Source organism: Morganella psychrotolerans (assembly GCF_001676155.1).
Classification (GTDB): domain Bacteria; phylum Pseudomonadota; class Gammaproteobacteria; order Enterobacterales; family Enterobacteriaceae; genus Morganella; species Morganella psychrotolerans.
Window position 1 is genome coordinate 115,343 of sequence record NZ_LZEW01000012.1, and the last position, 115,343, is coordinate 230,685.

Annotated in this window: 101 protein-coding genes and 4 pseudogenes (2 of these 105 running past the window's edge); 53 read left to right on the forward strand and 52 right to left on the reverse strand. The window is 45.5% G+C overall.

Annotated features, from left to right (window positions below; translation table 11 throughout):
- Positions 1–11, reverse strand: partial view of a hypothetical protein gene (locus tag AYY16_RS20270; protein WP_156664993.1) — the start only. 211 nt of this gene lie to the left of the window's left edge; only the first 11 of its 222 coding nucleotides appear in the window; the start codon lies at positions 9–11; its stop codon lies beyond the left edge, outside the window.
- Between the two features lie 402 nt (positions 12–413).
- Between AYY16_RS20270 and AYY16_RS10920 the strand changes: the two are divergent.
- Positions 414–734: pseudogene (locus AYY16_RS10920) on the forward strand (integrase core domain-containing protein); the annotation flags it as partial.
- A 36-nt stretch (positions 735–770) separates the two neighbouring features.
- On the opposite strand, the gene AYY16_RS10925 reads toward AYY16_RS10920, so the two are convergent.
- The 12 genes from AYY16_RS10925 to dcm all read right to left on the reverse strand — a co-directional run bounded on the left by AYY16_RS10925 (position 771) and on the right by dcm (position 9,960).
- Positions 771–1,454, reverse strand: coding sequence for a response regulator transcription factor (locus AYY16_RS10925; RefSeq protein WP_067366164.1), 684 nt, complete (start codon positions 1,452–1,454; stop codon positions 771–773).
- A 37-nt stretch (positions 1,455–1,491) separates the two neighbouring features.
- Positions 1,492–2,988: a sensor histidine kinase gene (locus tag AYY16_RS10930; RefSeq protein ID WP_067366167.1), complete on the reverse strand. Its 1,497-nt coding sequence runs from the start codon at positions 2,986–2,988 to the stop codon at positions 1,492–1,494.
- A gap of 69 nt (positions 2,989–3,057) precedes the next feature.
- A complete protein-coding gene (locus tag AYY16_RS10935; RefSeq protein ID WP_067366171.1) occupies positions 3,058–4,404 on the reverse strand; it encodes a vWA domain-containing protein in 1,347 nt (448 codons plus the stop codon).
- A gap of 264 nt (positions 4,405–4,668) precedes the next feature.
- Positions 4,669–4,896 (reverse strand): hypothetical protein, encoded by a 228-nt coding sequence (locus tag AYY16_RS10940; RefSeq protein ID WP_067366174.1) that lies wholly within the window; start codon positions 4,894–4,896, stop codon positions 4,669–4,671.
- A gap of 162 nt (positions 4,897–5,058) precedes the next feature.
- Positions 5,059–5,325, reverse strand: a complete 267-nt coding sequence (locus AYY16_RS19775; protein WP_082970726.1) for a YdgH/BhsA/McbA family protein — start codon at positions 5,323–5,325, stop codon at positions 5,059–5,061.
- Positions 5,326–5,520: 195 nt separating this feature from the next.
- Positions 5,521–6,123, reverse strand: a complete 603-nt coding sequence (locus AYY16_RS10950; RefSeq protein ID WP_067366177.1) for a glutathione S-transferase family protein — start codon at positions 6,121–6,123, stop codon at positions 5,521–5,523.
- Between the two features lie 165 nt (positions 6,124–6,288).
- Complete coding sequence (locus AYY16_RS10955) at positions 6,289–6,984, reverse strand: helix-turn-helix transcriptional regulator (RefSeq protein WP_067366180.1); 696 nt, start codon at positions 6,982–6,984, stop codon at positions 6,289–6,291.
- A gap of 85 nt (positions 6,985–7,069) precedes the next feature.
- Positions 7,070–7,255, reverse strand: a complete 186-nt coding sequence (locus tag AYY16_RS21080) for a hypothetical protein (RefSeq protein WP_235846280.1) — start codon at positions 7,253–7,255, stop codon at positions 7,070–7,072.
- 11 nt (positions 7,256–7,266) lie between these two features.
- Positions 7,267–7,539 carry a very short patch repair endonuclease gene (locus tag AYY16_RS21085; protein WP_235846281.1) on the reverse strand — a complete coding sequence of 91 codons (273 nt, stop codon included), beginning with the start codon at positions 7,537–7,539 and terminating at the stop codon, positions 7,267–7,269.
- 277 nt (positions 7,540–7,816) lie between these two features.
- Positions 7,817–8,647, reverse strand: coding sequence for a YadA-like family protein (locus AYY16_RS10965; protein WP_067366183.1), 831 nt, complete (start codon positions 8,645–8,647; stop codon positions 7,817–7,819).
- 190 nt (positions 8,648–8,837) lie between these two features.
- Positions 8,838–9,239: a DNA cytosine methyltransferase gene (locus tag AYY16_RS21090; RefSeq protein WP_235846282.1), complete on the reverse strand. Its 402-nt coding sequence runs from the start codon at positions 9,237–9,239 to the stop codon at positions 8,838–8,840.
- The gene (dcm, locus tag AYY16_RS10970; RefSeq protein WP_235846283.1) at positions 9,196–9,960 is read right to left on the reverse strand and encodes a DNA (cytosine-5-)-methyltransferase; all 765 of its coding nucleotides are present in this window, start codon (positions 9,958–9,960) and stop codon (positions 9,196–9,198) included. The genes AYY16_RS21090 and dcm overlap by 44 nt, the downstream gene beginning before the upstream one ends.
- Positions 9,961–10,236: 276 nt before the next feature.
- Between dcm and AYY16_RS10975 the strand changes: the two genes are divergently transcribed.
- Positions 10,237–11,136 carry a LysR family transcriptional regulator gene (locus AYY16_RS10975; RefSeq protein ID WP_067366186.1) on the forward strand — a complete coding sequence of 300 codons (900 nt, stop codon included), beginning with the start codon at positions 10,237–10,239 and terminating at the stop codon, positions 11,134–11,136.
- Positions 11,137–11,166: 30 nt separating this feature from the next.
- On the opposite strand, the gene dkgB is transcribed toward AYY16_RS10975, so the two are convergent.
- Positions 11,167–11,970, reverse strand: a complete 804-nt coding sequence (gene dkgB, locus AYY16_RS10980) for a 2,5-didehydrogluconate reductase DkgB (RefSeq protein WP_067366188.1) — start codon at positions 11,968–11,970, stop codon at positions 11,167–11,169.
- A gap of 362 nt (positions 11,971–12,332) precedes the next feature.
- On the opposite strand from dkgB, the pseudogene AYY16_RS10985 reads away from it, so the two are divergent.
- Positions 12,333–12,912, forward strand: a pseudogene (locus tag AYY16_RS10985) (NAD(P)H-dependent oxidoreductase).
- Positions 12,913–13,045: 133 nt separating this feature from the next.
- On the opposite strand, the gene AYY16_RS10990 reads toward AYY16_RS10985, so the two are convergent.
- From AYY16_RS10990 to AYY16_RS11025, 9 genes are all read right to left on the reverse strand, one after another.
- Positions 13,046–13,798 (reverse strand): fimbrial biogenesis chaperone, encoded by a 753-nt coding sequence (locus AYY16_RS10990; RefSeq protein ID WP_082970697.1) that lies wholly within the window; start codon positions 13,796–13,798, stop codon positions 13,046–13,048.
- Positions 13,799–13,828: 30 nt separating this feature from the next.
- Positions 13,829–14,995, reverse strand: a complete 1,167-nt coding sequence (locus AYY16_RS10995) for a hypothetical protein (RefSeq protein ID WP_067366191.1) — start codon at positions 14,993–14,995, stop codon at positions 13,829–13,831.
- Between the two features lie 98 nt (positions 14,996–15,093).
- Positions 15,094–17,649, reverse strand: a complete 2,556-nt coding sequence (locus AYY16_RS11000) for a fimbria/pilus outer membrane usher protein (protein ID WP_067366194.1) — start codon at positions 17,647–17,649, stop codon at positions 15,094–15,096.
- Between the two features lie 63 nt (positions 17,650–17,712).
- Entirely contained in the window at positions 17,713–18,429 is a 717-nt protein-coding gene (locus AYY16_RS11005) for a fimbrial biogenesis chaperone (RefSeq protein WP_067366197.1), read from the reverse strand.
- Positions 18,430–18,766: 337 nt separating this feature from the next.
- Entirely contained in the window at positions 18,767–19,012 is a 246-nt protein-coding gene (locus AYY16_RS19780; RefSeq protein ID WP_082970698.1) for a type 1 fimbrial protein, read from the reverse strand.
- Between the two features lie 18 nt (positions 19,013–19,030).
- The gene (locus AYY16_RS11015) at positions 19,031–19,615 is read right to left on the reverse strand and encodes a fimbrial protein (RefSeq protein ID WP_067366200.1); all 585 of its coding nucleotides are present in this window, start codon (positions 19,613–19,615) and stop codon (positions 19,031–19,033) included.
- On the reverse strand, positions 19,590–19,712 hold the full coding sequence (locus AYY16_RS21700; protein WP_156664994.1) for a hypothetical protein: 123 nt from the start codon (positions 19,710–19,712) through the stop codon (positions 19,590–19,592). The genes AYY16_RS11015 and AYY16_RS21700 overlap by 26 nt, the downstream gene beginning before the upstream one ends.
- Entirely contained in the window at positions 19,696–20,166 is a 471-nt protein-coding gene (locus tag AYY16_RS11020; RefSeq protein WP_156664995.1) for a fimbrial biogenesis chaperone, read from the reverse strand. The genes AYY16_RS21700 and AYY16_RS11020 overlap by 17 nt, the downstream gene beginning before the upstream one ends.
- Before the next feature lie 221 nt (positions 20,167–20,387).
- A complete protein-coding gene (locus tag AYY16_RS11025) occupies positions 20,388–21,050 on the reverse strand; it encodes a fimbrial protein (protein ID WP_082970699.1) in 663 nt (220 codons plus the stop codon).
- 908 nt (positions 21,051–21,958) lie between these two features.
- On the opposite strand from AYY16_RS11025, the gene AYY16_RS11035 reads away from it, so the two are divergent.
- Positions 21,959–22,300, forward strand: a complete 342-nt coding sequence (locus tag AYY16_RS11035; protein WP_067366213.1) for a DUF5713 family protein — start codon at positions 21,959–21,961, stop codon at positions 22,298–22,300.
- 47 nt (positions 22,301–22,347) lie between these two features.
- On the opposite strand, the gene AYY16_RS11040 is transcribed toward AYY16_RS11035, so the two are convergent.
- Positions 22,348–23,265 carry a DMT family transporter gene (locus AYY16_RS11040; RefSeq protein WP_067366215.1) on the reverse strand — a complete coding sequence of 306 codons (918 nt, stop codon included), beginning with the start codon at positions 23,263–23,265 and terminating at the stop codon, positions 22,348–22,350.
- A 220-nt stretch (positions 23,266–23,485) separates the two neighbouring features.
- On the opposite strand from AYY16_RS11040, the gene AYY16_RS11045 reads away from it, so the two are divergent.
- The 7 genes and pseudogenes from AYY16_RS11045 to fba all read left to right on the forward strand — a co-directional run bounded on the left by AYY16_RS11045 (position 23,486) and on the right by fba (position 31,350).
- Positions 23,486–25,699, forward strand: coding sequence for a TonB-dependent siderophore receptor (locus AYY16_RS11045; RefSeq protein WP_067366218.1), 2,214 nt, complete (start codon positions 23,486–23,488; stop codon positions 25,697–25,699).
- Between the two features lie 10 nt (positions 25,700–25,709).
- Positions 25,710–26,810 carry an ABC transporter substrate-binding protein gene (locus AYY16_RS11050; RefSeq protein WP_067366220.1) on the forward strand — a complete coding sequence of 367 codons (1,101 nt, stop codon included), beginning with the start codon at positions 25,710–25,712 and terminating at the stop codon, positions 26,808–26,810.
- A 414-nt stretch (positions 26,811–27,224) separates the two neighbouring features.
- Complete coding sequence (locus AYY16_RS11055; protein WP_067366223.1) at positions 27,225–27,674, forward strand: PTS sugar transporter subunit IIA; 450 nt, start codon at positions 27,225–27,227, stop codon at positions 27,672–27,674.
- Positions 27,671–27,952, forward strand: a complete 282-nt coding sequence (locus tag AYY16_RS11060; protein ID WP_067366226.1) for a PTS sugar transporter subunit IIB — start codon at positions 27,671–27,673, stop codon at positions 27,950–27,952. The genes AYY16_RS11055 and AYY16_RS11060 overlap by 4 nt, the downstream gene beginning before the upstream one ends.
- 103 nt (positions 27,953–28,055) lie before the next feature.
- Positions 28,056–29,450, forward strand: coding sequence for a PTS ascorbate transporter subunit IIC (locus AYY16_RS11065; RefSeq protein WP_067366229.1), 1,395 nt, complete (start codon positions 28,056–28,058; stop codon positions 29,448–29,450).
- 34 nt (positions 29,451–29,484) lie between these two features.
- Positions 29,485–30,451: pseudogene (locus tag AYY16_RS11070) on the forward strand (carbohydrate kinase family protein).
- Positions 30,452–30,486: 35 nt separating this feature from the next.
- Positions 30,487–31,350, forward strand: coding sequence for a class II fructose-1,6-bisphosphate aldolase (gene fba, locus AYY16_RS11075; protein WP_067366232.1), 864 nt, complete (start codon positions 30,487–30,489; stop codon positions 31,348–31,350).
- A 30-nt stretch (positions 31,351–31,380) separates the two neighbouring features.
- Here the strand turns inward: fba and AYY16_RS11080 are convergent, their stop codons facing one another.
- From AYY16_RS11080 to AYY16_RS11115, 8 genes are all read right to left on the reverse strand, one after another.
- Positions 31,381–32,283, reverse strand: coding sequence for a LysR family transcriptional regulator ArgP (locus AYY16_RS11080; RefSeq protein ID WP_067366235.1), 903 nt, complete (start codon positions 32,281–32,283; stop codon positions 31,381–31,383).
- Between the two features lie 101 nt (positions 32,284–32,384).
- Entirely contained in the window at positions 32,385–33,215 is an 831-nt protein-coding gene (locus AYY16_RS11085) for an MrpH family fimbial adhesin (protein ID WP_459562091.1), read from the reverse strand.
- A 41-nt stretch (positions 33,216–33,256) separates the two neighbouring features.
- Positions 33,257–33,805: a fimbrial protein gene (locus tag AYY16_RS11090; protein WP_082970700.1), complete on the reverse strand. Its 549-nt coding sequence runs from the start codon at positions 33,803–33,805 to the stop codon at positions 33,257–33,259.
- On the reverse strand, positions 33,805–34,290 hold the full coding sequence (locus tag AYY16_RS11095; protein WP_067366241.1) for a fimbrial protein: 486 nt from the start codon (positions 34,288–34,290) through the stop codon (positions 33,805–33,807). Before AYY16_RS11095 ends, AYY16_RS11090 begins: the two co-directional genes overlap by 1 nt.
- A gap of 9 nt (positions 34,291–34,299) precedes the next feature.
- Positions 34,300–34,791, reverse strand: coding sequence for a fimbrial protein (locus AYY16_RS11100; protein ID WP_067366244.1), 492 nt, complete (start codon positions 34,789–34,791; stop codon positions 34,300–34,302).
- Positions 34,792–34,820: 29 nt separating this feature from the next.
- Entirely contained in the window at positions 34,821–35,555 is a 735-nt protein-coding gene (locus tag AYY16_RS11105) for a fimbrial biogenesis chaperone (RefSeq protein WP_067366246.1), read from the reverse strand.
- 56 nt (positions 35,556–35,611) lie between these two features.
- Positions 35,612–38,116, reverse strand: a complete 2,505-nt coding sequence (locus AYY16_RS11110; RefSeq protein WP_067366249.1) for a fimbria/pilus outer membrane usher protein — start codon at positions 38,114–38,116, stop codon at positions 35,612–35,614.
- A gap of 100 nt (positions 38,117–38,216) precedes the next feature.
- Positions 38,217–38,813, reverse strand: a complete 597-nt coding sequence (locus AYY16_RS11115) for a fimbrial protein (RefSeq protein WP_067366252.1) — start codon at positions 38,811–38,813, stop codon at positions 38,217–38,219.
- A 1,588-nt stretch (positions 38,814–40,401) separates the two neighbouring features.
- Between AYY16_RS11115 and AYY16_RS11120 the strand changes: the two genes are divergently transcribed.
- From AYY16_RS11120 to AYY16_RS11135, 4 genes are all read left to right on the forward strand, one after another.
- The gene (locus AYY16_RS11120; RefSeq protein ID WP_067366255.1) at positions 40,402–41,199 is read left to right on the forward strand and encodes a DUF3100 domain-containing protein; all 798 of its coding nucleotides are present in this window, start codon (positions 40,402–40,404) and stop codon (positions 41,197–41,199) included.
- A 2-nt stretch (positions 41,200–41,201) separates the two neighbouring features.
- Positions 41,202–41,678, forward strand: a complete 477-nt coding sequence (locus AYY16_RS11125; RefSeq protein WP_067366258.1) for a hypothetical protein — start codon at positions 41,202–41,204, stop codon at positions 41,676–41,678.
- Between the two features lie 18 nt (positions 41,679–41,696).
- Entirely contained in the window at positions 41,697–43,022 is a 1,326-nt protein-coding gene (locus AYY16_RS11130; protein ID WP_082970701.1) for an amidohydrolase, read from the forward strand.
- Between the two features lie 157 nt (positions 43,023–43,179).
- The gene (locus tag AYY16_RS11135) at positions 43,180–44,061 is read left to right on the forward strand and encodes a DUF3289 family protein (protein WP_067366261.1); all 882 of its coding nucleotides are present in this window, start codon (positions 43,180–43,182) and stop codon (positions 44,059–44,061) included.
- A 110-nt stretch (positions 44,062–44,171) separates the two neighbouring features.
- On the opposite strand, the gene AYY16_RS11140 is transcribed toward AYY16_RS11135, so the two are convergent.
- Positions 44,172–44,654: a GNAT family N-acetyltransferase gene (locus tag AYY16_RS11140; RefSeq protein WP_067366264.1), complete on the reverse strand. Its 483-nt coding sequence runs from the start codon at positions 44,652–44,654 to the stop codon at positions 44,172–44,174.
- Positions 44,655–44,831: 177 nt separating this feature from the next.
- On the opposite strand from AYY16_RS11140, the gene pdxR reads away from it, so the two are divergent.
- On the forward strand, positions 44,832–46,319 hold the full coding sequence (gene pdxR, locus AYY16_RS11145; protein ID WP_067366267.1) for a MocR-like pyridoxine biosynthesis transcription factor PdxR: 1,488 nt from the start codon (positions 44,832–44,834) through the stop codon (positions 46,317–46,319).
- On the opposite strand, the gene AYY16_RS11150 is transcribed toward pdxR, so the two are convergent.
- Positions 46,316–47,101, reverse strand: a complete 786-nt coding sequence (locus tag AYY16_RS11150) for a sulfite exporter TauE/SafE family protein (RefSeq protein WP_067366272.1) — start codon at positions 47,099–47,101, stop codon at positions 46,316–46,318. The two genes, pdxR and AYY16_RS11150, sit on opposite strands and share 4 nt — an antisense overlap.
- Before the next feature lie 291 nt (positions 47,102–47,392).
- Here AYY16_RS11150 and AYY16_RS11155 point away from each other — a divergent pair, with 291 nt between their 5' ends.
- Positions 47,393–48,292 carry a hypothetical protein gene (locus AYY16_RS11155; protein WP_235846284.1) on the forward strand — a complete coding sequence of 300 codons (900 nt, stop codon included), beginning with the start codon at positions 47,393–47,395 and terminating at the stop codon, positions 48,290–48,292.
- Between the two features lie 49 nt (positions 48,293–48,341).
- Here the strand turns inward: AYY16_RS11155 and AYY16_RS11160 are convergent, their stop codons facing one another.
- Complete coding sequence (locus tag AYY16_RS11160) at positions 48,342–49,826, reverse strand: aldehyde dehydrogenase family protein (RefSeq protein WP_067366278.1); 1,485 nt, start codon at positions 49,824–49,826, stop codon at positions 48,342–48,344.
- Positions 49,827–50,368: 542 nt separating this feature from the next.
- Here AYY16_RS11160 and AYY16_RS11170 point away from each other — a divergent pair.
- Entirely contained in the window at positions 50,369–50,827 is a 459-nt protein-coding gene (locus AYY16_RS11170; RefSeq protein ID WP_150384893.1) for a hypothetical protein, read from the forward strand.
- 81 nt (positions 50,828–50,908) lie between these two features.
- Here the strand turns inward: AYY16_RS11170 and AYY16_RS11175 are convergent, their stop codons facing one another.
- Both AYY16_RS11175 and AYY16_RS11180 read right to left on the reverse strand, forming a co-directional pair.
- Positions 50,909–51,544 carry a LysE family translocator gene (locus AYY16_RS11175; RefSeq protein WP_067366288.1) on the reverse strand — a complete coding sequence of 212 codons (636 nt, stop codon included), beginning with the start codon at positions 51,542–51,544 and terminating at the stop codon, positions 50,909–50,911.
- A gap of 62 nt (positions 51,545–51,606) precedes the next feature.
- Positions 51,607–52,239, reverse strand: coding sequence for an alanyl-tRNA editing protein (locus tag AYY16_RS11180; protein ID WP_067367249.1), 633 nt, complete (start codon positions 52,237–52,239; stop codon positions 51,607–51,609).
- Between the two features lie 100 nt (positions 52,240–52,339).
- Between AYY16_RS11180 and AYY16_RS11185 the strand changes: the two genes are divergently transcribed.
- A complete protein-coding gene (locus AYY16_RS11185; protein ID WP_067366291.1) occupies positions 52,340–53,257 on the forward strand; it encodes a LysR family transcriptional regulator in 918 nt (305 codons plus the stop codon).
- Between the two features lie 1,003 nt (positions 53,258–54,260).
- Here AYY16_RS11185 and narI read toward each other — a convergent pair.
- The 5 genes from narI to AYY16_RS11210 are packed head-to-tail and all read right to left on the reverse strand — an operon-like array spanning position 54,261 to position 62,425.
- Positions 54,261–54,938: a respiratory nitrate reductase subunit gamma gene (narI, locus tag AYY16_RS11190; RefSeq protein WP_067366294.1), complete on the reverse strand. Its 678-nt coding sequence runs from the start codon at positions 54,936–54,938 to the stop codon at positions 54,261–54,263.
- A complete protein-coding gene (gene narJ, locus AYY16_RS11195) occupies positions 54,935–55,669 on the reverse strand; it encodes a nitrate reductase molybdenum cofactor assembly chaperone (protein ID WP_067366297.1) in 735 nt (244 codons plus the stop codon). Before narJ ends, narI begins: the two co-directional genes overlap by 4 nt.
- Positions 55,666–57,222, reverse strand: coding sequence for a nitrate reductase subunit beta (narH, locus tag AYY16_RS11200; RefSeq protein WP_067366300.1), 1,557 nt, complete (start codon positions 57,220–57,222; stop codon positions 55,666–55,668). Before narH ends, narJ begins: the two co-directional genes overlap by 4 nt.
- A complete protein-coding gene (locus tag AYY16_RS11205; RefSeq protein WP_067366303.1) occupies positions 57,219–60,983 on the reverse strand; it encodes a nitrate reductase subunit alpha in 3,765 nt (1,254 codons plus the stop codon). Before AYY16_RS11205 ends, narH begins: the two co-directional genes overlap by 4 nt.
- A 56-nt stretch (positions 60,984–61,039) precedes the next feature.
- Entirely contained in the window at positions 61,040–62,425 is a 1,386-nt protein-coding gene (locus AYY16_RS11210; RefSeq protein WP_067366306.1) for a NarK family nitrate/nitrite MFS transporter, read from the reverse strand.
- Positions 62,426–62,726: 301 nt separating this feature from the next.
- Here AYY16_RS11210 and AYY16_RS11215 point away from each other — a divergent pair, with 301 nt between their 5' ends.
- The 19 genes from AYY16_RS11215 (at position 62,727) to AYY16_RS11305 (ending at position 91,857) form a co-directional block, all read left to right on the forward strand.
- The gene (locus AYY16_RS11215; RefSeq protein WP_235846285.1) at positions 62,727–64,316 is read left to right on the forward strand and encodes a histidine kinase; all 1,590 of its coding nucleotides are present in this window, start codon (positions 62,727–62,729) and stop codon (positions 64,314–64,316) included.
- Positions 64,317–64,671: 355 nt separating this feature from the next.
- A complete protein-coding gene (narL, locus tag AYY16_RS11220; RefSeq protein WP_082970703.1) occupies positions 64,672–65,385 on the forward strand; it encodes a two-component system response regulator NarL in 714 nt (237 codons plus the stop codon).
- Between the two features lie 95 nt (positions 65,386–65,480).
- On the forward strand, positions 65,481–66,218 hold the full coding sequence (locus AYY16_RS11225; protein WP_067366309.1) for a glycerophosphoryl diester phosphodiesterase: 738 nt from the start codon (positions 65,481–65,483) through the stop codon (positions 66,216–66,218).
- A gap of 215 nt (positions 66,219–66,433) precedes the next feature.
- Positions 66,434–67,618 (forward strand): MdtL family multidrug efflux MFS transporter, encoded by a 1,185-nt coding sequence (locus tag AYY16_RS11230; protein WP_067366313.1) that lies wholly within the window; start codon positions 66,434–66,436, stop codon positions 67,616–67,618.
- Positions 67,611–68,561 carry an HTH-type transcriptional regulator YidZ gene (yidZ, locus tag AYY16_RS11235; protein WP_067366316.1) on the forward strand — a complete coding sequence of 317 codons (951 nt, stop codon included), beginning with the start codon at positions 67,611–67,613 and terminating at the stop codon, positions 68,559–68,561. Before AYY16_RS11230 ends, yidZ begins: the two co-directional genes overlap by 8 nt.
- 672 nt (positions 68,562–69,233) lie before the next feature.
- A complete protein-coding gene (locus AYY16_RS11240; RefSeq protein WP_067366319.1) occupies positions 69,234–69,533 on the forward strand; it encodes a helix-turn-helix domain-containing protein in 300 nt (99 codons plus the stop codon).
- A 192-nt stretch (positions 69,534–69,725) separates the two neighbouring features.
- Positions 69,726–70,199 (forward strand): hypothetical protein, encoded by a 474-nt coding sequence (locus tag AYY16_RS11245; RefSeq protein ID WP_223861212.1) that lies wholly within the window; start codon positions 69,726–69,728, stop codon positions 70,197–70,199.
- Between the two features lie 40 nt (positions 70,200–70,239).
- The gene (locus tag AYY16_RS11250; RefSeq protein WP_082970704.1) at positions 70,240–72,312 is read left to right on the forward strand and encodes an inverse autotransporter beta domain-containing protein; all 2,073 of its coding nucleotides are present in this window, start codon (positions 70,240–70,242) and stop codon (positions 72,310–72,312) included.
- Between the two features lie 16 nt (positions 72,313–72,328).
- Positions 72,329–76,825, forward strand: coding sequence for an invasin domain 3-containing protein (locus AYY16_RS11255; RefSeq protein WP_162271055.1), 4,497 nt, complete (start codon positions 72,329–72,331; stop codon positions 76,823–76,825).
- Between the two features lie 69 nt (positions 76,826–76,894).
- Positions 76,895–77,542, forward strand: coding sequence for a hypothetical protein (locus AYY16_RS11260; protein ID WP_067366331.1), 648 nt, complete (start codon positions 76,895–76,897; stop codon positions 77,540–77,542).
- Positions 77,511–77,864: a hypothetical protein gene (locus AYY16_RS11265; protein ID WP_067366333.1), complete on the forward strand. Its 354-nt coding sequence runs from the start codon at positions 77,511–77,513 to the stop codon at positions 77,862–77,864. Before AYY16_RS11260 ends, AYY16_RS11265 begins: the two co-directional genes overlap by 32 nt.
- Before the next feature lie 899 nt (positions 77,865–78,763).
- Positions 78,764–83,821, forward strand: coding sequence for an Ig-like domain-containing protein (locus AYY16_RS11270; protein WP_067366336.1), 5,058 nt, complete (start codon positions 78,764–78,766; stop codon positions 83,819–83,821).
- 82 nt (positions 83,822–83,903) lie between these two features.
- Positions 83,904–87,425 carry an Ig-like domain-containing protein gene (locus AYY16_RS11275; RefSeq protein WP_067366338.1) on the forward strand — a complete coding sequence of 1,174 codons (3,522 nt, stop codon included), beginning with the start codon at positions 83,904–83,906 and terminating at the stop codon, positions 87,423–87,425.
- The gene (locus AYY16_RS11280) at positions 87,418–88,536 is read left to right on the forward strand and encodes an Ig-like domain-containing protein (protein ID WP_067366341.1); all 1,119 of its coding nucleotides are present in this window, start codon (positions 87,418–87,420) and stop codon (positions 88,534–88,536) included. Before AYY16_RS11275 ends, AYY16_RS11280 begins: the two co-directional genes overlap by 8 nt.
- 1,054 nt (positions 88,537–89,590) lie before the next feature.
- Complete coding sequence (locus tag AYY16_RS11285; protein WP_067366344.1) at positions 89,591–89,875, forward strand: helix-turn-helix domain-containing protein; 285 nt, start codon at positions 89,591–89,593, stop codon at positions 89,873–89,875.
- Between the two features lie 154 nt (positions 89,876–90,029).
- Complete coding sequence (locus tag AYY16_RS11290) at positions 90,030–90,554, forward strand: hypothetical protein (protein WP_067366347.1); 525 nt, start codon at positions 90,030–90,032, stop codon at positions 90,552–90,554.
- Positions 90,555–90,621: 67 nt separating this feature from the next.
- Positions 90,622–90,846: a hypothetical protein gene (locus tag AYY16_RS11295; RefSeq protein WP_067366350.1), complete on the forward strand. Its 225-nt coding sequence runs from the start codon at positions 90,622–90,624 to the stop codon at positions 90,844–90,846.
- Between the two features lie 3 nt (positions 90,847–90,849).
- On the forward strand, positions 90,850–91,488 hold the full coding sequence (locus tag AYY16_RS11300) for a bactofilin family protein (RefSeq protein ID WP_067366353.1): 639 nt from the start codon (positions 90,850–90,852) through the stop codon (positions 91,486–91,488).
- A 123-nt stretch (positions 91,489–91,611) separates the two neighbouring features.
- Positions 91,612–91,857, forward strand: coding sequence for an SEL1-like repeat protein (locus AYY16_RS11305; RefSeq protein WP_235846286.1), 246 nt, complete (start codon positions 91,612–91,614; stop codon positions 91,855–91,857).
- Between the two features lie 35 nt (positions 91,858–91,892).
- Here the strand turns inward: AYY16_RS11305 and AYY16_RS11310 are convergent, their stop codons facing one another.
- From AYY16_RS11310 to ahpC, 3 genes are all read right to left on the reverse strand, one after another.
- Positions 91,893–92,324, reverse strand: coding sequence for a hypothetical protein (locus tag AYY16_RS11310; RefSeq protein WP_067366356.1), 432 nt, complete (start codon positions 92,322–92,324; stop codon positions 91,893–91,895).
- Positions 92,325–92,695: 371 nt separating this feature from the next.
- Entirely contained in the window at positions 92,696–94,270 is a 1,575-nt protein-coding gene (gene ahpF, locus AYY16_RS11315; protein ID WP_067367255.1) for an alkyl hydroperoxide reductase subunit F, read from the reverse strand.
- Positions 94,271–94,511: 241 nt separating this feature from the next.
- Positions 94,512–95,075 (reverse strand): alkyl hydroperoxide reductase subunit C, encoded by a 564-nt coding sequence (ahpC, locus tag AYY16_RS11320; RefSeq protein WP_067366359.1) that lies wholly within the window; start codon positions 95,073–95,075, stop codon positions 94,512–94,514.
- 508 nt (positions 95,076–95,583) lie between these two features.
- Here ahpC and potA point away from each other — a divergent pair.
- The 5 genes from potA to AYY16_RS11345 all read left to right on the forward strand — a co-directional run bounded on the left by potA (position 95,584) and on the right by AYY16_RS11345 (position 101,255).
- Complete coding sequence (gene potA / locus AYY16_RS11325; protein ID WP_067366362.1) at positions 95,584–96,699, forward strand: spermidine/putrescine ABC transporter ATP-binding protein PotA; 1,116 nt, start codon at positions 95,584–95,586, stop codon at positions 96,697–96,699.
- The gene (gene potB, locus AYY16_RS11330; protein ID WP_067366365.1) at positions 96,683–97,543 is read left to right on the forward strand and encodes a spermidine/putrescine ABC transporter permease PotB; all 861 of its coding nucleotides are present in this window, start codon (positions 96,683–96,685) and stop codon (positions 97,541–97,543) included. The genes potA and potB overlap by 17 nt, the downstream gene beginning before the upstream one ends.
- Positions 97,540–98,322: a spermidine/putrescine ABC transporter permease PotC gene (potC, locus tag AYY16_RS11335; RefSeq protein WP_067366368.1), complete on the forward strand. Its 783-nt coding sequence runs from the start codon at positions 97,540–97,542 to the stop codon at positions 98,320–98,322. Before potB ends, potC begins: the two co-directional genes overlap by 4 nt.
- Positions 98,323–98,543: 221 nt before the next feature.
- Positions 98,544–99,587 carry a spermidine/putrescine ABC transporter substrate-binding protein PotD gene (gene potD, locus AYY16_RS11340; protein ID WP_067366371.1) on the forward strand — a complete coding sequence of 348 codons (1,044 nt, stop codon included), beginning with the start codon at positions 98,544–98,546 and terminating at the stop codon, positions 99,585–99,587.
- Between the two features lie 1,353 nt (positions 99,588–100,940).
- Positions 100,941–101,255, forward strand: coding sequence for a helix-turn-helix domain-containing protein (locus AYY16_RS11345; RefSeq protein ID WP_067366374.1), 315 nt, complete (start codon positions 100,941–100,943; stop codon positions 101,253–101,255).
- Positions 101,256–101,501: 246 nt separating this feature from the next.
- On the opposite strand, the gene AYY16_RS21095 is transcribed toward AYY16_RS11345, so the two are convergent.
- The 7 genes from AYY16_RS21095 to AYY16_RS11380 all read right to left on the reverse strand — a co-directional run bounded on the left by AYY16_RS21095 (position 101,502) and on the right by AYY16_RS11380 (position 105,245).
- A complete protein-coding gene (locus tag AYY16_RS21095) occupies positions 101,502–101,720 on the reverse strand; it encodes a hypothetical protein (RefSeq protein ID WP_067366376.1) in 219 nt (72 codons plus the stop codon).
- The gene (locus tag AYY16_RS11355) at positions 101,710–102,363 is read right to left on the reverse strand and encodes a hypothetical protein (protein WP_067366379.1); all 654 of its coding nucleotides are present in this window, start codon (positions 102,361–102,363) and stop codon (positions 101,710–101,712) included. Before AYY16_RS11355 ends, AYY16_RS21095 begins: the two co-directional genes overlap by 11 nt.
- The gene (locus tag AYY16_RS11360) at positions 102,344–102,907 is read right to left on the reverse strand and encodes a hypothetical protein (protein WP_067366382.1); all 564 of its coding nucleotides are present in this window, start codon (positions 102,905–102,907) and stop codon (positions 102,344–102,346) included. The genes AYY16_RS11355 and AYY16_RS11360 overlap by 20 nt, the downstream gene beginning before the upstream one ends.
- Positions 102,900–103,640: a type III secretion system inner membrane ring lipoprotein SctJ gene (gene sctJ / locus AYY16_RS11365; RefSeq protein ID WP_067366385.1), complete on the reverse strand. Its 741-nt coding sequence runs from the start codon at positions 103,638–103,640 to the stop codon at positions 102,900–102,902. Before sctJ ends, AYY16_RS11360 begins: the two co-directional genes overlap by 8 nt.
- Complete coding sequence (locus tag AYY16_RS11370) at positions 103,640–103,945, reverse strand: hypothetical protein (protein ID WP_067366388.1); 306 nt, start codon at positions 103,943–103,945, stop codon at positions 103,640–103,642. The genes sctJ and AYY16_RS11370 overlap by 1 nt, the downstream gene beginning before the upstream one ends.
- An 83-nt stretch (positions 103,946–104,028) precedes the next feature.
- Positions 104,029–104,274, reverse strand: a complete 246-nt coding sequence (locus AYY16_RS11375; RefSeq protein WP_067366391.1) for a hypothetical protein — start codon at positions 104,272–104,274, stop codon at positions 104,029–104,031.
- 161 nt (positions 104,275–104,435) lie between these two features.
- On the reverse strand, positions 104,436–105,245 hold the full coding sequence (locus tag AYY16_RS11380) for a hypothetical protein (RefSeq protein ID WP_067366394.1): 810 nt from the start codon (positions 105,243–105,245) through the stop codon (positions 104,436–104,438).
- 551 nt (positions 105,246–105,796) lie between these two features.
- Here AYY16_RS11380 and AYY16_RS11385 point away from each other — a divergent pair.
- The 10 genes and pseudogenes from AYY16_RS11385 to AYY16_RS11430 all read left to right on the forward strand — a co-directional run.
- Positions 105,797–106,213 (forward strand): helix-turn-helix domain-containing protein, encoded by a 417-nt coding sequence (locus AYY16_RS11385; protein ID WP_223861214.1) that lies wholly within the window; start codon positions 105,797–105,799, stop codon positions 106,211–106,213.
- Between the two features lie 19 nt (positions 106,214–106,232).
- Positions 106,233–107,864, forward strand: coding sequence for a type III secretion system outer membrane ring subunit SctC (gene sctC, locus AYY16_RS11390; RefSeq protein WP_235846287.1), 1,632 nt, complete (start codon positions 106,233–106,235; stop codon positions 107,862–107,864).
- Positions 107,857–108,909, forward strand: a complete 1,053-nt coding sequence (gene sctW, locus AYY16_RS11395) for a type III secretion system gatekeeper subunit SctW (protein ID WP_067366400.1) — start codon at positions 107,857–107,859, stop codon at positions 108,907–108,909. Before sctC ends, sctW begins: the two co-directional genes overlap by 8 nt.
- A 22-nt stretch (positions 108,910–108,931) precedes the next feature.
- Positions 108,932–110,993, forward strand: a pseudogene (locus AYY16_RS11400) (EscV/YscV/HrcV family type III secretion system export apparatus protein).
- A 23-nt stretch (positions 110,994–111,016) separates the two neighbouring features.
- Entirely contained in the window at positions 111,017–111,427 is a 411-nt protein-coding gene (locus AYY16_RS11405; RefSeq protein WP_067366402.1) for a type III secretion system chaperone family protein, read from the forward strand.
- Positions 111,427–112,722 (forward strand): type III secretion system ATPase SctN, encoded by a 1,296-nt coding sequence (gene sctN / locus AYY16_RS11410; RefSeq protein ID WP_396673026.1) that lies wholly within the window; start codon positions 111,427–111,429, stop codon positions 112,720–112,722. Before AYY16_RS11405 ends, sctN begins: the two co-directional genes overlap by 1 nt.
- Positions 112,697–113,083 carry a hypothetical protein gene (locus tag AYY16_RS11415; protein ID WP_067366408.1) on the forward strand — a complete coding sequence of 129 codons (387 nt, stop codon included), beginning with the start codon at positions 112,697–112,699 and terminating at the stop codon, positions 113,081–113,083. The genes sctN and AYY16_RS11415 overlap by 26 nt, the downstream gene beginning before the upstream one ends.
- 51 nt (positions 113,084–113,134) lie before the next feature.
- Positions 113,135–114,133 (forward strand): hypothetical protein, encoded by a 999-nt coding sequence (locus AYY16_RS11420; RefSeq protein ID WP_067366410.1) that lies wholly within the window; start codon positions 113,135–113,137, stop codon positions 114,131–114,133.
- 110 nt (positions 114,134–114,243) lie between these two features.
- Positions 114,244–115,011 (forward strand): FliM/FliN family flagellar motor switch protein, encoded by a 768-nt coding sequence (locus AYY16_RS11425; RefSeq protein WP_223861215.1) that lies wholly within the window; start codon positions 114,244–114,246, stop codon positions 115,009–115,011.
- Positions 115,011–115,343 carry the 5' portion of an EscR/YscR/HrcR family type III secretion system export apparatus protein gene (locus AYY16_RS11430; protein WP_067366415.1) on the forward strand. It continues 327 nt past the right edge of the window, so 333 of the gene's 660 nt are visible here — the first part of the coding sequence; the start codon lies at positions 115,011–115,013; its stop codon lies off the right edge, out of view. Before AYY16_RS11425 ends, AYY16_RS11430 begins: the two co-directional genes overlap by 1 nt.

Consider the following 115,343-nt stretch of genomic DNA (forward strand, 5'->3'; position numbering starts at 1 on the left):
TTTTTTTTCATTACCTAATATATCTTTCAGTTGAGCAACACCATTGAATTCATGTTGATTAGAACGCTTAGGGACAGCCTCTACAGCAGAAAGTGATTTTATACATGCGGGGCTTAAATTTAGTGCATTTATCACAATGTCCTCTTAATTTAATTATTAATAGATTGGGGTAATTTAACATTACTCTATAGTTATTAGTGTGATTAATGCAATGTGCTCGTAAATATATAATATTTCAAACGGTCATCTTAGTGGTCATTTCAATTCGTATCAGTATAATAATGATAACAATCAATTATCTACCAACCCCTGCGAGTCCGGCCTTCGCAATTTTAAGTGAAATCAAGCTACCGCGAGGTGGCTTTTTTGTGCCTGAAATCCTGGTTCTACTAGGCTTCTCCCCGCTTTTCAGTCTTCCCTGGTATACTAAGGTCAACGGACCGGAATTTATATCGGATATATTGGTTCAGTTTTGTACAGAAAACGGAGTAACACTGAATTATATTCAGCCGGGAAAACCACAACAAAACGGGTTTATTGAGCGTTTTAACGGATCATTCCGTCGTGAGTTTTTAAATGCGTATTTATTTAAATCACTGAGTCAGGTAAAAGAAATGACCTAGTTCCGGATGCGGGATTACAACCGGAACTGAACACATGAAAGCCTGAATAATCTTCCGCCTGAGATTTACCGGAAGCAACTGGAAAACTCTAATCAGGACTGTTTCAGATAAGGGGAAGTGGACAATTCAAACTTTGCAGCAATACCGTTATTCCTGATAACGGTAACCGGCACTGTGTATGGTTTTAATTAGTATTGGAGTAACCGGGTCCGGCTCAATGAGTTTACGTAGTTTGGAAATGTATTGGTCCAGTGTGCGGCTGTTAGGCAGGTGGTCATAGCCCCAGGCGTAATCAAACAGCATATCGCGGGTGACGACCTGATTTTTATGCTGCCACAGGCACATCAGAATTTTAATTTCGCGCAGGGATAATTCAATGACCTGCTGTCCGCGTTTTGCACAGAGCTCAGCCGGATATACCCGCAGATCGCCGAATTGGAAAGGTTGATCCGGTGAATTGTGCCTGGTTTTCAGGCAGCGGCGGGCGATGGTTTTAATTCTGGCGCGGACTTCATGAATACCAAAAGGCTTATTGATATAGTCATCGGCCCCCAACTCAAGACCCAGTACTTTGTCAATTTCGTCTCCTTTGGCGGAGAGAAAAACAATAGGCGTATGTTCATCACTCTTTCTGATTTCTTTGCACACCGAGTAGCCATCTAATTCAGGCATCATAATATCCAGAATAAGGAAGTCTGGTTGTTCTTGCTGATATTTCGCTAATGCTACTTTACCGTTTTCAGCCGTAATAATGGTGTAACCTTCGGAGGAGAGCATATCGCTCAATCCATTACGAATATGAATATCGTCTTCAGCAATTAAAATTTTCATCGTTATTTATCCATACCATCATGCTGTCCGTTCTTTTTCAGCTTAGGGGAATACACAAAGTAAATTCCAGCCCGCTATCGCAGTTTTCTGCCATCAGGGTGCCGGACAGACTTTGAGCTAACTGACGCGCTATTGTCAGGCCAATACCGGTTCCGGTAACCCCTTCGGTAATCTCTGATTTCACCCGATAGAATGGCCGGAAGATATGTTTCAACTCTTTTTCTGACAATCCTTTGCCATAATCCCGCACACGGATATAAATATTTTTATCATCCGAACACGCGCTGAGCCGGACTTCCCTGCCTTCGGCGGCATACTTTTCAGCATTACTGAGCAAATTGCTGATGATTTGAGTTATTCGGTCGATATCGCTGCAGGTATTCAGTTGTCCCTCAACTGTCAGTACCAAATGAATACCTTTCACCTTAAAGGCCGGCATAAAAATAGTGTGGATCTGCGCCAGTAACTGATTGATATCCACCGGTTGCAGATTGATTTTAGGCGATTTTGTAAACGTCAGCACATTTTGAATCAGACGCGACAGGCGACTGCTTTCACTGATGATCACCTCCAGATAATGAGCATTCCGGCTATCCTCTTCCTGCTCCATCTCTTTCAGTAGCTCTGCATATAGCATGATATTGGTGAGCGGGGTTTTAAGCTCATGAGATACCTGGCTGACAAAACTGACTTGTTGACCGGCCAGACGGGTAGCCCGGTTGAATTCACGATACAACGATAATGCAATAATCCCCACGGACAGGATCACAACAGCTAACAGACCAATGGTGAAATAATAGAGTGAGTAGTTACTGTTGTCAGCGGCGTAGTAGTCAATTTTCCAGGCATGAAGCGGGAAAGGCAGAGCCTGATCATAGGTTGGCTGTTTGGTTTTATCATAGGCAGGGGTCAGTGACTGATATAGCACCTGACCGTTATCTGAGATAACCAGACTGTCCGGCTCATAGTTGAAATCGATGCCGGAAATGATATCTGACAGCAATTTTATGTAGGACAGCTTAAAGCCAATAATTTGATTGTCGAGTTTATGCCAGTAAATCAGTATAGGCTGTTGCTGCTCCTGCATCACGTACCAGCCGGAATCAGGTCGTTTATCGTCAGACGGATGCTGTCCGGTGATAAGAATGGCAGGATCCTGAATAATCGGTGTGATGAGCTCAATAAAACGGGATTCTTTTTGATTCAGTGGATTATACGCATCGGGAAATACCAGTTTGTTATGTTCCAGTACAAACAGATCTTCAATATCACTGTCTTGAGCAATCAGTGTATTGAGCGACAGGGGATCCGGTTTCAGGTAGGCCAGAATAGCGCTGAAGCGAATTTGCTTTTGTTCCAACTGCTGCAAAATAAAATTCTGAGTTTGTGCCACCCGGGTTTTTGCCAGTTGCTGGGTCTGGTATTCATTTAAGGTACTTTCCTGTGACAGAGTACGGTATCCGAAATAGCCAATCAGTCCGGTAATCAGGACGGTAATGACAATAAACAGATAAAGAAACTTTTTAGATTTCATTCCATATCCAATCATGTAATTAATAAACCTGAGATTAGATTACCTACCTCAGGTGAAAAACACTATTATTTAGTTTTTAGATTGCTGCTTTTGTGTCTTATAGGTGTTTTCTTTCATACTTTTACGGGAAACCGCCTCAGACTTGCTATCAAGATCTTCAGATAGTTTTTTATTCTCAACCGCGCTGATACTGGCTTTAAGTTTAGCTGACGGGCTGCTGACTGAACCCGATAAAGCATCTAAAGTGGAGGCGTTTTGTTGAATGATCCGGTTAGCTTCATCCTTTTTGCCTTCATCAAGTAACGTAATGGCTTTCTCATTTTCAATATTGGCTTTTTGAATTGCCGAGTCAACCACGATCTCTTCCTGCACCGCTTGTTTTACTATCTGTCCGGATTTACTGTAAGCAATATCAATACGGTTTTCCAAATTATCCTTTTTACTGGTTTGTAAATTGTCGTAGCTGATAACCACATCGGCTAATGGCTTTTTCTCGTTCTCTTTGCCTTTAGGCGGAATGACTTCTAACAGAACATATTTTTCCTGATTGGAATACAGCTGGTTCATTTTTACCGTCACGTTATTGCCTTTAATATCACCTTCACGACCCAGAAGACGAACCGGCTTAACACCGTCTTGTAAGCGGATCGTTACTGTGACTTCCTGAGCAACCACAGACATCACATCTTTAAATTCACGTGCAAATGCGGCTTCCAGATCGGCTGATTTCTCAACGAAAGCATGATTACCATCGCTATAGCTGGCCAGTGCGGTCATCAGGTCTTCATTGTAGCTGGCACCTAACCCAATAGTGGTAACGGCAATGCCCTGTTTTGCGGCTACAATACCTAAGTCAGCAAGCGCTTTAGTGCTGCTTGGTCCTACGTTAGCCTGACCGTCAGACAGCAGAATAATGCGGTTTACCTGATCTTTTTTATGGAATTTATTAACCTCTTTAATGCCTTTGCTGACACCGGCAAACAGTGCTGTCATACCTTGCGGGGTAATTTTGTCATTAATAGTTTCAATCAATTTTTGTTTGTTATCAGCGTTGGTCGCGGGGATAACCACGTAAGCGTCGTCGTCGTAAGCAATAATTGAGATGATATCATCATCTTTCAGCATATTGATTGCCAGTATCGCAGCTTCACGCGCCTTTTCGATACGGTCACCGGACATAGAGCTCGAACGATCAATAACTAATGCCAGATTGATGGGAACTCGTTTATCGGTATCTTTTTTGGTACCCGTCAGAGAAACCTTCAGATAGTTATGTTCTTGTGATCCTTCCAGGATAATTGGCGATGAAAGTTCACTTTTAGTGATGACATAAGGTGCAGGGGTTACGGCAACCGATGCAGCGAAGGTTGAAGCAGATAAAAGGGCCAGGGCAGAAAACAGATACTTTATATTCATCACATAACTCCTGTAATTGGTGGTGTTCCGTTATTATGGGTGAATTGATTTTTGAGTTGTGCGTTTAATGTATAAACATGTAACTGATTGTAACTGCCATCTGAAACTGAATTTACCTAAAATGGTGTCCGGAATAATTAGACCATTATATTACCAATGAAGTGGAAATTATTTATTCTATATAAAGACAAAAAAAATAGTTTTTTTTCTTTATATAGAATAAATAAAGAAGTCGCAGGAATATTCCTGCGACATTTAATCTGATTACAGAATCGGCAGTGCGATACTTGCAATCATTGCTGCGCCGGAAAGTGCGGTTCCGACAATCCCTGCTGCCATGCCGATAAAGCCCAGGCCACCAGTGAATGGTGCTGCTACTGCGCCCAGTGGAATTGCCGGGATAGAAAGCATCAGCCCTAATGCGGCCGGGAATGCTAATAAACCAAAACCACCATTTGTTGCTTCCATTTCAACTTGATTTAATTCTCTCATTTCCATATTCCTTAATTAAGTACAACAACTATCCTTGGTTGAATATTTACTGTTGGCAGTAAATATAGGGCTGCACATTATATGTTCGCTGTTGACTATAAATATATAGGTGTGAATGATGCATTTTTTTATAAGGAAAATACTCTGGATTTGAGCTAATTTTTAATCCGCAAGCGGGGTTTTTTCTGATGTTGATGAGTTTTCAGGTGATTGATTAATAATGGTTTTTTTATTTTCTGCAGGGGCGGCATCCGGGGTGTCTTTTTGTTTGAGCAATGTTGCTGTGACATAAGTTACCCAGCCAACCCTGGCGCTGGTAATTTTATATGTTGCTCCGGCTTTTTCTGCCTGTTTTGCAATACTGGCTTCTGCATCAGAGAGTGTGTCGCCCCAGGCCGTGATGGTCTGTGCTGTACTTACAGAAGACATAAGAAATAACGCGGAGGCTACTGTTATTTTCAGTATGTGTTTGATCATCATATTGCCTTTATTTTACGGGAACGGATAGGTAATCGTACTGCGGAGGGGGAATAAAATAAAGCAGGAAATGACAGGTAAAATTGTATTTTTACCTGTCATTGTGGTGTCAGTGATATGCCGGAGCCGGGTTCCTGAAAGTAGGATTTATTTTGCAGAGATGACGGAGGCGAATTCCGGATTTAATGTCAGGTTTTCTATGTAGCGGGCAACAACAGGTGATATTTCAATTAAATTATGTTTTGCCAGGAAAACCAGGAAAGTACCGACATAGACATCAACTGCGGTTAATGTATTACCGCATAAATACGGTTTGGCGTCTGTTAATCCTTTTTCCAGGCAAGTCATCACCCGTTCAAAGGATCCGTATCCTGATCCTGCTTGTTGTTCTTCATTTAGTTCCATTCCCATTTCACGGGCGGTAAACGCCGCTTCAACCGGTCCTGCCGTAAATAAAAACCAACGGTAATAAGCTGCCCGTGCAGGTGAATTAAGTGCAGGAGCAAAACCTTTTTCAATAAATTTATCGGCAAGATACATACAAATCGCGGCGGTTTCGGTGATGATATTATCACCATCAACCAGTGCGGGAACTTTGCCCATAGGGTTAATGGCGAGATATTCAGCGGTATGCATGTCCGCACCATAACCGAGTTCAATACGCTGATAAGGAACGGATAAAATCTTAAAAAATAAATCCACGGTATTCCCGCGTGACATCGCATTGGTATAAAGTGTAAGTCCGCTCATGATGATTTCCTGTTTTTATGTTGAGTCATCATCATAGAGCAGGGGAGTGTCAGAAACTGTCAGGAGTGATTATACCCTTATTCATTCAAACTGCAGGTGCGTTGGCTGCACTACACCTGCCGGGTCACATACTGATGTATGCTCCCCGTCTGGCCTTCCTGCATCTTAAATGATGTTGGGTATACACAGGATATCTTTACGCCAGCGTTCGAGTAAATAATGTTTGGGATAAGGTAGTTTATCTGTCAGAACAGTATAGCTGCCGATTCTGTCCAGCCGGAAGTGCCGGTAATTTTGTCGTAATTCACACCAGGCGGCGAGCACCTGAACGTCTTTCATATATCCGACAGCAACCGGCCAGATAACCCGGCTGCTTAATTGTTTTTTTTCATCCTGATAATCAATTTTTGCTTTCAGTTCTTCCCGCAGGCTGCGGCGTAATTCTTTGGCGATTTGATTATCAACCTGAGTGAGTTGTGTTGAGAGGGCAAATAAAGTGCTCTGGCTGAATATCACCTGAGATTCATTTTCAACAACAGAATTAATTTTATTTTCAGCACGCTTTGCCGAGGCTTTCAGTTCGTCATCTGCGTTACTTTGTACCCAGCGTAATCCGAGGATCAGCGCTTCCAGTTCATTGACATCAAATATCAGTGGCGGCAGTAATAAGCCTGATTTCAGCTGATAGCCGATGCCGGCTTCTCCGGTAATTTCAGCACCCTGGCAACGTAATGATTCAATATCCCGGTAGATAGATCGCACACTGATTTGTAATTGTGAGGCAAGGGATTCCGCAGTCACAGGATAGCGATTTTCTTTCAGGATCTGTAATAACGTGAGCAGGCGCTGGGTTCGGGTCATTAAGGTATCAGCCGGTGGTTGTCTGTGACGCGGTTGTATGAGGGCATCATAACAGTGATGTATCTATTATAGTACCGGATGATTATCAGGGATTGATAACCAGTCCGGCGTTTGTTATTTCACCACACATAACACCACTCATCAGCCAGGTTTTTATTAATGTAAACAGCATTTGGTCGCTGAGCTTTGTTTTTCCGGTCAGTGCGCACTCGCGGATAATTAATACACGTATCCCTGATTTGTGTAATTCGCGGATATTTTTTTTCATCACGCGCTTTATTTTCAGACAGTTTTTTTTTGCCAGAATTCTGTTCGTGTGGCGGGAAGGCGAAATTTATCACAGTCATGCATATGCCAGAAGCAGCCGTGGATAAACAGAGCTGCATGCCATTTTGGCATCCATATATCCGGTTTTCCCGGCAGGTTGGCAGGGCATAAACGGAAACGAAAGCCATTGTTATGTAATAATTTTCGGACGTGGAGTTCCGGTCCGGTATCCCGGTTTTTAATTGCCTGCATATTCCGGGAGCGGGTTTCTTTATTATGCACATCCATAATCGGATATTCCGGCTGAGAGTCTGTTCAGTATAATGACAAGATACACTCATTATATACCCAACGTCATTCAAGTTGCAGGAAGGCGGCAAGGGAAGACAGACGGGGAGCATACATCAGTATGTGACCCGGCTGGCTGACCGCAGCCAACGAGCCTGCAGTTTGAATGAGTAAGGGTATAAACCGAAAAATCAGGGGGAGGGTTATGAAGATAAATTCAATGGGATAACTATCTGTAATATAACGCAGAGGTATCCCCCTGCGCGGTCACTATTTATTACCAGCCGATGGCAAGGCCTGCACCAACAACAGAGTTATTATCATTATCGAGGGAGGTATTGATACGGATATTTGTATTCTCAAATGGTTTATATTGCGCACCTGCGGCGATGGCATTGCCGTTTTTGTAATTACCGAACCCTATCCCGAATGAAAAATTATCTGCAGAAACATAAGGGATTGATGAAATAGCGGTTACACCGGCAAGACCGGCATTTACGCGTTTTTCAAAAGCATCGATGCGCTGTTCATTTTTAGTAAACTGTGTTTTTATCTTTTGAAATTGTTGATCGTTTTTCTTCGTAGATTCATTTATTTTATTATTTGTATAGTGTGTACTTGTATTTACAGCATCATTTCTTGAAGTATTAATACTTTCCTGAATATTCTCTGCTTTCTGATTTAATTGCAGGACATTAACTGCATCATTATCTTCAGTGCCGTCTGCCACATTTATTAATTGCTTCTTGATATAATTGTTCCCGATGGAAACTGTTCGTGAACGATCTGTATATGCCCCATATCCGAGTGCGACAGAGTCTTCTCCGGCAGATCTTGAATAAGCACCAAGGCTGACAGTATGGTGTTTTTCAGATTTTGCATTGTTACCGACAGCGACAGTATAGTCGCCCTGAGATGTGGCTGATGCACCTGAAATAACAGATTTATTATAGTGATGGTTATCTGAAAATGAATGATATTGAACGATGGAAGTACCAAAAACAGGTGAGTTGTGTGTGATGTCATACGGTGAATCAGCAAGAGTATTTCCGGTATAACAAGATGATACGAATAATCCAATAAGCGTACTGCATTTAATTAATTTCATAATTAACATCCATTTTATTATGTTGCTTGTGATTTATTTATATTAAAAACGGGCGGAAATATATCAATAGACACGTTTTTTTTACTTTCACATTTCAAACATATGGGTTAATTATAAATGTAGCATCTGTTTTTTGTTATGCAGATATAACTCTGTATTAAATATACAGAGTTATATCCCATCGATATTTTTATTTTTTCAGGTGAAAAGAACCGGCAGATTTTAGTGCGGAAGTTAATTTTTCAGCGATAGCATCGACGACGGTCATACAGACAGAGTTACCAAACTGTTTATATATCTGCCCCTGTGAAACAGCATTGATAATATAATCAGCCGGAAATCCCTGAAGGTCAGCACATTCCCGGGGAGTGAGTTTTCGTGGGTTTTTACCTGCGTTCGACTGGTCAATCAAAATCTCTGAGCCGTCTTTATAATAACGGGCGCTGAGTGTATTGGTATATTCGCTATTTTCATTAAATAAGCAATAACCGAACCCGTTGCCCCGCTCTTTATGTTCTTTTTTCCGTTTCTGATGCCCTTCCCATAATTTATCCGAGATGGTAAAGCGGTCTTTTTTTATATTGCAGAGCATCGTCTGCCAGTGTTTTATTACTTTGCAGAATATTGCCGAGCCTGGTAGGGGTATGGCTTGGTTCAGGCCAGGAAAATAAGGTGTCGAAATCAGCATCCGGGAATTGGTTGCGATCAAAACCAACAATAAAAATACGTTCCCGGTTCTGCGGAATACCAAAGTCTGCGGCACGCAGTACACGGAAATCCACCCAGTAATTGAGTTTTTCAGACAGTGCTGTGCGGGCTTCTTCACTCAGCGGAATATGATCCGGTACGGCTTGTTCGTGTGTGCCGCGCAGGATATCGAGAATGGTTTGTAATGTGCGCCCGCCATCATGTCCGCGCAGTTGTTTTACATTTTCGAGCAGAAACGCTTTTGGTTTTTTTTCTGTCATGATGCGCTGAATTTCAAAGAACATAGTTCCGCGCGTGTCATTAAATCCCTGACGGAATCCCGCCTGAGAGAATGCCTGGCAGGGAAAACCGCCGAGCAGTACATCATGATCCGGAATATCTTTTGCGGCTATCTGTGTGATATCACCGTTGGGCAGATCACCGAAATTGGCCAGATAGGTGCGCTGGGCAAATTTATCCCATTCTGAGGTGAAAACACAGCGTCCGCCCTGTTTCTGAAAGGGAAGGCGGATCCCGCCGATACCGGCGAACAGGTCAATAAAGGTGAATGTGCATTCATCTTTTGCTGACTGCCGGAAAGGGGCGTCCTCAGGGTGTTTTTTCAATGTAATCTCCGGTTCGGTAAACAGCCGCCGGGCAGTGCGCCGGTTTTATCCGGGCACTATAGCACTGCCCGGGTCTCCGGGAAACTGCATTGCCGTTATTGGGGCAGTAAAAATCCTGCTGTAAAAGGTATTAGTCAACGTTGGCAATGAGCCGGGCTAATGGCAGCTTTCTGCATTATCATTATTAGCTGATTACTGATGCTTTACCGGCAATAATAATGTTATCTCAGAATATGGCATATCAGTCAGGCGGCGGGGAATATAAAGGAATCGTGTATGAAGGCAACATCGGAAGAAGCTCGTGTATTTATTGAAGTCGTTGAGCACAAAAGTTTTACTAAAGCCGCAGATAAACTGAATCTGGCGAATTCTGCCGTCAGCCGTACTGTTAAAAAACTGGAAGAGAAACTTGGCGTTAATTTGCTCAACCGGACAACCCGGCAGATTGATCTGACGGCAGAAGGTGAACTTTATTTTCAGCGGATGAAAGGTATCCTGCAGGAAATGCAGGCCACAGAAAATGAACTGCTCGGTTCACAGAGTTCGCCGAAAGGTGTATTACGGATTGATGCGGCAACCCCGGTTGTCCTGCATCTGCTTATTCCGTTTATTTCGGTATTCCGCCGTCAATATCCGGATATTGTATTATCACTGGTTTCATCCGAAACCTTCGTTAATCTGATTGAGCGTAAAGTTGATATCGCGATACGGGCAGGGCAACTGACAGATTCCAGTCTGCGCGCGCGTCTGTTATTTAACAGTTACCGGAAAGTCGTGGCATCTCCCCGTTATATTGAAACTGCTGGTAAACCCTCCTCAGTGGCTGATTTATATCATCACACCTGCCTGACATTTACTGAACCGGCATCACTGAATACCTGGCCGCTGAATACAGAAGACGGCCGGCTGATTAATGTTGCGGACGGAATCTCTTCGAACAACGGGGAAACATTACGGCAGTTATGCGCCAGTGGGGAAGGTATCGCGTGTCTGTCTGATTTTATGGTGAATGAAGGGATTGAGAGCGGGGAGTTTACTGAATTGCTCAGTGATGAACTGCAGCCGGTTCCGCTGCCGTTTCATGCGGTTTATTACAGTGACAGAGTGGTCAGCCGGCGAATCCGGGTCTTCATCGATAGTCTGACGCACTATCTGGCACACATTCAGAAGCCATAATTATTGATGACTTCTGAATTCAACACAGGATTAATCCCATTCAGGAGCCAGTCCTTCCGGGCTGACCAGACGATCATTGCAGTCGAGTTTTGCAATCGCATCACGATCGGCCCGGTCGAGCTGCAAGTCTGCTGAGTGCAGGTTGCTTATCAGGTTTTCACGTTTGGTTGAAGCCGGGATAACGGAATAACCTTCACCCATCGCCCATGACAGAATAACCTGTGCCGGTGTTGTATTATGTTTTTCTGCAATAGACTGAATAATTTCGTCTTTTAATGCTTTGCCATAGGCCAGCGTCATATAAGACGTGATATGAATACCCAGCTCTTTTGCCCGCTCAGCCACTTTACGGTTTTGCAGGTAAGGTGACAGTTCAATCTGGTTGGTGGCAATATTTTCAGCACCCACTGCGGCGACAGCTTTTTCCATCAGCGGAATAGTGAAGTTGGACACCCCGATTTCACGTGTCAGACCCTGTTTTTTAGCTTCTGTCAGTGCGGACATAAACTCTTCAACTGAGACTGCATCATTCGGTGACGGCCAGTGGATCAGTGTTAAATCGACATAATCGGTCTGTAAATCACGCAGGCTTTTTTTCAGGCTGGGAATGAGCTTATCTTTGCTCAGATTCTCAATCCAGATTTTAGTGGTGATGTATAACTCTTCACGCGGAATACCACTTTCTGTCAGCGCCCGGCCAACAGCCGCTTCATTTTCATAAATCTGTGCAGTGTCGATCGCACGATAACCAACGTCTAATGCATTTTTGACGGATGCAATAACAACATCACCTTGTAAACGAAAAGTACCCACACCTAATACAGGAACGCTCATATTATACCTCTGCGATAAATAAAGTTGGGATGGTTAAATAAAGTAATATTATTATATTATTTAATACAGCACTGATTATTGTGGCATTTCCCATTCTTGAACTGATAATTGTGTAACCGGAAGCACCTTCTGCTTTTTGAATCCTGTCTGAATTCTAATTTTTTATCTTTACGATCCGGATAAGGCCTGATGGTGAAAAAGAATACTGCGTTATACAGGTGACAAAAAGCCTCAATGGAACAATAGACTTTTCTCAAAAGAGCAATAATCACAGATACCTGTGTGATATGCTTTATCCATGCAGCTAATAGGGGGCATGAAACAGCATCATATTATCAGTTATTTAAATTAAGGAGTGAGTGATGAATATATTACTTATTAACGGCGGGCAGGTCTTTGGTCATTCCTCCGGTCAGCTTAACCGGACTTTACATGATATTGCCTCAGCTCATTTAACCGCATCTGGTCATAATATTAAGGAAACACAGGTTGATGAAGGCTATAACACAGATGAAGAGATTAATAAATTTATATGGGCAGATGTCATCGTATACCAGATGCCGGGCTGGTGGATGATGATGCCATGGAAAGTAAAAAAAATACATGGATGATATATATACAGCCGGTCATGGGGAATTATATGAAAATGACGGACGTACTCGTCGTGATCCTAAAAAACAATACGGAACCGGCGGGTTATTACAGGGTAAGAAATATATGTTATCAGTGACCTGGAATGCACCGGAAGAAGCCTTTAATGAATTCGGCAATTTTTTTGACGGCAGAGGTGTTGACGGTGTGTATTTTGCCTTCCATAAATCACAGCAGTTTCTCGGAATGTCTCAGTTAAAGACATTTATGGTCAATGATGTTATCAAAGAGCCGGCTGTTGAACAGAATATTGCCGAATATAAACGTCATTTAACCATGATATTAAATTAACGCGACAGCTCCGACTGCTGGATCAGAATGCTGTGGCGGTCAGAGATATCAGTATTCGTCTGGCCTGTGAAATATTCTGCCTCTGTAGATAAGGTTATTCTATGGCTATCCGAGAATTCCCATGCTCTCTTATTTATAATGATGTTGCTTTGCTGGTATTTTTATCCAGTGGAAATGCGTATTCATCAAGTAATTTCCATTCAATCTGATTATTTTCAGGTATGCCTTGTGGCAGATTAAATATCTGCTCAGACAATGGCGGTACCGGTTTGAATAATTCCCGGCTATCAATGTCTTTTGAATTGATACGTAATGTATCAAATGTAACAAAGATTGGAGAGTCGTTTTTTACCAGCAGAGTGTTTTCCCGGCGATGGAATGAAATTTTATCCTGAATATCGTTTATTTTTAATGATTCAATATTTTTTGGTCGATAATATATTTTAAAGACAAATGATCGCATAACAGACATCTTTGTTTTATCACTTTCATTTTTCTGAGAGGAGGGGATAAATAAAAACTTAGTCAGATACACTGATTCTCTATCTTTTGGTAAAGAATTATTCTCAGATGAGAAGATAATACGCCAGTCATAATAAGAATCCGGCATGATTTTATACAGGGGAGGAATAACTATAAACGGGATGTTTTTACTGTTTTCTGTCAGTTGATCAGTGCCGCTGCGTATATCCAGTTCAGCTACCCCTGTCTGAACCAGATAAGGCTCATTTTCTCCGTTTCTGAGACCAATCGAAATACTTTTATCACCCTCAACATAAGTATGTCTTTTTAAAGAAAATAAAATATTATTTTCTGACTGGCTGTATACTGAAGCTGAAAAAAGCAACATCAGAAATAAAAATAAATATCCTGTAATTTTTTGCACTATTACTCCTGTTAGCGGGTTAGCCGCTAATTACATTCTGGTATAAATGCTTATTACAGTTTTTCCTCTGTAATTCCCGGCCGGCACGGTATCGTCAGAACAAATTGCCCACTTGATACCGAGGTGATATAGCTGATCACTGGTGGCTTTTAATGGTAATGCTGTTTCCTGACCATTAAACTTAATAAGCCCGTCACTATTGGTATCCTGACACGTTAATGCCGGACTGATACCATTCAGAAATGTTTTACCCATAACCCATGGCCTTTTAGTAACGGAGGATGATGCTATATTTTTCAGTAATAAACGGGTCGGGTTAGTGCTGTCGGCAGTACCCTCAGTAATACGAGCTGATAAATACACGGGATATTGTCCATCCCCCGTACAATTAAATGTTAATGATGATTCCGTAATTACCTCATTTGTAAGGCTCATATTAACATCTATATTGTTGTTAGTGACGTTACTTATCTGACACGTCGACATTATATTAACATTTGTAGATACGTTAACTTTTAAATATCCTCTTGCCGCCTCAATTGCACCTTCCGTTGTAATGTACAGTGGTGCACCGGTATATTTTAGTGCCCCTGACGCTACCGGACGGGAGAAATAAATAGGATACTGGACTTTATCGTATATCATCATTTGTTTAGACCAGGTTGGTGGCACAGATTTACCAGACGGATAAAAACAGGTATACGAATTATCAGATGATGCAGCACCACTCCCCGTTGGCGGGCTAAAAAAAAGCCCTGACATAGTCCATCCTTCCGAGTGGTCTTTACCAATAATAGTAGTGTATTGTAATGTGGGTATAACATAGGCTTTTACAGCAGGATTAGTGCTGTTTACCAGCTCTAACCCTTTTTTATTTGTGCCGGGAATGGCGCCAAAAATATTTCTTCCACCCGAACACGATGAATTATTGCCGGATAAGCCAGTTAACGTAAATATACTTAACCATGTATCGTTTTTTGTGTTGTATGCGGTCGTAAGGGTCATCGATGTTGTCCCGGTCAGTGTTCCCTCCAGGTAATGAGCCGTCGCAGGGTTCGGTGTTTTAGCCAGATCAACTTCACCGTTTAGTGTCAGGTTCATTGTGCCGAAATTAGTTGCTCCGAATACGGTACCCTGTGATAGAACAGAGCCGGTGATACACAATAATGCAGCCAGTCGTTTATATATTTTATTCATTTGTTCTGCCTGTTATACCTGAAAATAGTATTCAGCTGTTTATTACCATTTATTACTATGCTCCGGAACTCACCTGTTCAGATAAGATACCCGCAGAATTACTCACACACGGCGTCAAATATCCGGATCGGCTGCCCCTGAGAAACCGGTAATTTTCCGATATCAGTAAAGGTTACACGGCACTGTTGTTTCTGCCCGTTACCCCAACCGATATACAGATTGCCGGACTCCGGCAAACCACTCATAAACAGCTGGTTATTATCACCGACAATACCTGTATTTTCTTCACCGGTATCACTGTCCGCCAGTGTGGCCACCGCACCGAACGGCAGCATCGTACCATTACGAAGTTTCAGGTTAATAATAGCCTGATACCCGACTTTGGTATTAAATTTAGCCTTAACGATTGCACCAGCGGTCGGGTAAACTGTTTTGGTGGTTTCATTCAGCATCACATTATCCGGCAACGTATTGACATCCAGACTGATAATATTGGCATTGTACGGAGAAACATACGGATATAATCCATAACCTCCGCTATTTATTACACTCTTCTGATTACTGATATGTGTTCCGTCCGCCCCCGGTGCCTCGATAATGGCCAGACTGCTGCCCAGACTCTGACCTGCCAGAATTCCGCCTGAATGTATCACCAGACTTCCTCCCACACTCCCGTTAACGGACCGGTAATCTTTACTGTAGTTATACCCGAGTGAGGCCGTTCCTTTACTGCCGGAGTAGTTGGTATACACATTGCCGCTGTTGCCTTGCCCTTTATTGGCATAGCTCTGCGAAATCCCGTATGTGAAACGGTTATCCAGGGCTGAGCCGGACAAGCCGGCCTGCTGGTTAACCCGGCCATTATTATCCTGTGAGTAGGTATAAGTGCTGCTTATACCCCGGACCAGCGTGTTATTAGAAAAAATACTGAACGGTACGCTGATATTCACACTAAACTGCCGGTTTTCCGGCCAGCTGTTTTCTGATTTGATTCGATCAATACTGTAGTTAAGAGAATAACTTACTGATTTATAAGAACCATTATACCCGGCTGAAATCTGTCTCACTTCGCTGTCTGAGCCCCAGAAGTCATAAATGCTGCCGGACAGATAAAGGTTACCGTAATCTCCGAGAGACTGAGATAATGAAGTTGTAAAGCTGCTGCGCTGACGCTGGTTCAGCCAGGGGGATACACCGTCTTTTAACCGGTAATCATGGTTATTAAAATCAGCAAAACTGAAATAATCCCGCGTCGAATAACGCAGTGCTGTCAAATCCACCGAGGTTCCGGTGGTCGTCATACTCTTCGAATAGCGAAGGCGGAATGACTGTCCCTTTCTCTGGCCGGTATCGCCGCCAAGTTCCGCTGATGCATGCGTGATATCAGCAGAAAGCGCACCGAAGACACCGAGTGAAATACCTGCACCTCCGGCGGCCGAAAGATAACTTTCCGCCGCCAGAACACCACCGTATAACGTTACGTTGCCCGGCAGACCGTAGATACCTGTGGCACTGGCAAAGGTACTTTTTTTGCTTCCCTGCGTAATTCCGCCATCATACTGCCCGGCGACAACCTCATACTTAATTCCTCCGGGGCGCAACATCACCGGTAATGAGGAAAATGCAATGGTAAATGTTTTCTCCGTTCCATTTTCTTCTGTAACGGTCACATCCAGGTCACCGGTATTGCCGGACGGAGAGATATCTTTCAGGCTGAACGGGCCGGGAGCCACATAAGTCTGATAAACCACATAGCCATTCTGTCTGACAGTCACCCGCGCATTGGACGTTGCAATCCCGCTGACTTCCGGGGCAAACCCGCGCAGGCTGGCCGGCAGCATTTGTTCATCAGAGCCGAGTTTTCCGCCCCGGAACGGAATGCTGTCAAACACATCAGAAGATGAAACCGACTCGCCCAGTGTAAGAACTGAGCGGAGCTGATGGAATGCCCGCGTGATGTAGGTATTGCTGAAATTTGTATCAGTTATCGTATTTCCTGACACCCGGCTCCGGCTGTAAGAACCCGTGGAGCGGGCCCGCCAGGCGCCCAGATTGATACCGGACTGAACAGTGGCAAATGCCGTATCATTAGTATCAGCTGCGCCCCCCGGTGTATCATTCCGGTTCCGGCTGCCGCTGACGAAGTAACTGAGAAACATCGCGGGGATCCCGTCGTCCAGTAATGACGGGTCAATAAATCCTTCAGCTTTATCTGTCATTGCTATCTGCGGGATACTGATCTTCATTGTTAAATCTGCGATATTTACCTGTATCCCGGAATCCGGGACATATGCCGGCAAATTCAGAATGACAGTATCCGGCGGCAGAATATTTAGCTGACTTATTGCTTTAATGTTGACTCCCCAGCTTTCCAGAAGGGCAGGGGTGAGTTCGGGAACGGTTTTTCCATCAGCGTCAGGCACAAAGGTTATCACCTGATCCCCAAGGTTATTCCGGTTGACCTGTATATTAATAGCAAATTTACCCGTTGGTATACTGTCATCTTTTGCAAACTGTGAGAGGTCAACCTGCGTCGGGTCTATACCTAACTGACTATCCAACATAGCCGGATCAAAATAATCGTCACTGTAGGAATAAAAAGACCAACATATCAGTGAGGATAACAGACAGATCCTGAATTTTGAGCATTTCATTCCTTGTACCTTTTTATCTTTCATAAGGAATTGCAATAGGTGACATCACTCAATCCGACAAAATCATTCTGCTGCGACCGGCATATTATTTTTCTGATAAGCGGGCTGAAAATGAATCGTTTCTGAGCGACCGCCGAAATCATTAATTACTTGCCAGTCAGCCTGCTGAATATCAGCCGTGCTATCTATTTTTTGCAGACCTGACGGGGACATCAGAATACTACCGGGTTGAGGGTGATGATTTACCGTCAGGTTGGTCACAGTCAGGTAATAAGGTGTCGGATTATAAATGTTCCAGCCCTGATTATTTTTAACTAATGTTATTTTTTCAAAAACAGGCTGTTCTGGTGCTGGTAATGTAGCAGGCCGGTAATGTAGTTTAACGACAATGGAGGTGACGAAAACTAAATCAGCCCCGGGGGTATTATTTTTGCTGGTATTTAAAGCCGGAATAGCCCGGACTTTTAAATAAAAAATGGATTCTTTATCTTTCGGTAATTTATCGGTGCTTTTGGGTATTATTCTGACCGAATAATCACTATTGGCATTAAGCCGGAATAAAGGGGGCGAAATGATAAACGATTCGCTCGGTGCTCCTTCCGGTGTTTGGATAACAGAGGCCTGGATCAGGTATGGTTTATCACTGCCATTATTAATATCAACTGTTTGATTTTTTTCTGTAGCTGAAAAAATAATCCGGCTTTTACTCAGACCGATACCTCCGGCAGATACGGTCTGGACCAGCAGTGACAGAAAAATTACCAGTACTATATTTCGCATAAATAATATCCTGAATTCACTATAGTTGCTTAATCGACCATGTAGGTCAGTGTAACTGTAGCTTTAAAATTACCCACGTTTTCTGCTGATGCAGAACAGTCAGCAATACCATTTCTGCACATCAGATAGGCTGTAAATGTTTTTGTAGCAGATGCGGATGTGAAACCGCTCCACATCGTATTTTTTTACCTTAGTAAAAAATACATCATCTGACTGTTTGGCATTGTTTTTATCTGATATTCTCACCGCGAAGTTTTTATTTTCAGGAGAGTCCAGGTATCCATCATTAATATAATTTCCGGAGATTAATATCTTATTGTTTGTGAAATTATTATTTTTACATCGCACCAGTTTGACAATAAAATCTTTTTTTTATATTACCGGCTGCCGCATCCGTTTTGAATTTTTCAAGTGGTATACTTCCAAAATCCACCATGTTGACAGCGGTTCCTTCCACAGTAATTTCACAAGTATTAGCCAGTACCTTCACATTAAATGTAAATTCTGCATTATCAGCCGCCGGAAGCATCCCGGTCCAAAAGGATAATAATGATATAGTGATCATAAGCAGATATTTTTTCATTATCATGTTTCTTTATGATTACGGCTGAATAAGTGTTAAATCAATTGCAGCAACCAGATCTCCGGACTGCGCCGGCAGCTCACTGATTTTAACGATACTGACTTCAAATTGAGTCTCCAGTTCACCATTGTGTGTCACAACAGACGAGACTCCTGCAACAGATGAAGGAAACGTGACAAGCTGACAGCCCGTTTTATCCTGGTTACACTGTCTCAGTACAAATCCTGCGTTCTGCTGGTTTGAATCAGGAAATATCTTATTATCTGTACTGATCCGGGTTCCGTTTGCCGGGGTTATTTTTATCATCTGTACCGGTTTCCCGGATGATACATCAAACCCCGAACACGCATACCGGAATGTAAATGGCACTGTATAGGTGGTATCACTGGTATCTGTTTTCAGTCTTCGGGTTTCAACTAATTCAGTAAATAAAACTTCTTTGTCAGCCATGTTAACAACACAGGAGCCACGGGTGATGGTTCCGGTTACCGTAAAGGTTTCCGCATGAGTTATACCGGACAGACCCGGGCCTATCAGGATAAGTACCATTGCCTGAAGGTAGAAAACTGAGATCGCATCAGTGAATCTGTGCACTAAACTCATTATCTCCTCCTAAATCATTAATGACCGTCCATTCTGCAATTCCTTTACGGGCATTTACCGGTACGGAGTAACTGAGCGAATCAAATGGCGGGATCATTGTATTTTTTTTTAGCCATACTTAAATCAACTTTGATACCGTTTAACACCAGGCGGTTAAGGGAAATATAATATGGCGAATTGTTTGCGACTGTAATACCTGAAGAGGTTGCGTTGACTGCCAACTGAGGGTACGCCTCCTCAGGTGACATTTTAAGATTACCCGGCCGGTAAAATATTTTAATAATATTATCGTAGGCTATACTCAATGCGTTACTTTTAGTACTGCTGCTGGCTGCTGGTATCATAACAGCATGCAGATAAAAAACGGTTTCACGATCGGTAGGTAAAGATGATGTATTTGCATAAATACGAACCTCCTGATTTGTTCCTTTCAGGACTTTAACTAAAGGAGGTGAAACACTGAATAATGGTGAAGGTACATTGTCATCATTAGTCACACTAAATTTAGATAAAAAAATTAATATCTGTATTGTTTCGGGCCGAAACTGCAATACTCTTACTCTCCTGTGGGTATACCAGGCGAGTGGCGTTCAGGCTGACGCCGGCCGGGAAAGCAGGCAACGATATAAATAAAAACATTATAAAAAAAATATGATTTTTTATTTTTGATAATATTTCTTTTTTAATTGAAAACATTTTTATTTATACCTATATGGAAAATAATATACAGAGGCTTTTTCAAGCCTCTGAGTGTTACATATATCTTATTTTATTAGTTATATGCTACGCTGAAAGTTACCGGTACACTCATAACTTCTGCTTTCGCAGCATCAGCTGCCTGGGTCAGTATTAAATTAGCTTTTAACGGAATTGATGCGTTTGTTCCTTCTGACACTTTGGTAATGTCTGCTAATTGAGTAGCCTGATTCGGAATAAGAGTAGTTCCTGTTGCTGCATCAGCACCATAGAAAATCTGAACAGCAAGAGACTGTGCTGCTTTATTCGCAAAATATTTCTGAGAGTAATTTGATGCCTGACCGTCAGCATAAACAAATACTTTTGCAGGATCAGCAGCTTTAGAGCAGTTAGTCAGCACCAGACTAAAATCTTTGGTTACCCCAATCTGAGTGTCAGCAGCGGCTGCACCCAGTTTATCAATAGTAAAGATACCGAAATCAACGGTGTCACCTTCGGTGGTTGAAGAGACATCACATGCAGCGTCACGTAACTGCGCTTTAAAGGTGACGGTTGCCCCTTGTTTAGACGCTTCACCAGCGGCAAATGCAGCAGTAGATACCATCAGACCAGTCAGAACAGCAGCAGAAATTACTTTTTTTTGAAAAAAAACATAATAAACCTCATATTTATTAAGGGTAAGTACGTCTGTCTGTTCTGAATAGACAACAGGCAGAAGAGTGTTTGCATATAAAGGCAACGGAATAACATTAATATTATTTCACTAAATTTATATATCAATTAGTCATTAAAAGATGAATGAATCATTTAACAATGTAATACATTAATTGAATTGTATTAACATATTGACCTTTTTTTTATAAATGATAAAAGAGAAACTCTGGTTATTTATAACCAGATTTTTTTTATTCACACTGAATTGGATTTTACATATTATAGTAATAACTATAATTAAATGTAAGTAGGAATATCGGCAAGTGACTCGTGAAATATAATGTTTTATTCTAAAATATGTTTTTTTTAGCATTGCGCTGTATTTTATTCCTTTTTAAATTACAAAAACAAGATTTAACACTAACACCAGACATCTTAATTTCAAACTTAATGATAAACAACCAATAACAATAAAAATCAATTTTAACTAAATATTTGAACTAAATCATAATAATATCATGTTGTTATGATTCAGTATCCCGTGCTGAGTTTTGTGAACGTCCGCTGATGCAGAAATTGCACCGGTAGAGTTTTATTCCGGAAAATCACACCACAGGTAAAATGCAGCATCATCTTATAACTTAGTGATTTTTCTATTTTTTCATGCCAATATTCGTTGTGTCCTTTGTTCATGCACAGGTGAAGATGTTGACCCGGTCTGGTCTGAAGCAGGGCCCCGGATTTCAAATTGTTCCGGACACTTTCAGGGTTATTTCATAAAATGATTTTTTTTATTACTCTGTCGTATTTTTTATTTTCAGAATAAAAAACCACAAGCACACTCTGTTTAGTTTCATGTAATCACTTTATTATCCCGGATAATAATTAGTACAGAGTTTTTCCATTATTTTAAAACCCGGGAAAATTAAAATGGAATGTAGTATAAGAAAAGGTGAAACGATTATTTTTTAAGAAATTTACAAGGACACCGCAATGCCCGTAACTAACCCGGCTATTCTGAACGCCAAACTCTTACATGATATGTATAACGACAGCTACTTTCCGGATCATCTGGTAAAGCAGGGGGAGGATATTTTGCTGCGTTTGTGTGAAACCCTGGAAAGTAACCCGCCGGCGGATTTGGCGGCACTGTATGTACTGACAGCGCGGGCGACAGAAGAGTTTAATGATTTGCAGGAGGCATTTGGTGAAGCGGGCAGCGAGATTGAAACCGTTGCCCGTGAGTCTATCGGTAATTCTTTTTATATTATTGCCTGTGCCTATGGTTTTGAAGATGCCGATCCGGAGACGTTGATCACGGAACGGGACTGGTAAGCAGATATAACAGTAAGAGACAGGTGCCGGAAACACCGGCACCTGGTTTATTTTACCGCTGCTGCACTGTCAGCGTTTTTTCGTTTTTTTCCCTGACTGACCAGCAGCCAGACGGCAGCACTGACAATTAATGCGCCGAAGAAAAAATTCGGACTGAGCGTTTCATCAAGCACCAGATATCCCCAGAGAATACCGAATGGCGGGATCATAAATGTCACTGTCAGTGAGCGCATCGGACCAATGTCGGCAATCAACCGGAAATAGAGAATATAAGCTATCGCGGTACACAGCAGCCCGACGGCAATGACACTGCCCCAGACCATCGGCTGCGCCCAGTTAATGTCCGGTCCGGTTGTGACTGAAAAACCAAAAAACGGCAGCAGGAAGAGTGTGGCACCCAACTGGCTGCCAAATGCGACCAGTTTGGCATCCAGCCCGCCTTTGTCGTTTATCCAGCGGCGCGTCAGGAAACCGGCAAACCCGTAACAGGCAGTTGCTGTCAGACATGCGAGAACCCCCCACAGCAAATACGCGGAGGTCTGACTTTCACCCACCGTGGTGATGACGACTATGCCGATTAGGCCCAGCAACACACCCAGCCATTTTCGCAGAGTCAGGGTTTCTGAAAAGAAAGCAAAGCCAATCAACGCGCCCATCAGAGGTGTGGTGGCATTGAGGATTGCCGAGTAACCGGCGGGCAGCCATTGCGCCGCCAGGCAATACATAAAGAAAGGAATGCCGGAGTTAATCACACCCAGTAATAATATCGATTTAAGTTTTCCGTCAAACCGGAGTGCCCGGCGCATGACCAGCAGGATTACCGCAAGACCGGCACAGCCGAAAAACACGCGCAAAAATGCCGTATTGACGGCGCCTAACTGCGGAGCTGCCACCCGCATAAAAAGAAAACTGGCGCCCCAGATTGCCGCCAACAGTGTGAGTCTCAGATAGTCCGCCGCCCGCATGGGGGTCTCCTTATTTTGTGATGATTATACGCCTGTATTCAGGTGGGATAGACCCGCAGGTATCCGGGATACCCAACTGCACAATAATACACTTTGCATGAATACAGCAGATAAATCATCAGGGCGAATATTTCTTCTTGTGATAATCATTCTCAGTCAATATTATTTACGTCCAAATGATGCCCTATTGATCCTCACTTATTCTCACAGGAATTATGACATGCGTATTCGTTCGTTTTGGCTGCTCACGCCCTGCCTGACAGTTCTCACGCCTCCTCCGCTGCTGGCGGCACAATCACCGGGCGCTGATGAGCCGATTGTGGTATCTGCCACGCGGGGTTACCGGACGGTCGCAGAAATGGCGCAGACTACCTGGGTTATTGATAATGCGGATATAGCCCAACAGGCGGAGGGTGGCAAAGAGCTGAAAGATATTCTGGCGCAACTGATCCCGGGGATGAGTGTCAGCGGACAGGGACGGACAAACTACGGTATGAATATGCGCGGGCGCTCAATGATTGTGATGGTGGATGGTGTTCGCCTGAATTCATCACGCAGTGACAGCCGCCAGCTTGATTCCATTGACCCGTTCAATATTAATCATATAGAAGTAATTTCCGGCGCAACTTCTTTGTATGGCGGCGGCAGCAGCGGCGGTCTGATTAATATCGTGACCAAAAAAGGGCAGGCAGAAAAACAGGTTGAAGTGCAGATTGGCGGCAAAAGTGGTTTTCATAATGGTTCTGATCATGATGAAAATGTGGCGGCGGCCGTCAGCGGCGGAAATGAGCAGGTGACCGGGCGGATGTCGGTTGCGTACCAGCGCTATGGCGGCTGGTATGATGGCAAAGGCAATGAAGTGCTGATTGATAACACGCAGACCGGACTTCAGTATTCTGATCGTCTGGATGTGATGGGTTCCGGGACACTGAATATTGATGAAAACCAGAAGCTGGAGCTGATGGCGCAATATTACAACAGTGAATCAGACGGTAAGCATGGGATTGACCTTGGCAAAGATTTCTCTGCCGTGCTCGGCAAAGGGTCGGCGCATAACAGTGATAAGCTGGATTCAGACCGGATACCCGGTACCAAACGTCATCTGGTGAATCTGCAATACAGTAATCAGGATGTGCTCGGACAGGATCTGGTGGCACAGGTTTATTACCGCGATGAAACGCAGACCTTCTATCCTTTTCCGGCGCTCGGCGGTAAAAAGCCGGATTATGTGGTGAGCAGCATCAGTGCATCTGAACAGAAAACAGATTTCTACGGCAGCAAAATTACCTTTAACAGTAAGCCACTCGATAACCTGACACTGACTTACGGCGCAGATGCCGAGCATGAAAAATTCAGTGCCAACCAGAAGTTTTTCAATCTGGAAAAAGCAAAAGAAAGTAACGGACTGACGCTGGATTCGGCGTATAACACCGGGCGCTATCCGGGCTATACCACGACTAATATGGCGGCTTTCCTGCAAAGCAGTTATGACATTAATCCGTGGGTGACACTGAGCGGCGGTATGCGTTATCAGTACACTAAAAACAAAGTGGATGATTTTGTCGGTTATCAGCAGCAGCAATTGATCGCGGAAGGAAAAGCGACGTCTGCGGATGCGATTCCGGGCGGAGAAACGGATTACAACAACCTGTTATTTAATGCCGGTGTGCTGGTGAATATCACCGATACACAGCAAACCTGGTTTAATTTCTCACAAGGCTTTGAAATTCCTGATATTGCCAAGTTTTATGGTACCGGCACGTATGGCAGTTCAGTTAACGGACATTATCCGCTGCTCAATAGTGTGAATATTAATGATACGCGGGTTAAAGGGATTAAAGTTAACTCATTTGAACTGGGCTGGCGTTACACCGGTGACAGCCTGCAAAGCCAGTTAGCGGCCTATTATTCACTGTCTGACAGCAGTTATGACATTAATAAGAAAGACATGACTATCTTCCTGAAAGATGACAAACGCCGGATTTATGGTGTGGAAGGTGCGGTGGATTATTTTATTGCTGATACTGACTGGCGTGTGGGATCAAATTTCAATCTGATCAAATCTGAGACAAAAACGGATGATCAATGGCAGAAATGGAGTGTAAAATTCGCCAGCCCGTCAAAAGTAACCGCCTATGTCGGATGGGAGCCGGATGACTGGACATTGCGTCTGCAAAGCCAGCAGTCATTCAACCTGACGGATGCGGACGGACAAAAACTGGATGGGTATAACACCGTCGATTTCCTTGGCAGTTATCTGTTACCGGTCGGTAAAGTCAGCTTTGCTGTCGAAAACCTGCTGGATAAAGATTACACCACGGTCTGGGGACAGCGCGCACCTATCCTCTACAGCCCGGCATACGGCGCACCGGAGCTTTACAGCTACAAAGGGCGCGGCCGGACATTTGCACTTAATTATCAGGTAACATTCTGAGACTCTTTCTATGCGTATATTGTTGTTGGTTGTAACCCTGGTCCTGAGCGTGGCAGCACAGGCTCAGACCCGGATAATCACAGATTTACAGGGCCGCCCGGTTGCAGTGAATACCCCGGTAAAACGGCTGTTTCTGGCAGATGCCCGCGATATTCTGGCGGTGGATATAGCTGCCGGAAAGAATCACCTTTCTTCTCTCAGCGGATGGAGTGATACGCTGGCACACTATGCGCCGGATCTGGAAGCCGCGTATCTGGATGTGATGCCGGAACTGGCGCGTTTGCCGGTTCTGCCTAAGAGCAAAGACGGTACGTTTGTGGTGGAAAATCTGCTGGCACTCTCTCCGGATGCGGTGCTGATGCATAAATCGTCTTACGGGCTGATGAAAAGTTCCAATCTGCTGCCGCAACTGGAAGCTGCCGGGATCCCTGTGATTTTTATTGATTTTCGCAGTGATATGACAGAAAACACGCCGAAGAGTATTCAGATCCTCGGTGAGTTATTTGACACGCAGGACCGGGCTGACGCATTCACGGAATATTATCAGCTGAAACTGGCGGCGTTACGCAAACGACTGCCGGAGCAGGCCGCCACTGTATTGATTGAAAGCAATGCCGGGTTATTCGGTAATGAGTGCTGCAAGCTGTACGGGCGCACCGGTTTTGGTGAGTTAGCGGCATTAGCGGGTGGAAATAATCTGGTCAGTGAATCAATACCGGCAAACGGCGCAGAAAGTAACACAGAGAATATCCTGCATCTCAACCCGCAGTTTTATGTGTTGACCGGTGCTGACTGGAAACAATATAACCGGCGCTCAGAGGCGGTAAGTCTTGGTTACGGTGTACAGCCTGAACCGGCACGGGCAGAGATGAACGCGCTGATGAACCGGCAGGGGCTTGCGTCACTGGACGCGGTAAAATCGCACAGAGTGATGGCGATTTACCATAACTTTTATAACAGCCCGCTGAATATTTTTGCCGCAGAGGCACTGGCGACATTTTTCCACCCGCAGGCATTCAGTGATATGAATCCACAGGCGGAAATTATCTCATTTCATCAGCGGTTTACAGCAATCAGTGGCGCTGGGACGTTCTGGGTAACAGCGCAGTAATCTGACCATCTGTCACGGCATATTATGAATAAGGGCAACCACAGATGTTGCCCTTATTTTTGGTTATTTTCCGGCGTCGGTTAAAATTCCGGCGATTCAGACCTCTGATTTGATCTTCCTCCCAATCTCATCATTCAGCAGCTATATAAACGTGATGTAAGACTCATTTTTATAAGCGTAAATATGAGTTAAGCCACATATTCCGGCATGAAAATAAAAACAAACGAAATCACTGAAAAAAAATAACATAATGAATTTACTGCATTATATTTTGCTTTAAACGATAAAGCGCTATTTCGGGCAAACGAGATCGTGCTCACATTTTTAAAACGGGAATGTGATCCGTATCGCTACTTATTTACACATATTTAGGTCATCTTTAAAAATAAGAAAAATCATATCAGGAGTGCGGTTTTGGAGATTTATTTCGACAGTAAGCTGTTATCCCTGAATCAGCATTTTACCTCAGCGGAGGAGGGAATACGTTACGCCGGAGGGCTGCTATATCAGGCCGGAGCCTGTAATCATGATTATATTGAGGAGATGATCCGCGTTTATCATGAATTTGGTTCGATTATTGTTCTGGATACCGGTGTGGCGATGCCACACGCAAGACCGGAAAAAGGCGCGTTAAAAACGGCATTTTCTGTTGTGGTAACCGGAACGCCGCTGGTGTTTCATCATGAAGAATTTGATCCGGTAAACGTTATTATTGCGATTACCGCAACGGACCCGGACACCCATATTCATCTGATTCAGACGGTGGCCGACCTTATTGAAAATAATATTACTGAATTTGTAAAAGAAAATAATAAAGAACAGATTTTACATTTTATCCGGATGTCGATAGAGAGGACAGTATGATTAAAATAAGAACCGTATGCGGCAATGGTATCGGTAGTTCATTAATGGCTGCCAATAATGTAAAGAAAATTTGTGAGGAGATGGGGATTAAAGCCGATGTGGCATCAGTTGATTTTGCTAATGCCGTTGGTGAAAGAGCAGATTTATATGTCACGATTAAAGAACTGGCCTCGCAATTTCCGGCTCACTGCCAGGTTGCCGTAATTCGTAGTTATGTTCATAAAGCAAAAATTGCGGAAGATATTAAAGAGGCTTTACTTAAACTGAGTCAGTCCTGATATCTCCTTATTCCTTCAAATTGCAGGTTTGTTGGCTGTATTCAGCCAGCCTGCATCCTGAATGATGTCGGGCATAGTTCATTTCTTTTACAGGAATTAAAATATGACTTATATTCTCTCATTTCTGACTGAGATATTCAGTCAGCCTGCTTTCCTTATGGGTATTATTTCCCTGGTGGGATTGCTGGCATTACGATCACCGGTTAATAAATTATTAACCGGTACATTAAAACCCATTCTTGGTTATTTAATGCTGAGTGCAGGTGCCGGTGTTATTGTGGCAAACCTGAACCCGCTCGGTGGTATTATTGAAGCCGGATTTAATATCCGTGGCGTTATTCCGAATAATGAAGCGATAGTTTCTGTTGCCCAGAAAGTACTGGGTGTGGAAACCATGAGTATTTTATTACTCGGATTTATTTTTAACCTCGCAATTGCACGACTGACCAAATATAAATATATCTTTTTAACCGGGCATCACTCTTTCTTTTTAGCCTGCTTATTTTCTGCGGTATTACAGGCGGCGAGCTTTAAAGGCTGGGAAATGGTGCTTATCGGCGGTTTCCTGCTGGGTTCATGGTCTGCTATCTCTCCGGCTATCGGGCAGCGTTATACCAAACGGGTGACAGAAGACGGCGGAATAGCGATGGGACACTTCGGGTCGCTCGGCTATTACCTGTCAGCGTGGATTGCGGGCAAAGTCGGTAAAGCGGAAGACTCATTTGCCGATACTGAAATCTCAGAAAAATGGGGCTTCCTGCGCGATACCACAGTCACTACCGGTATTGTTATGGTCGTTATCTATCTGGTGTGCAGTATTGTGGCAGGCTCCGGCTATATCAGCACTATTACTGAACAAAACATGGTTATCTTCTCCATTATTACCGGTCTGCAATTTGCTGTCGGGGTGGCGATTGTCTACAGCGGTGTCCGCTTAATTTTGGGTGATTTGGTGCCTGCATTCCAGGGGATCAGCCAGAAGCTTATTCCGAATTCTATTCCGGCTGTTGACTGTGCGGTCTTCTTTACTTTCAGCCCGACAGCCGTGGTTATTGGTTTTATCAGCTCCTTTATCGGCGGACTGGTGGGTATGCTGATGCTCGGTGGTCTGGGTATGGCGCTGATTATCCCGGGCATGGTGCCGCATTTCTTCTGTGGTGGTACATCCGGTGTTTTCGCCGACAAACTGGGCGGGAAAAAGGGCTGTATTATTGCATCCTTTATTGGCGGTATTTTCCTGGCATTCTTACCGGCGATGTTATTACCGGCATTGGGTAATCTCGGTTTTGAAAATAGTACATTCGCAGACTTTGACTTTGCGGTCTGGGGTATTGTTATCGGAGAAGCATTTACTCACTTCGGACAAATTGCGATTTACCTGATTTGCTTTGTCTTATTGCTGGCGTTATTAATCCCGTTTGCCTTTAAATCAGTCAAAGTGGTTGGTGATACCCTCAGTTATGACGAATTAATCGAAAAAGACCGTGCACATAAATAAATATGATACTGACGAAAGGCATTAAGGAGTTGTTATGGCAGTAATTTCTGTCGGTTTATCCTGCTTCGACCAGTTCTTTTTTTATTAATCACTGGCCGGAAGAGAATACCAAAAATTTCTCCGGGGATTTTATTGAAAGCGGAGGCGGCCCGTGTGCAAATGCCGCCTGGTTATTAGGGCTGTGGGGCGAAGATATCTATTATACCGGACACCTTAATAATGATATTTATGGTCAGAAAATTATTAATGAGTTTCATGATGTTGGTGTAAATACGGATTATGTTATTTTTAATGATGAAATGATCACTCCGCTTGCATCAGTATTAGTAAATCAATTAAATGGGTCACGGACAATTATCACGCGGAAATCAGCATTGCCACCGCGCATGACATTTGAAGAAAAACATAAGATTGATGAATTAATTAATAAACTGACACAGAAAGACAAAGGGGAAGTGGTCACAATATTAATTGATGGTCATGAACCGGAGTTAAGCGAATATATTATTCAGCGATTACCACAAGCCCGCGTCGTAATGGATGCGGGGTCACTGAGAGAAAGTAATTTAAATCTGGCTAAATATACCGATTACCTGGTCGCCAGTGAAAATTTCTCCCGTGATCTGATTGAAATTGATAAATTCACAACTGACAGTCAGTTAAAGTCAGCATTAACAGAGTTGAATAAGCTCGCGCGGGGGCAGGCATTTATTACCCTGGGGGAGAAAGGGTGTGCTTATTTACAGAACGGAATGCTGACAATATCACCGGCATTTGTCTGTAATGTCATTGATACCACCGGTGCGGGTGATATTTTTCACGGTGCCTTTACGTATGGAGTTCATTATAACTGGCATATAGAAAATATTATTTTGTTTGCCAGTTTATCTGCCGCTATTTCTATTGAGAAAAAAGGGGTGCGTGAATCAATGCCTGATTTGGCTGATGTCCATAATGCTGTTAATAAATATGAAAGAAACCTGAAAAATTATTTTGATTAATTTCTGAATTATATGTCAACCAAAGGGGAATACCAATGCTAGTTTCGATGGAGAATATGCTCAATCGCGCCTTCGCACATCAGTATGCCGTCGGTCAGTTTAATATTAATAATATGGAGTGGACGGGTGCGGTATTAAATGTCGCTCAGACATTACGTTCACCGGTTATTTTGGGTGTCTCCGGCGGGACGATAAAACACATGCTCGGGCTGAAATGTATTCACGATATTGTTATTAATGCGATGGATTATCTGGAAATTGATGTCCCGGTTGCGCTGCATTTGGATCACGGTCAGTCTTATGAAGCCTGTGAAGCAGCAATTAATGCGGGGTTCAGTTCTGTGATGTTTGACGGCTCTCATATGCCGTTTGCTGAAAACCTGGCAATAACCAAACGCTTGGTAACTTACGCCCACCGCCGTGGTGTTTCGGTTGAAGCCGAGCTGGGAACCATTGCAGGCAGTGAGGACGGCATTATTAATTCCCATGTGATTTATGCCGATCCGCAGGAGTGTCAGACGCTGGTGGAAGAAACCGGCGTGGATTGCCTGGCTGCCGCGCTCGGTTCGACTCACGGGCTGTATAAAGGTAAGGCGAAACTGGGTTTTGCTGAAATGCAGCACATCGCACAATTGGTGAGTGTTCCGCTGGTATTGCACGGCGGTACGGGAATTTGTGATGAGGATATGAAGAGAGCTATTTCACTGGGTACGGCAAAAATTAATGTGAATACTGAAAATATGTATGCCTGGTGCCTCGCCGTAAAAGAGCAGTTCGACCAGCAGGGCGCGCATGATATTAATGATCCGCGCAAAGTGATTATGAAAGGCTTAAAACCGGTTGCAGAGAGAGTGGAAGAGCGGATGCGTCTGTTCGGCTCTGCGGGTCAGGCTATTTAACCTTTTGTTTATTCTGATAATGACCGCCATTCAGGCGGTCATCGGAGACTGGGTCAGGTAATTTTTTGCGTTTTCAATAATTGCCTGAGAGATGCGTTGTAATGTGGCGGACTCAGGCTGATAACGATGCCAGTAAAGTTGTTTCTGCTGAACCAGTTCCGGTACAAGATTAATCATCCTGCCTGATTCAAGTTCATGTTTAATCTGATGTTCTGCAATCATACAGCAGGCTGAATTCTGCAATACCAACTGAATATACGCCTCAGATGACGGTACAATATGGCTGTTCAGGCTGCCGGGGGTTAACCGGAAGTATTCCTGAAGAAAAATATGGTGCATATCAGATGAGTGGTTGAACGAGACGACCGGCGCACGCAGCAATGCCTCTTTGGTGACGCCGTTTTTAAAGTGTTTCTCTGCAAATGCCGGGCTTGAAACAAAGATATAATCCATCGCGCCCAGATAATCACAGGTTCCGCCGACCGCAGGCAGCGGCTGCATACTGATTGCCCCGACCGCTTCACCTTTCAGCAGGTAGTCGAGTGTGCGGCTTTCATCATCCACCTTAATATCCAGACGGATTGCCCGGTCATCAAGAATCGGTTTTATTGCGCCCAGAAACCAGGTCGCCAGTGAGTCGGCGTTAATAGAAATGGGAATGGTCACCACATGGTTACCACTTTCATTATCGAATGCATCATGCTCAATTAAATCAACATGATATAAAAGTCCGAGTAATTTCTGACCCAGTTCCGTTGGTTTTGGCGGCACTGTCCTTGTCAGGAGCAGAGAGCCGACCTGGTTTTCCAGTTGTTTCACGCGCTGAGAAACTGCTGACTGTGTAATAAACAGTTTTGCCGATGCTTTTTCAAATCCCTGTTCTTTGATAATAAGATCAAGCAATCTCAGTGATTTATAATCTACATTCTTCATGGCGGCTCAGCGGTGGTGGCGAAAAGTAGCGCTATTCTACACGAAAAGGCGGACGGGAGGAAAAGCGCCGGCAGAGGGTGCTGCCGGCGTATAAAGGAATATCAGTCGATAGTCATAATAATGGAAATCATGCCACTGAATGCCCCCGGGGCGACAGTTCCGGTTGTTTCCAGTGTACTTTTCAGTTCAGCCTCTGTCGGGTAGTCACCTCTGACATACATCTGCACGCCTCCCTGTGATGCGTTCAGTGGGTAGTTATTCAGTGTCAGCCGGCTATACAGGTTTTGTTTGAGTTGCAGACGACTTTCTGTGTCGGAAATGGAATACACCCGTACAACCGTATCTTTACTGCATTTTACGGTCAGGTATTCCGAGGCGACATTGCCCTTAATCATATCGTCCTGAATCCGCCCGTGATCTAAAAAGATGTTCGGGTTACCGACATCAAAACTGCATATTCCGCCGGGTGGGGGGGATACACCACAAATAGCACCGGGAAACATATAGCCTCCGCCTGCATTTGATTTAGAGGTCAGAAAAAGGGTGACACACTCATTGCGGATAGGATCGCCGACATGGTTTGTATTGCTTGAGTAAGGCAATCCGCCAAAGCAGTTATTATAAATATAGTCATAGACATCACGCGCATCCCGAAGATTCACTAAGTTTCCCTGGCAGCGGCTGTTAAAATTACTGTCGTTACGTGACGCTACTCCGCCCTTATTGGCATTAGTGTGACGGTGATTAATATTGGCATAGCAGGTTTTAGAAAGCCCGGCCTGAAAGCACGGGTTTGGTTCTCCGCGTGCAGGAGGGCTCCAGGCTGCAATGGTATAGTAGTAATCAATATTTTTAGGTTTCCCTTCCGAGCGGGTGATATAGCTGTAAATTTCTGCGTGTGCGGAGGAAAGGGTGAATAAAAAAAAGCACAGTCAGTACACTCAGATAACGGATAATATTTTTCATACCGGCCTCAGAAGTAGTCGATAGTCAGGAATGCGGTGGCATTAAATGCACCATATTTAATAGTTTTGTCTGCCAGTGCTTTAGGTGCGACTTTTAAAAAAGCGATAAACCGGATTTTATTTTCACCATTACCGGCAATATTAATGGCATTGGAGAACTGATTCAGCGGAATGAGGGCGGCGGATTCTGTTTTGATACCGATAGCAAAGCCCCCGGCATTACTGGAAGCATCAAGTGCAAGATATTCTTTCAGCTCCACTGAGGTCGCGCCGGTAAATTTAATCTTAAAACGGTTCAGATCACTGATATCACACTCAGACAAAACCAGAGAGAATGATTTACTGACTTCTGTTCCGTCATAAAGATCCGGCAGTGAAACATCACTGAAATCAACCAGTAATTCTTTATTTTCAGGTAATAATGTACAGGGGTCATTATATAACTCACCCGTGACCCGTAAATTATCTGCGGCATTTACAGCAGGGATAAAACCGGCTGAAAAAGAGAGTGCGGCACTGAATATCAGCGCACAGAGAGCAGACGGACGAAATATCATCAGAAATACTCCATAGTCACAGTACCGGTTCCGCTAAAGTGACCGGGCGACAGCTCCCCGTTCGGGTTTTTTGTCAAAACTACCGTCAGTGTCAGATGACGGCTGTTAACCAACTGCGCTTTACCTAAATCCAGCTTTGTTCCTGTCAGTTCGATATTGAATGCCAGATTGCTCAGGTTGGTTTTAATCAGCTTATTATTGAACTGGGCGCGCGGTCCGTCTACGGTCAGATAGTATTTAAAATCAGCGCTTTCCTGCTCACAGACAAAGGGGATATCCACATCCCTGCGGGCATCTGCTTTTTCCAGCGATTTTATCTGTACACGCTGAAAATCAACCAGAATCTCTTCATCATTATTGACCCTGCAGGGCGGTGGTGGCACCAGTTTTCCGGTGATAATGATGTCGGCAGAACTGTGAGCCGCACCCGCGTATACCGGTACGGTTATACATGCCAGAAGCAGAGCAGCGGAAAATAGTTTCATCACAGCGCCTTATTCGTATTCAATATGGATAGTTGCAGTTGCACTGAAGTTTCCGGACGGTAATTTGGCACCGGGTTTTTTGGCCAGCACTACTCTTATTTCCGGTTGAGACGGATATTGAACGGCTATTTTTTCATCCAGCGAAAGCAGCGTGTTATTTGACTGAAATTTTACCGCCAGGTCATCTGCGCTGGTGGAGAGATAACGCTTATCAACAGCGGACGGTTTGCCGCTGATATATATCTTGATACCGCGCGCCCGGCTATCCTGGCACTCTATCCGGTAATCCAGCTTTTCACTGTAATTATCATGATCAATGCGCGTGGTAATAACGTCTTTAAAATCGACCAAAATATTTTTACCCTGATTAACTTTGCAGGGTGCGGAATAAATTTCACCCCTGACATAAACATCAAGATAGGTATAGGACGCGCCGGATACCGTCAGCGGCAGGCACAAAAATGCTGCACATCCTGTTCGGGTTAAAAATGAGTGGATCACCGGCGTTTCTCCTTTTATTGCTCAGCAGATTATTTATTGTCTGCCTGTACGGAACAGGCACTTCCGTTACAGCTGAATTTCAGCGGCTTGGTATCGCCATAGTCATTAACGTAGTAAGCCGTTGGTGAATTACCCAGAGCCGGGGCACTGAAAGTGGCAGTGGCTTTTGGTGCCACCATTATCGGGTCGAATTTCACTTCTTTCCCGCCGCTGGCTTCCATGCGGGTTACTGAAAGGTGGAAAGCGGTTGTATTATCAATGGTATATTGCCCGCCATTTTGCGTCAGGCGGATACCCTGTGCGCCATCAATAATCTCCATTCTGTCCTGTACCTGAATGGATTTAGGGCGATAGAACAGTTTGATTTTTGTCTGAAGCGCAATTTGCAGCACATTGCTTTTCTCTACAGCAGGCGGGATCTCACGGACATTCAGGTAAAATACAGACTCGCGATCAGCCGGTAATGATGCGGCTTCCGGTGATAACTGAACTTTTATCTGACTTTTGCTGTTCGCTTCAATCCGCTGAACCGGCGGGGTAACAAAGATAGGCGATGTGATTTTCTGACCTGCGCTGTTTTCAATCCAGGATTGTGCCAGATACGGTTTGCTGAGGTGTTCATTTGTCACGGTCAGCGGAACAGATTTATCACCTTCATTATAAATTACGCGGGTTCTGTCCAGTGCGATTGCCGCATTGGCCGCCAGTGGTGTTAATGCCAGAGTCGTCAGTGCAGCACAGAATAATGTTGTTACTTTTTGCATGTATCTTTCCTTACGGATCATCTGTCAATTCGGGTATGTACAATGTCTGTGCCGCTTTATTTTTTCAGGCAGGGCAACAGCATATTAAATTTAAAATCTTCAGTCAGTGTCGCCGGAATATGGATTGAACATTGAGTCTGTCCATTCCAGGCCACACTCAGATTTTGGTCCGGCTGGATACCCGTCAGGTAAGCCGCACCATTATCTGCAATAATTCCGATCTCCACACTTTTGTCATTCAGAACGGATGCGCCGAATGGCGGATGAGAATTATCACTCATAGCAATAATACTCATAATTTTATAACCTTCTACGATATTAAATTTACGGTAGCCGATAGCGCCGGATGTCATTGTTGCAGTCTGAACAGATGTCAGGGCTTCTGCGTTATCCGGCAGGTCTTCCAGATCCAGTGATAACTGGCTGCGTGAATAAGCAGTCGCTGTCGGGATAACGGCTTTTCCGAAATGGTTTGAATGCACCGCTTTCCCGGTGCCGCGTACAGAAATATCGGCAGCGCCATTGGTATCGACCAGAATACGCGGTGCCATTGTATTTCCGCTGCGGTGGAACGCCGCGCCTTCTGTGGTCAGGGTCATGCCGCCACGGGACTGACCAGATAGTGTCACAATATCATCCTGCACATAAGTACCGCTCAGTGAAAGGTAGTTATTTCCCCCTTCATTACTGTAAAAACCGGCGACATTAACATTATTATCGCCTTCCCCGACGGAAAGAGAATAGCTGCTGGCATTATCAATATCAGTGTAATAGTTAATATTGTTACTGTGCGCTTTCTTATTATAACTGCCGCTGTAGCTGACCATCCCTTTGTGGTCATCAAGCGGAACGGACAAACTGGCGTAAATACCATTATCTTTGGATGTGTCAGACTCTGTCCGGTACGCCGACATACTGACACTGAGATTGCGTTTATCTGCCCAGTCAAAGCTGCGTGACAATGTCATGCTGTAGTTATTGATGCTTGGCTTATTCCAGAATGTCTGATGGCTGTAGTTCAGATAGACGTTCATGCGCAGAGACGGAAACACCTTATTAAAGATGATGTTATACATCTCTTTGCTGCTTTCGGTATTACCGCCGCGATAGCGCTGGTCGACAAACTGATTCATTGTCATGTAATCCCGCTCGGAGAAGCGATAACCGGCGAAGGTCAGCTGACTGTTAATAGCATCGAATTCTTTTGAATAGGTAACACTGTAAGATGTGCCGCTCTTATTTTGTTTATCTGCAAGGTTATCTAACTGCGCCCGGGAATAGGATACTTTTACGGAGAATACCCCGAATGGTGCGATATCGCGCCCGATCCCGGCAGAGACATTCTGATAATCAGCAGCGGCCAGCGCACCACCGAATAACGTGGTGTTATTGTTCATCCCCCAGGAAAAACTGCCGACCCCAAAATCGGGACCTTCCGTTTTATGGTTATCTGCCATCGGCTTACCGGCGGCCAGTTTAAACAGGAACTGACCCGGGCGCGTTAATGTCGCCAGGCGGGATGTTTCAATGGTGAAATGCTGTTCGCTGCCATCTTGTTCTTTAATGGTGACATTCAGAATACCATCACCGATATAGTTCATATCACGGATACGGAACGGACCTCTGCTGACCTGTTCCTGATACACGATACGCTCGCCCTGGCGGATAATAACGGTCGCATTGGTGCGTGCGACCCCGGCCACTTCAGGCGCATAACCCCGTAAAAGTGGCGGAAACATATTTTCATCTGTTTCCAGGCTCAGACCAAGGTAGCGGAAGCTTTCAAACAGTTCGGAAGTCAGGTACTGCTCACCCATCATCAGGCGGGCACTGATTGAACGCAGTGCGCGATAGCCGTATACCTGGTTCCACTGCCAGCGTTTTGTACTGTCAGGCTGGTCGCCTCCGGTTCCCTGCCATTCAGCACGGACCCGCCAGGCGCCGAGGTTTACCCCGACATCACCATAACCGACGACCTCTTTCTTATCGTTTTTTCCGTTATCCTGATCTTTTTGGAATTTGCTGTAGGTCGCGGTGGCATTATAGTCAAAAATAAAGCCGGCAATACCGTCATCCCAGCGGGCAGGCGGATCCCATGCCGGATCGTTGTACTCCATATACGCCTGGGGAATATTAATGTTCAGCTTATTGTCGGGGATATCGCCTGTTGCCTGCATATCAGAAATAGCGCGGGTATCCAGACACTGTAAGTTATCCTGAGTCAGCCAGTTTGCTTTATTTTTCCATTCTTCTTTAAGATCAAGCTGTTTAAATAATTCAGGCGTAATACAGGGGAGTGTTATTTCTTTATCATCTTCAGGCGTGTAGAAAAGTATATCTTCTTCACTATCAATAATATTGTTATTTAGCTTTACGGCTAAAAGATAAGTACCGGGCATAACATAGTGAGCACGGCTGAAATTGGAAAAATCTATTTCCTGACTATCGGCATCAAGAAAAGAGGTATTGAAATTAACTGCCTCTTCTGCAAATGCATTGCTTATCTGGAGGGATACAATGATCGAAGCTGCGAGTATTTTTATTGTTGTTGCGAGCTTCATAAATAACGCCGACCACCATTGATTTATTCATTAATGCAGTGGCGGAAGCGGTCCGTGCATACCACTGCATATATTCAATCTTTAATCAGTAACGATCCTGTTATTGATAGAAAATCTGGAAGTTAACCGGGGTATCGAAACGACCTGTTGTTGCTTGTTCACCGGCAACAGCAGACTGATTACCTTTCACATAGGCTGCAAAGTTCAGCGGAGTGATTTGATCTTTACCACCGTTCAGGGTGTATTTTTCAGCCGGGAAACGTGAACCCAGTTCAATTGCTTTACCACCGCTGTCAGTCAGTGCGATACCGGCATTCTGAATAGAACCCAGACCAACATATTTAGAGGTTGCAGTACCATCTTTCAGTTCGATAGTTGGTGCTGTAAATTGAATCTGAGCTGTTTTATATGTTGTGGTGTCACAGTTTTTCAGTTCAATATTAAAATTCTTGCTATCAGTACGGTAAGTACCGGTAGTTAATTCATTACGGCTGATTTCACCGAAATCAACTGTCTGGTCCAGGAATTTACTATCAATAGAGCAAGGTACGTTATTAATGTAACCTTTAAAATGAACAGTACCCAGACCGCTTTTTACTTCTGGTGCAGCAGGGGTAACCGGATCTTCAGCTTGAGCTAAGCCGACAGTAAATAATGATCCCAGGACAACTGAGAGTAATACTTTCTGGAGTTTCATGTTATTTCCTTTATCAGGGATATTTGTCAGTGTTAAAAGTAATGTTTTATTTTTGATAACAAGGGTAATGAAATAGATATGTCCGATATAAATATATCGAATATATTTAATATGAGTAATTAAGGGTAATGCACTCTAAATACTTGGTCATATTATGTTGTTTGTTTTATAGCGTGTCAATTTAGCGGAGAGGGTTGCTGTTTTTTTATATTACATTAACATTTGATGTTAAGTTTCAGGATGTGAATTGCAGGTAGGATTATATCTCTGATATGAACATAGCTGGTTCATGGAATGAATTTATGATGAAGGTATAAATACCTGGTCATTTTATGATTATCTTTTACATATATCATTAAAATTCAAATTTTCGATATTTTAATATACATGGGGCGTACGAGGATATGCGTTTAATCTGACTTGTCCGTCATTAAATGCACATTTTCAGTTACAGATGCTATTTACACAACTAGTTTGATTATAATCATGTAGTGAAGTGATTAGTTTTTTGTGCTTAGTCATATGCCTGTAATTGGTTATTAAAGATAACAGAATCTATTATCAATTACATTATGAAGGTTTATTTACTATTCTTATTTTGGGAGATTGCTCACAATCTCATTAGCCTCAGCAATAACGTATAAATAATGCGGTGGCACAGCAAGATTACGCACGCAAAGGTTAAGCAATTTTTACTTATCTTATATGGCACAGAGTATGTCGGTTAACTCAAAAATGGATGGGTGATAGCATGTTATTGTATGTGACCCAGCGCATTTTTTTTTTATTCATACGATGGTATTTTTCCGGTGGAAATGTCATTTGTACACAAATGCAACATTATATAAACAAATCGTCCCATTTATTTGACATAAACACGATGTTTTCAGTCGGGCCACGGATTGGATAAAAAGTAACCTGAAATATCGCCCGGTAATGAACGACGCCACTTCCGAAATCCTCTTTTACCTGATTTTTGCATTTATAACGGAGAGAATACTCAATAGTGTGAGCTACATCTATATTTACACCATAGTGTGATCTATATCTGATTTATTTATCCTGTCGGTATCCGACCTGTTTTCCTGTAAACAGTTTAATATTCTGACCTAACGTTGGTAATAAGCGGTAACCGTGTGTTGTGGCGGGGTGCTGCTGAATAAATTCAGGAATAAAGTTCTATTTTCGTGATTATATAAAATAATCAATAATATGACTTTATGGCGGAATAATTAAAAAAAACAGGGGCAGGCTCACATTATGGATTTATTTGACGATTTTTATGATTATGTGAATCAAAACAAACATCACTTATCGAATAATATTTTTTACAAAAAGACACCAAATTGTATCGAATTGAAAAACAACATTATTTTTATTAATTATTATCCCGAAATAAGTGAGGGCGTCAGGGTTAATCAATAAATATTAATTTATCTGTTTTCATCATTCCTAAAAGGCATGGAAGAGGAATTTTCGGAATATTGTCAGGAAAACAGTCTCGCAGGTAGTATGAATAAGGAAGGGTACGTTTTTATATAAATACACACGAGTAATTCTCAATAACAATTACTATAAAGGTAACACTATGGATATATTAAAAGATAGTAAGTTGCTTTTGGTCAGCTTATTTATCATTCTCCTCGCGGAAGCAATAGGGCAAATTAAGATCAGTTTGGTGATGATTTTTCCGATGCTTTATTCGATGCTGATGGGTGGTATTATCAGTTTTCCGAAATTCAAAATCCTCAATGAAAAGAATATGGCCCGCGCTGCTTCCATTATGAGTGTGGCGCTGGTTATCCTGATTGCCAAGCTGAGTACATCGGTCGGGGCGTCCTGGGAAAAAATCATTCAGGCGGGTGGTGCGCTGGTTTTACAGGAAGTCGGCCACTTTATCGGTACTATTCTGATGGGTCTGCCGCTGGCTATCATGTTGGGTATGGGACGTGAAGCAGTCGGTGCGACGTATTCTGTCGGCCGTGAACCTAATATTGCCATTATCGAAGCCAAATACGGATTAAGTTCACCGGAAGGCCGCGGTGTGATGGCGATGTACATCTGCGGTACGTTATACGGTGCGGTCTGGATGGGCGTTCTCGCGAGTGTGATTGCCGGTCTGGATATTATGAGCCCGCTTGCTCTGGCGATGGGCGCCGGTGTGGGAAGTGGTTCAATGTTAGCGGCGGCGGTTGCACCTCTGCTGGAACTCTATCCTGATCAGGCTGCTGATATTCAGGCATTCTCATCTTCTGCAAACCTGATGTCCTCTGTATTAGGTCTGTACATCTATATCTTCTTCTCCTTACCGTTTGCGTCTTACCTGTACAACAAATTTAAAGGAAAACGTGCTACGGCGACTGCGGATACTAATAAGGATAATTAATCATGAAAAAGATGACAGAAATTGCCGTAATCCTGGTTTTGGTTGTGTTATTTACCGCGCTCGGTGATGCCGTCGGCGGGTCAATGTACGGGCGTGGTGAGTTCGGGCAGGTGTTCAGTGATACCTTGCTGGCGATGAGCCTGTTGGGCGCAATGTCCTTTGTTGCGTACCTGATTGCGATGATCCCGCCGTTAGGCAAACTACCGGTTATCTTCTGGGTTTCCCTGATTGCTGCCGGTCTGTGTTCTCCGCTGTTCCCGTACGACAAAGAAATGATCGCGATGACCGGGAAAGTGTCCATTGCGGTTATCAGTACGACAGTACTGGCCTTTGCCGGTCTTTCACTGGGTAAAGATATTGATAAGTTCAAAGCGATCTCCTGGCGCATTATTCCGGTATCGCTGGCAGTGTTCTCCGGGACATTCTTATTTGCTGCACTTATCGGTCAACTGACGCTCACATGGAGCGGTGTTATCTAATCAGGCGGAGTATTCAGCATGACAATGACTAAAGACCAACTGAAAGCGAAAGTCTGTGAGGCAATTGCTGCCCGCAAGAGTGACATTAAGAAACTGGCAGAGAATATCTGGGCAGAGCCTGAACTCGGTTATAAAGAGATTAAAACGGCGAAGAAAGTTGAAGCCGCATTTGATTCTCTGGGCGTAAGCTACCGTAATCAGCTGGCTCTCACCGGGGTTAAAGCCCGCCTTAAAGGCGGAAAAGGCAGTAAGCGAAGTGTTGCGGTGATCGGTGAGCTGGATGCCATTATTTGTGCTGAACACCCCGATGCGGATGATCAGACCGGTGCGGCGCACTGCTGTGGTCACAATGCGCAGATAGCCAATATGATGGCCGTCACCATGGGACTGATTGATTCCGGGGCGATGGCATATCTTGCGGGGGACGTTGTACCTTTCGCAGTTCCTGCGGAAGAGTATGTGGAACTTGCATACCGTAATAAACTGATTGAGCAGGGAAAAATCAGTTATATCGGTGGTAAACCGGAGCTCATTTCTCTCGGCGAATTTGACGATGTGGATATGGCAATGCAAATCCACTTAACCAGCGTCAAATCTGAGCGTGAGAATGGCTTTATTGAAATCTCCACAACCACGAACGGGTTTGTTGGTAAGCTGATTAATTATAAAGGTAAACCGGCACACGCCGCAGCGGCTCCGCATCTGGGCATTAATGCACTGAATGCAGCAATGATCGGCATTATGGGCGTCAATGCTTTGCGTGAAACCTTTCAGGAGAAAGATTACATCCGCTTCCACCCGATCATCACCCAGGGCGGTGATCTGGTGAACGTCACACCAAGTGATGTACGGATGGAAAGTTATGTCCGCGCATCAAACGTTCCGGCTATGATTGATGCCAATGAGCGCATTACCCGTGCGCTGGTGGCAGGTGCGATGTCTGTTGGTGCGCAAGTGGAAGTGAAAGATTTACCGGGCTATCTGCCGCTGTATAACAACGCCATACTGAATGACCTGTTACAGCAGAATGCGGGCGATTTGATTGGTGATGAAAATGTCTGGGTTGCCGAGCACATGACCGGCAGTACCGACACCGGGGATCTCTCCCACATCATGCCGGTCAGTCACCCGTGGATTGGTTCTATCCGTGGCGGTTTGCACGGGAAGGATTATGTGGTCTTTGATGATGATATGGCCTATATCCGTCCGGCTCAGATGATGGCAATGACCATTATCGATCTGCTGTTTGATGATGCTGCCGGTGCTGAAACACTGTTGGCAGAATACACGCCGCTGATGAAAAAAGATGAGTACCTCAAATTTATCGGTTCCTTTAAAAACTGATAATCCCCGTTAAGGCCCGGAAACGGGCCTTTTCTCTTTGGTTCCCCGCTTTCTGTTGATTTCGTCCCGCTTTCAGACAGACGGAAAAGATTTATCCTGTTGTTGGTGATAAAGTCACCATTGCATAAGAAAGATGCAGACAAAACTCAGGGACAGAATGGCGATAATATCAGCACCTCTATTAATTTATCAGTCACCGCGACGCAGGGATGATTACCGTACGGATGATATGCGATGCGGTGATCTGGATACTCTTGCGCTTCGTGACCAATTGCGGCTTTGCGATGTTTCCGCTCAGGTGGACCCGTATACCATGCAAAAACCCGAGGCTGATACGGGTTGTCATCCCGCCTTTATGGGACTGAATTATACGCCTCAGATTTTTAACCTTGGCGCAAAAGCGTGCAGCCGGATCCTGTTTGATGAGATGCGGCAACTCTCCTCTGAGTTTTCCTGGTCATGCGGCTACCGGGGTATTTTAAGCAAACTTATCTCTCATATGCAGCGTGCAAACGGTAAACCGTATCGTGATCGCGCGCTGGATTATTCATTCCGTGACAATATACTGAACCGGGATGCACTGAATCCGGTGCTGGCATCCGTCAGAAAAACGCTGACGGCTCACATTGACTGGCAGGAAGGAAAATTGTGCGGCAATGTGAATATGGAGAATAAATTCCGCGAAGGGCTGAATAAGACACTGTTACCGGCATACAGCCGCTGGCATGATTTAAAAAGAAAAACACCGGTTATTCTCAATGATACCTGGGCGACTGAAATTACCCTGGAATCGCTGAACATTAAGAACGGTCATTTTACCGCGCTGCTCAATTATCAGCTTCAGGGGCATTTCGGATTAAGCACCGGTGACATGAAACGTTTTAATGGCAACAACCGGTTTTTCCGTCTCTGGTATGTGTTGCAGCGCTATGAAAAATTCGGTTTTAAACCGTTTGTTATCAATATAAAAACAACGGCAGAAGTCACCGGAAAGCGCCCCGGCAGCATACAAATCAGTGACAGTGAAGACAACGTCTGAAAATTGCATAAGAAAAGCCCCTGAACGGGGCTTTTTTGTACCGGCAATATATATCGTCATTCAAGATGCAGCCAACGAACCTGCAGTTTGAATGAATAAGGGTATAGCTGTTATTTCAGCGGCATAATATACTCAATAGCGCCGGATTTATTAGCAACCCAGTCATACAGGCGCTGACCACGGGTATTATCTTTATGGGTATGCCAGTAGAGGCGTCCGCACGGGCGGGCTACCGCCTGTTGCTGAACAAATTCAATCAGTTGCTTACCGATATGCTGCCCGCGCACAGTCGGGTCCACATACAAATCCTCCAGATAGCAGAACTCTTTTTCCGCCCAGCACGAGCGGTGATACAGATAATGAACAAATCCCACCACTTTGCCGTCCATGCGGGCAATGGCGCAGAACATAGGTTCATTATCATCAAAGAAACGTGACCAGGTGGTCAGTGTGACTTCTTCCGCAAAGCTGACTTTATAAAATTCCTGATACGCCAGCCAGTGCGGCAACCAGCCCGCATAATCATTTTGTGTGGCAGGTGAAACAGTTACTTGTGCCAGCATGGGTGCTGACGGTGTCATTGTATTATTCATGGTTTTTCCCTCATCATTCTTAACGCGACAGCACCCGGTGTGTCGCAAAATTGTGAAAATCAGAAGAAAACGCGTTTTCCATGACGTGAAGAGTACGTGTTATTTTGGTTCTTTATAAGATACACTTTTTGTATTTTTAACAGATCCACTTTTGGGCAGATAATTAGGCAGGTGATGATGAAAAAATCCGGCGCAGCGGCGTTTCCTGAGTTACTTACCGGTCACGGAATAATCAAAGACCAGGTTTATCATGCCCTGCGCGACGCTATTCTCAGCGGGCGCTTACATGCGGGCAGTAAAGTACCGTCCGGGCGGGCACTGGCAGAAATGATGGGAATTTCCCGTAACTCTGTTATTGCCGGATTTGAACGTTTGCAGGATGAGGGTTATCTCATCACCCGGCGTGGCTCGGGAACCTTTGTCTCCGATAATCTGCCGGATCACAGTATCAGTCAGCCGGTTTCGTCTCCGGCAGAGGATGCGGCGCAGGCGGTGATTGCGAATATCAGTCCGCTGGCGGATCAACTTCTGTCCTTGCGGGCATCCTCCGGCGCGCTGTCAGATTCGTTATTTATGGTCGGCACCGGGTGTGTTGATCTTTTTCCTCATGATGTCTGGGGCAGGTTGCTGGGGCGGGTCTGGCGTCAGTCCCGTCACGCGTTGCATACACATAGTGATCCGCATGGTTACCTGCCTCTGCGCCGGGCAATTTGTCATTATGTCCGCGCAACCAGAGGCTTGCAGTGCGATGAAGATCAAATTCTGATTGTGAGCGGCACGCAGCAGGCGATTAATCTCACGGTTCAGACACTGTTACAGCCGGGAGATGAAGTCTGGCTGGATGATCCGGGCTATGACGGTGCGCGCGGGGCGTTTGTGTCTCAGGGGCTGACGGTGCGCCCGGTCTGGGTGGATGAAGAGGGAATGGATATTCACGACGGACTGAGCCGCTGGCCGGATGCCCGGCTGGTTTTTACCGCGCCGTCTCATCAGTTTCCGGCAGGCGGAACCCTGAGTCTGTCCCGGCGCGCGGCATTACTGTCCTGGGCGGCGAAACACCATGTCTGGATTTTGGAAGATGATTATAACGGCGAATTCCGCTATGCGGATCGTCCGCTTCAGGCATTGCAGGGGCTGGACAGACATCAGCGGGTGATTTATGCGGGCACTTTCTCCAAAATGCTATACCCAGCGTTCCGGCTGGGTTTTCTGGTGGTGCCGAAAGCGCTGATCCCGGCATTTACCGCGATAAAATACTTTGCTGACACCGGGTGTGGTTATCTGGAGCAGGCGACACTGACGCGCTTTATTAATGAAGGTCATTACGCACGTCATGTCCGGCGTGTCCGCAAAGCCTGCTATGAACGGCAACATGCACTCACTGATGCGATTAATCATTATCTGCCTGCGGTATTTGATATTGTCCCCAGCGATTCAGGTATTCATCTGATGTGCCGGATGAAAAACCGGGTTCCGGCTCAGGTTGTGATACAGACAGGGCGCGCCAGTGGGATGGGGATGCAGCCGCTGTCGCGTTACTGTCGCCCGGATGCCCCGCAGGAAGGGGTTTTGTTTGGCTTTGCCGCGTATCCGGCAGAACAGCTCAGGGACGGGATCCGCCGTCTGGCGGCGGCATTACAGGCGGCAGGCGTTAAGGTCGCTTAAAACAGTTTCAGGATCATCATCACGGCACTGCACAGGATAAGCACCAGGGTTGCATACTGAAATGCGCGATCGGGCATCCGTACCAGCAGAATTTTGGTCAGCGGCATACTGAGAAGGGAGCCGGCGAACAGCCACAACGCCAGGCTGACATCAGTGTGTCCGTCCTGCATATAAGCAATGGCGGACGACCCGGAAAGCAGTGTTGTGACAAAAATGGAGGTGCCGATAGCCTGTCTGATATCCATTTTCGCGTAACGCAGCAGCATCGGCAGTACTACTATGCCGCCACCGACACCTGTTGCGCCTAACACAATACCGGCGGCAATCCCCGGCAGCAGCAGTGCGCGCACGGAAATGGGGTCTGATGCATCCTCAGGCGGCAGCGGCGGGCAAAAAAACATCCGCCGGATAAACAGCCAGAGAGAAAAAAGGATCGCGGCAACGACCAGCAGATTAATGGTTTGATTAACGGTGGTCTGCCAGGCGGGAACGGAGGCGAGATAGCTTACCAGCAGGCTTGCGCCGAATGTTGCGGGCAGCATAATACCGATAACAATCATTGCGCGTTTCAGCGGAATATTTCCGAGCCGGTAATGCAGCCAGGACGAGGTGATTTTCATCAGCATGGAGAGGAGATTGGCTGTCGCAACGGCCATCAGAGCATTCATTCCGTAGAGATACGCGAGGATGGGCAACACGATAACCCCGCCGCCCACGCCGGTGGTACTGATAATCAGCCCGGTGACGGCACCCGTGGCCAGTGTTGTGAGTGTTGCTATCATTTTGTTCCCTGATACAGAATAAAACAGGCGTATTATCATACCGCAAGCAGGTTCAAAGCCCTAAAAAAAACGCGGAATTGTCCCCGGTATCACATTAATAAGACGGTGTTATGAAGATAAGGATTATTCCGGTCAGTATTTGGAATTTTTTGCGTTATGATCACGCGGGGAATTATGTAATAAGTGAAATGAAAGGAAACTGCATGAAAAGGGGCATTTTTTTTATCTGTTGCGATTGCACTGCTGGCGGGTTGTAAAGAAGCACCGCCACCGGCACCGGATGGATATTATGTGATTGATAATATTACCGTCACATATGATAACACCGCAGATAATGAAAGCTCAGCCGGGGACCCGGAGCAAAATGTAAAATCCGCTATCCGCGAAACGATGGTGGGTCTGAAAGAGACAACCTATTTTTATTTTGAACCGGCGAAAGTTACTGTCGATAACAGCGGCAGCCGGTTTGACAGTGATATCAGCGGCAATACGTTCGATCTTAATAATATACAAACCACATGGGCTACGCCGGACGGCGGGCAGACCGTGTATCTGACCACTGAGAAAGAAGGTGCGTGCGGTTTTTTCAACTGTACCCTCAATATGACGCTGTCCAAAGCCGATCATACTTCAGAGAAACTGGCCGGACTGAAAGCGGTGTCTGATGCCAGAGCATCCGCCTATGAAGCGTATCTGGATACCCAGCGGCTTTATTATAAGCAGGCGGGCTTCCCGGATGTGCCCGGTGATGCCGTCAGAATGACAGAAAACATCACAATTACGCTGCCGGAAATGATGGCGCTGAGCCTGAAAAAACAGGAAACGGACTCTTATGTCCGCGATATAGGCGGTATACAGATTGATCGCGACGATCAAAATGTGGAAATCTACCGCTTTACTGATCCTGTCAGCGGAGCCGAAGGTATTATTCATCTGGTCAAAATCCCGAAATACCGGTTTCGTTTTGATGAATGGCTGAAAAAACAAAAAGGTGTGGTTCATCAGGAAGAGAACGGGGCGATTTATTACAATCGCTGGGGTAAGCCTGAAAGTACGTATTTCAGGTATGATCTGAAAGAACGGCGCTATGTGATTGTTGTAGCGGAAACGCCGGACCCGGAAACAATGCATCGCCTGTACAGTATTGCGCGATCTATCGGTAAAAATCCGGAAATAACAGATAAAAAGTAACGAACAGACAGAAAACGCCCGGTAACAGTCTGTGTCACCGGGCGGTTTATTATGACTCTTTGGTACTGATATAGATATTTTTCACTTCTGTGTAAGCATCCAGCATCATTTTATGGGTTTCGCGCCCCAGACCGGAATTTTTATAGCCGCCAAAAGGGGCATGTGCCGGTAACTCATGATAAGTATTCACCCACATACGACCGGTTCTCACCGCTTTTGCCACGCGTAATGCGCGGTTGATATCCTGTGTCCAGACTGCACCGCCCAGCCCGTATTCAGAGTCATTCGCCATTGCGATGACTTCATCTTCATTACTGAACGGGATAACAACCAGCACCGGTCCGAAGATTTCTTCGCGGGCAACGCGCATCTGATTAGTGACATTGGTAATGATTGTCGGCTTCATAAAGAAACCGGCATCCAGCCCGTCACGGGTCAGGCGTTCGCCGCCGGTCAGAACAGTGGCACCCTCTTTTTTCGCCAGTTCAACATAGCCGAGGATGGTGTCCAGTTGTCCCTGACTGACCTGGCTGCCCATCTGTGTCTCTTTCGCCATCGGGTCGCCGACATTGACTGACTCAAAGCGGGCTTTCAGTTTTTTCAGAAATTCGTCATGGATATCTTTATGCAGGAACAGACGCGAGCCGGATTCACATGCCTGACCCTGGTTCATCAGAATAGCAATCGCGGCATATTTTACCGCTTTTTCCATATTGGCATCCGGGAACACGATATTGGCAGATTTCCCGCCCAGCTCCAGGGTTGCCGGGATCAGTTTTTTCGCGGCAGCTTCTGCCACGGTATAGCCGACGCTGGTGGAGCCGGTGAACGCGACTTTATCCACATCCGGATGGTCGAGAATAGCCTGACCCACGACCGAGCCGCGTCCGGTAACAATATTGACAACACCGGCAGGCAGAACATCATTCATGATGCGCCCCAGTTCCAGCAGTGTGATGGGTGTCAGACTGGCGGGGTTTATCACCACGGTGTCACCCGCTGCAATCACCGGTGCCAGTTTCCATGCTGCCATCAGCAGCGGGAAGTTCCAGGGGATAATCTGACCGATAACGCCCAGCGGCTCGCGGATCACCAGACTCAGTGTGTTTTCATCCAGCACATCGGCCTGATCTGAATGGGCGCGGATAGCCCCCGCAAAGTAGCGGAAATGGTCAATCGCGGCAGGCAGGTCAATCGAAATGGCTTCGTTGTAGGGCTTGCCGTTATCAAGGGATTCCAGAGTGGCGAAGCGCTCTTTCTCTGCTTCCAGGCGGTCGGCAATTTTCAGTAACAGTTGCTGGCGTTCAGCGGGGGAGGTGTGACGCCAGGTTTCAAATGCTTTTTTGGCACCGGCGACCGCGGTATTCACATCTTCCGCAGTACCGGCGGGGTAATCGGCTAACAGCTCGCCGGTGGCCGGGTTAAATGTCTGGCTTTTGGCGTGATCACTGCTTTCAGTCCAGCGACCGTTAATCAGCATTTTGTAGGATGGCTGCGGGCGTAATGCGTGTTCTATATCTTTCAACTTAATCATTATCTTCTCCGTTCTATCCGGGTGACGGATGAGTGCCGGGATGGCCTCATCGGTACAACAAGGCACAAATTCACAGAAAATTCACAGAAATATAGCTGACAAGTATTTTATTAACGTCCCGGAACATTACCATATCAAACTATTAACGTGGTGATTAATTGGTTACTAAATACAAACGGCAGCATTAATTACCAAATTTATTGGTTACTACATTCTCCTGCAAGATTCAGTCTGGAATGAACCGGAGATTTTTGAGTAGAAAGAGACACAAGCGAAGGGAGATAAGGTCATTTACGGATGTTTATATTTTTATTTTCTGTCTGTAATATAAGCGTTTCAGTGCGTTACATATTATCAGGCGGGGGTTTTCAGCCGGCAGTATTGTCATGCCGTGTTCTGCAAACGATGCTGATATAAATAAAGCACTCAACGGATAAAAAAAACAAACAGGATGAAACATGTCATTGATTAGAAATAGTTTAATTGCACTATCATGCATATTTATTGTTTCCTGTAGTATGCTTTCTTCGCCTATGGATGGGGTGAATGACCAGAAAGTTGAAAACGCGACAATTGCAGAAACGATTAAAACGAAGGATTTATACGGTGCCTGGGCGATATCTGATGAAGATCCTGTGGATTTTCTTTATCTGGCTGTTTTTCTCCCGAATCATTCAGGGTTAAATTATCTCTCAATTGATGAAAAAGACGGAAAACCAGAGTCGGAATACAGTGAATATTACACCTGGGAATTTAATGAGAAAGATAAAATCTTCACAATGAATTCGTTTAAACGCACATCTGTTATAAACGGAAAAGCGCCGAAAATTGAAGAGTTGAATGAGAAAACGCATTACAACACGCAATTGTATATGCTCGGGAATGAAATCTTAGCAATCAGACTGACCAGACCCGGCGAAAAATACACATTTTTAAAAATGGATAACGCAACCTATCAGAACCTGGTCAGAGATAACCCGGATATTCCCCGTTTAAAATAATATTGCGGTGATACTACTGTTTTCAGCGGCAGGGGAGAAACCCTATCCCCTGCCCGGCGTTAATTCACACCATCAATACTCTCACACCATCAATAAGAGCCGTCCGGCAAACAGCAGCAGCACCACACCGATGATATTATCAAACAGTTTACTGTGTGCGAGGAAGCGTTCGCGGATCCGCTGATGGGAAAAAAGCAGGGAAACCAGCATAAACCATGCTGCATTCACGCCACACATCCAGACACCGTAGAACAATTTTACCGATACCGGTGTGGACACACTGACCAACGTGGTGAACATCGCCAGGAAAAACAGCATCGCTTTCGGGTTGGTGGCATTAGTCAGAAACCCCATCCAAAACGCTTTTCCGGCGGTTTGTGCTGATCCGGAATCCGCAGTATCCGGTGTAATTTTTGCACTCGATCCTTTGCTGCGCAGGAACTGGATCCCGAGCCAGATCAGATACGCAGCACCAATGTATTTTGCGACATTCATCAGCCAGGGTGTTGCCTGCATCAGGGCGGTCACACCAATCAGTGTATAAATGACATGTACTGAAATACCTGCACCGATGCCCAGCGCGGTCATCAGTCCGGCTTTGCGTCCGTAGTAAATGCTCTGGCGCAACGTGACGGCAAAATCCGGTCCCGGCGAGACAACAATGAAAAAATGAACGAGCGCAAGCCCCAGAAATTCATTCCAGTTAAACAGATTCATAATGACCTCAATACGGGTATGGACACGGCGGAAATCACTCCGCCGCAGAGAAAACGCTTTTGTCAGGCGATGTCGTATTGAATGGACAGAACGCCTTTTTTGGTCTTTTGTGATTTAAGGATGACAGCGCCGATTTCCCCGAGTGACTGCACATGTGTGCCGCCGCAGGAGTAAGGTTCAAAGTCCGCAAAACGGATTTGAAACAGTCCGTCATCATCCTGATAATGGTGACATTTATGATCCGCGTCGATCAGTTGCTGACAGCGCTGACGCACATCTTCTGAATCAATAATAACCGGCGATCCGACAGGAATATATTGGATCCGTCCTTCATCCGGCCAGTGATGACCTTTGGTTGGTTTCCAGCCGAGAGTTTCCATCACATGAGATAACAGATGCCCGCCGGTATGCAGCCGTGAGTGCAACAGGCGCTTTTGTGCATCCACACAAATCACTGCTTCACCGGCAGGAACAGCGGCATCAGTGTAATGAATGATCCCCTCAGGCATAAAAGCCGTCTGAATAACATTCACATCACCAATCGTCCCGGTGTCGCCCGGTTGCCCGCCGCCCTGTGGGTGAAAGAGGGTTTTATCCAGGGTGACCGCATAACGCCCGTCTTCAGCCGGATGGCAATCCAGCACAGTGACAGTATCTTGTAAGGCCCTGCTGGTCAGATAACATTTTTCGGTCATGATGATGTGCGCCCCGTTATTATTCTGTTTGATTGTTATCCATTGTATTGCAGACTCTGTAATATGATAATACGGCAAAAATGCAAAGGATTTATTCCCTGTGATCACAAGTGAAACCCTCGCATTACTCGAAGAAATGGCAGTGTTTGCCAAGGTGGTTGAAACCGGCAGCTTTTCTGAAGCCGCCCGGCAACTGGGTGCAACCCCTTCTGCTGTCAGCCGCTCGGTTTCCCGTCTTGAGCGCGCGCTCAATACCCGCCTGTTGCAGCGCACAACCCGGAAATTGCGTCTGAATGAAAGTGGTAAAGCGGTTTATCAGCATTGTCAGGCGCTGGTGAATTCGGCGGGGGCGGTGATGAATGCCAGCGGGCAGTTCAGTGAAACGCCCTCGGGGCTGGTGCGTCTGGGTGCGCCGAAAGCTCTGGGGTATTTTATGGTGCATCCGCTTATCAATGAATTCCTTAATGCCAATCCCGGGGTGAATGTCATGTTGCGCCTGGAAGATCGCTATATGGATTTGATTGATGAAGAGATTGATCTTGCTATCCGTATCACGAATGAGCCGCCGCCGGGGCTTATCGGCAAGCGGCTTTTTGCGGTCAGCCATATCCTGTGCGCCACACCGCAATATCTTGCTGAGCACGGCGTGCCATCTCACCCGCAGGAGCTGAAAAACCACAGTTGTTTATTTCTGAGCGAAGAGGCAGCTGATACGCGCTGGCGTTTTCAGCAGGGAAATAAAGTGGTGTCTGTGAATGTACACGGGCGTTATGCGTCTAATCACAGTGGCGTGCGGCTCGATGGTGTGAAATCACATCTTGGTATCGGCGGGCTGCCGGTGTTTACTGCCCGTAAATCACTGGAGAGGGGTGAGGTGGTTCAGGTACTGGCTGACTGGACATTCAAAACACGTTACAGCGGGGATGCCTGGCTGCTTTATCCGCCGTCGCGTTATCAGCCGCCGCATATGATGGTATTTATTGATTATCTGGTACAGAAATTGCGGGAAATTGGGTGAAGTATGAGTCATATAAATATGAATAAGGGTATAAATTGCAGACATAAAAAAAAGCGCCTCAAAGGCGCTTTTTTCGTGAATCTGTCACTCAGAATGCTTTGCTGTATTTAGCAATGATAGCAGCAGCGTGGGTCAGATTTGAGAAGAAAGATTTAATCATTTTCATAATAAACTCCTGCGTTTGAATTAGGTTTAAAGCGTGTGTCGCTTCGATGGAGGTATCTTACCAGCTTTGTGATGGCGGTCAACATTAATTTCAACTATTTTTTAATGATTACAAAATCATTTTAATAACAAAAAAGCAGCGAAAAATAGCAATAATGAGCATCGTAACCGGAGAGAAACAGCGTGTTTCTGCTGGTGTGTTTTTACTGAATTGATTTAGCAGTAGTTTTTTATCCGTGCGGAGATGTTGTAAATGTTGTAAATGTTGAATTTAGGTTGATGGGCAGGTTTTTATCTGAACTGCGGGGATAGTTTACGGCGTCAGCCGGGCTTTCTTCAACTTTTGTTGAAGCCGGATTGCAGGTATAAAAAAAAGCGCCTTAAAGGCGCTTTTTTCGTGAATCTGTAACTCAGAATGCTTTGCTGTATTTAGCAATGATAGCAGCAGCGTGGGTCAGATTTGAGAAGAAAGATTTAATCATTTTCATAATGAACTCCTGCGTTTGAATTAGGTGTAAAGCGTGTGTCGCTTCGATGGAGGTATCTTACCAGTTTTGTGATGCCGGTCAACATTAATTTCAACTATTTTTTTAATGATTACAAAATCATTTTAATAACAAAAAAGCAGCGAAAAATAGCAATTATGAGCATCACAACCGGAGAGAAACAGTGTGTTTCTGCTGATTATTTTTTACTGGATTGATTTAGCAGGAATTTTTTATGTGTGTGGATATGTTGTAAATGTTGAATTTTAGTTGTGAACAAAAAAAGGGTGGCATACGCCACCCGAAACTGTGCATTTAAAGGATGAGACTGTCGTTGTTTTATTGGTGCTGCATTAATGGCGGTTGCGCACTAACTGATAGCGGCGCGTAATATATTCAACAGGTGCACTCCAGATGTGCACCAGACGGCAGAACGGGAACAGAATAAACAAGGTCATTCCGAGCACCAGGTGCATCCGGAAGATAAAGGCAACGCCCTCTAAGTGCGCGGCGGCATCTCCCTGAAACGTCACCACAGCCTGCGCCCAGCCGACCAGTTTCATCATTTCGCTGCCGTCAGTGTGTTGTGCGGAGAACGGAATGGTCGCCAGTCCCAGGATCACCTGAATGACCAGCAATGACAGGATAAGAATATCGCCGACAGAGGATGTTGCACGTACGCGCGGGTTGGTCAGACGGCGTTTGAGCAGCAGACCACCGCCAATCAGCGTCATCACACCACAGGTGCCGCCCGCGACCATTGCCAGCATCTGTTTTTGCCCCACAGTAATGAAGGGTTCGTACATCCAGTGCGGTGTCAGCATCCCGACAAAATGGCCGAAGAAGATCCCGATTATCCCGAAATGGAACAGGTTGGATGCCAGATGCATGCCTTTCTTGCTGAGCATCTGGCTGGAACCCGCGCGCCAGCTGTACTGACCATAGTCATAACGCAGCCAGCTGCCGATGATAAAAACTGTCCCTGCAATGTACGGGTAAATATTAAAGAAAAACGTATTGAGGAAATTCATGGATTCACTCCTTTTGCCACAGGGGGAACCGGCGTATCACCCACCTGAATATAATTAGGGGCGACACTCTGTGAAAAACGACGCTGATGCTGTGTCAGCATTGAGTTATCACAGCCTTTATCAGCCAGGAATGTAACCTGCTCTTCTTCCCAGACGGCATCAAGCGCTGCCGGGGTATCATCACGGGCTTCTCCTGCGACCTGACGGTTCAGTGATTCAAGTGTCAGTTCGCTGTCCGCCAGTTCCAGAAGAAGCTTAAACAGTTCATGGTAATGGCTTTCCCGCTGGCGCAGACGCTCACCGAGCAGTGCCAGGATCGGCGCGATATCTTTCAGTCCCTGAATGGCTTTTTCCGGCGGCATCACTGAGAGATATTCCAGATAAACCGGCAGATAGTCCGGCAATTCGCGGCTGCTCAGGGTGATCCCGGCTTCTTCATATTGATCCAGCAGCGAAACCATTGCCTGACCGCGATCGCGTGATTCGCCGTAAACATGCTCAAACAGCAGCAGAGAAGTGGCTCTGCCGCGATCAAACAGTTCACTGTAACGCGCCTGGCTGTCCAGCAGGGATTCTGCGGTCAGTTCACCGGTGAAATACATCAGTGAGGCAGCCTGAGTCAGGCGCAGTTCGTGCGCCTGTTCAATCTCCGTGATCAGCTCATCGCGGTGCGTCCATAACGCGTCATTCGGATAATCCAGCAGGCATCCGATGATTTTCAGTGTGATCATGATGAATGCCTCTCTGAGATTGGCGCATCTTCAGGCGTCTTTTGGGTGATATCGATGGCATCGATACGGCGGCTGTTAAACAGATTAAATTTAGTGTCGCTGCCGTGGCAGCCGTCACCGAAACTGAATCCGCAGCCGTTGCGTTCCGGGAAGGCTTCCCGCGCGAGTTCGCGGTGGCTTGACGGAATAACAAAGCGATCTTCATAGTTGGCGATAGCCAGGTAGCGGTACATCTCCTGCGCCTGGGCTTCGGTCAGTCCGACTTCTTCCAATGCACTGATATCGCGGGTTTTATCCACGGTTTCAGCGCGTTTGTAATGACGCATTGCCAGCATCCGTTTCAGCGCAAGCAGCACCGGCGCGGTATCTCCGGCGGTCAGCAGGTTGGCGAGATACTGCACAGGAATGCGCAGGCTCTCCACATCCGGCAGTACGCCGCTGTGCGGTAACATGCCCGCATCACTGACAGACTGAATAGGTGACAGAGGCGGCACATACCAGACCATCGGTAATGTGCGGTATTCCGGGTGCAGCGGCAGGGCAAGTTTCCATTCCATCGCCATTTTATAGACCGGCGATTTCTGTGCTGCATCAATCACACTCAGCGGAATACCATCGGCCTGCGCCTGGCGGATCACGTCCGGGTCATTCGGGTCGAGGAAAATCCCGAGCTGGCGCTCATACAGATCTTTTTCGTTATCCGCACTTGCTGCTTCTTCAATCCTGTCAGCATCATAGAGCAGCACGCCGAGGTAACGGATACGCCCGACACAGGTTTCCGAACAGACTGTCGGCTGACCGGCTTCAATGCGCGGGTAGCAGAAAATACATTTTTCCGATTTTCCGCTCTTCCAGTTGAAGTAGATTTTTTTGTACGGACAGCCGGTCAGGCACATACGCCAGCCACGGCACTTGTCCTGGTCGATAAGCACTATTCCGTCTTCGGCGCGTTTATAAATCGCACCGCTCGGGCAGGTCGCGACACAGGCAGGATTCAGACAGTGTTCACACAGACGTGGCAGATACATCATAAAGGTCTGCTCGAACTGGCCGTACATCTCTTTTTGCATGTTATCGAAGTTTTTGTCCGCACTGCGGCGGCTGAATTCACCGCCTAAATCATCTTCCCAGTTCGGACCGTTTTCGATTTTTGTCATGCGCTGGCCTGTTATCAGGGAGCGCGGACGTGCGGTCGGCAGATTGCCTTCCGGTGCATTTTTCAGATGATCATAGTCATAAGTGAATGGCTCGTAATAGTCATCCAGTTCAGGCTGATTAGGGTTGGCAAAGATTTTCGCCAGTACGCCGACTTTGCCGCCCATGCGGGGAACCAGCTTGCCACGGATATTTTTTACCCAGCCGCCTTTCCATTTGTCCTGATCTTCCCAGTTGTGGGGATAGCCCAGACCGGGTTTGGTTTCGACGTTATTAAACCACGCGTATTCAACCCCTTCGCGGCTTGACCAGACGTTTTTACAGGTGACAGAGCAGGTATGGCAACCGATACATTTATCCAGGTTCAATACCATGCCGACTTGGGAACGGATTTTCATTTCGCTTTCTCCTGCCCGCTCAGGGTCTGTTGGTAGCCATCTTGCTCACCGTCGAGCCAGTCCACGTTTTTCATTTTGCGCACGACAACAAATTCGTCGCGGTTGGAGCCGACAGTGCCGTAATAGTTAAAGCTGTACGCGAGATGACCATAGCCGCCGATCATATGCGTCGGTTTCGGGCAGACACGTGTGACGGAGTTATGGATCCCGCCGCGCATACCGGTGACTTCAGAGCCGGGCAGGTTAATCTGACGCTCCTGGGCGTGGTACATAAAGATCATGCCGTCAGGAATGCGCTGGCTGACAATCGCGCGGGCCGTCAGTGCGCCGTTGCTGTTGAAGGCTTCCACCCAGTCGTTATCTTCAATTCCCAGAGAGCGGGCATCTTCTTCACTCAGCCACACCACAGGACCGCCGCGACCAAGTGTCAGCATCAGCTGGTTATCACTGTAAGTCGAGTGAATGCCCCATTTCTGGTGCGGTGTCAGGAAGTTAAGTGCTTTCTCCGGATGACCGTTTGGTTTCGCACCCAGCAATGGCTGTGCTGCGCGGGTATCAACCGGCGGACGATACACCACCAGTGATTCTCCGAAAGCACGCATCCATTCATGATCCTGATACAACTGCTGGCGTCCGCTCAGGGTGCGCCACGGGATCATTTCATGGACGTTGGTGTAACAGGCGTTATAGGAAACGTGTTCATCTTCCAGACCGGACCAGATAGGGCTGGAGATAATTTTACGCGGCTGCGCCACGATATCGCGGAAGCGGATTTTTTCATCTTCTTTATGGATGGCAAGATGAGTATGGTCGCGCCCGGTGATTTTACCCAGTGCGTCCCAGGCTTTCACGGCAACGTGCCCGTTGGTTTCCGGTGCCAGGGTGAGAACCACTTCAGCGGCATCAATCGCGGTTTCAATTGCCGGACGACCGTCTGCCACACCGTCGGTACGGGTACGGTTTAATTTTTTAAGGAAATCAATCTCTTCCTGCGTATTCCAGTTTATGCCTTTCCCGCCGTTGCCGAGCTTATCCAGCAGGGGACCGAGAGAGGTAAAACGGGCGTAGGTATTCGGATAATCACGCTCGACAGCAATCAGGTGCGGCGCGGTTTTACCCGGGATCAGGTCACATTCGCCTTTCTTCCAGTCTTTCACATCAAACGGCTGTGCCATTTCGGCGGCGGAGTCATGCTGAATCGGCAGGGTGACAATATCTGTCTCTTTACCCAGGTGTCCCGGACAGAGTTCAGAGAAAGATTTGGCGATCCCTTTATAGATTTCCCAGTCGGTTTTGGACTCCCAGGCAGGATCAACAGCGGCTGTCAGCGGATGAATAAACGGATGCATATCGGAGGTATTCAGATCGTCTTTTTCATACCAGGTCGCCGTCGGTAACACGATATCGGAGAACAGACAGGTACTGGACATGCGGAAATCGAGTGTGACCACCAGATCCACTTTGCCCTGTGGAGCATCGTCCACCCATTCCGCTTCTTCCGGTTTGACGCTGCCCTGCTGACCGAGATCTTTACCCAGAATGCCGTTTTCAGTTCCGAGCAGGTATTTCAGCAGATACTCATGCCCTTTACCGGCGGAGCCGAGCAGGTTGGAGCGCCAGATAAACAGGTTGCGCGGGAAGTTCTGCGGATTGTCCGGCTGTTCAGCGGCAAAGCGGATGCTGCCGTTTTTCAGACTGTCGACAGTGTATGCCAGCGGATCTTGTCCGGCGTCTTTTGCACGCGCGGCAATCTCCAGAGGATTGACGTTCAGCTGCGGTGCCGACGGCAGCCAGCCCATGCGCTCAGCGCGGATATTGAGATCCAGCAGACTGCCGCTGAAGCGGGATTTGTCTGCCAGCGGGGACAGCAGTTCCTGCGGCTGAACAGTTTCATAGCGCCACTGGCTTGAGTGATTGTAGAAAAATGAGGTACTGTTCATATGACGCGGCGGACGTGACCAGTCCAGACCAAATGCCAGCGGCAGCCAGCCGGTCTGCGGGCGCAGTTTTTCCTGACCCACATAGTGGGACCAGCCGCCGCCGCTCTGACCGACACAACCACAGAACACCAGCATATTGATGATGCCGCGGTAGGTCATATCCATGTGATACCAGTGGTTGATCCCGGCACCGACAATCACCATTGAGCGACCGTGTGTTTTCTCTGCGTTATCCGCAAACTCGCGGGCAATACGGATGATGTTGTGCTGGCTGACACCGGTTACTTTCTCTGCCCATGCCGGGGTATAGGCTTTGATTTCACTGTAATCAGTGGCGCAGTTTACATCACTCAGACCGCGGTCGATGCCGTAGTTGGCAAGGGTTAAATCAAAAATACTGGCAACGCGGGCTTCACTGCCGTCCGCCAGGCGGATAATTTTCACCGGCAGTTTGTGTATCAGCACTTCATCCAGTGCCACGCCTTCAAAGAATTCACTTTCGATGCCGCCAAAATACGGGAACGCGACATCCGCGATATCATCGTGTTTTTCCAGCAGGCTCAGCTGCATGGTGATTTCATCACCCGTTTTAGCGTCACGCGGCTCCAGGTTCCATTTGCGGGATTTATCCCAGCGGAAGCCGATAGAGCCCTGCGGTGCCACCAGTTGCTGGCTGGTTTCATCAATTGCGATAGTTTTCCATTCGGCATTCTCTTTCTCGTCGAGGGAATCAACCAGGTCTGAAGCCCGTAACATGCGGCCCGGAACATAACCGCCTTCTGCGCGCGGATCTAACATCACCAGCATTGGTAAGTCAGTGTAGGTGCGGATGTAATTCGTGAAGTATTCGGTCTGACGTTTTGCGTGGAACTCGTTGAGGATCACATGCCCCATTGCCAGTGCCATGGCACTGTCTGTCCCTTGTTTCGGGTTCAGCCACTGGTCACACAGTTTGGCAATTTCAGCATAGTCAGGGGTGATCGCGACCGTTTTGGTGCCTTTATAGCGGACTTCAGTGAAGAAGTGCGCATCCGGCGTTCTGGTCTGCGGAACGTTAGAGCCCCAGGCGATAAGGTAAGATGAGTTATACCAGTCTGCGGATTCAGGAACGTCAGTCTGCTCACCCCAGGTCTGCGGAGACGCGGGCGGTAAGTCGCAATACCAGTCGTAGAAACTCAGACAGGCACCGCCGATAAGCGACAGATAACGCGCACCTGATGCATAGGAAACCATCGACATAGCAGGGATCGGCGAGAAGCCGATAATCCGGTCAGGACCAAATTGCTTAGCGGTTGTAATATTTGCCGCCGCAATCATTTCATTCACTTCCTGCCAGTCGGAACGGACAAATCCACCGCGTCCGCGCGCCTGTTTGTAGCTTTTTGCTTTGCTTTCATCATTAATGATAGATGCCCATGCATCCACCGGATCTGCATGTTCTGCTTTGGCTTCGCGCCACAGTTTGATCAGGCGCTTGCGCACCATCGGGTATTTCACGCGGTTGGCGCTGTAGAGATACCAGGAGTAGCTCGCCCCACGCGGACAGCCGCGCGGCTCATGATCCGGCAGGTCAGGACGGGTGCGCGGATAGTCAGTCTGCTGCGTTTCCCACGTCACCAGCCCGTTTTTCACATAAATCTTCCAGCTGCATGAACCGGTACAGTTCACGCCGTGGGTGGAACGGACAATTTTGTCATGCTGCCAGCGGCTGCGGTAACTGTCTTCCCAGTCGCGGTTAACATTCAGTTCTTGTCCGTGGTCGCCGGAGAAGGTTTCCCCGCGCTGCTTAAAATAACGGAATCTGTCTAAAAACTTGCTCATTCGGTGTTCCCCCGATAAGCGCCGGGCGCTCACATTGCTCTGATAATTAGAATGGGTTATTTATTTTTACGGCCATAAACCAGCCATGTGATCAGAATGCAGACCACATAAAAGACAACAAACACTTTCATGGCACCCGCCGGAGACCCTGTCAGGTTCAGCGAGATGCCGAAGGCATTCGGAATAAAAAATCCGCCGATAGCCCCGATTGAGGAGATAAAACCGAGTGCGGCGGCACTTTCTGTCACTGCTTCGCGCTGGGCTTCTTTCTCTGTTCCGCCTTGCGCCAGGACGCGCTCTGTGGTGATTTTGCGGAACACCACAGCGATCATCTGGAAGGTGGAGCCGCTGCCCAGACCGGCGGTGAAAAACAGCACCATAAAGACGCCGAAGAACGCGGCAAAAGAGCCGGCGTCATTTGCGCCCGGCAGGGTGAAGAACAGCAGGAAGGTGAATGTCGCCATCGCGATAAAGTTGATAAAGGTCACGCGGATGCCGCCGAATTTATCGGACAGGAAACCGCCGAGCGGACGCGCCAGCGCACCCAGCAACGGACCGAAAAAGGCAAATTTCAGAATAACGATATCCGGGAACTGGGTTTTGGACAGCATGGCAAACCCGGCAGAAAACCCGATAAACGAACCAAATGTGGAGAGGTAAAGAAAGCTCAGTATCCACAAATGTTTGCGTTTCAGAACCGGCAACTGCTCGCTCAGTGAGGCTTTGTTAGCGGAGAGGTCATTCATGCCCGACCAGGCTGCAACAGTAAACAGCAGCAGGAACGGCACCCAGATCCACGCCGCATTTTGCAGCCAGAGAACCGAACCGTCCGGCTGAGTAACCCCATTACCGCCGATAAAACTGAAGACACCGAAAGTGACAATAAAAGGTGCGGTTAACTGCATCACACTGACGCCGAGATTACCCAGACCGCCATTGATGCCCAGCGCGCCGCCCTGTTTGGCTTTCGGGAAGAAGAAGCTGATGTTCCCCATACTGGAGGCAAAATTTGCCCCGGCAAAGCCGCACAACAGCGCAATAATCACAAATATGCTATATGGCGTTGACGGGTTCTGCACAGCAAAACCGAGCCATACACAAGGTACTATCAGGATAAGGGTACTGAATGCCGTCCAGCGGCGACCGCCGAAAACAGGAATAACAAAGGAGTAAGGAACGCGTAACAGTGCGCCGGAAACAGAAGGCAGCGCCGTCAGCATAAAGAGTTGATCAGTGGTAAAATTAAAGCCGACTTTCGGGAGATTGACGGCAACGGCGCTGAACAACATCCACACACAGAATGCCAGTAACAGGCAGGGAACGGAGATCCACAGATTGCGTGACGCAACTGCGTGACCGCTTTCTGCCCAGAATTTTTCATCTTCCGGACGCCAGTCAGTAATGACGCCCGCCGGAGCCTTGCCTTTGGATGTCTGAGCCATAACACACCTCAAAATTATGCTGAAATTAAAGGCGTTTTTACGTGCATTACTGATAGCGGATACTGATCTTAATCAAAGGGTGAACCGATTGATTTTTAAGCGTAAAACCGTCATTCTACTTTAGGGGTAATGCATTTTTCATTGTAATAACATATAAAATCAATGATTTAATATCGACACAAACAGTGTGGTTTATGAATGCTGATACCTCAAGGTTTTAAGGGTTACTACTTTAGTATTAGGTATTTTTTCGGAATAATCGGGGAAAATACGCAGATCTATTCACAGGAGTGTCAGCCGCATGCTGAAACACACATCAATTCTTACTCAAATCACCGGCTGCATGGTGTTGCTGACTGTCTTTGCCGTGATCGGTATGGGGCTGACGAATCAGATAACAGAAAGTGTGCAGGGAAATGCCCATGCGATTAATAAATCCGGCACATTACGGATGCAGAGCTACCGTTTCCTGTCTGAAATTCCTCTGACGGCACAATCGAAGGGCTATCTGGATGATTTTGAAGCTGATTTAACTGTTCTTTCCGGAATGAAAGCCGTCGGCGCGGCAACTATTCATAAACAATTCCTGACGATTGAACAAATCTGGCGGCAAAAACTGCGCCCGGCGTTGGAAGCGGCGGGACAGCCGGATGAAGCGCGGGCACAGGTAGCTGAATTTGTGAAAAAAATTGACGGACTGGTTTCTGCGATTGACCAGCAGACAGAATCGACCATCCGGCTGGTGGCGGCGATACAGCTGGTCTTTATCGTACTGATGGTTATGCTGCTTTTGCTGTCTGTCCGCCACTTCCGCCGCCGGATTCTGCATCCGTGGCGGCGTCTTATGGCACAAGCTGATGCGATGGGGCAGGGTAATTTTGAGCTGCGCTTTTCTGATTATGACCACCGTGATGAAATCACGATGATCGGCAAGGCACTGAACCGCACCGCCGGAGAGCTCTCCGCTCTTTACAGCGAGCTGGAAGAGCGGGTAGCGGCAAAAACACAGGATTTACAGCAGAGAAATCAGACGCTGGCGTTTTTATATAATGCCAGCCAGCGCCTGAACCAGACGGCTGATCTCACCGCACAACTTACTGATATTTTGCAGGCACTGCACCAGCTTGTACCGGGTGGTTCGCTGTGTCTGCGGATTTTTGAGGATAATAATCCCGCACGTTATACCGACATTGGTGATGGCGGGCATATTCCGGTGCAGGCTCAGGAGCAACTGACGTGGAACCTGAGCGGGCCGATTAACCGTTACGGGGTATTGACGCTGTTATTACCGGCAGGGCAGGCACTGGACAGCGAGCAGCAAAATATGATGCAGATGCTGAGCAAACAGATCATTTCCGCATTTGCACTGGCGTATCAGCATGAACAGCAGCAACAGTTGATCCTGATGGATGAACGTTCTGTTATTGCCCGCGAACTTCACGATTCTATTGCGCAGTCATTATCCTGCCTGAAAATTCAGATAAGCTATTTACAGATGCATTCGGCGCAGATCCCTGAAAATTGTCAGACGTTACTGACCGAAATGCGCCAGGAAGTGAATGGTGCGTATCATCAGTTGCGTGAGTTACTGACCACATTCCGCCTGAAACTGACGGAACCCGGGTTATATGCGGCATTACAGACGACACTGGAAGAATTTAATCAGCGCACAGGGTTCAGTATCGGATTTGATTTTCAGCTCTCCGGGCGGCAGGTATCCGCACATCAGACTATTCATGTGGTGCAGATCGTCCGCGAGGCATTAAGTAATATTCTTCAGCATTCAAACGCGTCCCGGGCGCAGGTGCAGTGCTGGTCTGACGCACAGATGATTTATATCCGCGTGGAGGATAACGGGGAAGGTATCCCGGAAAATCCGGAAAAAAAATAATCATTACGGGTTATCTATTATGCGTGAACGGGCGGCAACATTGCAGGGAACGTGTCAGATAACCCCCCGGGAGCAGGGCGGTACACAAGTGCTGATAAGCTTCCCCGGGTAATATACCCTTATTCATTCAAACTACAGGTTCGTTGGCTGTGCTCAACCAGCCGGGTCACATACTAATGTATGCTCCCCGTCTGTTTTCCCTTGCCGCCTTCCTGCATCTTGAATGACGTTGGGTATATGCACTTGTTCATTCAAACTGCAGGTTCGTTGGCTGTGCTCAACCAGCCTGCATCCTGAATGAGGTTGGGCATACAACTATAAAAATAAATGAAGATTATTCAGGAGCAAGGTAAACATGAACAATAATGCAGCGGCACGTCTTTCTGCCGGTGAGATAATATTGAGTGACCCGGATGAGCCGGGCGATGTCTCCTCACCCGCCACTATTTTGCTGATTGATGATCATCCGATGCTGCGCAATGGCGTCAAACAGCTGATAAGCCTGGAGCCGTCACTGAAGGTTGCCGGTGAAGCCGGAAACGGGCGGGATGGGATCGCGCTGGCTGAAACACTCGATCCTGATCTTATCCTGCTGGATCTGAATATGCCGGACATGAACGGCTTTGAAACGCTGGATATTCTGCGGCAAAAATCGCTGTCCGGGCGCATTGTGGTGTTTAGTGTATCCAATTACCGCGAAGATTTGATAACGGCCCTGCGGCGCGGGGCGGATGGATATCTGCTCAAAGATATGGAGCCGGAAGAGTTGCTGGTGGCTCTCAGGCAGGCGGCTGCGGGGAAAATGGTGGTTTCCCCTGCACTGACAGAAGTGCTGGCGGGCGCACTGCGGGAAGTGCGCAGTGAGGGGGAGCCGGATATAAACAGTCTGACACCGCGTGAGCGCGATATTCTCAGGCTGATAGCGCAGGGGCAGCCGAATAAAATGATCGCCCGCAAGCTGGATATTACGGAGAGTACTGTAAAAGTACATGTGAAGAATCTGATGAAAAAGATGAAAGTGAAGTCGAGGGTGGAAGCGGCTGTGTGGGTGTTGCAGCAGAACAAATGATTTTGCGGAAGATTCTTTGTTTTTAGGCGCAGTACTTTGCTGTTATATATACTCTATAAGCGGATCTGTCATATATAAAGTATAAAGGAACAAATATGATTATTGCAGCGCACCGTGGTTTTGCTTCCCGCGCACCGGAAAATACCATGACCTCTTTCCGGGAGGCGGTTGAGTTTGGTTGTTCGTGGATTGAAACGGATGTTCAGCTCAGCGCTGATGGTGTGCCGGTCCTTATTCATGATGAAACGGTGAACCGTACCACCAACGGCAGCGGAAAAGTGACGGATTTAACGCTGCGGGAATTGCGGGCTCTGGATGCCGGGCTGTGGTTTGGTGAAGCATTTCGCGGGGAGAAAATTCCGCTGCTGACGGATTTACTGGAACTGGCGGCAGAAAATGGCACACACCTTAATCTGGAACTGAAAACAGAACTGACAGACAGTGATGCGGCAATTGCTGACCTGTGCGAAGCCACCGCTGCGGTGATTGAAATGAGTGACTTTCCCGCAGAACAAATTCTTTTCTCAAGCTTTGATTCCCGCACATTGCGTCATATGCACAAGCGGATGCCGCTTATCCGGCGCGGACAGCTCTGGGAGAAAATCCCTGAACAGCCACTGACATTGTTGCAGGAAATTGATGCGTTCAGTGTGCACTGTGACTGGCTGTTTTTACAGGAAAAAACGGTAAAATCTCTGAAGAAATCCGGTTATCAGGTCTATTGTTACACGGCGAATTACCCGGAACTGGTTGCTCACTTTGCCGACTGGGGTGTGGGTATGCTGATCACGGATAACCCGGGTGTGTACAGAACGGAAAACATCTTTTCCTGAATGGAAAACAGAGTTTCGTTATTTGTCAGTAGGGAAAGTAAAAACGGCTGATTACAATCACACCGGCGACTCTCTTTATACCCAACGTCATTCAGGATGCAGGCAGGCGGCAAGGGAAGTCAGACGGGGAGCATACATAAGTATGTGACCCGGCTGACTGAGTGCAGCCCAGACCCTGCGGTTTGAATGAATAAGGGTATATAAGGATCGGTGTGATGCGCAGATATGTCATTTTTAGTTTCTGGATTGTCCTGATGTACCCGCTGGGTGTGGATTTACACCTGACCGGGCTCCCGCGTATAGCGGCAGATTTAAATGCCGCAGAAAGTGCGCTGCATATCGCTTTCTCTGTGTATCTTGCCGGTATGGCGTCCACCATGCTGATTGCCGGCTGGTGTGCGGATCATATCGGGCGTAGACCGGTTGCCCTGGCAGGTGCCGTTATTTTTGCGCTGGCTTCTGTGGCGGCAGGCTCTGCCACAACAACTACTTTCTTTCTTATTGCCCGTTTCGTACAGGGTGTGGGGGCAGGTTTTTGTTATGTGGTGACATTTGCCCTGCTGCGTGACGTGCTTTCCGGGCAGGCGCGGGCAAAAGTACTGTCTATGATGAATGGCATTACCTGCATTGCACCGGTGCTGGCGCCGGTTATCGGCTTTATTATCCTCCTGTATTTTCACTGGTCAGTGATGTTTTATGTCTGTGCCGCATACGCGCTGGTGAGTATTATTTTCTGTCTGTTCTTTATTAAAGAAACCCGTCCGGAAAAGTCCCTGCATACAGATGAAAACAGCAGCGATATAAAGGTGGCGAAAGAGGTATTTCTCAATACCTTTTTCCTGACCCGCCTGGCGATTTCCTGCCTGGGAATGGGGGTTATTCTGACCTATGTGAATGTATCGCCGATGATCCTTATGGGACAGATGCAATTTACATCCGGGCAATACTCTGTGGCAATGGCGCTGCTGGCAGTGGTCAGTATGAGTATCTCTTTCTCCATGCCGAAAATTATTACGGCTTTTAACAGCCGCTCTGTTCTTTATACCGCGCTGGGGCTATTTCTGCTTAATGCGTTGTTACTGGGCATTTTTCTTTGTGGTGCGGATTATGTGATCCTGCTGCTGATTGTTTTCGGATTGTGTGGAGCGGGGTTTTCACTGATGTTCGGGATTATCATGAGCCAGGCGCTATCCCCGTTTGTCACCCGCGCCGGGATGGCAAGCTCAGTGCTGGCAATATCTCAGCTCAGTTTTGCATCGGCGTATATCTGGATTATGGCACAGGCGGGTGTAGCGTCAGTGACAATGCTGTTTATTATTCTGCTGACAACCTCACTGGCGGGTGCGATATTACTGAAACGGTATCCCGACAGCAGCAACGACAGCTCATTCAATGAATAAATCACTGCACCGACTGGATTTGAATTTACTTGTTATCCTTCAGTATCTGCTGGAGGAGCGCAGTGTCAGTTTGACCGCGGCAAGACTCTCGGTGACGCCCTCAGCTATCAGTAAGGCGCTGACAAAGTTGCGCACCTGGTTTGATGACCCGCTGTTTATCCGCAGCCCGCAGGGGCTGTCGCCGACACCGCTGATGCTGCGTCTGGAAAGCTCGTTACCGGAATTTTTACATGCCGCGAAATATATCTCGGAGATCCGTGACAGCGAAAACCCGAAAGGGATTCAGTTCCGTTTGCTGATGGAAGCGCCGCTCAACCTGATTATGCTGCATGACCTTTCTGTTTCTATCCTGGATAGCTATCCTGAATCTGTTGTCAGTATCCGCGACTGGGATTATAACTCACTCAGTGCGGTGATTGCGGGGGAGGCGGATATCGGTCTGCTCGGGCGTGAAAGTTACCCGAAATCAAAAGAGACGGTCAGTGCTATTCCTGACATTGTTAATTTTGACGTCCTGTTTACTGACCGCCCGCTGGCATTTATCCGGCGTGATCACCCTGTTCTGAATGAAGACTGGACGATTGATAACCTGGTGAAATACCCGCATATCAGTACCGAATACGGAAACCGCATTCCGTGGGCGCTGGATGATTTATTGCATGATACAGGGCGCTCACGGCAAATCAGGCTCTCTTATTCCTCTTTTGAACAATCATTGCTGATGGCAGCGCATCCCGGACATTCACTTATTACCTGTGCGCCCGGTTATTGTCTGCATTATGTCACTCAGTTTCAGCTGGATTTAGTCTGCCTGCCGCTTCCGTTTGATGAGTCACTGTACCGGCAGTTGGAGATCCCTTTCCTGATGCTCTGGCATAAGCGTAATAATCATAATTCCAAAATCAGCTGGCTGAGAGAAAAAAATCCGCCGCAGTATTACTGATTTTATTTATTCATAAAATAAAATACAAGTTATCCGCGTTATATTTCTCTTCGGTAAATATAATACAAATTATCCGAGTTATATTTAATCTCCTATACATGTAATGTTGGGTTTTTTTTATTTATCTTAAGTAATAATTAAATATAAAATGTAACAAAGTAATGCATCTTTAGCCTTTCTGAGAGTTATATCTGCGTATGTTATAGGGTTAATACATCTCATGATTGTTTCTTCATTTGTATAATCTGATGAATTTAAATGATTATTTTATCATTGAACGTTTTTTTTTGATTTTTTTAATGATAGGTTTTACCAATTGTTTTTGTAATAACGAAAGAAGAATGATTATTTGCATGGCTTAACCGGATTCATTTATTCTTTACCCGATCAGATAATAGATATTTACCAGTGTTACTTATTGGATTTTTATTTTTTATTACAATAGCAACATTAAACTCATTTAACTGGTATTTAATTGAAGAGTATTATTTGAAAGTAAGGCAGTGGCTGACTTCTTTCAGACAATGGATTAAATAACAAACAGGGATTGTTGTTTTTTTTATTGGGTTTTCTGGTGCTAAAGTCAGGCGGGGATTATTTTTATTAATTTTAGTAAATCCCCCGGATAAACATAAAAGGAGTTAAACATCCTCAGGTAGAACAGGTTTTTCTATGTGTGATAATACTATATCTCTTTCGAAGGAAGTGGGTTTTTTCTTAAAAAGAAGGCGAAAAAGTCAGGGGTTAACCGGTTCGGAACTGGCTGAGAAACTCAATATCAGTCAGCAGCAAATATCCCGCTATGAACGCGGTTTGTCTGTGCTTAGTCCGGATGTCATGCTCAGGTATTGCGCGGCATTGGGAATGGCGGAGCGTGAGATCAGCGAACTTTTCTCCATTATCAGCACATACTATCAGTACGCTGTTTCCGAACAGGAAAATATAGACGGATTTGATGACACACAATGCTGAATATCTATCCGTAATGACTTCCCTCTTTATCTGTTCTTTTGAGCTGACTCCCCCCTTGTCTGTTTATCTGATGACTAATAATACGTTATTTTTTTTTACGGTATTAACAGCATTCAGATACATCAGGTGTTTTATTGAACCTGTATTTTCTCTCAATAAGAGTTAATTTTTATAAAATAGGAATGAATGAAAATGATGATTAACAAAAAAGCGCTGGTTATTGCCGGACTTTCACTGATTATTTCCGCTTGCTCGACTTCGCCGGTAAAGAAAAATACATCCGGAATTAAAAACCCACCGGCTAAACAGCAAACCCGCTCTGCCACACCAAATGTAGAAGGTAATAACGCGGCACAGGCGTATGTGGGAAATAAACAAGTGGCTTCACAGGGTATTGTTATTGCGTCAACAAAGAATGCCTGTGTTGATGGGTTTAATTTTCTGAAAGGTGTTAATCAGGGCGAGTTTAATGAGTTCTCATCAAGCTATGGCCGTATTAATCAAAACTATACCTTCCTGAATGTGAATAAAGAAATCATGGATAAAGACTCGCGTGAAGTGTTATCCATGACGCTGAATAAGAAGCTGGATACATTATGTACAAAAGTTCAGTACGCAGGTTTCATCGGTGTGAAAGATAAAATAAAAGCACTTTCTGACATTTAATTTTCTGTTTTGATTTTTATTTTAATATAGGGATGTGTCCATGCCAGTTGCAACGTATTACTCGAAAACGAAAAGAGTAACAGCCTGTCTGTTACTCTTTCTACAGTTATTTTTTCCGATATCGGTTGCAACATCATCGATTGCTTATGCGATGGAACAAGACAGTGAATTAATAATGTCAAATACCGTTGACGGACTTAATGCACTGATGGACACACCCCCTGCATTGTCAGAGAAATCTGCCGGTAGCTCGTCTGCCGGTAACTCTGACAGTAACAATTTTACCGTTCAGATGCCTGACGGAGGCGAATTCGGCGTTATGCCCGCCGATCCGGGCGCCGGTTTTATTTCCGGTCAGAACGGCATGACGTTCCCGATGAGTGTCAGTACACTACCGGACCCGGCAAAACCTGCCCCGCGTGATAATACCGTGCGGACAGATGATATTTTCAGTGCCCTGCCGACAATGGGTCTGCCGGATATCTCACCTGAAGATGACGCAGCAGCATCAGAATCAAAATGGGCAGGAAATGCCTCACAGGCAGGACAAATTTTGTCGTCAGATGATGCGGTTGACGCATCTGTCGGCTATGTCCGCAGCCTCGGTGAAAATCTGCTTAATCAGCAGGTTAATGACTGGCTGAACCAGGTAGGTCATGCCAGGGTACAGTTTGGCAGCAATAAAACCGGCGATGCCGATCTTTTGATCCCGCTGGTTGATAATCCGAACAGCTTATTGTTCTCACAATTCGGTATCCGCGCAAATGATGAGCGGACCACCACCAACCTCGGTCTGGGCTATCGTCAGTATGAAGATGGCTGGATGTGGGGTCTGAACAGTTTTTATGATTATGACATTACCGGCAGCAACTCGCGGGTGGGTATCGGCGGTGAGCTGTGGGCGGATTATGTGAAGCTCGCGGCAAACGGCTATTTCAGAATTACAGACTGGCATCAGTCCACATTGCATGACATGCGTGACTATGATGAACGCCCGGCGAACGGGTTTGATATCCGAGCAGAGGGTTATCTGCCGGATTATCCGCAGTTAGGTGCATTTGTAAAATATGAACAGTATTTTGGTGACGGCGTCAGCCTCGCCCGCACCACATCCACCGGTGAACTGAAAAGTAACCCGTCTGTTTCCACGGTCGGTGTCAGTTATACCCCGTTCCCGTTAATCACCTTTAAAGGTGAAACCTCCGCCGGTGATTCCAATGACAGCAAAGTCGGAATGGAGCTTTCCTACCGCTTTGGTGTGCCGTTGTCTCAGCAGCTTGATACCGAAAACGTAGATTTAATGCGTAATCTGGCGGGTAACCGCTACGACTTCGTAGACCGTAATTACAATATCGTGATGCAGTACCGCAAGCAGGAACTGCTGCGGATCGGGCTGCCACCGGAACTCAAAGGTGAAGCGGCACAAACCCTGCCGGTTACCGCCAGTGTTCTGAAAGCAAAATACGGACTGAAATCACTCCGCTGGTCCGCGCCTGAACTGGAAGCAAATGGTGGTGAAATCAGACAAACCGGTCTGACGACAGCCGATATCACCCTGCCTGAATACGTGTTTATGACCCGTAACGGTGCGCCGCAGGGCTACCGTGTTACGGCAGTCGGGGAAGATAACGAGGGTAACTCGTCCAATACCGCAGAAATGTGGGTCAATGTTATTCCGTCCACAGAAACGATCACCAAACTGACCGTCACACCAAACCGTGAATTACTGGCAAATAACAGTGATCAGTTTACGGCAGTGGCATTGTTGCAGAGCAGCATTGGCGGCGGTGTGCTGGCAAATAAAGCAGTGACATTCAGTGTCTCAGGGCTGAAAAATGCCGAAGGCGTAACGATTTTCGATGCGGAGGGTAACAGTGGTCAGACTCTGACCGTGATTACCGGCGCGGATGGTACCGCAACGGTTAAAGTCATCAGTAAATCAGCGGGTAAAGGGTTACTGAAAGCGAAAATGCGCAACGGTAACAGCCGCACGGAAGCGATTGTGTTTGTCGCTGACAGCAGCACCGCGAAGATTAAAACCCTGGAATTAACGCAGAACAAAGCGCTGGCAAACGGACAGGAAAAAAAATATCGGTCTGACAACGGTCACTGACCAGTTTGATAACCCGGTGAGTAATTTCACGTTAAACGCGAGAGCAGATAACGGCGCCACGGTGGTGAATGCCACTGCGCAAACGGACGAATCGGGTCGGATGACCACGCAGTTCAGCAGTGAAACGGCCGGTGATTCCAAACTGGTGGTTGAGGGTGCCGGTACGTCAAAAAGCGTAACATCGCAGTTTGTTGCGGATATCAGCACAGCAAAAATTCAGAGTGTGGTTATCTCGCAGGACAATGCCATCGCCAACGGGAAAGCGAAAAACCGTGTTCTGGTGACAGTCACGGATAACCGCAATAACCCGTTAGCCGGTGCGCCGGTGACGATTACCGTTCCTGTGCCTGCCCGCTATCAGACACAGCCTGCGAGTGGGATGACAGACAGCCGTGGTCAGTTACAGGTGGATATCACCAATACCAAAGCCGCGCAGGAAAATTATACCTTCAGTATTAATGACAGCCGTGAAACACGACAGCTGACATTTATTGCGGATGAAACTACCGCAACTATCACGGATTCACAGTTAGTGATCGTAACTAACAATCAGCTGGCTGACGGCGTGGCAGCAAACCAGGTGAAAGCAACGGTTGTCGATCAGTACAATAACCGCGTACCGAACATGGGTATTGAATTTAAAACAAACCATGATGCGAACCCGTCACTGGCTCAGCTGGCAACGGGCAGCAACGGGGAAGTGGTATTTGATCTGACCAATACACTGACCGGCGCAACGGCTGTAATTGCCAAGGTTAACAATATCTCTGCCACGAAGAGCGTGATGTTTACGGCAGATGGTTCGACCGGAGAGATCCTCAGCAATAATATGACCGTTGTGGTGGACAACAGCCCGGCAAATGGCACGAGCCAGAATGAGGTAAAAGCAATTGTCACTGACGCGCAGGGAAACCTGGTGCCGTATGCCAATGTGACCTTTACAGCGGATAACGGAGCAAGCCCGGCATCACTGCCATTGCTGACGGATGAGCAGGGGGCCGTGCTCTTCAAACTGACCAATACACTTGCCACGCCGGTTTCTGTTACTGCGCAGGTTAATGCCAACCAGATGACAAAATCAGTAACATTTGTCGCGGACAGCACTAATCCGGATGAACAGAAATCGTCATTGGCCGCCAATCCGGCAACGATTATTGCGGATGGTCAGTCAGAATCAACATTGCTTTTCACCTTAAAAGATAAATTCGGAAACCTGATCCCGGGTCAGACCGTGGTATTCAAATCTGATTTGGCCAATACCACGCTGAGCGGCACCACTGAAAACCCGGACGGTACGTATACCGCGACCCTGAAAGGCACCAAAGCCGGTGATGCAAAAATCAGTGTCACCCTGAACGGTAAAGCGTTTGCAGTGACCCCGGTAACAGTCAGACTGACGGCGGACGGCGGTAATCTGAGTAAGGAGAAATCGTCCCTGAAAGCCGTTCCGCTGACAATAGTCGCGAATAATACAGCGGAGTCAGCACTGACCCTGACCCTGAAGGATGTGAACGGTAACAGTGTTCCGGGACAGGCGGTAGAGTTCAGTACTGTACTGACGGGCACTACGTTCAGCACGGTAACGGATAATCAGGACGGCACTTATACGGCAACCCTGAAAGGGACCAACGCGGGTGTGGCCGCACTGAAAGTTACCGTCAACAGTGTAATTCTGGATGTGGCAGCGGTAAGTGTGACGCTGACCGCTGACGGCGGAAACCTGAGTAAGGATAAATCGTCTCTGAAAGCCGTTCCGGACACTATCGTGGCGGATAACACGGCGACCTCGGCGCTGACCCTGACGCTGAAAGATGTGAACGGTAACTTGGTATCCGGACAAGCGGTTCTGTTCAGCACCACGCTGGCAGATACCACGCTCAGTACAGTGACGGATAATCAGGACGGTACTTATACCGCGACCCTGAAAGGTACTAAAGCGGGCAACGCTGCACTGAAAGTGACGGTGAACGGCACTGAGCTTGCTGTGACAGCGGTGAGTGTGACGCTGACCGCAGATGACAGTAATCTGAGTGAGACTAAGTCATCTTTGACGGCGTATCCGCTGACTATCCTGACGGATAACACGGAAACCTCGGCACTGACGCTGACTCTGAGGGATGTAAACGGTAACCCTGTGTCCGGACAGACAACTCTGTTCAGCACGACGCTGGCGGATACTTCATTCAGTACGGTAACGGATAATCAGGACGGGACGTACACCGCGACCCTGAAAGGCACCAAGTCAGGTGATGCAAAAATCAGTGTCACCCTGAGCGGTAATACGTTTGCGGTGGCACCGGTGACAGTGAAACTGACCGCAGACGGCGGCAATCTGAGTGAGGCGAAATCCTCCCTGGCGGCGGATCCGGTGACTATCGTGGCGAATAATACAGCGACGTCGACACTGACTCTGACCCTGAAAGATATGAACGGAAACCTGGTGTCCGGACAGACAGCCTTGTTCAGCACGACGCTGGCGGAAACCACGTTCGGTACGGTGACGGATAATCAAAACGGAACCTATACCGCGACCCTGAAAGGTACCAAAGCGGGTGATGCGATAATCAGTGTCAGCCTGAACGGAAATGCGTTTGCCGTCGCCCCGGTGACAGTGAAACTGACCGCAGACGGCGGTAATCTGAGCAAGGATAAATCGTCTCTGAAAGCGGTTCCGGACACTATTGTGGCGGATAACACGGCAGCCTCTGCACTGACCCTGACATTGAAAGATGTGAACGGTAACCTGGTGTCCGGACAGGCGGTTCTGTTCAGTACCACACTGGCGGATACCACGTTCAGTACGGTAACGGATAATCAGAACGGAACCTATACCGCAACTCTGAAAGGTACCAAGTCGGGCGAAGCCGCTCTGAAAGTCACGGTGAACGGTACTGAGCTTGCAGTGGCAGCGGTAAGTGTGAGGCTGACAGCCGATGACGGTAATCTGAGCGGGGATAAATCCTCCCTGACGGCGGTTCCTGATTCTATCCTGGCAGATGGCACGGAAATCTCAGCACTGACACTGACTCTGAAAGACGTGAACGGTAACCTGGTGAAAGGTCAGACGGTGGCATTCAGCACAGTTCTGGCAGATACCACGTTCAGCACGGTAACGGATAATCAGGACGGAACCTATACCGCAACCCTGAAAGGTACTAAGTCGGGTGAAGCGGCACTGAAAGTGACGGTGAACGGCGCTGATCTTGCTGTGGCAGCGGTAAGTGTCACGCTGAACGGTGACGGCGGTAATCTGAGTAAGGATAAATCGTCTCTGAAAGCAGTTCCGGACACTATCGTGGCAGATGATACGGAAACCTCCGCACTGACGCTGACTCTGAAGGACGTGAACGATAACCCGGTTACTGGTCAGGCAGTGTTGTTCAGTACGACTCTGGCAGATACCACCTTTAGTACGGTGACGGATAATCAGGACGGAACCTATACCGCGACCCTGAAAGGCACCAAAGCGGGCGAAGCCGCACTGAAAGTCACAGTGAACGGTACTGAGCTTGCGGTGGCAGCAACGAGTGTAACGCTGACCGCTGATGAAGGTAATCTGAGCGGGGAAAAATCGGCCCTGACGGCGGTTCCTGATTCTATCCTGGCGGATAACACGGAAACCTCTACGCTGACTCTGACCCTGAAAGACGTGAACGATAACCTGGTGTCCGGACAGACAGTTCTGTTCAGCACGGCATTGGCGGATGTCACGTTCAGTACGGTAACGGATAATCAGAACGGGACATACACTGCGACGCTGAAAGGCACCAAAGCAGGCGAAGCCGCACTGAAAGTGACGGTGAATGGCGCTGAGCTTGTCGTGGCAGCAGTGAGTGTCACACTCAACGGTGACAGCGGCAATCTGAGTGAGGATAAATCATCGCTGACGGCGCTTCCGGCAACTATCGTGGCGAATAACACAGAAACCTCGGAACTTATCCTGACGCTGAAAGACGTGAACGGTAACACAGTGTCCGGGCAGACAGTTCTGTTCAGTACCACGCTGGCGGATATCTCGTTCAGTACAGTAACCGATAATCAGGACGGGACGTACACCGCGACTCTGAAAGGCACCAAAGCCGGTAATGCGGAAATAAAAGTCAGTGTTAATAATGCGGCGTTTAACGTTACACCGAAGACAGTGAAATTGGTGGCAGATAAAGCAACCGCAGTCATGGTGATTACTAATCTGAATAAAGATAAAAATGCAGTAGCAGATACCGTATCGGCAAACGGATTAGAAGTGAAAATTGTGGATGCCAATGATAACCCGATTGACGGGGTTAATATCAAAGTGACTGAAAAGACACCTTCAGGAATGGTGACGATAGTTAATGGTGAAGTCATTACGAATATTAATGGAATAGTTGAACCGAAAGTCATGAGCCGGATTAAAAATGTTGAACTGTCAGTATCTGCGAAAGATGCAGGCGGTATTGATATAAGCGAAGACTACTCTCTGATATTTGACCTGGTTAAATTTAAAATCGGGTCAATCATCGAGGCAAATTAATCCATTATTTACCGGCTGGCTTATATCTTAAGTCAGCCGGTATAACACTGTTTCAGTAAGGTTAGCACCATGAAAAACAAAATTATTGCGGTATTGTTAGTTGTTATGTCACATAGTGCATATTCTCACTATGAGGTTGAAAATGTAAAAACGACCACAAGAATATTTTCATTCGATCTTATTCACAAATATCTTGTCGGTCATGACACAAATCATCCTAATACGTGTAAAAGAGCAAACGCCAGTAGTACGCTGGCAGAATGTGTAATGAAGTATAAAGTAGTATCCGGCGGGAATAATAAGGAAATACAATCCGGTTCTGTCGATTTAAGAGGCGACGGCAGTTACGATGATGAGTTGATGAATGCAGTAACACACTATGATTCATTGAAGGTTGCCGAAAGTCATGGTATTGATTTAGCAAAATTTGTTGAGATACCAAGAGAAGATGTGACCTCGCTGACCGGCGGAAATAATCAATATACAGTGACTACGTCATCACTGGGTCGTGTATGTGATGCAAATTCCGCTAACTGTAAGGATACTATAGGTTCCGGTTATCTGACAAATACATTAAATTTCAATACAATGACGGAGTTACAGGTTGCCTGTGAATTCACCAGTAAAGATCTTGATATTAAAACCACATTATCTGAAGATAATCTTTATTTATACTATGGCGCGGATGATAAAAAAAATACTTCCTTATGTATATAGTGCTGACAGTGTTTCAATTGACTGTGTTAACTGGTTATCTAAAGAAATATCAAAAAATATTACGTTAGGCTATGAATCATTAAGCAAAAGTACATCTGACGGAGATACACAATTAGAATGTAAATTATTTGGTGATATTAACGGAGCTGGTGATCCGGCGTCTTCAACGACTAAAATGACGATCCCCGGGTTTTCAACCAAAGACGAATCTTTTAAAATACCTGAAGCATTTCTGGGATTTTATGTTAGCTCTCCTTCAGGTACTGCGCAAATATCAACTGAATTTAACTGTGATTTCAAATTAGCAACAGCGATTAAATAACTGAAAAGTTAACATTATCAAAATACTCATTCTCTCAGATTATAGCCGGCATGGTTTCAAACTATGCCGGTTATTTTTTTTGTCGGTATCATAAGAAGAGAGTGTTACTCATAATATTGGTTTTACCAAAAGTATTGGGTTTTATTATATCGTTGATACTGGTGTGTTATTTTTTATGTATTCTTATCTGAAAATTGAATTATTTTTATATTTTTTGTAAGGTTATGTTTCTTTAATCTCTATCATGTGAGTATTTAGTGAGTTGTATCTTCTGTTATATGTCATGGCATTTTGATTTTATTGAACTTTATTTTATCAAGGTATTTAACTATCAATGGTTTTGACTATTTGAATGTGATCTGTGAAGTATATTATCATTGACTGATAGTGCTGTTTTTTATTGTTTTTGGCTGGCGATGATATATTTAATTAAACCACGCGGCCAGTAATGTGCTGATTAATTTCAATTTTATCTATGAATGGAATTGAGTGTTAGCCAGTTAAACAGGCATTCTATTTTTTTTTACTCCAAATGCAGAGAAAGTAACTCGGTTAATATGTATAAGGAAAATGAATGACATTGGTTGGTATCATTTTTATCTCAATGTAAAGCACCTGTATGGGCAGGTCTTATTTTTCGGAAGATGTTAATCAGGCTAAGCATCATTGGTCTTTTGTGTATTAATTAAAATTGTACTTTCTTAAATGCAAACAAAGTAATTATGGGTAAAAACTCGTGTGAAGCGTTATTTTCAACACTGAAGAATATGCCGGGTGCATTATGTGAAAAATTCAGTTAGCGGGTTTCATCGGTGTGAAAGATAAAATAAAAGCGCTCTATGACATTTAATTTTCTTTCCTGATTTTTATTTTTATATTTATATTCGGGGGATGTGTTCATGCCTGCTACGTCGTATTATTCAAAAACAAAAAGGATAACAGCTTATCTGTTACTCTTTTTACAGTTATTTTTTCCGATATCGATTGCAACATCATCGGTTGCTTATGCGATAGAACAAGACAGTGCCGTCATGATGTCAGATACGTTTGACGGTCTTAATGCACTGATAGATACATCCCCTGCGCCGTCTGAAAAACCGGCCGGTAACTCGTCTGCCGGTGACAACTTTACCGTTCAGATGCCTGACGGGGGCGAATTCGGCGTTATGCCTGCTGATCCGGGCGCGGGCTTTATTGCCGGTCAGAACGGTATGCCGTTCCCGATGAGTGTCAGTACACTACCGGACCCGGCAAAACCTGCCCCGCGTGATAATACCGTGCGGACAGATGATATTTTCAGTGCCCTGCCGACAATGGGCCTGCCGGATATCTCACCTGAAGATGAAGCTGCGGCGTCAGAAGCCAAATGGGCGGAAAATACCTCTCAGGCAGGACAAATTCTGTCGGCGGACGATTCCGTCGATGCGTCTCTCGGCTATGTCCGCAGCCTCGGTGAAAACCTGCTTAATCAGCAGGTTAATGACTGGCTGAACCAGGTCGGACACGCGCGGGTGCAGCTCGGCAGCAATAAAACCGGTGATGCGGATTTGCTGCTTCCGCTGATTGATAATCCGAACAGCTTATTGTTCTCACAATTCGGTATCCGCGCAAATGATGAGCGGACCACCACCAACCTCGGTCTGGGCTATCGTCAGTATGAAGATGGCTGGATGTGGGGTCTGAACAGTTTTTATGATTATGACATTACCGGCAGTAACTCGCGGGTGGGTGTCGGCGGTGAGCTGTGGGCGGATTATGTGAAGCTCGCGGCAAACGGCTATTTCAGAATTACAGACTGGCATCAGTCCACATTAAATGAAATGCGTGACTATGATGAACGCCCTGCGAACGGGTTTGATGTCCGAGCAGAGGGCTATCTGCCGGATTATCCGCAGTTAGGTGCATTTGTAAAATATGAACAGTATTTTGGTGACGGCGTCAGTCTGGCCGGTACCACCTCTTCCGGTGAACTGAAAAGTAACCCGTCCGTATCCACGGTCGGTGTCAGTTATACCCCGTTCCCGTTAATCACCTTTAAAGGTGAAACCTCCGCCGGCGATTCGAATGACAGCAAAGTCGGAATGGAGCTTTCCTACCGCTTTGGTGTGCCGTTGTCTCAGCAGCTTGATACCGAAAACGTAGATTTAATGCGTAATCTGGCAGGCAACCGCTATGACTTCGTAGACCGTAATTACAATATCGTGATGCAGTACCGCAAGCAGGAACTGCTGCGGATCGGGCTGCCACCGGCGCTGAATGGAGAAGCGGCACAAACGCTGCCGGTTACCGCCAGTGTTCTGAAAGCAAAATACGGACTGAAATCACTCCGCTGGTCCGCACCTGAACTGGAAGCACAGGGCGGCGAGATCCGCCAGACCGGTCTGACCACGGTGGATATCACTCTGCCTGAATACGTGTTTATGACCCGTAACGGCGCGCCGCAGGGCTACCGTGTCACGGCAGTCGGGACAGACAACGAAGGCAATCTGTCCAACACCGCAGAAATGTGGGTCAATGTTATTCCGTCCACGGAAACAATCACTAAACTCACCGTCACACCAAACCGTTCATTGTTGGCAAACAACAGTGACCAGTTTACGGCGGTGGCCTTGTTACAGAATGACACCGGTGGTGTGCTCGCAAACAAAGCGGTGACATTCAGTGTCTCAGGGCTGAAAAATTCAGAAGGCGTAACGATTTTTGATACGGATGGTAACAGTGGTCAGACTCTGACCGTTATCACCGGCGCGGATGGTACCGCAACGGTTAAAATCATCAGTAAATCAGCGGGTAAAGGGTTACTGAAAGCGAAAATGCGCAACGGTAACAGCCGCACGGAAGCGATCGTGTTTATCGCCGACAGCAGCACCGCGAAGATTAAAACTCTGGAGTTAACCCATAACAAAGCGCTGGCGAATGGTCAGGAACATAATATTGCCCTGACAACAGTCACCGATCAGTTTGATAACCCGGTGGAAAACTTTACGTTAAATGCGAGAGCAGATAACGGTGCCACGGTGGTGAATGCTACTGCGCAAACGGATGAATCGGGCCGGATGACCACGCAGTTCAGCAGTGAAACCGCCGGTGATTCAAAACTGGTGGTTGAGGGTGCCGGTACGTCAAAAAGCGTAACATCGCAGTTTATTGCCGATATCAGTACGGCAAAAATTCAGAGTGTGGTTATCACACAAGATAATGCCACCGCTGACGGTAAGGCGAAAAACCGTGTTCTGGTGACAGTCACGGATAACCGCAATAACCCGTTAGCCGGTGCGCCGGTGACGATTACGGTTCCTGCAACAGCCCGCTATCAGACTCAGCCGGTGAATGGCATGACAGACAGCCGTGGTCAGTTACAGGTGGATATCACCAATACCAAAGCCGCGCAGGAAAATTATACCTTCAGTATTAATGACAGCCGTGAAACACGACAGCTGACATTTAAACCGGACATAACAACAGCCTCAATTGCGTCACTTATCAGCGATAAAAATACCATTATTGCAGACGGAACCGAGTCGGCGACACTGACGGTTACCGTAAAAGATGCTTACAGCAATATTGTCCCTGATAACACGGTAAATCTGACAACCACACTGGGTACACTGAGTGCGCAGACGGTTGTGACAGACAATGCAGGGCAGGCGACCGTCACACTGACCGCAACAAGGGTGGGTGATGCGGCTGTTCATGCTGTGAATGCGACGGATCGTACGGGTAAAAAAGTAATCGTCCGTGTCAGTCCGGACAGCAGCACAATGGCGGTTAAAAGTGTTCTGTTAAATGGCGACAAAACAACAAAAGTTGCCAACGGGACTGATAACTTTACCTATACCGCATTGGTTCAGGATGCTAACGGTAACCCGATCGCCGGTGTCACTGTGACGCCTGCGGCAGATAATCCTGATGCTGTTGTTCTGGTGGCAGGGACAACGAATGCTAATGGTGAAGTCATCATTACATTGGCCGGTACCAATAAAGCGATGGACAATATTATTGTCAGCGCCGCCACGGATTCCGGTGTCAGTGTTGATGCAGATAAAGCGGTCAGCTTTATCTATAACATCAATACAGCGAAAGTGAGTAAAGTGACACTCAATGGCGACCTGACGCAGAAAATCGCAGATGGTGTCAGCAGCTTTACGTATACCGCCCAACTGGTGGATGCTAATAACAACCCGATCCGTCAGGCAGATCTGGATGTGAAATGGACGCAGGATAAGGGCAGTGACGCCGTGTTGTCTGCTGTCAGCAGTAAAACGAATGCTGATGGTCAGGCGGTTATTACGCTGACCTCAACCACTAAAGTCGTGGACAATATTCGTGTAAGCGGACAGTTCGCGGGCACTATTGTTGTACCGGCAGATAAAACAGTCAGTTTTACCTTCGATGAGGCATCAGCCAAAGTCAGTACCGTGAAGCTCAATGGTTCTGTCGTACAGAAAGTGGCGGATGGTACCAGCAGCTTTACGTATACCGCTCAACTGGTGGATGCCAATAACAACCCGATTCGTCAGGCAGATCTGGATGTGAAGTGGACGCAGGATAAAGGCAGTGATGTCGTGCTGTCTGCAACAACCAGCAAAACGGACGCAAGCGGTAAGGCGACTATCACTCTGACCTCGACCAAAAAAGCGACCGATGACATCGGCGTGAGTGCGCAGTATGAAAATACGGCCGCAACGGCAGCGGATAAGCTCGTTAGTTTTATCTTTGAACTGAATTCAGCAAAAGTCGGCACCGTAGCACTGGACGGGACAATCGTACAGAAAGTGGCAGACGGCGCTAACACCTTTACCTATACCGCTCAACTGGTGGACAGCAGCAATAACCCAATCCGCAAAGCGGGCCTGGATATTAAATGGACGCAGGATAAAGGTACGGCGGTAAAACTGTCAGCGGTGAGCAGTAAAACAGATGCTGACGGTAAGGCTGTTATCACCCTGACCTCGACGACGACGGCTGTCGATGATGTTCGTGTAAGTGCGCAGTATCTGGCTACGGCAACCGTACCGGCAGATAAAACCGTCAGTTTTATCTACAACATTAATACGGTGAAAGTAAACAAAGTGGCGCTGAATGGCGACCTGACGCAGAAAATTGCAGATGGTACCAGCAGCTTCAGCTATACCGCACAACTGACCGATGCCAACAATAACCCGATCCGCCAGGCTGATCTGGTTGTTAACTGGACGCAGGATAAAGGTGCCAATGTAGTACTGTCAGCGATAACCAGTAAAACGGATGCAGACGGTAAGGCTGTCATTACGCTGACCTCGACCACCACGGCTGTGGATGATGTTTTTGTGAGTGCGCAGTATGAAAGTACTGTGAAAGTGGCTGCGGACAAGGCTGTCAGCTTTATTTCTGACCTGACATCAACCAAAGTCGGTACAGTGACACTCAGTGGCGCAGTTGTTGAAAAAATCGCTGATGGTGTCAACAACTTTACCTTTACGGCTCAACTGGTGGATGCGAACAACAACCCGATCCGTAAATCAGGTCTGGATGTGAAATGGACGCAGGACAAAGGCAGCGATGTGGTGCTGTCTGCGGTCAGCAGCAAAACCAACACGGATGGTAAGGCGACCATCGTACTGACCTCGACCCAAAAAGCGGTGGATAATATCCGTGTGAGTGCTCAGTATGCGGATACCGCCGCAGTGGCAGCGGATAAAACCGTTAATTTTATCTATAACATTAATCTGGCGAAAGTCGGTACCGTCTTGCTGGACGGCGCTGTCGTGCAGAAAATTGCTGATGGCGTAAGCAATTACACCTTCACCGCTCAACTGGTGGACAGCAATAATAACCCGATCCGTCAGGCTGACCTGATTGTTAACTGGGCGCAGAACAAAGGCAGTGATGCGGTGTTATCAGCTGCAACCAGTAAAACGGATGCCAATGGTAAAGCCACTATCACACTGACTTCGACCAAAAAAAGCGACAGATGATATCACTGTCAGTGCGAAGTATAAGGAAACAGCAGACGTACCGGCAGATAAAACAGTCAGTTTTATCTACAACATTAATACAGTGAAAGTGAACACGGTAACGCTGGATGGTAACCAGACACAGAAAATTGCAGATGGCACCAGCAGCTTTACCTATACCGCACAACTGACCGATGCCAACAATAACCCGATCCGCCAGGCGGGTCTGGATGTGAAATGGACGCAGGACAAAGGGACAGACGTAGCGCTGTCAGCGGTCAGCAGTAAAACCAATGCGGACGGTAAGGCCGTTATTACGCTGACATCAACCACCACAGCGACAGATGATGTCCGTGTGAGCGGACAGTACGCGCAAATCGCAGCTGTACCGGCAGACAGAACAATCAGCTTTACCTATCAGCTGACCTCAGCCAAAGTCGGCACGGTGGTGTTAAGCGGTCTTGTCACTGAAAAAATAGCGGATGGCGTGAACAGCTTCACCTATACCGCTCAATTGGTGGACAACAACAATAACCCGATCCGTCAGGCAGATCTGGCTGTGAACTGGACGCAGGATAAAGGCGCAGATGTTGTGCTGTCATCCGCAACCAGTAAAACAGATGCAAACGGTAAGGCGACTATCACGCTGACCTCGACCAAAAAAGCAGTCGATGATATCCGCGTGAGTGCGCAGTACGAAGAGACGGTTAAGGTGGCAGCGGATAAGCTCGTCAGCTTTATCTTTGAACTGAGCTCAACCAACGTCGGCACGGTGAAACTGGACGGCGCAGTCGTGCAGAAAGTGGCAGACGGCACCAGTAACTTCACCTACACCGCTCAATTAGTGGACAGCAATAACAACCCGGTCCGCAAAGCTGATTTGGTTGTGAACTGGACGCAGGATAAAGGAACGGCAGTGAAACTGTCGGCGGCAACCAGTAAAACGGATGCTGACGGTAAGGCGGTTATCACCCTGACCTCGACGACAACGGCTGTGGATGATGTCCGTGTGAATGCGCAGTATCTGGCAACAGCAGTGGTTCCGGCAGATAAAATGGTCAGTTTTACCTATCAGCTGAGCTCAGCTAAAGTCGGTACAGTGTTACTGGACGGCGCGGTTGTGAAGAAAGTGGCGGACGGAGTGAACAGTTTCACGTATACCGCCCAACTGGTTGATACCAATAACAACCCTGTCCGTCAGGCGGATCTGGTTGTGAACTGGACACAGGACAAAGGCAGTGATGTGGTGCTGTCGGCGACAACCAGTAAAACCAATGCGGACGGTAAGGCAACCATTACGCTTACCTCAACCAAAAAAGCAGTCGATGATATCCGCGTGAGTGCGCAGTATCTGACGACAACCGCCGTTCCGGCTGATAAGACCGTCAGTTTTATTCATGACCTGACATCAGCTAAAGTCAGCACGGTGAAACTGGATGGTGCAGTCGTACAGAAAATTGCCGATGGTGTGAACAGTTATACGTTCACTGCTCAGTTAGTGGATGATAACAACAACCCGATCCATCAGGCGGATCTGGATGTGAAATGGACGCAGGACAAAGGGGCGGCGGTAACACTGTCGGCGGCAACCAGTAAGACGGATGCAACCGGTAAGGCGACCATCACACTGACCTCGACCACCACCGCTGTGGATGATGTCCGTGTGAGTGCGCAGTATAAAGAAACCGCGACAGTACCGGCAGATAAAGCAGTCAGCTTTATCTACAACATTAATACGACAAAAGTGAACACCGTAACACTGGATGGCGACCTGACGCAGAAAATTGCTGATGGCGTGAACCACTTTACTTACACGGCTCAACTGACAGACGGGAACGGTAACCCTATCCGTCAGGCAGATCTTGATGTGAAATGGATCCAGGACAAAGGCACCGATGTTGTACTGTCAGCGACAACCAGTAAAACGGATGCCGGCGGTAAAGCCACCATCACACTGACTTCGACCAAAAAAGCCGTTGATGATGTCAGGGTGAGTGCGCAGTATGCAACGTCTCCGGTAGTCCCTGCAGATACAAATGTCAGTTTCATTTATGAACTGTCCTCTGCAAAAGTGGGTACTGTGACGCTGGACAACGGAACGGTTGTGCAGAAAATTGCTGATGGCGTGAACACCTTTACCTATACCGCTCAGTTGGTTGATACCAATAACAACCCGATCCGCAAGTCTGGTCTGGATGTTAAATGGATGCAGGATAAAGGAGCAGATGTCGTGCTGTCGGCGACAACCAGTCAAACGGATGCCAATGGTAAAGCGACTATCACACTGACGTCGACCACCAAAGTGGTGAGCGATATCACGGTGAGTGCGCAGTATCTGGCGACGACGACTGTTGCGGCAGACAAGAAGGTCAGCTTTATTTATGACCTGACATCCGCCAAAGTCAGTACGGTGACCCTGGACAACGGAATGGTTGTGCAGAAAATCGCTGATGGTGTGAACACCTTTACCTATACGGCTCAGTTGGTTGATACCAATAACAACCCGGTCACTCAGGCTGATCTGGATGTGAAATGGACGCAGGATAAAGGTGCAGATGTGGTGCTGTCGGCGACAACCAGTAAAACGGATGCCACCGGTAAGGCGACTATCACGCTGACCTCGACCAAAAAAGCGGTGGATGATATCACTGTCAGCGGACAGTATCTGGCGACAGCGACCGTTGCAGCCGATAAAAAGGTGAGCTTCATCTACGACATGGCATCAGCCAAAGTCGGTACGGTGAACCTGGACGGGGCCGTTGTGCAGAAAATTGCTGATGGCGTGAACACCTTTACCTATACCGCCCAGTTGGTTGATATCAATAACAATCCGATTCGTAAGGCGGATCTGGATGTGAAATGGACGCAGGATAAAGGCGTTGATGTAGTGTTGTCGGCGGTAACCAGTAAAACGGATGCAACCGGTAAGGCTACCATCACCCTGACCTCGACCAAAAAAGCGGTAGATGGTATCACCGTGAGTGCACAGTATCTGGAGACGGTCAACGTTGCGTCAGATAAGAAGGTCAGCTTTATTTATGACCTGACGTCAGCAAAAGTCAGTACGGTGAAGCTTGACGGTAATGTCACGGAGCAAATTGCCGATGGTATTAAGTTCTATACCTATACCGCGCAACTGGTTGATATCAATAACAACCCGATCAATCAGGCAGATCTGGATGTAAAATGGACGCAGGATAAAGGTGCTGATGTGGTGCTGTCGGCGACAACCAGTAAAACGGATGCCACCGGTAAAGCGACGATTAAACTAACATCAACCACCAAAGCGGTGAGTGATATTCAGGTGAGTGCACAGTATCTGGCGACGACAACCGTTGCGGCAGACAAGAAGGTCAGCTTTATTTATGACCTGGCGTCAGCCAAAATCGGTACGGTGATCCTGGACGGGGCTGTTGTGGAAAAAATAGCCGATGGCATAAATACCTTTACCTATACCGCGCAACTGGTCGATATCAATAACAATCCGGTAACTCAGGCTGATCTGGATGTGAAATGGACTCAGGATAAAGGCGTTGATGTGGTGTTGTCGGCGGCAACCAGTAAAACGGATGCTACCGGTAAAACCACTATTACGCTGAAATCGACCAAAAAAAGCGGTGGATGATGTCATTGTCAGTGCGCAATATCTGGCCACGGTGACCGTTCCGGCAGACAAAAAAATCAGCTTTATTGCTGATGCCGCAACAGCACGTATTTCCCTTGTCAAACTGTCAGGAGAGCTGACACGCAAGGTCGCCAATGGCACAAATACATTTATATTTGTAGCGACGGTGACTGATGTGAATGGTAACCCGGTCCGGAATATGGATGTGACCTGGAGTGGTAATAAGCCGGATACAACAACACTGGTTGCGACAGCACCGAAAACAGGTGTTGATGGTACGGTGGAAGCCACACTGACAAGTTCACTGACGCCGACATATGACATTATTGTCTCTGCGGCGATAGCCGGTCAGAATAAGGTTGATGCCAACCTGAAAGTCTCTTTTGAGGAGTTGTTCAAAGGTACAATCACCGTTGTGGACGCCGGTAAAAAAGGGACTGTTGTCATAGCGGGGGCGCGCATTGAAATCTATTCAGAGAATAAGGGTGAGAAGCTTGTCGATACGACGACACCTGCCTCCGGAAAGGTTCCGGTAGAACTCGTGGCAGGGAAGTATGCCATTGTTATTACAAAAGATACTTACAGAACGTATGATGACTTCATTGAGATTCGCACAGGTGCTGACCTTAATTATCAGTTCGGGCTTATCCAGTTAGGTGATAACGACGCTAAAATTATTGTCCAGTGGCAGGAGAATAAACCAAAAGACCCTGATACCTATATCAAGGTTCCAGCCGGGGTAAATGTTTACCGGGGTAACAAGAATTACAATAATGGTGAAGTGACGCTCGACAGGGATGATACATCGGCTTCGGGTCTTGAGACGATTACCATCAAAGCATTCAAACAGGGAACGTATACCTATGCGCTGGAGTGTTACAATTGTACCTGGTCAAACTTTAATGACACAGATGCAAAAGTATCCGTATACATTAATGACAGAGTGACATTGGGTGGAGGAACATCTAAGGATACTTATGTTACATCTCCGAGAAACGCGGTAGCGACCACTGGTAATACCACCAAATTCTGGCGTGTACTTGAAATTAACGTAACCAGTGCCGGGGTTGTTACTACCAAAGTGATAAATACTTACAGTACCGCTTTTTGATACCGTAATTATGATTTAATAAAGAAAACGCCTGATATAAAAGAGTGAAATACTGTTTTTAATATTGATTTTCAGGTGTGATCAGATGATAAAAGCCCCGGACAGAGATGTCCGGGGCTTTTTTTATCTTTCTATATTTACTTCGCCCGGGTTAATGGTGCTGATAGTGGTATATGAGTGTATATAATCAACTTATTTATCAATCATATTAAGACTTTAATTCATATACTCAGCGTTTAATTAATGTTGCTTTAGTGTTTGTTATGTTGTGCAAAATAGTCGTGATTGTATCTCTGAATGTAATTATTTATGCTTATTTTGTAACTAAGTGATTCTAACGTAATCGTAAGAAGAGTCAGGGAAATATTTAGGATAAATCATGATTATTGTGCAAAAACAGATACTTCAATTTAACTTACTGATGTGATTAGTAAATTTGATTTATTGTGCTGTATTTTTTATCTTAAATATTTTTTTTATTAATAGCTTATGCCTATCATTCTATTTGAATGGAGAGGCGAATAAAAAATTTGCACATACTGCTATAAGTCATTTACTCTTTACATGAAAATAAAATGATGCATATAAATCTGACCATTATATAGATGTGATAAAATATGGCAGAACGATTTGAAAAGAGTCATTTTTAATAAAAAAACGTTAACTAATGATAGCGTGAAATTACTTTGCCTGTTTATGACTATATTTGTACCTGTGATCACTACTGGTCGGTAATTTCAATTCTGTATTTCAGCCATTACGGATGGTAAGAAAACATGATTTGAAAAACAACAACAATAATTGTGTATGATATTATTTTACACACATTAAGTGTTTTGCTATCAGGTTATTTTTAAAATTTAAATTTAATTGGAGGATTGTGTTATTGGTTGATGAATAAAAAAAACAATGACTGGTTTATTTAACTATTCAGAGATTATCATTATTTCACATGGCATATGAAAAAGACTATGTTGCTGATATGGCATGGCTATCATAATACTTTATTCATAACAATAGCAGTCAGCGTGTAATGTAGTCGTCAGGAGGATTTGTGATTAAGAATGTTCATCCTATTTCCAGTGTAATAGGGCAAGCGTTAAAAAGTAAACGTCGTCAGCTCGGGTTATCCGGTATCGAACTTTCCAGAATTCTAAGTATCAGCCAGCAACAAATTTCCCGTTATGAACGGGGGGTTAATTGCTTCAACCTGGATATGCTGATGCGCTATTTTGCCGCATTACAGATGACACCTAATGATGTTAATAATTTATTTTCTGTTCTCGGTAGTTATTATCATCATAAAGTAGGTGAAACAGAAGGAAGAGTCATGCAATAGAATTGTTGTTATTATGAAAAATAATCTAAACAACAATCAAGCATATTTGTAAAATCATAATAAATTAATAATATTATGATCTAAGTGCTATTAGTGTTTATTGGTAAGTTATTTCATTCAACTATTTTTATTTATCCGGGACGGGAATGTATTTATGTTAACAACATTTAAGTCTGTCAATATGCAAAAATTTAAAATGTATTTACTGTTTTCATTACCTTTTGTTTTTCCTGTTTCAGCGGCTGAATCTTCTGCATCATACTCAGTACTCAAACAGTCTGAACCTGTTTTTTCTGAAACGGTAAATGGCATTGGTGTTGTTGTTTCTGCATCTTCGGATAATTTGAGTTCCCGTTTTTTATCAGGACGGCGGGGAATGCCATTCCCTATGGATCTGACGACATTACCTGAACCGATCGGGAAACATTTCTCCGGCAGTAAAATACCACAAGGTGATGTTTTTGCTTCATTACCCGGCGTACCTGTTCAGGAGGAAGGCCCGGGAACGCAATTTTATTCTGATGAAATAGCGCAGGCATATCAGGCCTTTTTTGAAAATAAATCAATAAATTCTTTTACTGAATATACCGGGGATTTAGAGCGGAATCTTAAAAGTAATCAGGAAAGTAATTTGTTAAATACGACTACTTATCTTGTTATTTACAGTGAGAAGCCATAGTCCGGTATAACACAATCAGAATACAGTGACTTCTTTTACACCAATATAAACATCATCGGGAGGAATAATGATTTTTGATGATATGAAAACCGATCTGGGCAAAGTTATGGAGAAATTCATTAGAGGTGGGTGTGATATTACCTATAAGCATGATGGTGAAAATGTTATTTTTTATATTCTTGAAAGTAACGGCATTCATATCCAGATAAATATAAATTGTATCAGTGATGCACCCGGATGCTATCCGGTATCTTTTTCCGGAGAGGAAAGGGTTGAACTTATTTCTGTATAGCCTTTGGTTTGTCTGGGGGTATGTGCTTATTACAGTCATCCCCTTAAAGACAGATGTTTATATCTGTATGAGTATTTACTCTTCATTTTTATTTATGCTGTACTTCACGACGACAGGACAAAAAAAAACTCATGGCATTATTCAAAAAAAAATAACGAAATCACACGGGAAGATAAAATCGCTAAGACAGACGCTGCAGATAAAGAGAATGTAATAAATACTGCAGATAAAGTCGTTAAGAAAGTAACCATTATTGGTGCAGACTGTGTCATACAAGGTGATATTAAACTCGATGGAAATATTGAAGTATACGGGCAGATAAAAGGAAATGTGACATCCGGAACATTTAAGGTATCAGTGATGGATAATGGCAGTATTGAAGGCGATGTTATTGCTGAGCATGTTTCAATCAATGGCCGGTTAGCCGGTGTATGTCACGCAAGGAATATTGAAATATTACAAAAAGGTGTGCTTAATGGTGTCTGCCGGGCTGAAGTATTTTCAATTAATACCGGAGGTGTTTTTGTCGGACAGTCAGAACCCTATGTGAAAAAGGTAAACGATTTGAATAAAGAAAAGAAATCCCACCAGGACATTAATCCTGTGGGCGAAAATAATGAGATAAAAATTATAAAGAAATAGGGTTCGATGCTATTTTAAGCAACAGGGATGATATAACTGTGAAAAATTATTCTTTAGTTTGTTTAGTATTGTTATTTATATCTTTTTTTTTCTTTTGCAAATAACACACAGTACGATATTTATTTGCTCAGCCAAAAAGCCGGACAAGGAGATGCCGATGCCCAGTTTTTACTTGGTTCAATCTATCTTTCCGGGGACTATGGTGTAAGAAAAGATATTGATAAAGGTAAATATTATTTATTGGTGGCGGCAGGTAAAGGGGATTCAGATGCTAAACGCTTTCTGGCATATCAGTTTTATAAAGAACATGAGTTTTATATCTTTATTCACTGGTTATCCTATTACAGCCTTGATTTCATCAGAGAGTAAGTAATATATTATTTTTCTCAACCGGCTTGTGACTCTCACAAGCCTTTTTTAATCACGTAGCCGGAAACTGATTGGTTTTCTTTTTTTATTGATTTAAATGCACTTAGCTTTATATCACTACATACCTTTCCCAGCTTTATTGTCAGGCTGTTTCGCATGTAAATTTTTATATCATCATCCATGATGTTTTCATTCTCACGTAAAAAATTAAACTCATTCATTACGTCATTGTATTTTCCCGCCAGCACACGGTAACTTTCATTATTTATTTTTCGCAGTAAATACATATCATCTATGCAGCTGTTACTTGTGGAATTTTGTATTGTCCCGGGGACCAGTCTGACGGGATCAGTTGTTACACTTTGCACCGGGTATGATGGACGGACAGGGACGGGAGGCGTGACAGATGTACAACCGGATAATGTGATCAGCAATCCTGATATCAAACAGACTCTCTTAAAATACATGATAACTCCTCTGACGGATATATCTCAGATATTAATGATGAAATAAGACAGAGTTATATAGTAAGTTGAGCTGACATGGCTTGTATATAAATAGAGTGTGACGAAATCAGCATGACATTATAGCACCTGACAGGTGTTTTATAGTTATTAATACAGGGAGATTGATATTATTAAAGGATATATACTGATAACGCGGTGTAAAACACAATCGGATGTAACCTGAACTTATATATACATGCTATATGAGTAACGTATTTCGGGTAATAATAAAAAAATTTAGTGAAATAATACAGGATCTGCGGTTGATGTCAGCAAAATAAAAAAAAGGCATCCGCCCCCGGATGCCTTTGGTATCACAACTGAATAGCGGACTATTCAGCGGTTCTGGTACTGCTGCGGATCAGATGGTCAAATGCACTGAGTGAGGCTTTTGCACCTTCGCCTGCCGCGATAATGATTTGCTTGTAAGGCACTGTGGTGCAGTCACCGGCACCAAAGACCCCTTTAATACTGGTTTCATTGCGGGCATCGATGACAATTTCCCCCATCGGGTTCAATGCTAATGTGCCTTTCAGCCACTGCGTATTCGGCAGCAGTCCAATCTGAACGAAGATCCCGGACAGCGTCAGGGTATGAATATCACCTGAAATACGGTCTTTATATTGCAGACCGGTAACTTTGCTGCCGTCACCAAGGACTTCCGTGGTTTGGGCGTTAACAATGATATCCACGTTTGGCAGGCTGTGTAATTTCTGTTGCAGCACAGCATCGGCTTTCAGTTCCGGGGCAAATTCCAGTAACGTCACATGGTTTACAACACCTGCCAAATCAATCGCGGCTTCCGCACCCGAGTTCCCGCCGCCGATAACCGCAACGGATTTTCCTTTAAACAGCGGACCGTCACAGTGAGGGCAGTAAGTTACACCTTTGGTGCGGTATTCCTGCTCACCGGGAACACCCATATTGCGCCAGCGTGCGCCGGTACTGATGATAACGCTGCGCGCTTTCAGTGTGGCACCGGATGCGGTCTGTAACTGATGTAATTCACCGTCTTCTGTAGCCGGGATAAGTGCGGTAACATTCTGATTATCAATGATATCTGCGGTATAATCTTCTACATGCATCTTCAGCGCGGCAGCCAGTTTTGCGCCTTCGGTTTTCGGAACTGAGATATAGTTTTCGATATCCACTGTATCGAGAACCTGACCGCCGAACCGCTCCCCGATAAGGCCGGTACGGATGCCTTTACGTGCGGAATACACGGCTGCTGATGCGCCCGCAGGACCACTGCCGACAATCAGAACATCATAAGGAGCCTGCTGATTCAGTGCATCAGCTGCGCGTTTTCCGGCATTGCTGTCCACTTTATTAATGATTTCAGCCAGCGTCATACGGCCCTGACCAAATTCGTTACCATTAAGAAATACGGTCGGCACACCCATAATATTGCGTTCGGTTATTTCATTCTGAAATACACCGCCGTCAATTGCCGTATGGGTAATGCGCGGATTCAAAACTGCCATCAGGTTCAGCGCCTGGACAACATCCGGGCAGTTATGACAGGAGAGGGAATAATAGGTTTCAAAATGAAATTCTCCGTCCAGATTACGAACCTGCTCCAATAATTCCTGTGCTTCTTTTGACGGATGACCGCCGACTTGTAACAGTGCTAACACCAGTGATGTAAATTCATGACCCAGCGGTGAACCGGCAAAACGGACACCGTGTGATTCACCGGGATTTGTTATCAGAAATGACGGCGTGCGCGCAGCTGCATTGTTATCTTCCCGCAGCGAAATTTTCGGGGACAATGCCACAATGTCATTCAGTAACGATTTAAGCTCAGCGGATTTAGCACTGTCGTCAAGGGTTGATACCAGCTCAACCGGGCGGGTTAACTTTTCGAGATACGCCCTGAGCTGCGTTTTCATGGTGTTATCGAGGATCGTGTTATCGAGCATGATTATTCCCTTAAAAAACCGGGTGCTGATGCACCCGATAGAAATTGCTGACAAAGCGCGAAAAAGCGTGGTTTTTCTCACTTTGTGTTATCTGCCGAAAATCAATAGATTGATTTTCCTTGTTATTTTCACAACCTCAACAGAGCATTACAAACGTTGTTTGTGATGCTCTGCATCGGGTGCAAATGCACCCGATAACAATTATTAATATAAAAGAAGACGGGTCTCAGATTTTACCGACCAGGTCCAGTGACGGAGACAGTGTCGCTTCGCCTTCTTTCCATTTGGCAGGGCAGACTTCACCCGGATGGCTTGCAACATACTGCGCGGCTTTGACTTTACGCAGCAGGTCAGAGGCATCACGGCCAATACCTTCAGCGGTGACTTCAATCGCCTGAATGATGCCCTGCGGGTCAATAACAAACGTACCGCGGTCAGCCAGACCTTCCAGCTCACGCATATTGTCGAAGTTGCGTGTCAGTGCGCCTGTCGGGTCACCGATCATGGTGTATTTGATTTTGCCGATGGTGTCAGAGCTGCTGTGCCATGCTTTGTGTGTGAAATGGGTATCTGTTGAAACAGAATAGATATCCACACCCATTTTTTGGAATTCGTCGTAATGGTCAGCCAGGTCGCCTAACTCAGTCGGGCAGACAAACGTGAAGTCAGCCGGATAAAAGAAGAAAATGCTCCACTTGCCTTCAGTGTCTTTTTCAGTGACTTCAACAAATTCACCGTTTTTGAATGCCATGTTTTTGAAAGGTTTGATTGGGGTATTGATTAAAGACATAGGTAACTCCTCCTGTTTCGTTGAGGACAACAATACGCAAACAGGAGAGGGCGCGCCAATGGCTTCCCGCTATCGATTTGATAGGTTTTACCTTGCGATTGATTTAGTTTGATAGTTTTAAGGCTTATACCCTTATTCATTCAAACTGCAGGTTCGTTGGCCGCACTACGCCCGCCGGGTCACATACTTGTGTATGCTCCCCGTCTGTCTTCCCTTGCCGCCTGCCTGCATCTTGAATGACGTTGGGTATATATTTCAGGAAGTGATACTGAAGCACATTCAATCAGAAGAGGGATTTGTTAAGATCTAAATAACTAAAGATGAACAAAAAACGGGTGGCGGAATGACGTTTCAGCTTTCAATTTAAGGTCGCTGTGTTTATCATGCCCCTTCTTTTTTTCGACGGCGTAACTGGTTTTGGGCATTGGCCATAAGTAGACCAATCTGCTTTAACAGTCTTTTTTCAGTTACGGTTCTATCTGCATGACCTCCGGGATAGAGTATACAAATGACTGCAACAACTTCTCTGACACCACTTGTCACCCTGAAAGGCCTGAGCAAAGGCTTTGACGGCAAAAATATCATTAATAATTTCGATCTCACTATCAACCACGGTGAGTTTGTCACCATTCTTGGCCCGTCCGGGTGCGGTAAAACAACAGTTTTACGTTTGATTGCCGGACTTGAAGAGGTGGACGGCGGCACCATTATGCTTGGCACACAGGATATTACGCATATTCCTGCTGAACAGCGCCATATCAATACCGTATTCCAGAGCTACGCTCTTTTCCCGCACATGACGGTATTTGAAAACGTCGCATTCGGGCTGCGCATGCAGAAAACTCCCGAACATGAAATTACCCTGCGCGTGGAAGATGCACTGAAAATGGTGCAGTTGCAGGATTTTGCCAACCGCAGACCGGATCAGCTTTCCGGCGGGCAGCAACAGCGTGTTGCCATCGCCCGCGCCGTGGTGAACAAGCCGGAAGTTCTGCTGCTGGATGAGTCTCTTTCCGCACTCGATTATAATCTGCGCAAGCAGATGCAGAGTGAACTGAAAGCATTGCAGCGCCAACTGGGGATCACCTTTGTTTTTGTCACTCATGATCAGGAAGAAGCGCTGACCATGTCTGACCGCATTATTGTTATGCGGGAAGGAAAAATTGAGCAGGACGGCACGCCGCGTGAAATTTACGAAGAGCCGAAAAACTTGTTTGTGGCGCAATTTATTGGTGAGATAAATATATTCGGTGCCGATGTTCTGCACCGGATAGATGACCAGCGGATCCGCGCCAGTGTTGAAGGTCATGAGTGTGATATTTATACCACGCTCATGGTGACGCCGGGACAACATGTGCATGTGCTGCTGCGCCCGGAAGATCTGCGCGTTGAAGAGATCCATGATAATGCGCCGGTTGCCGGATTGATAGGCTATGTCCGCGAGCGCAACTATAAAGGCATGACGCTGGATTCTGAAATTGAAATGGAAAACGGCAAACGGGTGATGGTCAGCGAATTCTTTAATGAAGACGATCCGGATGTGGATCACTCGCTGGATCAGAAAATTGCAGTGACGTGGGTTGAAAGCTGGGAGGTGGTGCTGAGCGATGAAAAAGACGCGTAAACCTTTCCAGACTATTGTGATCACTCTGATTGTCGCGTGGTTACTGTTATTTGTTTTCCTGCCTAACCTGATGATAATCGGCACCAGTTTCCTGACGCGTAATGATGCGGACCTGGTCAGTATGGTCTTTACCCTCGATAACTACCGTCGGTTATTTGACCCGATGTACGCGCAGGTGATGTTGCATTCGCTTAATATGGCAGTGATCGCAACACTTCTGTGCCTGTTGATTGGCTATCCTTTTGCGTCAATGATTGCCCGCATGCCGCAGAAACTGCGCCCGTTGATGCTTTTCCTGCTGATAGTCCCGTTCTGGACAAATTCCCTTATCCGCATTTACGGGCTGAAAATATTTCTCAGTACGCGTGGTTATCTGAATGAGTTTTTATTATGGACGGGCGTGATAGATAAACCGTTTAAAATTATGTATACCTCAGAAGCCGTGATACTCGGGCTTATCTATATTTTACTGCCGTTTATGGTGATGCCGCTGTATTCAAGTATTGAGAAGCTGGATAAATCCTGCCTGGAAGCTGCCCGTGACCTGGGTGCAAATAAGCTTCAGACCTTTTTCCGTATTACTCTGCCGCTCACAATGCCCGGAATTATCGCCGGTTGTCTGCTGGTGCTGTTGCCGGCAATGGGGCTGTTTTATGTGGCGGACCTGATGGGCGGGGCAAAAAATCTGTTGATTGGTAATGTTATCAAGAGCCAGTTTTTAAATATCCGCGACTGGCCATTCGGGGCGGCAACCAGCATTTTCCTGACGGCAGCGATGGGCTTATTGCTCTGGGTCTACTACCGTGCGGCAAAATTGTTAAATAAGAAAGGTGAACAGGAATGACGGGACGCCTGTTGCGTGGTGGTTTTATGACCATCATTTATGCTTATTTATACATCCCGATTATCATTCTGATTGTGAATTCCTTTAATTCATCCCGCTTCGGAATCAACTGGCAGGGCTTTACCACCGACTGGTACAGCATGCTGATGAACAATGACAGCCTGCTTCAGGCGGCAGGACATTCACTGACGATGGCGGTTCTCTCTGCCACATTTGCCACCGTTATCGGTTCGCTGACAGCAGTCGCGCTCTACCGCTATCGTTTTAAAGGTAAACCGTTTGTCGGTGGCATGTTGTTTGTGGTGATGATGTCACCGGACATTGTGATGGCGATTTCACTGCTGGTACTGTTTATGATCCTCGGGGTATCGCTGGGGTTCTGGTCGCTGCTCTTTTCACACATCACATTTTGCCTGCCGTTTGTGGTGGTCACGGTTTATTCACGACTGAAAGATTTTGATGTGAAAATGCTGGAGGCGGCGCGTGATCTCGGTGCCGGTGAATTTACAATTTTGCGTAAAATTATTCTGCCGCTGGCGTTACCGGCCGTTATTGCAGGCTGGTTACTGAGCTTTACCCTCTCGATGGATGATGTGGTGGTATCTTCATTTGTCACCGGGCCAAGCTATGAGATTCTGCCGCTGAAAATTTACTCTATGGTAAAAGTCGGCGTTTCGCCGGAAGTAAATGCATTAGCGACGATTTTAATGGCTCTTTCGTTATTTATGGTGATCCTCAGCCAGCTTGTGTTGCGTACCAGCTCACACAAACAGCAATAGCCTTTGCTTAACCGGCGCGGTCTGTCGCAGATCCGCCGGTTAATATTCACTGTAATATCACATTACAGCTGAATTTTGCATTCTGATGCCGCTTTAACTGGGCATTGTTGCTTTACCCTCTGCCAGTCCGCTTTTATAATCACGTTGCATAATCATAAAAGGGGGCGTTATCGCCTGTGATATTCATCGACTAACCCGAAGCTCTGAGGGGAAACACTGAAATGAAAAAGTGGTCCTTGCTGCTTGGTGCCGGTATTCTGGCAGCAGGCATAAGTTCAGCATCAGCAGATAACAGTAAAACGCTTTATTTCTATAACTGGACTGAATATGTCCCGCCCGGATTGTTAGAACAGTTTACAAAAGAGACGGGGATCAAGGTTATCTATTCAACCTATGAATCCAACGAAAGCATGTATACCAAGCTAAAAACCTATAAAGACGGTGCTTATGATTTGGTGGTGCCGTCGACGTATTTTGTCGCCAAAATGCGTCATGAGGGTATGCTGCAAAAAATAGATAAATCAAAACTCAGCCACTTTAGTAACCTGGACCCCAATCTGCTGCATAAACCGTTTGATTCTGAAAATGATTACTCTGTTCCGTATATCTGGGGTGCGACTGCTATCGGTATTAATGGCGATGAGATTACCCCGGGATCAGTAACATCATGGCGTGATCTGTGGAAACCGGAATATAAAAATAGTCTGCTACTGACCGATGATGCCCGTGAAGTGTTCCAGATAGCACTCAGCAAGCTGGGTTATTCTGCCAATACCACTAACCCTCAGGAAATTGAGGAAGCGTATAAAGAGCTTCAGGCGCTGCGTCCGAACATCCTCGCGTTTAATTCTGACAACCCGGCTAACCCGTTTATGGAAGGGGAGGTTAACGTGGGTATGATCTGGAACGGTTCTGCTTATGTTGCCCGTCAGTCCGGTTTGAATATTGAAGTTATCTGGCCTTCAGAGGGCGGTATTTTCTGGATGGACAGTCTGGCAATACCGGCAAATGCCAAAAATCCGGAAGGTGCCCATCAGTTGATTAATTTCCTGTTGCGCCCTGAAATTGCAGCGCAGGTTGCACAGGCCATTGGTTATCCGACACCAAATCTTGCCGCGAAGGCATTGTTACCGGCAGAGATAGCGAATGATAAGTCCCTCTATCCTGACGATGAAACTATTCATAAAGGACAGTGGCAGGATGACGTTGGCGACAGCAGTGTGCTGTATGAGCGCTATTATCAGAAACTGAAAGCAGGTCGTTAATTTCACTAATCAATTGATTTTATGTTATAGATAGCAAAAGGCGCTCTCAGGAGTGCCTTTTTTTGTTTCTGTATGTAATAAAAAACAAAGTGAATTATTTTTCTTTTATTACACATAATTATATAACTTTTTATATTTTGTAATAATAAACAGAGGTTAATCAATAAAGCTGATTACTCAGCAGGGCTGCGTGAGATTAATCATATCCAATTATGTCAGCGTCGCAATTGCTTGTTTTAAATCAATTTACGTTTAACGATATGAAATAAAAGAAAAATATAAGCATAAATGCTTTTTGGATCAGAAATTGAAGCAATAAATCATAATCAAAATATTACAAATACAACAAGTAAGTTACAATATGTTAAGACGATTCTGCAATATCATGCTGAATATCTTTTTTTTGCTGAGGATAAAAACTGGAAATTAAAGCGAATGGTTCATGTTGCAGCATGAAACACTTACTCACCATGAATGTCAGATTTTAATAGTTTTTTGAACAAACAGCATAACTGATGTCTATCTAAAAATAATTAGATGATTATAATTACGAAAGTAACTAAGTAGTGCGAAAATGTGTAAACAAAAGCACCGTTATTGGTATTGATTCTTTCTGTCAGGTTCACATCCGGCATCGATTCTGTTTTACATAGGGTGCTTTTCCACCAAAGCGGTTTTTTTTTTAGGCTAAAATGTAAAGTAAACGTGACTAAAGTCACTAAATTGATGCAACGCACTGAAAAATACTTTGTTACATGTGATCTATTTAGCTTTTTATGATGTTAGATCAAAGAACGATGGTTGGGTAATGGATTAGTATATTTACAAGCATTCAGAGCTATATCTAATTTTCATTTTTGGCCTTCATTCCGGTAGTAAAAGAAATGAACAAGCGGGAAAATAAACATAAAAGAGCCGGGTAATTATACTTGAATAATTAACTATCCTTATGTGATTAGTTAATATCACCTGGTCATAATATGTTTAGAGAATAATCCGAAATAATCAGATTGGTTTTAAATTTTGTTATCGTAAATAAGATTCTGATGCTTTTCTTATGATGCTGTACTTTTAAGTAGCTAAACAGATAAGTGGAAGTTATGGATATTACATAAATTCAGATAAATCCGTTTCTGTAACAGCTTGTGTTAAATGTTTTTTATGTGTGAAGCATATATCAGTATCAGGTTGGATTTAATTATTACGTCATAAATTAAAACGAATCTCTTCATTATATTTTTGCATTTCGTAAGAAATGCTTTGTTATTTTTATTTTATTATATAAAAAATATTGTAAATTTAAGTATTTTTACTTAATTTAATTCACGACTTATAGAGAAATAGGTAGATATTATGGAAACTTCCGACTTTTATGCAGTCTTAGGCCACAGAATTCAATCAAGACGTAAAGAACTCGGGATCGTTACAGTTAAATTAGCGCAAAAACTGAATATCAGTCAGCAGCAATTTAACCGTTATGAGCGCGGTGTTAGTAAAATCAGTCTTCATCATCTCATTGAATTATCTGATTTATTAGACGTACCAGTTGAATGGTTCCTCAACGGAAAATCTGAAGCATCAGAACATCCTCACGAGCCACATATTCAGATGCGTTCAAATCAGTTCAGAGCAGAGACCGTTTTACTGAACGGAAAACAGTTTATTTAAATTTTTGATGCTGTTACTGAATTCTTCAGTAACAGAAACAAAATATATAATTAAGCGAAACCAGTAAGCCAGTCATCTTCATTATTATGGTCATAATCGGCTGAAAGCGCATTTGGCGCTATGCCCAATTGTTTTTTATCTACCATATTACGAAGGTATTGTTGGAACCAGGCCTGATAGTTTATAACCTCACAGCCAACCTGGCTTACTGATTTGCGTATTTCCGAATAAGAATATTCCGGGTTATTAGCTAATTTTTTTTTCTACCGTAATTATTAAATTTATCTTTTTTTGTATATTCCTTTCGTTATTATCACCTAATCCCATCAATGAAAAAGCCTGATAAATATTTTCAGGACGATCTCCGTTTGTAACAATAATGTCATATAAGCGGCGAGCTGATACTTCATCTGTTTCCTGAGCACGTGTTGTGCCGGAATGTGTATTCACAGTATTAAGTGTCATGTTTGACCCTTTTTATGTTTTCCTGAAAAATAATGTTTATTTCATTTTTCTTTTTATTAAGAATCTCCCGGAATTCTTCCGAGTCTATTTGCGCTATTTTTTGTTTAGCAAACGTTTCCGGTGTCAGATAAAGTAACTTTTTCCCCACACGTAAGATGATGTGCTGACTGAAATGAAATGAAACCGGAATAGAAATAGTCCGCGCTATATATTCAGAATCCTGATTATTTTTTTTAAATTCAACCGGCAGGATCAGCCCGCAATCATTTTCAGCCGCATGTTGCGCGGCCAATTGCTGTATCAGCAAATGCCTGCTTACGCGATCACCGAAAAAGGCGGTTAATTCTGTTTGCAGACAGCGCAGTGAGTCAGAAAAATGTGTATCTATGGTGACTTTATATTCATCAATAAAGCGCATTAATTCAGGTAATAACTGTAGTACCCCTGTCTGAAACCCCGCTTCACAGGCAGCATTATGTTGTTGAACTGCCGTTATCCCGGCGGATTTTATTAACTGTGTTGCGCGGTGTTGTGCTTGCTTTGTGAGAGTATCAATCCGCTGAAGCGCATCAATGTTGGCCTGCTTAATCACAACCCCGTGGCGGAGATGAGAAATCAGTGATTCAGGAAGTGAACGGCACATAGAGAAATACCAGTTGAAAAAGTGAATAAGGAAGTGCCGGGATCGTATTTTTATCCATAAAGGATAACTGTGTATCAAACATCAGTGGCAGCCTGGCAGAGAGTGCCGGTGAGAATTGGTGCATCAGCTGAGTCATGGCGGTAATACCGGGATCGGCGATGTTATTGTCATCCGTAAATGTCTGCGCTGCCGGCCAGTCAGGCAGAGACAGCACCGGACATAATGACAGAAATGCGCGCTGTGTATTATCCGGTGGTGAATCATCCGGTAAACCATAATGATAGCGAATCAGTTTTCCCAGATAGTCACAAACCCGCGGTAATTGTGTCCAGTTGAGCAGCAGTAGCATCGCATGTTGAGAACCGGCATCAAAATCGATATTCAGCGGAAGTTGGTACCTGTTCAGAATTGCCGCATTAGTCACTTTGCCATGAAGTGAATCATCCTGCGGCAAGTCTGAAAATCGGCGGCTGCTGTGCAGGTAACCGGATGGCTGATACATCACGCGGGTAATGGCTGCCTGTATATCCGGTTGGTTATCCATTACGCTTTTCCCGCAGGTTTATTAAAAATGTCCGGATGCGGGAACGCTGCAGATAAAATATTCCGCCTGTCAGCAATAAACCCGCCAGAGACAGTAACAGGCCCAAAGGGGAGAACGGTACACGTTCCTGTTCAGAAGGCGGTGAAATAACCAGTGGTTTGTAGTGCAAAATAACTGAAATATGCTCTTCATCCAGACCACTGAATGCATTCATCACAAAAGTCTGAATATTGCGGGTGAAGCCATCTTCATCTTCAATGCCGGTGTGATAGATCAAAACAGAAGCCCGTGGTGGTTCCGCGTGTTTTTTACGTGGTTCCGCCATTGGGTAGCTGAGATGCACCCGGGTTTCTGCTACTTCAGTAAAGGAGTTAATAGACTGTTCCAGGCGCTGTTCGATAGCCGAGATCAGCCGTGCTTTTTCGGACTGTGGTGAGGCTATCAGTGAATCGGCAGGAAACGCGCCCGCTATCTCAACCCGTTCATTGCTGGGTAACTGATATTCCTGCAATACCCGGATGGCGTAGCGGCTCTGTTCTTCCGGTACGGTGACAGAAAATAACCCCTTTCCCTGGGGAATTTTGACTGCCTGAATATGATGTTTATGTAATGCGGCCAGAACTTCATTGGACTGACGCTGATTGAGGGAAGAGAGCAGTGGTCCCTCATTGCAGCCGGTGAGCATCAGTGTACTGAGTCCGGATATCAGCAGAACAATAAGTAAGCGACGCATTACTGACCCTTAACCACGGAATCTACCGCACTGATACCCAGGTGTGTGATGCGGGAGTAAAAATTGATCTCTGTATGCCACTTCGCCATTGCCACCTGATTTTCAATCAGCATCATAACGTCGTTTTTACTGTTGCCGCGGCGTTGTTTATGTAATGTAGTGGTTTTATTGTGAAGCGCGGTCTTTTCTGCGCCGGGAAAATTCAGATCCCGGTATGCCGACTGTTCTTTGTCGGCCAGGTTTGAAAGCATATCGCTGATGCCCGGAACAGAACTGACTGGTGGAAGTGTTTTAAATGATGACATAATTATCCTTATTCATGTCAAGAATAAGAAAACGGTAGTACCGCTTTCTTATCAGAATTAATTGCAGGTTCGTGTGGTGGTTATCAGCGCATATTACCGAGTGGTGTACTCATATTCTCTTTGTGCTGACGCACGATAGCAGAGAGTGCTGACAGCTTCATGCTTAATGAACTGGATGTTGTTTGTAATTGTGCCATGTCATAGGCAGTAGAACCGGTTTTAACCTTACCCATTAATGCGAGCAATTTAGTATTGTCACTTTTGATATTCGCCTCAAAGTGTGCCGGGATCTCTTCGAATGAAAATCCTGTATTTACAACATCAGCCATAAAATTTCCTTATTTATTATGGAGGGTAAAATCAATATGATCTCCAGATATAATACGGTAAGGTTGTTTTCCGTAGATACCTGGTAAGTCAATGGCTTTCTTTATTTGTTTATATGAAACTAATGGTTCGGTGTTATTGTTAAGTATTTTTTTTATTTATTTCATCTATATGTTTTTTTTATGTTTTCATTATTCTCCTTTTCAGAAAGTACAATGATCTTCCTGTCATTCCGCACTATAGTGTAACTGATAAAGTCATTTTTAATACTTTCATTTATTAAGGTTATTATATCACTAAATGAAAATTTATTTATTTTTAATCTGTTCTTGAATACATCCGGAATTATGATGTCATCATTTATAGAATAATTTTCTTCCGAGCTTATATAAGTAATTTCTATTGTGGTGTCATTTTTATATATATTTATTATATCATCATCATTATGTTTTAGTGCATCCGCTTTCAGCATAGAGATAACATAAGGTTTCATCTTTTTATAGACATTATCCGGTATTTCATTATCTGATTTTATAATAAACAAAAAATGGTGATTTTCCTGTATATACCCATGATGCCGGATAAACTTATTTATAATTGTTTTCACATCATCTTTATTGTTATTTTCGTTCATATTTTTATCGTATAACCAAAGGATAATCAATATGACAAACATGGAAAAAATCATGAGTAGTGATTTTTTACTATGTAAAACAGCGGGTTTCCTGCAGTCGGTAAGATTTTTTTTTGCTGATTTCCAGGGTTGTATTATGCCAGCTTTCACCCATCTTTTTTTATAGAGAAAAATGTTTTTTTTATTGTAAGTAAACGGAATGTTGTAGTTTATTTTTTCAGTTTTAAATATATCTCCATCAGTTTTATAGCAGACGGTGTAGTTGTTATCAAATAATGTTAATTCTATTGATTTTAGTGATGTATCAGTGGATATAATATCAAGATAAATTTTTTTCATTATGAGACTCCTCTTTTTTTAACAGAGTCAGGCGATAAGTGAATAATATAGCATTCAGCAGGCAATGTGATTTCCTTCCCGCTTAAATGACCGGAAAGGATAATGAGAGAATAAAATCGTTCCATCGATTCACCCGGGTTATGTAATAAGATGTATAGTGATATTATTTATATCGCATCATTGTTATTAAAATAATAATTGTTTTTATAAAAAAATGGTAGTAAAAATTAGCGCTGTTATTTATATTTTATGTTAAGTTTTATCTTAATAGACTGGGATGTCTTGGATTCTCACCAGATGGAAAGGTGATGATAATAAAAAGGAGAGGGTTAATTGAATGAATGATAAAATATCCATATGTATATATGATGATATCACCAAGATAAATAAAAAACTTCCCTGCGGGAAAAGAAAAATATTATTTTCCTATGTCGAAATGTATTAAATTGCTTGCATTTATTGACTGTCAATATGATTTTCCATACACGATGTCAGATACTGATAACGATATATTACATCCGGACTATGAGGGTGTTCTGACGGTTCAGGGCATGATGATCAATCCTGAGTATCAGGTTATTTGTGAAATGCTTAATGCGCAGAGCTCATTAAGCGGATTATTTAAACGCATTCGTAATTCAGAACATTACTGGCTGATTAAGCATTTGGTTCTGGCGGCAGACAGCAAAAATAATAGCGTGATGGATATCAGTAAAAACTATGGGTTGTCAGGAACACATTTTCGCCGGTTATGTCAGCGCTATATCGGTCATCAAAGTAAATATCAGTTACGCCATTGGCGGGGCGTTGCATCGGTACTGGATGTTTTAGTCAAAGAACATTCACTGACCCGCATTGCCTCGGATCATGGCTATTGCTCAGCCTCTCATTTTTCCAATGAAATCAGACAACAATTTGGTATGTCACCAAAAAAAATAAGGGATTTACACCATGCAATTAAAAAATAATAGCAGGTGTCCGGCCGTTTTGTGTTTTCTGATTATCTGTTTCTTTTCCGGGACACTATATGCACAAAAAACCAATAATAAAAATACAGTACTCTATGAAAAACGGGCACCGGAACAGGACAGTTTTGTGGCGAAAGAGAACCGTGCTGATCAGTTTTTCGATGTGATCGGTGCAAGGCTTGAGATCATCATGGTGTCGTCAGATGTTGTGAAAAAAAAGCGTATTACGGGGACATTTGATCTTTCTGATCCACAGGCGGCATTCAACCGGATGCTGAGTACTCTGTCCCTGGTATCCTATCAGGATAATCGTACCCGTTATATCTATGGCAGCAATGAAATAGAATCTTCTATGCTGACACTCAATAGCATCAGTCTCAATACACTGCTCACTTTTCTGAAACAAACCGGTCTGTATGATGCCCGCTACCCGATTAAGTCGGACAAGCAGAAGCAAATTTTGTATATCACCGCACCTCCCCGCTATATGACACTGATCCGCCAGTCTGTTGATGCGCTGGAAGCGCAGAACAGCTCACAGGAGCAGGGCGGCGGTCCTGAAAATGAACAGATTCAGCTGGTAAAACTGGAGCACAGTTTTGTGCAGGACAGAGAAATTGCCTCGCGCGGACAAACGGTGACGCTGCCGGGAGTGGCTACGGCACTGCGTGAATTACTGAGCAGCGGCGGCAGTGCCAAAACATCAGTGGTACAGACAGATGATGACGGGGAGGTGGCAGAGAGTCACGGAGATTCGGCCTGGCTGAGTGGTGCACATATCCGCATTGTTCCCCTGCCGGGAGAAAACAGTCTGTTATTGAAAGGCAGCAGCAGCTCACTGGAACTTATCAGAAAAATGATAAGGCAGCTTGATGTTCCGAAAGAACAAATAGAATTATCGTTATGGATAATTGATGTATCAAAAAATAATGCCGATCAACTGGGAATTAACTGGCAGGCGGATTACAGCGACGGAAAGGCAAAGTTTACTCTGGCCTCGGGTCTGAGTGAACTGAACCAATTTACCGGGTTTTCTTTCTTCGGGAAAATCCGCGCGTTAGCCGCCAGGGGGCAGGCAAATATGGTATCGCGCCCGATTGTACTGACTCAGGATAATACCCCGGCTGTTTTTGATAATAACACTACATTTTATACCTCTATCAAAGGAGAGCGGGTTTCCTCGATGGAGAGTATTACCTTCGGTACAAAAGTGAGTGTGATACCGCGTATTGCCAACCAGCGTAAGTCAGTCGAGATGATCATTGATCTGGAAGACGGGGCAGAAAAACAAACGAATGATGAAAAAAATGGCGAGGGTACATTGCCGGTAGTAAACCGCACCACTATCAGCACGATTGCCCGTGTCGCCCAGGGAAATACCCTGCTCATTGGTGGTTATACCCGCGATAATACCCAGTTTCATAATGAGCGTATTCCGTTGCTGGGGGATATTCCGTTACTTGGCCGCTTATTTCAGTTTCAGTCAGAAAAGAATGAAAAAATGGTCCGTCTGTTCCTGTTACAGCCGCGTATTCTGCAACAGGATTTCTTTGATGACGTTAATATTACCGGTCACCTGCCGTTTGATAAAAGCAATAAACAAGGGTTGTTAATGATGGAAAATCTCCGGGGAGATTACCATCATGATTAACGGCATTTCTGCCCGCCCGCTGATTCAGTCTGAAACGGCGCAGGTCAAAACCTCAGGGAGCGCTGCAACAGAGCCGCAATCTGCTGAGAATGCCGCAGCGCATGATGCGGAACAAATGATGGACATGATGGATGATATGTCTATGGCGCTGGCTCAGTTTAACCGCCGTCAGTACGGCAAAGAAGAACAGATAAGTCAGATGCCGGCATCTGACAGTAAGCGCGGCGGTGATGCCGGAGAAAATAAGCTGGATAAGGTAGTGAAATGGTTTACGGCATCCGGGCGCTCTCTGCGTGAGTTTCTGGATTATGTACGCGCTTTGTTTCCGGATCCCAGTGATTATGTGATGGCTCTGCGCTCATTGATGCGCAAACTGCCGTTTTCCGCAGAAGAAGCCGCTGATATTGATACTGAAATTGAGCAGTTACTGTACGGTGATTTTGCACAGGAAACGCGGGCCGGGATCAATGTTGCACTGAAAATCCGTCAGTATGCACCGGTTACACAGCTTGAATGCTCTCAGTTGCGAATGGTGTACCGCAGTTATATCAGCTGGAAATTCGATATCCTGTATCTCTATAAGGTTTGGCTGGAGCAATATAAAAAGAGCCGTGTCAAAAGTCTGCTGCATTATGTCCGCGATGCTCTGGTGTGTGATATGGCGGCGGCTCTGCCGAGTTGCAGCCATCACAGTGAATTCGGGGAACTGACATCCCGCTTGTATTCGCTGAATCAGCTTATTTCCCTGACAGATATGTTTTATCAGAAAATTGCCTCACTGAATTGTTCTGAACCGGCACTGGCAGATGAAACAACCATTAACCAGCTGATTATTTCTGGTTTGGGTGATGCAGATGCATTTCGCAACGAAATAAAAACACTTTTATCTTCGGTTGAGAGTGATAAAAATCAGCCGCTGATTTTACAGCGTTTTATCGCAATATTTAGTGAAATACCGGATACCCTTTTTTTGCAGGAAGCACAGAAAGAAACCATCGTTTCTTTTCTGAAAGTACACATGAGTGAAATTATTCATACTCTATAACTTTTAATGGCAACGGATTGCTATGCTGACATCATTTATTAACGCGGTAAAAAATAAGCCGGAATTGTCCGTGCTGCTGATTATGATCATGGTGATCGCCATGCTGATCATTCCTCTGCCCAAGATGCTGGTGGATTTTCTGATCGGCCTGAATATCGTGATCTCCATCCTGATGTTATTGCTCTCTTTTTATATCACCCGTATCCTGGGATTTACCTCATTTCCGGCCTTGCTGCTTATCACCACACTGTTCCGTCTGGCGCTTTCTATCAGTACCAGCCGTTTGATCCTGCTGGATGCTGACGCAGGTAACATTATTCAGTCATTTGGTGATTTTGTTATCGGCGAAAATATTGTTGTCGGTTTTGTGATTTTTGCCATTGTGACAATCGTCCAGTTTATTGTGATAACCAAAGGTTCGGAGCGGGTGGCGGAAGTGGCGGCCCGCTTCTCACTCGACGGTATGCCGGGTAAACAGATGAGCATTGATGCAGATCTGAAATCCGGGCTTATTGATAACGAAGAAGTGCGCAAACGCCGTAAAGAACTGGAGCAGGAAAGTCAGATGTATGGCGCGTTTGATGGCGCGATGAAATTTATCAAAGGCGATGCGATCGCCGGAATTGTCATCATTTTCGTGAATTTTGCAGGTGGGATCGGGATCGGTGTTGCCCAGATGTCGATGCCGTTCAGTGAGGCGCTGAGTACGTATACTCTGCTGACTATCGGAGACGGACTGGTCGCGCAGATCCCGGCATTACTGATCGCAATAAGTGCAGGTTTTATTGTGACGCGGGTCAGCGGTACAAATCAGAACTTAGGTGCAAATATTGTCAGGGAGCTGTTTTCTCACGATTTTACCCTGCTGGTAACGGCTGTTCTGGCGTTGTGCATGGGGATGCTGCCGGGGTTTCCTGCCGGTATTTTTGGTTTGCTGGGCGGAGGCTTGCTGGTTTTTTATGTGTCACGGATGCGTCAGAGAAAACGGCAGGATGCTGCGGCACAAAAAGAGGGTTGTACTAATGCGGTCATGCAGGAAGCGCAACCTTCCTCTGAAAACACGTTTGTCTCCCGCGGATTGACGGCTGAAAATAATGAGGCGATCCCGCTGATTATTACGCTTCATGCCTCTTATCAGACCTTATTTGAAACAAAAAATATTATCGCCTGGCTGCAGGAAGAGTTTGCCTTTCGCTACGGTTTTTTTTCTGTCCGGTATCATTATGAATTACAGCCATGATGTGTCTGTGTATCAATCTATTGTTTTAATTAATGAAATTCAATCCGGCACCATCAATTGTTATCCGGATAAATATAAAATTATTAAGGAAAACGGGGCGCTTGATTCACTGAACATTGAACCGGTTGTTATCGAGCTGAAAAATGGCAGAAAAACCTACTGGGCAGATAAAAAACAGTGTGAATTATGTCATGCATCAGGAATGGAAACTGAGCCGGGAATTACTGTATTTTTCAATGAATTCAGCCGGATAATGACACGGCACATCCAGGAACTGCTTGGGATCCAGGAAACGAAAACGCTTCTGGATAATATCGAAAATAAATATCCGGAACTGCTGAAAGAGTGTTACCGCTATTTGTCGGTACAGCGGGTCGCGGATGTTTTCCAGCGGCTGATTTCAGAGCAGATATCTATCCGCAATATTAAAACTATTCTTGGTGCGCTGGTGCAGTGGGGGCAGAAAGAGAAAGATACGCTGATATTGGTAGAACATGTCCGCAGCCAGCTTGCCCGCTATATTTCTGATCGCTTTACCCGTAATCAGGTATTGCATGCTGTCGTTCTGTCGAATCCGGTGGAAGAGATGGTTCGTCAGGGGATCCGCCAGTCGGCGGCGGGTACTTTTATTAATCTTGAACCGGCACAGCTCGATCATTTCTATGATGCGATGTCTGTGGTGATGGAGCCGCTGCGTGAGCAGCAGGATATCGTATTGCTGACGGCTATGGATATCCGTCGTTTTGTCAAAAAACTGATTGAACTTCACTACCCTGACGTTGCTGTGCTGTCATTTTCAGAAATTGTACCCACGACTCAGGTATCGGTAATTGAGTCTGTTTAAATCAAAGGAAAAGGAAATAAAAGATGGATTTTGCAACCCTGGTAACAGAAGGCATGAAACTGATCGGACGCAGTGATCTGATTGTGGATGCCGCCGCTATCGATAATCACTCGACTATTACATTATCACTGAGTGATCAACAGGTTGTTCACCTGACAACGGTGGATGAGCTTCCGGTTATCTGGGCGCCACTACCGGCAGAATTACCGACATTGCGCCCTGAAGTGAAAGGTGACCTGCTGGATGTACTTACCGCGCAGGCAACCTCTCTGTTTTATCCGGGATTACCGGCTGTCCGCCAGACTGACGACGGTACTGAACTGGTTGCCTGTTTCAGTGAAAGTGCGGTCAGTGACAGTGAAAGCTTTATTCAGGCACTGGATCAGTTTGTCTGTGTTTATCAGCAGTGTTATGCACTGATCCTGCGGGCCTGATTATGCTGGATTCATTCATCAGTCATCGGGCTTTTCCGGTTCATATTCAGGGGTATTATCTGGAAGCACCGCTTCCCCGGGTCTTTATCGGGGAGATTTGTCTGTTATGGCAGGATACGTCGTGTCAGGTTTTAATCGGACGGGCGCAGGTGGTCGGATTTAATGAAAAATATACCCTTCTGAGCCTGATTGGCAGGGCGTGTGGCCTGACACTGACAACCGTCATTGCACCCACCGGTGAACGCCTGACATTATCCTTTACCCGGCAGATCCCGGGCTCGGTGATTGATCCGTCAGGAAACACGCTGATCAGGCTAAGTGAACCGGTGGTAAGTGATCAGCGGACAATCACACGATTGATTAGTGCTGATGCGCCGGATGTACTGTCACGTCAGCGCATCACGGAAATTATTCCTACCGGTGTGAAAGCCCTTGATGGCTTGCTGACCTGTGGAAAAGGGCAGCGGCTGGGCATTTTTGCCGGTGCCGGGTGTGGTAAAACAGTGCTGATGAATATGCTGATTGATCACGCCGACGCTGATATTTTTATCATTGCATTAATTGGTGAGCGGGGACGGGAAGTCACGGAACTGATTGACGACCTGCAAAAAAGTGCCAATGCGGCTAAATGTATCCTGGTCTGTTCGACATCAGATAAACCGGCAATTGATCGCTGCAATGCGGCGCTGGTGGCGACATCTCTGGCGGAATATTACCGTGATGAGGGGAAAGATGTTGTTTTGTTTGTTGATTCTCTGACCCGCTACGGGCGCGCATTGCGGGATGTGGCACTGAGTGCCGGAGAATTGCCGGTACGGCTGGGGTTTCCTGCCTCCGTATTTGAACAGCTTCCGGCACTTCTGGAGCGCCCGGGTGCGACAAAAAACGGGGTGATTACGGCGTTTTATACCGTATTGCTGGAAAGTGAAGACGAGCCCGATGGCTTCGCGGATGAAGTCCGTTCTATCCTTGACGGACACATTTATCTTTCGCGGCGGCTGGCGATGAGTAATCACTATCCGGCGATTGATATTCTTGCCAGCATCAGCCGGGTGATGTCTCAGATTGCCTCTCCTGAACATTTATCCGCTGCAGGACAATTTCGCCATTTCCTGGCAAAACAGAAAGAGCTGAAACTGCTGGTCGAGCTGGGCGAATACAAAACCGGGTTTAATCCGGACAACGATAAAGCAGTGGCACTGACAGAAGAAATGCGTAATTTTTTGTGTCAGCCACCGGCAAAATCAGTGCCTTTGAGTGAGGTCTGTAATGCGCTGCAAAGCCTTACAGCGTGAGGTCAGACAGCTGATTGCACATTTCAGTCTGAAAGAGCGCTATGCTGAGATTGCACTGGCACAACTGAACCAGCGCTACAGAGAGGAGCAGGAAAATCACCGTAGTTTGTTACAGCTAATCAGCGCACTTGAGCAGCAGATCCTCAGTTTTGATATAACAGGGATGTACACTTACCTGGAACTGAATGAGCTACGGCGTAAACAGTCAGTTTATCGCAGGCAAATTCTGGATATCAGAGTCAAAGCAGAGGAATCAGCCCTGGCTCAGGTTCAAATCATGGATGATATCAATAAAACTAATACGGTTATTGTCGTACTCAAAAAGAAAGTCATCAAAATCACTCAGTATAGTCTTCATTGATACCATTATTAAACATTGATTATCAGGAAGTAATACAGCAAAGGAGAACCTGTGGATATTACGATAGAAAATCATCATACAGAGTATGATAATATTTATAAATATGATGATTTGCCTGAAATAGCAGGGGTGATTTTATTAAAATCAAATAACCAGAGTGTGAAAAAACAGTTAAATAACCAGGGTTCAGATATCAGGGATATGGATGAACAATTAAATACAGATGAACAAACACCTTACGTGATGATTTCGTCAAAGCTGGATACACAATTATTCTTTCTGAAGGGTAAGACTAATAAACTCAGCCAGGTAATTCAGAGCAGAAGTGAAATCCGGAATGATTTGGCTGATACAATTCGGTTATACACGGATACTATACCCGCGACTGTCAGCCTTACTGTGAAAAATAAACAGGTAAGAACGGAGCCTGCTCCTGTTTTTATAGCGCCGGTTTCAGGTGAGAAAACAACAATAAAACCGAAGCTGGTTATCGGGCAGGCAGAAAAAAGCCAGTTTCCTACCATGACAGTACGGGCTGCTTCACCGGCCACCGATACTTTACCTCAGACAAACAACCGTCAGTTCACTGATAATATACAGGTGGATGATACTGAGCGTCATCATTATGATAATAAAGTATTATTTCAGCCGGATAACTCCGGAGATATAACAAAAGTAGCAACTGAAAAACCGGATGATGTTACTGATATTAATAATGTTAATGACATCATTCCTGTTCTTTATGCGGAAAAATCGTTAATGGAATATCAGCTGCTGTCTGCTGAACGTGCTGATGTGCAGACTAAACTGCGGCGTAATATTCCGTTACCGGCGCAGCAACAGCTTCAGCATAATATGGATGCGAATTATACCAGACCCGGATACTATTTTTCCTATGCATTTAAAATGCAGGGTGATTATCATGAAATGATCCATATATATCGTCAGCAGCAACAGCGTTTTATTCTTGAAGCCAGTCCTGAGCGATTAAAACGGCAGTTGAAAGAAAGTATTCGCCATGATCATAAATATTTAATTGATGTTGTATAATTTTATGGATTATAAAAATGTATTATAACAGCTCTCAGGCAATGGAATTTTTGAGAAAGTCATTACCGGAAAAACAACATAAAAATAATAGCCGGATAATAATATGCCAATTGAAAAACTCACAGCATATATTAACACTCGCTATTGAAGTGGAGTTGTTAATTAAATATCTAATTGGTGAGAATGATATTCCGTGGGAAGTTATACCTGAAGGTTATCTTGTTTCCCTGATTGAGAAAAATAATAAACCATTATCCCTGCCTTTATTTTCGTTTGAAGAGTATCAGTTATCTGTCTGCACAGAAAATTCCGCCGGTAGCCCGGAAGCCACTCTGTGGTTTGAAGAGCACGGAATAGATTTTTATCTGATTGATGCTCAAGGGTATTTTGACATCACCTCACCGCTGATTACACAGAACGATAAGGTATCTGTTATCGGCGGTATTTATATCGGACACACCAATACAGATCTTGGAATGATCCACAGTCTTAATGAGGGGGATATCCTTCTTATTGTACATAACCACTACATTATGCGGGCAGGAGGCTATTTTCAGATGACACTGGAACAGAGAGAAGACGGAGCTATGATAACGGAGGCTGGTATTGTTACAGAAGAACCCATAGTTATACCGCAACAGGCTGTTTTTGATAGTAATAAACTATCTGTACGGGTAGATTTCCTGCGGCACCGGCGAGTTTACCCGCTGGGAGAATTGCTGGCATTACGACAGGGGGACAGATTGATATTGCCGGAGGCTGATACGGGTTCTCTCATCCTGGAAATCGACGGACAACGCTTTGCTCAGGGGGAGCTGGTTCGTATCGGGGAGCATTTTGCTGTCGAGATTCACCACCTTTTTCATAAGGATGCGTGATGACTGACAGCGCCGTATCCATGATGGTGATGCTGGCGGCGGCATCATTGTTACCCTTTATACTCGCCGCCGGAACCTGCTACCTTAAATTTTCCATTGTATTCGTGATGGTGCGCAATGCCCTGGGAGTGCAGCAGGTCCCGTCAAATATGGTGCTCAATGCCATTGCCCTTATTTTATCCATGGTGGTGATGTTCCCCATAGCCAGTAAAACTTATTACTATACGGTGGAAAATCCGGTTGAATTGTCACAACCGGAGTCGCTCACCCGCTTTGTAGATGAGGGGCTGCATGATTACCGGCAGTATTTATTCCGCTATGCGGATAAATCC

Coding starts and splice junctions, on each gene's coding strand:
- narH (WP_067366300.1), bottom strand. CDS start 57,222: ATGAAAATCCGTTCCCAAGTCGGCATGGTATTGAACCTGGATAAATGT.
- AYY16_RS11375 (WP_067366391.1), bottom strand. CDS start 104,274: ATGGCTGATGTTGTAAATACAGGATTTTCATTCGAAGAGATCCCGGCA.
- AYY16_RS11160 (WP_067366278.1), bottom strand. CDS start 49,826: ATGATTAAGTTGAAAGATATAGAACACGCATTACGCCCGCAGCCATCC.
- ahpC (WP_067366359.1), bottom strand. CDS start 95,075: ATGTCTTTAATCAATACCCCAATCAAACCTTTCAAAAACATGGCATTC.
- yidZ (WP_067366316.1), top strand. CDS start 67,611: ATGAATAAATCACTGCACCGACTGGATTTGAATTTACTTGTTATCCTT.
- AYY16_RS11270 (WP_067366336.1), top strand. CDS start 78,764: ATGCCTGCTACGTCGTATTATTCAAAAACAAAAAGGATAACAGCTTAT.
- AYY16_RS10995 (WP_067366191.1), bottom strand. CDS start 14,995: ATGAATAAAATATATAAACGACTGGCTGCATTATTGTGTATCACCGGC.
- AYY16_RS11250 (WP_082970704.1), top strand. CDS start 70,240: ATGCCAGTTGCAACGTATTACTCGAAAACGAAAAGAGTAACAGCCTGT.
- AYY16_RS10950 (WP_067366177.1), bottom strand. CDS start 6,123: ATGAGCGGACTTACACTTTATACCAATGCGATGTCACGCGGGAATACC.
- AYY16_RS11295 (WP_067366350.1), top strand. CDS start 90,622: ATGATTTTTGATGATATGAAAACCGATCTGGGCAAAGTTATGGAGAAA.
- AYY16_RS10975 (WP_067366186.1), top strand. CDS start 10,237: ATGAAGGCAACATCGGAAGAAGCTCGTGTATTTATTGAAGTCGTTGAG.
- AYY16_RS11140 (WP_067366264.1), bottom strand. CDS start 44,654: ATGAATAATACAATGACACCGTCAGCACCCATGCTGGCACAAGTAACT.
- AYY16_RS11240 (WP_067366319.1), top strand. CDS start 69,234: ATGTGTGATAATACTATATCTCTTTCGAAGGAAGTGGGTTTTTTCTTA.
- AYY16_RS11015 (WP_067366200.1), bottom strand. CDS start 19,615: ATGAGTTTAGTGCACAGATTCACTGATGCGATCTCAGTTTTCTACCTT.
- AYY16_RS11370 (WP_067366388.1), bottom strand. CDS start 103,945: ATGTCATCATTTAAAACACTTCCACCAGTCAGTTCTGTTCCGGGCATC.
- potA (WP_067366362.1), top strand. CDS start 95,584: ATGACTGCAACAACTTCTCTGACACCACTTGTCACCCTGAAAGGCCTG.
- AYY16_RS11065 (WP_067366229.1), top strand. CDS start 28,056: ATGACTTATATTCTCTCATTTCTGACTGAGATATTCAGTCAGCCTGCT.
- AYY16_RS11005 (WP_067366197.1), bottom strand. CDS start 18,429: ATGCGAAATATAGTACTGGTAATTTTTCTGTCACTGCTGGTCCAGACC.
- narI (WP_067366294.1), bottom strand. CDS start 54,938: ATGAATTTCCTCAATACGTTTTTCTTTAATATTTACCCGTACATTGCA.
- AYY16_RS10935 (WP_067366171.1), bottom strand. CDS start 4,404: ATGAATATAAAGTATCTGTTTTCTGCCCTGGCCCTTTTATCTGCTTCA.
- AYY16_RS11090 (WP_082970700.1), bottom strand. CDS start 33,805: ATGATATTTCGTCCGTCTGCTCTCTGTGCGCTGATATTCAGTGCCGCA.
- AYY16_RS11035 (WP_067366213.1), top strand. CDS start 21,959: ATGCCCGTAACTAACCCGGCTATTCTGAACGCCAAACTCTTACATGAT.
- AYY16_RS11125 (WP_067366258.1), top strand. CDS start 41,202: ATGAAAAAGATGACAGAAATTGCCGTAATCCTGGTTTTGGTTGTGTTA.
- AYY16_RS10930 (WP_067366167.1), bottom strand. CDS start 2,988: ATGAAATCTAAAAAGTTTCTTTATCTGTTTATTGTCATTACCGTCCTG.
- sctJ (WP_067366385.1), bottom strand. CDS start 103,640: ATGCGTCGCTTACTTATTGTTCTGCTGATATCCGGACTCAGTACACTG.
- AYY16_RS11345 (WP_067366374.1), top strand. CDS start 100,941: ATGGAAACTTCCGACTTTTATGCAGTCTTAGGCCACAGAATTCAATCA.
- AYY16_RS11225 (WP_067366309.1), top strand. CDS start 65,481: ATGATTATTGCAGCGCACCGTGGTTTTGCTTCCCGCGCACCGGAAAAT.
- AYY16_RS11115 (WP_067366252.1), bottom strand. CDS start 38,813: ATGAAACTCCAGAAAGTATTACTCTCAGTTGTCCTGGGATCATTATTT.
- AYY16_RS11050 (WP_067366220.1), top strand. CDS start 25,710: ATGCGTATATTGTTGTTGGTTGTAACCCTGGTCCTGAGCGTGGCAGCA.
- AYY16_RS19775 (WP_082970726.1), bottom strand. CDS start 5,325: ATGTCTTCTGTAAGTACAGCACAGACCATCACGGCCTGGGGCGACACA.
- potB (WP_067366365.1), top strand. CDS start 96,683: ATGAAAAAGACGCGTAAACCTTTCCAGACTATTGTGATCACTCTGATT.
- AYY16_RS11245 (WP_223861212.1), top strand. CDS start 69,726: ATGATGATTAACAAAAAAGCGCTGGTTATTGCCGGACTTTCACTGATT.
- AYY16_RS11205 (WP_067366303.1), bottom strand. CDS start 60,983: ATGAGCAAGTTTTTAGACAGATTCCGTTATTTTAAGCAGCGCGGGGAA.
- AYY16_RS19780 (WP_082970698.1), bottom strand. CDS start 19,012: ATGAAAAAATATCTGCTTATGATCACTATATCATTATTATCCTTTTGG.
- AYY16_RS11105 (WP_067366246.1), bottom strand. CDS start 35,555: ATGCAAAAAGTAACAACATTATTCTGTGCTGCACTGACGACTCTGGCA.
- AYY16_RS10940 (WP_067366174.1), bottom strand. CDS start 4,896: ATGAGAGAATTAAATCAAGTTGAAATGGAAGCAACAAATGGTGGTTTT.
- AYY16_RS11080 (WP_067366235.1), bottom strand. CDS start 32,283: ATGAAGAATGTAGATTATAAATCACTGAGATTGCTTGATCTTATTATC.
- sctW (WP_067366400.1), top strand. CDS start 107,857: ATGATTAACGGCATTTCTGCCCGCCCGCTGATTCAGTCTGAAACGGCG.
- AYY16_RS11210 (WP_067366306.1), bottom strand. CDS start 62,425: ATGGCTCAGACATCCAAAGGCAAGGCTCCGGCGGGCGTCATTACTGAC.
- AYY16_RS21095 (WP_067366376.1), bottom strand. CDS start 101,720: ATGACACTTAATACTGTGAATACACATTCCGGCACAACACGTGCTCAG.
- AYY16_RS11380 (WP_067366394.1), bottom strand. CDS start 105,245: ATGAAAAAAATTTATCTTGATATTATATCCACTGATACATCACTAAAA.
- potC (WP_067366368.1), top strand. CDS start 97,540: ATGACGGGACGCCTGTTGCGTGGTGGTTTTATGACCATCATTTATGCT.
- AYY16_RS11215 (WP_235846285.1), top strand. CDS start 62,727: ATGCTGAAACACACATCAATTCTTACTCAAATCACCGGCTGCATGGTG.
- AYY16_RS11360 (WP_067366382.1), bottom strand. CDS start 102,907: ATGGATAACCAACCGGATATACAGGCAGCCATTACCCGCGTGATGTAT.
- AYY16_RS11000 (WP_067366194.1), bottom strand. CDS start 17,649: ATGAAATGCTCAAAATTCAGGATCTGTCTGTTATCCTCACTGATATGT.
- narJ (WP_067366297.1), bottom strand. CDS start 55,669: ATGATCACACTGAAAATCATCGGATGCCTGCTGGATTATCCGAATGAC.
- AYY16_RS11260 (WP_067366331.1), top strand. CDS start 76,895: ATGAAAAACAAAATTATTGCGGTATTGTTAGTTGTTATGTCACATAGT.
- AYY16_RS21085 (WP_235846281.1), bottom strand. CDS start 7,539: ATGGATGTGCATAATAAAGAAACCCGCTCCCGGAATATGCAGGCAATT.
- AYY16_RS11110 (WP_067366249.1), bottom strand. CDS start 38,116: ATGAAGCTCGCAACAACAATAAAAATACTCGCAGCTTCGATCATTGTA.
- AYY16_RS11150 (WP_067366272.1), bottom strand. CDS start 47,101: ATGATAGCAACACTCACAACACTGGCCACGGGTGCCGTCACCGGGCTG.
- AYY16_RS11180 (WP_067367249.1), bottom strand. CDS start 52,239: ATGACCGAAAAATGTTATCTGACCAGCAGGGCCTTACAAGATACTGTC.
- AYY16_RS11095 (WP_067366241.1), bottom strand. CDS start 34,290: ATGAAACTATTTTCCGCTGCTCTGCTTCTGGCATGTATAACCGTACCG.
- AYY16_RS11230 (WP_067366313.1), top strand. CDS start 66,434: ATGCGCAGATATGTCATTTTTAGTTTCTGGATTGTCCTGATGTACCCG.
- AYY16_RS11130 (WP_082970701.1), top strand. CDS start 41,697: ATGACAATGACTAAAGACCAACTGAAAGCGAAAGTCTGTGAGGCAATT.
- AYY16_RS11040 (WP_067366215.1), bottom strand. CDS start 23,265: ATGCGGGCGGCGGACTATCTGAGACTCACACTGTTGGCGGCAATCTGG.
- AYY16_RS11310 (WP_067366356.1), bottom strand. CDS start 92,324: ATGTATTTTAAGAGAGTCTGTTTGATATCAGGATTGCTGATCACATTA.
- AYY16_RS11045 (WP_067366218.1), top strand. CDS start 23,486: ATGCGTATTCGTTCGTTTTGGCTGCTCACGCCCTGCCTGACAGTTCTC.
- AYY16_RS21090 (WP_235846282.1), bottom strand. CDS start 9,239: ATGCTCTGCAATATAAAAAAAGACCGCTTTACCATCTCGGATAAATTA.
- AYY16_RS11175 (WP_067366288.1), bottom strand. CDS start 51,544: ATGAATCTGTTTAACTGGAATGAATTTCTGGGGCTTGCGCTCGTTCAT.
- potD (WP_067366371.1), top strand. CDS start 98,544: ATGAAAAAGTGGTCCTTGCTGCTTGGTGCCGGTATTCTGGCAGCAGGC.
- narL (WP_082970703.1), top strand. CDS start 64,672: ATGAACAATAATGCAGCGGCACGTCTTTCTGCCGGTGAGATAATATTG.
- AYY16_RS10965 (WP_067366183.1), bottom strand. CDS start 8,647: ATGAAATTAATTAAATGCAGTACGCTTATTGGATTATTCGTATCATCT.
- AYY16_RS11405 (WP_067366402.1), top strand. CDS start 111,017: ATGGATTTTGCAACCCTGGTAACAGAAGGCATGAAACTGATCGGACGC.
- fba (WP_067366232.1), top strand. CDS start 30,487: ATGCTAGTTTCGATGGAGAATATGCTCAATCGCGCCTTCGCACATCAG.
- pdxR (WP_067366267.1), top strand. CDS start 44,832: ATGAAAAAATCCGGCGCAGCGGCGTTTCCTGAGTTACTTACCGGTCAC.
- dkgB (WP_067366188.1), bottom strand. CDS start 11,970: ATGAGCGTTCCTGTATTAGGTGTGGGTACTTTTCGTTTACAAGGTGAT.
- AYY16_RS11120 (WP_067366255.1), top strand. CDS start 40,402: ATGGATATATTAAAAGATAGTAAGTTGCTTTTGGTCAGCTTATTTATC.
- AYY16_RS11385 (WP_223861214.1), top strand. CDS start 105,797: ATGATGATCAATCCTGAGTATCAGGTTATTTGTGAAATGCTTAATGCG.
- AYY16_RS11355 (WP_067366379.1), bottom strand. CDS start 102,363: ATGTGCCGTTCACTTCCTGAATCACTGATTTCTCATCTCCGCCACGGG.
- AYY16_RS11060 (WP_067366226.1), top strand. CDS start 27,671: ATGATTAAAATAAGAACCGTATGCGGCAATGGTATCGGTAGTTCATTA.
- AYY16_RS11290 (WP_067366347.1), top strand. CDS start 90,030: ATGTTAACAACATTTAAGTCTGTCAATATGCAAAAATTTAAAATGTAT.
- AYY16_RS11135 (WP_067366261.1), top strand. CDS start 43,180: ATGGCGATAATATCAGCACCTCTATTAATTTATCAGTCACCGCGACGC.
- AYY16_RS10955 (WP_067366180.1), bottom strand. CDS start 6,984: ATGACCCGAACCCAGCGCCTGCTCACGTTATTACAGATCCTGAAAGAA.
- AYY16_RS11415 (WP_067366408.1), top strand. CDS start 112,697: ATGCGCTGCAAAGCCTTACAGCGTGAGGTCAGACAGCTGATTGCACAT.
- AYY16_RS11265 (WP_067366333.1), top strand. CDS start 77,511: ATGATAAAAAAAATACTTCCTTATGTATATAGTGCTGACAGTGTTTCA.
- AYY16_RS10925 (WP_067366164.1), bottom strand. CDS start 1,454: ATGAAAATTTTAATTGCTGAAGACGATATTCATATTCGTAATGGATTG.
- AYY16_RS21700 (WP_156664994.1), bottom strand. CDS start 19,712: ATGATCCCGCCATTTGATTCGCTCAGTTACTCCGTACCGGTAAATGCC.